At 48.8% G+C, this 115,343-nt stretch carries 108 protein-coding genes and 4 pseudogenes (2 of these 112 cut by a window edge); 23 read left to right on the top strand and 89 right to left on the bottom strand.

The window, feature by feature from the left end:
* From IC804_RS01655 to IC804_RS01785, 27 genes and pseudogenes are all read right to left on the bottom strand, one after another.
* A protein-coding gene (locus IC804_RS01655) for a PTS mannitol transporter subunit IIBC (RefSeq protein ID WP_008879985.1) crosses the window boundary here: on the bottom strand, nt 1-1,162 show its 5' portion. The gene continues 290 nt to the left of window position 1, outside the view; the window shows 1,162 of its 1,452 coding nt (coding positions 1-1,162); its start codon is at nt 1,160-1,162; its stop codon lies beyond the left edge, outside the window.
* A 209-nt stretch (nt 1,163-1,371) separates the two neighbouring features.
* The gene (locus tag IC804_RS01660; RefSeq protein WP_081157263.1) at nt 1,372-1,659 is read right to left on the bottom strand and encodes a hypothetical protein; all 288 of its coding nucleotides are present in this window, start codon (nt 1,657-1,659) and stop codon (nt 1,372-1,374) included.
* Nucleotides 1,660-1,955: 296 nt separating this feature from the next.
* Entirely contained in the window at nt 1,956-3,416 is a 1,461-nt protein-coding gene (locus IC804_RS01665) for a CoA-acylating methylmalonate-semialdehyde dehydrogenase (RefSeq protein WP_081157262.1), read from the bottom strand.
* Nucleotides 3,417-3,432: 16 nt separating this feature from the next.
* Nucleotides 3,433-4,763 (bottom strand): annotated as a pseudogene (locus IC804_RS01670) (GntP family permease).
* 30 nt (nt 4,764-4,793) lie between these two features.
* The gene (locus IC804_RS01675; protein WP_081157261.1) at nt 4,794-5,981 is read right to left on the bottom strand and encodes an iron-containing alcohol dehydrogenase; all 1,188 of its coding nucleotides are present in this window, start codon (nt 5,979-5,981) and stop codon (nt 4,794-4,796) included.
* 379 nt (nt 5,982-6,360) lie between these two features.
* Nucleotides 6,361-8,076, bottom strand: a complete 1,716-nt coding sequence (locus IC804_RS01680; RefSeq protein WP_011887561.1) for a sigma-54-dependent Fis family transcriptional regulator — start codon at nt 8,074-8,076, stop codon at nt 6,361-6,363.
* 514 nt (nt 8,077-8,590) lie between these two features.
* Nucleotides 8,591-9,595: a C-terminal binding protein gene (locus IC804_RS01685; protein WP_081157260.1), complete on the bottom strand. Its 1,005-nt coding sequence runs from the start codon at nt 9,593-9,595 to the stop codon at nt 8,591-8,593.
* Nucleotides 9,596-9,658: 63 nt separating this feature from the next.
* Nucleotides 9,659-10,807 carry a galactonate dehydratase gene (gene dgoD / locus IC804_RS01690; RefSeq protein WP_081157259.1) on the bottom strand — a complete coding sequence of 383 codons (1,149 nt, stop codon included), beginning with the start codon at nt 10,805-10,807 and terminating at the stop codon, nt 9,659-9,661.
* Between the two features lie 4 nt (nt 10,808-10,811).
* The gene (locus tag IC804_RS01695; RefSeq protein ID WP_011887565.1) at nt 10,812-11,468 is read right to left on the bottom strand and encodes a bifunctional 4-hydroxy-2-oxoglutarate aldolase/2-dehydro-3-deoxy-phosphogluconate aldolase; all 657 of its coding nucleotides are present in this window, start codon (nt 11,466-11,468) and stop codon (nt 10,812-10,814) included.
* 12 nt (nt 11,469-11,480) lie between these two features.
* Nucleotides 11,481-12,440, bottom strand: a complete 960-nt coding sequence (locus IC804_RS01700) for a sugar kinase (protein WP_011887566.1) — start codon at nt 12,438-12,440, stop codon at nt 11,481-11,483.
* Nucleotides 12,441-12,497: 57 nt separating this feature from the next.
* A complete protein-coding gene (locus IC804_RS01705) occupies nt 12,498-13,664 on the bottom strand; it encodes a UxaA family hydrolase (RefSeq protein WP_008879975.1) in 1,167 nt (388 codons plus the stop codon).
* Nucleotides 13,636-13,956 carry a UxaA family hydrolase gene (locus tag IC804_RS01710; protein WP_008879974.1) on the bottom strand — a complete coding sequence of 107 codons (321 nt, stop codon included), beginning with the start codon at nt 13,954-13,956 and terminating at the stop codon, nt 13,636-13,638. The genes IC804_RS01705 and IC804_RS01710 overlap by 29 nt, the downstream gene beginning before the upstream one ends.
* Before the next feature lie 21 nt (nt 13,957-13,977).
* Complete coding sequence (locus IC804_RS01715; RefSeq protein ID WP_011887568.1) at nt 13,978-14,931, bottom strand: U32 family peptidase; 954 nt, start codon at nt 14,929-14,931, stop codon at nt 13,978-13,980.
* 15 nt (nt 14,932-14,946) lie between these two features.
* Complete coding sequence (locus IC804_RS01720; protein ID WP_008879972.1) at nt 14,947-15,891, bottom strand: dihydrodipicolinate synthase family protein; 945 nt, start codon at nt 15,889-15,891, stop codon at nt 14,947-14,949.
* 194 nt (nt 15,892-16,085) lie between these two features.
* Nucleotides 16,086-17,321 carry a nickel pincer cofactor biosynthesis protein LarC gene (gene larC / locus IC804_RS01725; RefSeq protein ID WP_008879971.1) on the bottom strand — a complete coding sequence of 412 codons (1,236 nt, stop codon included), beginning with the start codon at nt 17,319-17,321 and terminating at the stop codon, nt 16,086-16,088.
* A complete protein-coding gene (gene larB / locus IC804_RS01730; protein ID WP_008879970.1) occupies nt 17,318-18,127 on the bottom strand; it encodes a nickel pincer cofactor biosynthesis protein LarB in 810 nt (269 codons plus the stop codon). The genes larC and larB overlap by 4 nt, the downstream gene beginning before the upstream one ends.
* Nucleotides 18,124-18,948, bottom strand: a complete 825-nt coding sequence (larE, locus tag IC804_RS01735; protein WP_011887570.1) for an ATP-dependent sacrificial sulfur transferase LarE — start codon at nt 18,946-18,948, stop codon at nt 18,124-18,126. The genes larB and larE overlap by 4 nt, the downstream gene beginning before the upstream one ends.
* A 130-nt stretch (nt 18,949-19,078) precedes the next feature.
* Entirely contained in the window at nt 19,079-20,545 is a 1,467-nt protein-coding gene (gene gucD / locus IC804_RS01740) for an alpha-ketoglutaric semialdehyde dehydrogenase GucD (protein WP_008879968.1), read from the bottom strand.
* Nucleotides 20,546-20,580: 35 nt separating this feature from the next.
* Nucleotides 20,581-21,477 carry a fumarylacetoacetate hydrolase family protein gene (locus tag IC804_RS01745; RefSeq protein WP_011887571.1) on the bottom strand — a complete coding sequence of 299 codons (897 nt, stop codon included), beginning with the start codon at nt 21,475-21,477 and terminating at the stop codon, nt 20,581-20,583.
* A 75-nt stretch (nt 21,478-21,552) separates the two neighbouring features.
* Entirely contained in the window at nt 21,553-22,329 is a 777-nt protein-coding gene (locus IC804_RS01750) for an IclR family transcriptional regulator (RefSeq protein WP_011887572.1), read from the bottom strand.
* A gap of 110 nt (nt 22,330-22,439) precedes the next feature.
* Nucleotides 22,440-24,641 (bottom strand): dihydroxy-acid dehydratase domain-containing protein, encoded by a 2,202-nt coding sequence (locus IC804_RS01755; RefSeq protein WP_011887573.1) that lies wholly within the window; start codon nt 24,639-24,641, stop codon nt 22,440-22,442.
* Between the two features lie 26 nt (nt 24,642-24,667).
* A complete protein-coding gene (locus tag IC804_RS01760; protein ID WP_008879964.1) occupies nt 24,668-25,921 on the bottom strand; it encodes a nickel pincer cofactor-dependent isomerase, group 22 in 1,254 nt (417 codons plus the stop codon).
* A gap of 116 nt (nt 25,922-26,037) precedes the next feature.
* Nucleotides 26,038-27,084 (bottom strand): TRAP transporter substrate-binding protein, encoded by a 1,047-nt coding sequence (locus IC804_RS01765; RefSeq protein WP_081157258.1) that lies wholly within the window; start codon nt 27,082-27,084, stop codon nt 26,038-26,040.
* A 34-nt stretch (nt 27,085-27,118) separates the two neighbouring features.
* Nucleotides 27,119-28,402, bottom strand: a complete 1,284-nt coding sequence (locus IC804_RS01770; RefSeq protein ID WP_060475935.1) for a TRAP transporter large permease subunit — start codon at nt 28,400-28,402, stop codon at nt 27,119-27,121.
* Nucleotides 28,403-28,942: a TRAP transporter small permease gene (locus IC804_RS01775; RefSeq protein ID WP_369802845.1), complete on the bottom strand. Its 540-nt coding sequence runs from the start codon at nt 28,940-28,942 to the stop codon at nt 28,403-28,405.
* A gap of 77 nt (nt 28,943-29,019) precedes the next feature.
* Nucleotides 29,020-30,054 carry a TRAP transporter substrate-binding protein gene (locus IC804_RS01780; RefSeq protein WP_029761710.1) on the bottom strand — a complete coding sequence of 345 codons (1,035 nt, stop codon included), beginning with the start codon at nt 30,052-30,054 and terminating at the stop codon, nt 29,020-29,022.
* 479 nt (nt 30,055-30,533) lie between these two features.
* A complete protein-coding gene (locus IC804_RS01785; protein WP_008880654.1) occupies nt 30,534-31,481 on the bottom strand; it encodes an aldo/keto reductase family protein in 948 nt (315 codons plus the stop codon).
* 169 nt (nt 31,482-31,650) lie between these two features.
* Between IC804_RS01785 and IC804_RS01790 the strand changes: the two genes are divergently transcribed.
* The gene (locus IC804_RS01790) at nt 31,651-31,806 is read left to right on the top strand and encodes a DNA-binding domain-containing protein (RefSeq protein WP_223812932.1); all 156 of its coding nucleotides are present in this window, start codon (nt 31,651-31,653) and stop codon (nt 31,804-31,806) included.
* Nucleotides 31,807-31,957: 151 nt separating this feature from the next.
* On the opposite strand, the gene IC804_RS01795 is transcribed toward IC804_RS01790, so the two are convergent.
* The 4 genes from IC804_RS01795 to IC804_RS01810 form a co-directional block, all read right to left on the bottom strand.
* Nucleotides 31,958-33,022, bottom strand: coding sequence for a DUF871 domain-containing protein (locus IC804_RS01795; protein WP_008880653.1), 1,065 nt, complete (start codon nt 33,020-33,022; stop codon nt 31,958-31,960).
* Between the two features lie 12 nt (nt 33,023-33,034).
* On the bottom strand, nt 33,035-34,399 hold the full coding sequence (locus IC804_RS01800; RefSeq protein WP_008880652.1) for a PTS transporter subunit EIIC: 1,365 nt from the start codon (nt 34,397-34,399) through the stop codon (nt 33,035-33,037).
* A 23-nt stretch (nt 34,400-34,422) separates the two neighbouring features.
* Nucleotides 34,423-35,310 (bottom strand): N-acetylmuramic acid 6-phosphate etherase, encoded by an 888-nt coding sequence (murQ, locus tag IC804_RS01805; protein ID WP_008880651.1) that lies wholly within the window; start codon nt 35,308-35,310, stop codon nt 34,423-34,425.
* A gap of 127 nt (nt 35,311-35,437) precedes the next feature.
* The gene (locus IC804_RS01810; RefSeq protein ID WP_011887578.1) at nt 35,438-36,295 is read right to left on the bottom strand and encodes a MurR/RpiR family transcriptional regulator; all 858 of its coding nucleotides are present in this window, start codon (nt 36,293-36,295) and stop codon (nt 35,438-35,440) included.
* 223 nt (nt 36,296-36,518) lie between these two features.
* On the opposite strand from IC804_RS01810, the gene IC804_RS01815 reads away from it, so the two are divergent.
* The gene (locus IC804_RS01815; protein WP_008880649.1) at nt 36,519-37,046 is read left to right on the top strand and encodes a YceI family protein; all 528 of its coding nucleotides are present in this window, start codon (nt 36,519-36,521) and stop codon (nt 37,044-37,046) included.
* Nucleotides 37,047-37,140: 94 nt separating this feature from the next.
* Here IC804_RS01815 and IC804_RS01820 read toward each other — a convergent pair whose 3' ends face one another.
* The 3 genes from IC804_RS01820 to shc form a co-directional block, all read right to left on the bottom strand.
* Nucleotides 37,141-37,917 (bottom strand): 3-hydroxybutyrate dehydrogenase, encoded by a 777-nt coding sequence (locus tag IC804_RS01820; protein WP_008880648.1) that lies wholly within the window; start codon nt 37,915-37,917, stop codon nt 37,141-37,143.
* Nucleotides 37,914-38,219 (bottom strand): 4a-hydroxytetrahydrobiopterin dehydratase, encoded by a 306-nt coding sequence (locus IC804_RS01825; RefSeq protein ID WP_008880647.1) that lies wholly within the window; start codon nt 38,217-38,219, stop codon nt 37,914-37,916. The genes IC804_RS01820 and IC804_RS01825 overlap by 4 nt, the downstream gene beginning before the upstream one ends.
* Nucleotides 38,220-39,002: 783 nt before the next feature.
* Nucleotides 39,003-40,856 carry a squalene--hopene cyclase gene (gene shc / locus IC804_RS01830; protein ID WP_081157525.1) on the bottom strand — a complete coding sequence of 618 codons (1,854 nt, stop codon included), beginning with the start codon at nt 40,854-40,856 and terminating at the stop codon, nt 39,003-39,005.
* 89 nt (nt 40,857-40,945) lie between these two features.
* Between shc and IC804_RS01835 the strand changes: the two genes are divergently transcribed.
* The 3 genes from IC804_RS01835 to IC804_RS01845 all read left to right on the top strand — a co-directional run bounded on the left by IC804_RS01835 (nt 40,946) and on the right by IC804_RS01845 (nt 43,397).
* Complete coding sequence (locus IC804_RS01835; RefSeq protein ID WP_029761704.1) at nt 40,946-42,097, top strand: DUF2515 domain-containing protein; 1,152 nt, start codon at nt 40,946-40,948, stop codon at nt 42,095-42,097.
* On the top strand, nt 42,087-42,479 hold the full coding sequence (locus tag IC804_RS01840; protein WP_060475939.1) for a CBO0543 family protein: 393 nt from the start codon (nt 42,087-42,089) through the stop codon (nt 42,477-42,479). Before IC804_RS01835 ends, IC804_RS01840 begins: the two co-directional genes overlap by 11 nt.
* Nucleotides 42,480-42,578: 99 nt before the next feature.
* Nucleotides 42,579-43,397, top strand: coding sequence for a rhamnogalacturonan acetylesterase (locus IC804_RS01845; protein WP_081157526.1), 819 nt, complete (start codon nt 42,579-42,581; stop codon nt 43,395-43,397).
* Between the two features lie 160 nt (nt 43,398-43,557).
* Here the strand turns inward: IC804_RS01845 and IC804_RS01850 are convergent, their stop codons facing one another.
* The 15 genes from IC804_RS01850 to IC804_RS01920 all read right to left on the bottom strand — a co-directional run bounded on the left by IC804_RS01850 (nt 43,558) and on the right by IC804_RS01920 (nt 57,862).
* The gene (locus IC804_RS01850; protein ID WP_081157527.1) at nt 43,558-44,535 is read right to left on the bottom strand and encodes a bile acid:sodium symporter family protein; all 978 of its coding nucleotides are present in this window, start codon (nt 44,533-44,535) and stop codon (nt 43,558-43,560) included.
* Between the two features lie 142 nt (nt 44,536-44,677).
* On the bottom strand, nt 44,678-46,456 hold the full coding sequence (locus tag IC804_RS01855; protein WP_081157528.1) for an adenine deaminase C-terminal domain-containing protein: 1,779 nt from the start codon (nt 46,454-46,456) through the stop codon (nt 44,678-44,680).
* 75 nt (nt 46,457-46,531) lie between these two features.
* Entirely contained in the window at nt 46,532-46,981 is a 450-nt protein-coding gene (locus IC804_RS01860) for an acyl-CoA thioesterase (protein ID WP_060475941.1), read from the bottom strand.
* A gap of 20 nt (nt 46,982-47,001) precedes the next feature.
* Entirely contained in the window at nt 47,002-48,591 is a 1,590-nt protein-coding gene (locus tag IC804_RS01865) for a benzoate-CoA ligase family protein (protein ID WP_029761699.1), read from the bottom strand.
* 112 nt (nt 48,592-48,703) lie between these two features.
* The gene (locus IC804_RS01870; RefSeq protein ID WP_008880638.1) at nt 48,704-49,501 is read right to left on the bottom strand and encodes an enoyl-CoA hydratase/isomerase family protein; all 798 of its coding nucleotides are present in this window, start codon (nt 49,499-49,501) and stop codon (nt 48,704-48,706) included.
* 158 nt (nt 49,502-49,659) lie between these two features.
* Entirely contained in the window at nt 49,660-50,304 is a 645-nt protein-coding gene (locus IC804_RS01875) for a Phenylacetic acid catabolic protein (protein WP_369802852.1), read from the bottom strand.
* Between the two features lie 17 nt (nt 50,305-50,321).
* Nucleotides 50,322-50,537 (bottom strand): hypothetical protein, encoded by a 216-nt coding sequence (locus IC804_RS01880; protein ID WP_008880636.1) that lies wholly within the window; start codon nt 50,535-50,537, stop codon nt 50,322-50,324.
* Nucleotides 50,534-50,854 (bottom strand): metal-sulfur cluster assembly factor, encoded by a 321-nt coding sequence (locus IC804_RS01885; RefSeq protein WP_029761930.1) that lies wholly within the window; start codon nt 50,852-50,854, stop codon nt 50,534-50,536. Before IC804_RS01885 ends, IC804_RS01880 begins: the two co-directional genes overlap by 4 nt.
* The gene (locus tag IC804_RS01890; protein ID WP_008880634.1) at nt 50,854-51,789 is read right to left on the bottom strand and encodes a Phenylacetic acid catabolic protein; all 936 of its coding nucleotides are present in this window, start codon (nt 51,787-51,789) and stop codon (nt 50,854-50,856) included. The genes IC804_RS01885 and IC804_RS01890 overlap by 1 nt, the downstream gene beginning before the upstream one ends.
* A gap of 307 nt (nt 51,790-52,096) precedes the next feature.
* The gene (locus IC804_RS01895) at nt 52,097-53,071 is read right to left on the bottom strand and encodes an MBL fold metallo-hydrolase (protein ID WP_008880633.1); all 975 of its coding nucleotides are present in this window, start codon (nt 53,069-53,071) and stop codon (nt 52,097-52,099) included.
* 324 nt (nt 53,072-53,395) lie between these two features.
* A complete protein-coding gene (locus IC804_RS01900; protein ID WP_011887583.1) occupies nt 53,396-54,271 on the bottom strand; it encodes a PaaX family transcriptional regulator in 876 nt (291 codons plus the stop codon).
* 132 nt (nt 54,272-54,403) lie between these two features.
* Nucleotides 54,404-55,210, bottom strand: coding sequence for an enoyl-CoA hydratase/isomerase family protein (locus IC804_RS01905; protein WP_370543780.1), 807 nt, complete (start codon nt 55,208-55,210; stop codon nt 54,404-54,406).
* A 79-nt stretch (nt 55,211-55,289) separates the two neighbouring features.
* Entirely contained in the window at nt 55,290-56,771 is a 1,482-nt protein-coding gene (locus tag IC804_RS01910; RefSeq protein WP_223812870.1) for an aldehyde dehydrogenase family protein, read from the bottom strand.
* Nucleotides 56,761-56,943, bottom strand: a complete 183-nt coding sequence (locus IC804_RS01915; protein ID WP_081157612.1) for a PaaD-like zinc ribbon domain-containing protein — start codon at nt 56,941-56,943, stop codon at nt 56,761-56,763. Before IC804_RS01915 ends, IC804_RS01910 begins: the two co-directional genes overlap by 11 nt.
* A gap of 601 nt (nt 56,944-57,544) precedes the next feature.
* Entirely contained in the window at nt 57,545-57,862 is a 318-nt protein-coding gene (locus IC804_RS01920) for a hypothetical protein (RefSeq protein WP_081157611.1), read from the bottom strand.
* Nucleotides 57,863-58,060: 198 nt separating this feature from the next.
* Here IC804_RS01920 and IC804_RS01925 point away from each other — a divergent pair, with 198 nt between their 5' ends.
* On the top strand, nt 58,061-59,374 hold the full coding sequence (locus IC804_RS01925) for a processed acidic surface protein (RefSeq protein WP_081157610.1): 1,314 nt from the start codon (nt 58,061-58,063) through the stop codon (nt 59,372-59,374).
* Nucleotides 59,375-59,968, top strand: coding sequence for a class D sortase (locus tag IC804_RS01930; RefSeq protein ID WP_033009519.1), 594 nt, complete (start codon nt 59,375-59,377; stop codon nt 59,966-59,968).
* A 45-nt stretch (nt 59,969-60,013) separates the two neighbouring features.
* Here the strand turns inward: IC804_RS01930 and IC804_RS01935 are convergent, their stop codons facing one another.
* A complete protein-coding gene (locus IC804_RS01935) occupies nt 60,014-61,165 on the bottom strand; it encodes a CapA family protein (RefSeq protein WP_081157609.1) in 1,152 nt (383 codons plus the stop codon).
* A 241-nt stretch (nt 61,166-61,406) separates the two neighbouring features.
* On the opposite strand from IC804_RS01935, the gene IC804_RS01940 reads away from it, so the two are divergent.
* Nucleotides 61,407-61,838 carry a coiled-coil domain-containing protein gene (locus IC804_RS01940; protein WP_081157608.1) on the top strand — a complete coding sequence of 144 codons (432 nt, stop codon included), beginning with the start codon at nt 61,407-61,409 and terminating at the stop codon, nt 61,836-61,838.
* 151 nt (nt 61,839-61,989) lie between these two features.
* Here the strand turns inward: IC804_RS01940 and IC804_RS01950 are convergent.
* From IC804_RS01950 to IC804_RS02025, 16 genes and pseudogenes are all read right to left on the bottom strand, one after another.
* Nucleotides 61,990-62,199 (bottom strand): annotated as a pseudogene (locus tag IC804_RS01950) (PTS transporter subunit IIC); the annotation flags it as partial.
* Between the two features lie 857 nt (nt 62,200-63,056).
* Complete coding sequence (gene istB / locus IC804_RS01955) at nt 63,057-63,809, bottom strand: IS21-like element helper ATPase IstB (RefSeq protein ID WP_041468500.1); 753 nt, start codon at nt 63,807-63,809, stop codon at nt 63,057-63,059.
* Nucleotides 63,806-65,311: an IS21 family transposase gene (gene istA / locus IC804_RS01960; RefSeq protein ID WP_081157591.1), complete on the bottom strand. Its 1,506-nt coding sequence runs from the start codon at nt 65,309-65,311 to the stop codon at nt 63,806-63,808. Before istA ends, istB begins: the two co-directional genes overlap by 4 nt.
* 191 nt (nt 65,312-65,502) lie before the next feature.
* A complete protein-coding gene (locus IC804_RS01965) occupies nt 65,503-66,822 on the bottom strand; it encodes an ABC transporter substrate-binding protein (protein WP_014196063.1) in 1,320 nt (439 codons plus the stop codon).
* Between the two features lie 17 nt (nt 66,823-66,839).
* Entirely contained in the window at nt 66,840-67,652 is an 813-nt protein-coding gene (locus tag IC804_RS01970; RefSeq protein ID WP_025039051.1) for a carbohydrate ABC transporter permease, read from the bottom strand.
* Nucleotides 67,649-68,593, bottom strand: a complete 945-nt coding sequence (locus tag IC804_RS01975; RefSeq protein WP_021322413.1) for a carbohydrate ABC transporter permease — start codon at nt 68,591-68,593, stop codon at nt 67,649-67,651. The genes IC804_RS01970 and IC804_RS01975 overlap by 4 nt, the downstream gene beginning before the upstream one ends.
* Nucleotides 68,590-69,693 (bottom strand): ABC transporter ATP-binding protein, encoded by a 1,104-nt coding sequence (locus IC804_RS01980; protein WP_033012400.1) that lies wholly within the window; start codon nt 69,691-69,693, stop codon nt 68,590-68,592. Before IC804_RS01980 ends, IC804_RS01975 begins: the two co-directional genes overlap by 4 nt.
* A gap of 195 nt (nt 69,694-69,888) precedes the next feature.
* Nucleotides 69,889-71,379 carry a peptide MFS transporter gene (locus IC804_RS01985; protein ID WP_081157592.1) on the bottom strand — a complete coding sequence of 497 codons (1,491 nt, stop codon included), beginning with the start codon at nt 71,377-71,379 and terminating at the stop codon, nt 69,889-69,891.
* A 453-nt stretch (nt 71,380-71,832) separates the two neighbouring features.
* A complete protein-coding gene (locus IC804_RS01990) occupies nt 71,833-73,401 on the bottom strand; it encodes an IS1182 family transposase (RefSeq protein ID WP_190300613.1) in 1,569 nt (522 codons plus the stop codon).
* Between the two features lie 398 nt (nt 73,402-73,799).
* Nucleotides 73,800-74,798, bottom strand: a complete 999-nt coding sequence (locus IC804_RS01995) for an alpha-ketoacid dehydrogenase subunit beta (RefSeq protein ID WP_011887591.1) — start codon at nt 74,796-74,798, stop codon at nt 73,800-73,802.
* Entirely contained in the window at nt 74,795-75,865 is a 1,071-nt protein-coding gene (pdhA, locus tag IC804_RS02000) for a pyruvate dehydrogenase (acetyl-transferring) E1 component subunit alpha (RefSeq protein ID WP_008880616.1), read from the bottom strand. Before pdhA ends, IC804_RS01995 begins: the two co-directional genes overlap by 4 nt.
* 52 nt (nt 75,866-75,917) lie before the next feature.
* Entirely contained in the window at nt 75,918-76,712 is a 795-nt protein-coding gene (locus IC804_RS02005) for an ABC transporter ATP-binding protein (protein ID WP_011887592.1), read from the bottom strand.
* Entirely contained in the window at nt 76,687-77,679 is a 993-nt protein-coding gene (locus IC804_RS02010; RefSeq protein ID WP_008880613.1) for an ABC transporter permease, read from the bottom strand. The genes IC804_RS02005 and IC804_RS02010 overlap by 26 nt, the downstream gene beginning before the upstream one ends.
* Before the next feature lie 24 nt (nt 77,680-77,703).
* Nucleotides 77,704-78,720: an ABC transporter substrate-binding protein gene (locus tag IC804_RS02015; protein WP_041264497.1), complete on the bottom strand. Its 1,017-nt coding sequence runs from the start codon at nt 78,718-78,720 to the stop codon at nt 77,704-77,706.
* A 171-nt stretch (nt 78,721-78,891) separates the two neighbouring features.
* A complete protein-coding gene (locus tag IC804_RS02020) occupies nt 78,892-80,034 on the bottom strand; it encodes a Glu/Leu/Phe/Val dehydrogenase dimerization domain-containing protein (protein ID WP_008880611.1) in 1,143 nt (380 codons plus the stop codon).
* Between the two features lie 187 nt (nt 80,035-80,221).
* Complete coding sequence (locus IC804_RS02025; RefSeq protein WP_008880610.1) at nt 80,222-81,172, bottom strand: NAD(P)H-dependent flavin oxidoreductase; 951 nt, start codon at nt 81,170-81,172, stop codon at nt 80,222-80,224.
* A 68-nt stretch (nt 81,173-81,240) separates the two neighbouring features.
* Between IC804_RS02025 and IC804_RS02030 the strand changes: the two genes are divergently transcribed.
* The gene (locus IC804_RS02030; protein WP_081157455.1) at nt 81,241-81,792 is read left to right on the top strand and encodes a gamma carbonic anhydrase family protein; all 552 of its coding nucleotides are present in this window, start codon (nt 81,241-81,243) and stop codon (nt 81,790-81,792) included.
* Nucleotides 81,793-81,980: 188 nt separating this feature from the next.
* Here the strand turns inward: IC804_RS02030 and paaX are convergent, their stop codons facing one another.
* The 12 genes from paaX to paaK form a co-directional block, all read right to left on the bottom strand.
* Entirely contained in the window at nt 81,981-82,847 is an 867-nt protein-coding gene (gene paaX, locus IC804_RS02035) for a phenylacetic acid degradation operon negative regulatory protein PaaX (RefSeq protein ID WP_008880608.1), read from the bottom strand.
* 244 nt (nt 82,848-83,091) lie between these two features.
* Entirely contained in the window at nt 83,092-84,303 is a 1,212-nt protein-coding gene (pcaF, locus tag IC804_RS02040; protein WP_008880607.1) for a 3-oxoadipyl-CoA thiolase, read from the bottom strand.
* Between the two features lie 41 nt (nt 84,304-84,344).
* Nucleotides 84,345-85,208 carry a 3-hydroxyacyl-CoA dehydrogenase gene (locus tag IC804_RS02045; protein WP_060475959.1) on the bottom strand — a complete coding sequence of 288 codons (864 nt, stop codon included), beginning with the start codon at nt 85,206-85,208 and terminating at the stop codon, nt 84,345-84,347.
* A gap of 191 nt (nt 85,209-85,399) precedes the next feature.
* Nucleotides 85,400-86,917, bottom strand: coding sequence for an aldehyde dehydrogenase family protein (locus IC804_RS02050; RefSeq protein WP_035499469.1), 1,518 nt, complete (start codon nt 86,915-86,917; stop codon nt 85,400-85,402).
* Between the two features lie 17 nt (nt 86,918-86,934).
* Nucleotides 86,935-87,708 carry an enoyl-CoA hydratase-related protein gene (locus IC804_RS02055; RefSeq protein ID WP_029761799.1) on the bottom strand — a complete coding sequence of 258 codons (774 nt, stop codon included), beginning with the start codon at nt 87,706-87,708 and terminating at the stop codon, nt 86,935-86,937.
* Nucleotides 87,709-87,720: 12 nt separating this feature from the next.
* Nucleotides 87,721-88,497 carry an enoyl-CoA hydratase/isomerase family protein gene (locus IC804_RS02060; protein WP_011887594.1) on the bottom strand — a complete coding sequence of 259 codons (777 nt, stop codon included), beginning with the start codon at nt 88,495-88,497 and terminating at the stop codon, nt 87,721-87,723.
* Nucleotides 88,490-88,801 carry an EthD family reductase gene (locus IC804_RS02065; protein WP_029761798.1) on the bottom strand — a complete coding sequence of 104 codons (312 nt, stop codon included), beginning with the start codon at nt 88,799-88,801 and terminating at the stop codon, nt 88,490-88,492. The genes IC804_RS02060 and IC804_RS02065 overlap by 8 nt, the downstream gene beginning before the upstream one ends.
* A 16-nt stretch (nt 88,802-88,817) precedes the next feature.
* On the bottom strand, nt 88,818-89,300 hold the full coding sequence (gene paaD, locus IC804_RS02070) for a 1,2-phenylacetyl-CoA epoxidase subunit PaaD (RefSeq protein WP_008880601.1): 483 nt from the start codon (nt 89,298-89,300) through the stop codon (nt 88,818-88,820).
* Between the two features lie 162 nt (nt 89,301-89,462).
* Entirely contained in the window at nt 89,463-90,296 is an 834-nt protein-coding gene (paaC, locus tag IC804_RS02075) for a 1,2-phenylacetyl-CoA epoxidase subunit PaaC (protein ID WP_011887597.1), read from the bottom strand.
* The gene (gene paaB, locus IC804_RS02080) at nt 90,272-90,631 is read right to left on the bottom strand and encodes a 1,2-phenylacetyl-CoA epoxidase subunit PaaB (protein ID WP_011887598.1); all 360 of its coding nucleotides are present in this window, start codon (nt 90,629-90,631) and stop codon (nt 90,272-90,274) included. The genes paaC and paaB overlap by 25 nt, the downstream gene beginning before the upstream one ends.
* A gap of 7 nt (nt 90,632-90,638) precedes the next feature.
* Complete coding sequence (paaA, locus tag IC804_RS02085; protein WP_029761796.1) at nt 90,639-91,607, bottom strand: 1,2-phenylacetyl-CoA epoxidase subunit PaaA; 969 nt, start codon at nt 91,605-91,607, stop codon at nt 90,639-90,641.
* 109 nt (nt 91,608-91,716) lie between these two features.
* On the bottom strand, nt 91,717-93,048 hold the full coding sequence (paaK, locus tag IC804_RS02090; RefSeq protein ID WP_008880597.1) for a phenylacetate--CoA ligase PaaK: 1,332 nt from the start codon (nt 93,046-93,048) through the stop codon (nt 91,717-91,719).
* A 431-nt stretch (nt 93,049-93,479) separates the two neighbouring features.
* Here paaK and IC804_RS18990 point away from each other — a divergent pair, with 431 nt between their 5' ends.
* The gene (locus tag IC804_RS18990; RefSeq protein ID WP_370543781.1) at nt 93,480-93,584 is read left to right on the top strand and encodes a hypothetical protein; all 105 of its coding nucleotides are present in this window, start codon (nt 93,480-93,482) and stop codon (nt 93,582-93,584) included.
* Nucleotides 93,585-93,668: 84 nt separating this feature from the next.
* Here IC804_RS18990 and ilvD read toward each other — a convergent pair whose 3' ends face one another.
* The gene (ilvD, locus tag IC804_RS02095) at nt 93,669-95,348 is read right to left on the bottom strand and encodes a dihydroxy-acid dehydratase (protein WP_008880596.1); all 1,680 of its coding nucleotides are present in this window, start codon (nt 95,346-95,348) and stop codon (nt 93,669-93,671) included.
* 517 nt (nt 95,349-95,865) lie between these two features.
* Between ilvD and proB the strand changes: the two genes are divergently transcribed.
* On the top strand, nt 95,866-96,990 hold the full coding sequence (gene proB, locus IC804_RS02100; RefSeq protein WP_008880595.1) for a glutamate 5-kinase: 1,125 nt from the start codon (nt 95,866-95,868) through the stop codon (nt 96,988-96,990).
* Complete coding sequence (locus IC804_RS02105) at nt 96,987-98,231, top strand: glutamate-5-semialdehyde dehydrogenase (protein WP_081157454.1); 1,245 nt, start codon at nt 96,987-96,989, stop codon at nt 98,229-98,231. The genes proB and IC804_RS02105 overlap by 4 nt, the downstream gene beginning before the upstream one ends.
* 174 nt (nt 98,232-98,405) lie before the next feature.
* On the opposite strand, the gene IC804_RS02110 is transcribed toward IC804_RS02105, so the two are convergent.
* Both IC804_RS02110 and IC804_RS18405 read right to left on the bottom strand, forming a co-directional pair.
* A complete protein-coding gene (locus IC804_RS02110) occupies nt 98,406-98,807 on the bottom strand; it encodes a GtrA family protein (protein WP_008880593.1) in 402 nt (133 codons plus the stop codon).
* A 14-nt stretch (nt 98,808-98,821) separates the two neighbouring features.
* A pseudogene (locus IC804_RS18405) lies at nt 98,822-99,438 on the bottom strand (glycosyltransferase); the annotation flags it as partial.
* 513 nt (nt 99,439-99,951) lie between these two features.
* Here IC804_RS18405 and IC804_RS02120 point away from each other — a divergent pair.
* Both IC804_RS02120 and IC804_RS02125 read left to right on the top strand, forming a co-directional pair.
* Nucleotides 99,952-100,107, top strand: a complete 156-nt coding sequence (locus IC804_RS02120) for a hypothetical protein (RefSeq protein ID WP_011887604.1) — start codon at nt 99,952-99,954, stop codon at nt 100,105-100,107.
* A gap of 247 nt (nt 100,108-100,354) precedes the next feature.
* Nucleotides 100,355-100,804 (top strand): hypothetical protein, encoded by a 450-nt coding sequence (locus IC804_RS02125; RefSeq protein WP_081157574.1) that lies wholly within the window; start codon nt 100,355-100,357, stop codon nt 100,802-100,804.
* Between the two features lie 85 nt (nt 100,805-100,889).
* Here IC804_RS02125 and IC804_RS02130 read toward each other — a convergent pair whose 3' ends face one another.
* Both IC804_RS02130 and aroD read right to left on the bottom strand, forming a co-directional pair.
* Nucleotides 100,890-101,456, bottom strand: a complete 567-nt coding sequence (locus tag IC804_RS02130; protein WP_029761791.1) for a shikimate kinase — start codon at nt 101,454-101,456, stop codon at nt 100,890-100,892.
* A 62-nt stretch (nt 101,457-101,518) separates the two neighbouring features.
* Nucleotides 101,519-102,292, bottom strand: a complete 774-nt coding sequence (aroD, locus tag IC804_RS02135; protein WP_029761790.1) for a type I 3-dehydroquinate dehydratase — start codon at nt 102,290-102,292, stop codon at nt 101,519-101,521.
* A 350-nt stretch (nt 102,293-102,642) separates the two neighbouring features.
* Between aroD and IC804_RS02140 the strand changes: the two genes are divergently transcribed.
* A complete protein-coding gene (locus IC804_RS02140) occupies nt 102,643-102,942 on the top strand; it encodes a hypothetical protein (protein WP_190300652.1) in 300 nt (99 codons plus the stop codon).
* 524 nt (nt 102,943-103,466) lie between these two features.
* On the opposite strand, the gene cas2 is transcribed toward IC804_RS02140, so the two are convergent.
* Both cas2 and IC804_RS02150 read right to left on the bottom strand, forming a co-directional pair.
* Nucleotides 103,467-103,715: a CRISPR-associated endonuclease Cas2 gene (cas2, locus tag IC804_RS18410; protein WP_223812871.1), complete on the bottom strand. Its 249-nt coding sequence runs from the start codon at nt 103,713-103,715 to the stop codon at nt 103,467-103,469.
* Between the two features lie 318 nt (nt 103,716-104,033).
* On the bottom strand, nt 104,034-104,201 hold the full coding sequence (locus IC804_RS02150; RefSeq protein ID WP_008880570.1) for a hypothetical protein: 168 nt from the start codon (nt 104,199-104,201) through the stop codon (nt 104,034-104,036).
* Between the two features lie 102 nt (nt 104,202-104,303).
* Between IC804_RS02150 and IC804_RS02155 the strand changes: the two genes are divergently transcribed.
* From IC804_RS02155 to IC804_RS02175, 5 genes are all read left to right on the top strand, one after another.
* On the top strand, nt 104,304-104,972 hold the full coding sequence (locus IC804_RS02155) for a response regulator transcription factor (RefSeq protein WP_008880569.1): 669 nt from the start codon (nt 104,304-104,306) through the stop codon (nt 104,970-104,972).
* Nucleotides 104,969-106,315 (top strand): sensor histidine kinase, encoded by a 1,347-nt coding sequence (locus IC804_RS02160; RefSeq protein WP_008880568.1) that lies wholly within the window; start codon nt 104,969-104,971, stop codon nt 106,313-106,315. The genes IC804_RS02155 and IC804_RS02160 overlap by 4 nt, the downstream gene beginning before the upstream one ends.
* Before the next feature lie 109 nt (nt 106,316-106,424).
* A complete protein-coding gene (locus IC804_RS02165; RefSeq protein ID WP_029761787.1) occupies nt 106,425-107,336 on the top strand; it encodes an ABC transporter ATP-binding protein in 912 nt (303 codons plus the stop codon).
* A complete protein-coding gene (locus tag IC804_RS02170) occupies nt 107,333-108,052 on the top strand; it encodes an ABC transporter permease (protein ID WP_008880566.1) in 720 nt (239 codons plus the stop codon). Before IC804_RS02165 ends, IC804_RS02170 begins: the two co-directional genes overlap by 4 nt.
* Nucleotides 108,053-108,796: an ABC transporter permease gene (locus IC804_RS02175; RefSeq protein WP_029761786.1), complete on the top strand. Its 744-nt coding sequence runs from the start codon at nt 108,053-108,055 to the stop codon at nt 108,794-108,796.
* 362 nt (nt 108,797-109,158) lie between these two features.
* On the opposite strand, the pseudogene IC804_RS02180 reads toward IC804_RS02175, so the two are convergent.
* Nucleotides 109,159-109,692, bottom strand: a pseudogene (locus tag IC804_RS02180) (tyrosine-type recombinase/integrase); the annotation flags it as partial.
* 190 nt (nt 109,693-109,882) lie between these two features.
* Here IC804_RS02180 and IC804_RS02185 point away from each other — a divergent pair.
* Both IC804_RS02185 and IC804_RS02190 read left to right on the top strand, forming a co-directional pair.
* Nucleotides 109,883-110,776 (top strand): YVTN family beta-propeller repeat protein, encoded by an 894-nt coding sequence (locus IC804_RS02185; protein ID WP_081157573.1) that lies wholly within the window; start codon nt 109,883-109,885, stop codon nt 110,774-110,776.
* 279 nt (nt 110,777-111,055) lie between these two features.
* The gene (locus IC804_RS02190) at nt 111,056-111,934 is read left to right on the top strand and encodes an IS982 family transposase (protein WP_099232984.1); all 879 of its coding nucleotides are present in this window, start codon (nt 111,056-111,058) and stop codon (nt 111,932-111,934) included.
* A gap of 7 nt (nt 111,935-111,941) precedes the next feature.
* On the opposite strand, the gene IC804_RS02195 is transcribed toward IC804_RS02190, so the two are convergent.
* On the bottom strand, nt 111,942-112,313 hold the full coding sequence (locus IC804_RS02195) for a hypothetical protein (protein WP_223812872.1): 372 nt from the start codon (nt 112,311-112,313) through the stop codon (nt 111,942-111,944).
* A 281-nt stretch (nt 112,314-112,594) separates the two neighbouring features.
* Between IC804_RS02195 and IC804_RS02200 the strand changes: the two genes are divergently transcribed.
* Nucleotides 112,595-113,065 (top strand): hypothetical protein, encoded by a 471-nt coding sequence (locus IC804_RS02200; protein ID WP_029761627.1) that lies wholly within the window; start codon nt 112,595-112,597, stop codon nt 113,063-113,065.
* A gap of 400 nt (nt 113,066-113,465) precedes the next feature.
* Here IC804_RS02200 and IC804_RS02205 read toward each other — a convergent pair whose 3' ends face one another.
* A complete protein-coding gene (locus tag IC804_RS02205; RefSeq protein ID WP_190300653.1) occupies nt 113,466-114,635 on the bottom strand; it encodes an IS256 family transposase in 1,170 nt (389 codons plus the stop codon).
* Between the two features lie 343 nt (nt 114,636-114,978).
* On the bottom strand, nt 114,979-115,343 hold the 3' portion of the coding sequence (locus IC804_RS02210; protein ID WP_081157523.1) for a hypothetical protein. Its footprint extends 88 nt past the window's final position; the window shows 365 of its 453 coding nt (coding positions 89-453); the start codon falls outside the window, past its right edge; its stop codon occupies nt 114,979-114,981.

Genomic DNA, 115,343 nt, shown 5'->3' on the forward strand with positions numbered 1-115,343 from the left:
CCGCTGAAGCGACGCCTGCCGAAGCAGCTTCATCTTTTTGTTGCAGAGTTGCAGCTACTTGGCTCTTTTTCCCTTTCAGCTGTTCCATTTTTTCCGCTGCTTTCGTCAAATCTTCTTCCTCTTCGTTTTGTTTTGCTGTTTTTAAGCAAATCGAAGCTACGAGGAATGACACCGCTGTGGCGACAAACACGCCAGCAAGCACACTGAAGTAATTCCCTTTCGGTGTCATCGCCAGCAGGGCAAAAATGCTTCCTGGCGACGGCACGGCTACCAGTCCGGCGTGGAGAACCGTAAACGTGAACACTCCGCTCACTCCGCCGGCAATTACCGCTAACATTAAGATCGGGCGCATAAGAATGTACGGGAAGTAAATTTCATGAATCCCGCCTAGAAAGTGGATAATAGCCGCCCCCGGTGCCGATTGTTTTGCCATTCCTTTGCCAAACAGGCAGTACGCCAGCAAAATACCGAGTCCTGGACCAGGGTTGGTTTCCAACAAGAATAAAATCGATTTTCCGGTTTGCGCCGCTTGCTCGACGCCAAGTGGGCTTAAAATCCCATGGTTGATCGCGTTATTCAAGAACAGCACTTTCCCTGGCTCAATGAAAATACTCGCCAGCGGCAACAAGTGCCAATCGATAATTTTTTCTACTCCAGAGGCTAATGTTTTGCTGATGGCGGTGACGACCGGACCGATTCCTTTAAAGGCGAGCAACGTCAACAGAGCGCCGATAATCCCGGCCGAGAAGTTGTTAACAAGCATCTCAAACCCTTGCTTCACTTTTCCTTGGAAGAGGGCGTCCACTTTTTTCATCACATAGCCGCCAAGCGGACCCATGATCATTGCACCTAAAAACATCGGAATTTCCGAGCCGACGATCACCCCCATCGTCGCCGTTGCCCCGACGACGCCACCGCGGACGTCATAAATCATTTTGCCGCCTGTATATCCAATTAATAGTGGCAGCAAATACGTAATCATTGGCCCGACGAGCTTGGCAAACGTCTCATTTGGCCACCAGCCAGTCGGGATAAATAACGCCGTAATTAACCCCCAAGCGATAAAGGCTCCGATATTCGGCATAATCATGCCGCTCAAATAACTGCCAAACCGTTGAATCTTCACACGGAAGCCTGTTTCATTTCCGGTTGTATGCGTCATGAAGATGTTCCTCCTTTTTTGCTTGACTGTACTTCTATATTACAAACGCTTACAACCGACCTTCAATGATAAGTAAATGTGATTTTGTCAAGGGGACTATTGACATGTTTTAAAAAAGAAAAACACCTAGCTTAGTAGGCGAGACGACAGCGCTTCTTCGACTAACTACAAAACCTCCTAGCAAAGATGCTTAGCGAAAAAATCCATTTTTAAGCAAAGTGCCTAACAGCGACTTCACTCCTATTATTTTCCTGGGAATCAAAACCTAATTGTGCCGCTTGGCCGTAAGGAAAATCATTTAGATAACATTCTAGCCACCTGCTCATCAATGACCACTCGGTATCAAACGCTTTTTCTCCAATCATCATCTTGATCTCTCGTGTAGTTTTCCGTAATAAACTTTGGACAAGATCACGACTTTTACACAATATAGCAGGCTTCCTCATTGCCCCATCTTTTGTGCTCTTCTTTTCCATAACGGCGCGTGGAATGTTCATGAACCATTTCGTTGTGAACTTTTGTTCACCAAACTCGTCGGATCTACCCAACAAAGCGTGATGGGATAAGTGTTGGAGGCGGTTGAAAACTCTCAAGTGATTGAGGACATGTTGTTGTCAACCTTGACTCGCTCGATATTCTCTACACCACAAAACGGAAAAACAACTTCAAAGAAGCAACCCTAACAAAAAGTCGTCTGTCCTCAGTGAAAGACCCAATATAGAATAACGAATCCATTAGATGCTTAGCAGTGAAAGGGGGTGTCTCTTTGCTTTTGAGACACCCCCCTTTACCATTAATGTCTCGCCGTCACCATTTTCTTTCTCGTGTAAAATTCAACGCCGTCGCGGCCATTGGCGTGGAGGTCGCCGTAAAACGAGTTTTTGTAGCCGGAGAACGGGAAAAACGCCATCGGTGCCGGGACGGCGACGTTGACACCAAGCATGCCGGCGTCGATTTCTTCGCGGAACTGGCGGATCGCTTTGGCACTATCCGTGTAAATGCAGGCGCCGTTGGCGAATTCCGACCGGTTGGCGATTTCAATCGCTTCATCCAAATCGCGGGCGCGGACAACCGACAAAACCGGGGCGAAAATTTCATCGGTCCAAATCGTCATACCCGGCTTGACATGGTCGAAAATCGTCGGGCCGACAAAATACCCTTTCCCGCTTGTCGCAGCGTCGCGGCGGCCATCGCGGACGAGCAGTGCTCCTTCTCTTTCACCGATTTCAATGTATTTGATCGTTCGTTCTTTATGCGACTCACGGATAACCGGGCCTAAGAAGACGCCTTGGTCAAGCCCGTTGCCAATTTGAATACGATCGGCAGCCTGTTTGAGCCGCTCCACCAACTCGTCAGCGATATCGCCGACGGCAACAACGACCGAGCACGCCATGCACCGCTCACCCGCTGAACCAAAAGCGGCGTTGATGATGTTCGTTACCGCCATATCGAGGTCGGCATCAGGCATGACGATCGAATGGTTTTTCGCGCCGGCAAGCGCCTGCACCCGCTTGCCATAGGCGGCAGCTGTTTTGTATACATACTCTGCGACCGGTTGTGAGCCGACAAACGAGACGGCTTTAATGTCTTTATGTTCTAAAATGCCGTTCACGACCTCGTGCGCCCCATGGACAATATTCAGCACCCCTGCAGGCAAACCGGCTTCGGTGAACAGCTCAGCCAGGCGATTGGCAAGTAGCGGTGTCCGTTCAGACGGTTTCAACACAAACGTGTTGCCGCAAGCGATGGCAAGTGGGAACATCCAGCACGGCACCATCATCGGGAAGTTAAACGGCGTAATGCCGGCGACGACACCAAGCGGATAGCGGTACATGCCCGATTCGATGCCGGTCGCGATGTCGGGCAACTGCTGGCCCATCATGAGCGTCGGAATCCCAGCCGCAAACTCGACACATTCAATGCCGCGCTGCACTTCACCGTACGCATCCTCGTATACTTTGCCGTTTTCCAGTGTCACGAGACGGGCAAGTTCTTCCCAATGCTCGACAAGCAGCTGCTGGTAGCGGAACAAAATGCGGGCACGGCGCGGGACCGGCACTTTGCGCCATTCACGGAACGCCTCTTTGGCGGCCGCGACCGCCGCATCAAGTTCCTCGCGCGAAGAGATCGGCACTTTCGCCAGCACTTCTCCTGTCGCCGGATTCGGCACAATTTCTTCTTTTCCAGATGTCGAAGCGACCCATTGACCACCAATAAAGTTTTTCAACGTCTTTGTTTCGGTTACAGAGCTCATCAATAAAACCACCTTTCTAGAAAATAGAGTATAAGAGAATAGCCAAGAACATACCGGCGAGCGGAATGACAACCGAAAGAACGAATATCGGTTTATACGTCCGCTCATGTGTTTCATGACAGACGGCGCGAATTGTCGTCACAATATACCCGTTATGCGGCAGCGAATCAAGCCCTCCGGAAGCAAGCGCCGCCACCCGATGCATGGCACCGGGGTCAAGCCCTTTCGCCATATAGATCGGCGCTAAGATTGGCAAGGCAATACCGAGACCGCCAGAAGCCGACCCGGTCATGCCACAAATAATCGTGACAGCCAACCCCAATCCGAGCAGTTCCGGTCCGGGAATGTCCACGAGGACGTCAACCGCTTTTTGAAAGGCTGGCACATTTTTCGCGACCTCCCCGAAGCCGACGACGGCGCACGTATTAGCGGCAGCAACTAACGCATCTTGAGTGCCGGACGCCATGGACTCCCAAAATTTGCGAACGAATTTCGCGTTTAACACCCAACAAAGCACAATACCAAGGATAAGTGACGCGACCCCTGCTGAAGTCGAAGAAATGAATTTTGCCAAAATGTTTAATGAAACGATCACCACCACTAACGGAAGCATCGCGCACACAATGTTCGGCAGCGGACGGCCGGCACCTTGCTCGATCGAAGCGGCAACTTCACTCACTTCGCCGGAAATGTCATCAGTCCGATATGGTAAAGAAAATGTTTCACCGTTTTGTTTCGCTTTTTGGACAACACGCGTTAAATAGAGCGAACCAGTCACGGCAATCGTTGCACCGACAAAAAGCCTACCCATCCCCCAGCTCCCGGCGTTGTATGGAAAAATTGCGTCGGAATGATGTTTTGAATCTCCGGCGAATACGGAGAGGTCATTGTGAACGAAACCGAACCGAATACCATGGCGGCCGGAATAAAACGATGCGGCGTATTCGACTGCCGGAACAGTGACACAGCGATCGGGTAAACGGAAAAGCCGACAACAAACAGGCTAACGCCGCCGTATGTCATAATGGCGCAGGCAGCAACGACCGCCAATACAGCATGTTTAGCGCCAAACTTCTCTTTGACCCAATGAGCAATGGAGTCGGCAGATCCGGTGTCTTCCATCACCTTGCCAAAAATGGCCCCGGCCAAGAAGATAAGGAACCAACTGGCGAAATAGCCGGTAAAGCCCGTCATGTAGCTTTCCATCAAAGCTTTTTCTAAGTTTAAGCCGCCTGTCAGCGCGACAAGAATCGAACTGATCAGCGCGGCAATAATGATATTGATCCCCCTCATTGTCAAAAAGATCAACAACCCTAATGAGGCCAATAAACCAATCATCCCCAACATCCTCTTCCCCCTCGTTTGACCGTCTCTTCATTAATGACTGACCGTGTTCGTATCATACCGATAGTCGTAACAAATATGATACAGCGCGACAATTTCCTCATGAGTCGGCACTCTCGGGTTGTTGCTAGGGCTGCCGCTCGCAAGCGCGTCGGCCGCCATTTTATCGACCGCTTTGTCAAATGCCGCTTTGTCAATGCCCCATGTTTTCATATTCGGGATGTGCAAATCCCGGCAAAGCTGCTTCACTTCCTCAACGAGCGCATCGGCTGCTTCGGCGTTGGAAACGTCTTTAAGTTGTGGATTAATGAGCCGGGCAATTACCGCCAACCGTTCTGTGGCGCTCTCTTTCGTAAATTCGAGTACTCCCGGCAAAAGCATCGCATTGGACACGCCGTGCGGCACGTGGAAGAGCGCGCCGATCGGCCGCGACATGCCGTGTACAAGCGTCACTGAGGCGTTGGAAAACGCCATGCCAGCCTTCATGGCGGCGATCGCCATTTTCTCTCGCGCTTCAATGTCTTGTCCGTTTTCGTACGCCCGGCGCAAATGGCCGATGATCGCTTCAATGGCGGATAGCGCCAACACATCGGTCACCGGGTGGGCGCGACGGGAAATATATGCCTCGATCGAGTGGCAGAGCGCATCGACACCAGTCGCTGCGGTCACAGAAGGCGGACAGGAAACGGTAAGAAGCGGGTCAACGATGGCCACCGCCGGAAGGAGCGCCGGCTGGGAAATCATCATTTTGACATCCGTTTTCGTATCAATAATAACTGTCACTTTCGTCACTTCTGAACCGGTACCGGCCGTCGTCGGAATAGCAATGAGCGGCACTGGTTTTTTCGTGAACATCTTGGCGTTGCCAACGTAGTCACTGATCGTTCCCTCATTCGTCATCATCACCGCCACCGCCTTGGCGGCATCAATGCTGCTGCCGCCGCCGATGGCAACGATGACATCGCATTGTTCGCTCCGGCAGACATCAAGCGCTTCTTTCACATGAACATCCGTCGGTTCCGTGTCGACCCTTGTGTACGTGGCCAACGGCAGCCCCGCTTCCCGCAAATATTGCTCACAGCGCGCGACAAGACCGATGTTCTCCATCACCGGGTCACTGACAATGAGCGCTTTCGTTCCAAGTGTTTTCGCTTGACGACCGACTTCGCGAAACGTATCGCGCCCATAAATGACCCGATTCGGCACTAATAACTCGTACATGATTTCCCCTCCTTTAATTTGACAACGCTTTCAACACATTCTGTATGCAAACTTCGTGCCAAGCTATAGTAGAGCCACAATTAAGAATTTTTCATCTTCTTAAAAGAACATCTCCCTACAACTTCCCAACAATCTCCCTACACTACCCGACACTTTTCCGACATTCCTTCACTCTCGCCACAAAAAACAACGGCGCCACTGCCGTTGTTGATCATCCCGAACCGAGAAACCTTCCTACTTAGAAAGTGGGGAATTTCATAGAAAAGGCGACTGAAAAATCCTATCCATCTTGATCTTCGTTATGCTTGAAGGCGGCTGTGCGAAGGGGGAGATGATGATTTTTCCCCGCCTTCTAGGCGCTTGTGTAGGTGAAGGGCGTTCAAAACCCGTATTTTTTCAGCTTCTCATATAAGGTGGATCGATGAATGCCAAGCCTCCTTGCCGCTTCCGCCTTATTGCCATTCGCCGCAACAAGAGCAGCGGCGATTCGTTCACGTTCGGATTGATAGACTATTTCTTTCCATTGGTCAGCGATATTCGCACCGCCATCCGGCATGGGTGTGACCGATGGGTGAATAGTTGACAAATAGGCAGGCAAATGTTCGCGCTCAATGTTCTCCCCTTCCACCATACTAATCAACCACTCGACGACATTGACCAGCTCACGAATGTTGCCCGGCCATGAATAGTTGATCAGCACCTCCATCGCCTCTTTGGCAAACGATTTCGATACAACGCCAAACTGCCGGCAAAGCCGTTCCATGTGATGAGCAAGCAGCGCCGGAATATCCGTTTTCCGCTCACGCAACGGCGGGAGATGGATGCGGATAATATTTAAGCGATAAAACAAATCTTCTCGAAACGTTCCGTCCCGCACCATCTCCTCGAGCGGCTTGTTCGTTGCGGCAATGATGCGCACATCCACCTCTGTCTCAGATAATCCGCCGACTTTCTCCACTTTCTTTTCCTCAAGCACGCGTAAAATTTTCGCCTGCATAGCAAGCGGCATATCACCGATTTCGTCTAGAAACAGCGTCCCTCCGTGGGCGAGCTGAAACTTGCCGGGCTTCCCCCCTTTTTTTGCACCGGTGAACGCCCCGTCCTCATAGCCGAACAGCTCCGCTTCCAAAAGGGCTTCCGGGATGGCCGCGCAATTCACACTGACAAACGGCCCGTCCGCATGCGCACCCGCCTCATGGATCGCCCGCGCGACCACTTCTTTCCCCGTTCCGCTTTCGCCGGTAATCAATACGGTCGATGGCACGCGCGCCGCCCGACGAATCATCTGCTTTACCGCAGCGATCGTCGGATGACGGCCAATGATGCGCTCAACTCCTACTGCAGCAGATGCAACCGCCTCTTGTTTTGACGCTTCCGCCTCGTTTTTCTCCTTCCTGCTTGCCTCGCGCGACAGCTCTTGCAGACGTTGAAAAATGGCGTACACTTCCGATACCCCTTGAAAAATCAACATCCCGACTGCCCCGATTACTTTGCCGTCACGCCAAATCGGGATGCGGTGCACGACCATCGGTTGACCGTAAATTTTTTGAATATATCCGCGTTCCGGAATGCCGGATTGTACACAAATGTGCAAACGAGTATTTTCGATCACTTCCGTTACATGTTTCCCAATGGCGTCTTCCCGGCGAATGCCGAGAAACTGGCAGTACGCCCTATTAATTTCCCGCACCATACCGTTTCCATCGACGACAACGACCCCTTCATACGCCGCATCTAACACCGTTTTCATCGTTTCAGCTAGACGGTGCGTCTCTTCCAACTCGCGCCGCAGCCGTTCAAGCTCGGCTGCCGCACCCGAATCACCTTCTCCGTCGGACGTTTCCATGCTGTCTTCTTTCGGCTCCGTCTTACCATCCATAGAAAACGCGGCCAATACATCTCCTATCAACGCCATACGGTCCATTTCCTTCGCTATCGCCCGCAGTAACATCCGCCACGTACATCGTCCAACGCTCCGTCCATGTTCATCAACCACATCAACAGCCGCCATCCCGTGTTCTGAAAAGAGCTGGATGGCCTCTTGCACAGTTTGATGGCAGCCGAGGACTAGCGAGGTTCCATGACTGATCGCCATCGTCATCCCCCCTGACCATTGTCTCTTCCGATATCGTTCGCCATTGGAGATCAAAATCCTTTTTTCTTGGGAAGATGGATGGTGGTGGACGGCGAGGTGCCATACAAATCCGTAAGATTTCCTCAAGAATCGCTAGACGAGCGATTTTTTCATCCACCTAAAAAAACCATTATCCCCTGCCATTCACGAAGAAATGGAATCCAATGTTTGCAAGAGCCCCTCTATTTGACACCGCGTCTCCATGAAATGACTAAGCCCTCAAGACATCATAACCAACAATGCCCTCCTGAAGGCTGACAACAAGCGGACGTTTCGTCCATGAAAAAAGGAGACAGGCATCACCAACTGTCTCCATTTCCGATTACGCCAAAATCCCCCTCTATTTTCTCAAGCACTTCTTCGCTAAGCACCACATCGACCGCCTTGACGTTTTCTTCCACTTGTTACGGACAGCTGGCGCCGATGAAGGTGCTGGTGATATTTGCGTATTGAATATATTGAGAAATAAATCTTCCTATACGTATGATTCTTTCACTTTCAAGCGCACCTTTTCTTTCACACGAGGATTGACTAAATATCTTGGGTAACATCCTGATAGTACATCGGCAACATTCTGAGCTGTTTTTCGTTTTAATTCCATTTCGGATTCCTCAGAATACCAAGCAATATGCGGTGTAATCACCACATTCTCCATCTGAAGAAGAGGATTATCAGGGTGAATCGGCTCGTATTCGGTGACATCAAGTCCCGCACCGGAAATCTTCCCATCTTGCAAGGCGCGAATTAGAGATGACTCATCAATAACGGGACCGCGGGCTGTATTGACAATGATTAGTTCCTTTTTTGCTAGATGAAACTGTTCATCACTGATCATACCTTTTGTCTCTTTGGTTAAGGGGGCATGCACAGAAATGTAGTCCGATTGCCGGAATAAATCGTTGAGTTCCACTAAATGAACATTGAACTGCCTAGCCACTTTCGCAGGAATATATGGATCATAGGCGATGACATATAAGCCGAGAGATTGAGCCTTTTTCGCTAACGCTTGAGGAATTCTTCCAAACCCTACAAGACCGAGCGTTCTTCCCCTTAACCGGTAAATTGGTTTGCCGACATTGAAATTCCATACTCCGCTTTTCACTTCGTCATTTAACTTAACAATTTTTCGGGCTAACGAAAGCAGCAATGCTAATGCATGATCTGATACTTCATCCACTGAATAGTCCGTTACATTGGCTACAATAATGCCCTTCTCAGTGGCGACGTCCACATCGACAGTGTTGACACCGACTCCGTACCGAGAAATCACTTTACATTTCTCTAATTGGTCAATCACCTTTGCAGATATCGGAGCATATTGGTTGATAATAGCATCGGCATCCTTGCAAACGGCGATGACTTCTTCCTCTGTGTAACACTGAGCGACTACGAAATCGACATTAAGCGGCGAAAGCACTTCCTGCTCGGGTTTCAATGTTTGAAATTCATAGTCTGTCACTACTACTTTGTACTTTTTCATTTTGTCCTCCCCTATTCCCTACAAAACGGTAGAAGTTAGAGGGCTGCTGTAGGCACTGTATCCCTACCACTCAGCAACTGAACCGTCAACATGGCGCCAAACTGGATTTTTCCAGGTGTGTCCAATCTCGCTCATTTCCCTTACATACTCTTCATGAATCTCGATTCCTAATCCAGGTCCTTGCGGGATTTTGACATATCCATTTTGATATTCAAAGACGGAAGGATCCACTAAATAATCAAGGAGATCATTTCCTTGGTTGTAGTGAATGCCAAGGCTTTGTTCTTGAATAAACGCGTTATAAGATACGGCATCGACCTGCAAAGAGGCTGCTAACGCAATCGGCCCCAACGGGCAGTGCGGTGCCAAAGCGACGTCGTAGGCCTCAGCCATCACGGCAATTTTTCTCACTTCAGTAATTCCGCCAGCATGGGAAAGGTCCGGCTGAATCATATCAACATAGCCCTCGGATAAAATCGTTTTAAAATCCCAACGGGAAAACATCCGTTCTCCGGTGGCAATGGGGATAGTGGTGTGCTTGGCGATCTCCTTTAATGCTTCATTATGTTCTGGCAATACAGGTTCTTCGATAAACAGCGGATGATACGGTTCAAGCTCTTTTGCCAAAATTTTTGCCATTGGTTTATGAACGCGTCCGTGAAAATCGATGCCAATCCCGAACTCTTTGCCCACCACTTGGCGCACTGCAGCCACCCTTTCAACCGTTTCGTCAATCTTTTTATAAGAATCAATATATTGAAGCTCCTCGGTCGCATTCATTTTCACCGCTGTAAATCCTGCTTCTTTCGCTTTTTTTGCTGCCTCGGCAACGTCGCTTGGGCGATCGCCGCCAATCCAGCTGTAAACCCGAATGGAATGGCGAACCGGGCCGCCGAGCAGTTGATGAACCGGGGCATTGAAGTATTTCCCTTTGATATCCCAAAGCGCTTGGTCAATCCCAGAGATGGCGCTCATTAAAACAGGGCCCCCACGGTAAAATCCCCCCCGGTAAAGGACGGTCCAATGATCCTCAATCGCTAATGGATCCTTTCCGATTAAATAATCGCCTAGCTCCTCTACTGCCGCTCGTACAGTATTGGCTCTCCCTTCAACAATCGGTTCACCCCATCCAGCAATTCCTTCATCCGTACTGATTTTTAGGAACAACCATCGAGGTGGGACAAGAAAAGTCTCGAACTTCGTAATCTTCACGTTCCTATTCCCCCTCTCTTACGGCTGCGTTTCTAACCGTTTCGACAAATCTCTTTGCCGTTTCTGTAAGAAGGTTGAATCTCCCTTCCTCAATGACCCGTTTATCCAGTAAAGCGCTGCCGACTCCTATGGCTGCGGCGCCGTTGCGGATAAACTCCGCTGCATTCTCCAACGTTACACCACCTGTCGGCATCAACGGAATATGCCCTAACGGTCCTCTTAACTCTTTAAAATATTGGGGCCCTAAGGAGCCTGCCGGAAATACTTTCAAAAGGTCAGCTCCCATCTGATAAGCCTTAACGATTTCGGTCGGCGTCATCACACCGGGAATGGAAATTTTTCCGTATCGGTTCGTTAAAGAGATCGTCTCTTGATCAAAAATAGGTGAAAAAATAAAGTCTGAACCGGCTTCGATGGCTCTCTTTGCGGTCTCGGCATCTAAGACTGTCCCTGCGCCGATGGTCGCCTTTGCTCCGAACGTTTCCTTCAGCGCAGCAATCATCTCAAAACTGCCTGGCGTATCAACCGTCACTTCGAGTACCTCGACTCCTCCAGCGATAAGAGCCTCAGCAATCTGAAATATTTGCGACCGTTTCGGTTTTCGGATCACCGCCACCAATTTGACCGTTTTTAACCGGTTTAAATGGAAAATTTTATCCATTGTCCCTCCCCCTCATCGCTTCACATCTCGATGATGTACGGCGCCTTGTAAAAATTCTTCGAGCTCTCCCTCGTTTGGCAGTCCTTCCACATCCCCGTTTATCCCTACAACGATCGCCCCAACTGCATTTCCGCGCTTCACGACATCAGGAATCGACTCATTCCGTAAAAGCCCGCTAATCACTCCGGCTGCAAAACCGTCTCCTGCTCCTACCGGATCTACAAGTTGCGGCACGGCAAACCCTTTGACATATCCACTTTCACATTTAAACCGATAATACGCTCCTTGCTCCCCTAGTTTGATAATGACCAGCTTCTCGTTGCCAAAAAAGCGTGCGATCTCCTCGGGCGTGTTCCGGCCAGACAACCATTCGCCTTCGTCAAGCCCTGGCAAAACAACATCTGCTTCCGCCGCTATTACCAGCAGTACAGGTCTTGCCTCTTCGAGCGTCCATAGCTTGAGGCGAATGTTAGGATCAAAAACGATTTTTACTTTGTATTTCTTTGCGATTTCTATAGCTTTAAAAACGGCTTCCCGGCAAGACAAGCTAAGAGCAGGGGTAATTCCTGTCAGATGAAGAAACTTCGCGCGGCCAATATACTCCTCATCCAAATCGTCCGGAGACAACAAACTAGCTGCTGATTGTTTACGGTAATAATATACTTTGATATCGGTGGACGAACGTTTTTCTTTGAAGAAAATTCCGGTCGGGGCTTCATCGGTATAAATACAGCGAGACGTATCAACTCCTTCGCCTCTCACAAATTTATGAATATATCTTCCGAATGGATCATTTCCTAGTTTGCTAAACCAACCGACAGAATGGCCAAGCCTTTGCAATCCGATGGCAACATTCGATTCCGCTCCCCCGATTTGCTTATAAAAATGGCTGCTATACTCAAGCGGAGTCATCGGTTCGGACGTCAATAAGACCATTGTTTCTCCGAATGTTACCACATCGAGTTCTTTCATAATGAGTCCCTCCGCGTATTCGCTTTATCTAGCGACATGAAAAACGGTTAGGTGAGATTAAAATGTTGGGCCGATTCTCCAAATGCCAAAATCATGCTGTTTTAAGATCTCAGATTTAGTCAATTTCCCTGAAGCTGTAAGAAGCAGTTCATCGAAAATTCTTCTTCCCACTGACTCAAGCGACTCTTTCCCTTCAATGATCGTACCGGCATTGATATCCATATTTTCTCTCATTCTTTCAAACATCGAGGTATTCGTCGCAATTTTAATAACCGGCGCAATCGGCGAACCGGTCGGCGTGCCGCGCCCACTTGTAAACAGAACAATTTGCGCTCCACCAGCCACCATCCCTGTCAGCTGTTCAATGTCGTGCCCAGGAGTATCCATCCAGACTAGTCCCTTTTTCGTTGGCCGTTCGGCATAATGAATCAACTCTTGCAACGGTCTCGTCCCGGCCTTGGCCGCCGCCCCGAGCGATTTCTCTTCAAGAGTTGTAAGCCCTCCTTTTCGATTTCCGGGGCTCGGATTTCCAGTACGAATATCTACTCCCATTGCAATCGCACGCTTTTCCATGGCCTCGATCACCTCGTACACCTTTTTAGCCACCCGGTCATCTACAGCCCGATTGGCTAGAAGGTGCTCTGCCCCAATCAATTCTGTCGTTTCCGCTAAAATGGCTGTTCCTCCTCGGTCGACGATCATATCGCTCACATATCCGACCGCTGGGTTAGCGGAAAGCCCGGAACATGCATCCGATCCCCCACATTCAGTTCCTACGATCAATTCGCTGACGTCAAACGGTTCGCGCACCAAAGCGGAAGCGTCTTGCACCATTTGAGCGGCAATTCTTGCCGCCTCAGCGATCGCGCCAAGGGTTCCTCCATGGTTTTGAATCGACACGAGCTCAACGGGCTTGCCGCTTTTGGCAATTTCCTGAGCCACGCTTCTTCCTTGGTGAGTTTCACAGCCAAGTCCCATCACTACTACACCGTACACATTCGGGTTCGTTCCCATGCCAACGTACGTACGGAACGTTTGTTCATAATCGGCTCCAACTTGAGCGCACCCATGCTGATGAATGAAGGAGACGGTACCGTGGACGAGCTCTGTCACCTGTTTCGCTGCTTGGGTCGCGCAGACAATCGTCGGCAAAATCAGCACATGGTTTCGAACTCCGACCCGGCCATCAGGGCGTCTATACCCCCAAAATTGAGCGGTCTTCATGCTCCTTATCTCCCCTTCCCCTTTTTCCTTCAACGTTATGCACGTGCACATGCTCCCCTTCCGCAATATCGCTAGAGGCGACGCCGATCACTTCTCCGTATTTCAAAATGTCTTCCCCTTTTTTGATCGACACAATCGCAAACTTATGACCAAACTCGATGTTTTGTTTTATCGTCATATCGTACTCTCGATCTTGACGGGTGACTTTGACTATGCTTCCCGCCGGAATATTGTCCAAGGCAGTAGCAACATTATCCTTTTGGTTTAATATAACGAACCGGTAAGAAGACATCGTATCGCTCCTTCCCCTCGTTCAAATCCCGGCATTTTCCATCACAACCGGAACACCCAATCCCTCAGCACCTAATTTAGATGTAACGGCTTCGGGATTATATTGTTCAATGATCCGCATGCCTAGTGCCGCCCGCCGAACTCTTTCCCGGCATAACTCAATGTTTACAGATTCCAAGTGTTTTCCAGATGGGTAGACATCCGGGTGATTGCGTAAACCGAACTTAATATAAACAGGTGCTAAAATGCGAATGATCTCTGGAATTTCATAATGTCTGATGAATCCGCCAAATCCATCAGGCGCTTCCACATATACATCGAGCGGCAGATCAACCGCTTGACGGATCGCCGCCAGCTTCGGCAAAGTTAAAGCAGTCGGAACATTGTACGTATCAGCCCCTAACTGCTCCATCAGCTTGATCGATACAGGGTTGGAAGCCATCATTTGCACTGACACTTTGACGACAAAATTTTGCGGCAAGATTCCTCGCTGTTTCATTTCCTTTGTCAGAAGCAGCAGCCCTTCATCCGCCACCAATGCCCCTCTTACCCCTAATTTCACCGCCCTCTTCAAATCTTCAATAGCATAGACTAACTGATCCATTCCTTCATGTCTAAGCCCAGCCGCTTTTCCAGAGGGAGTGAACGGCAGCGCACTAATATCCCACGTGCCTCTCGGACCGACGAATAGGCTAAGCTCTATCCCACGGTTAGCACACATCTCACACATGTCACTAATCTCCTCATCCGTCAACAGCATGATTCCACTCCCTTGCGACACCCGGTGAATCGTGACCCCTAGACGTTCTGCCTCTTCAAGAACAGCCTGCAACGCCCGCGGTCCTTCGACACTCGGAATTTCCACCCGATATTGCGCCCCGTCAGGAAACCGTTTGGAAGAAGTGGGGAGATCATAGCAATCTCCCGACGGATAGCCTAGCGATTCGAGAAACTCCCTCGTTTCTTTCATAAACATGTTTTTAACACCCTTTCATTTTCTGTTTTTCGGAAAAACAAGGCGATTCCTTGCCTCTCTATATGATTGAATGTTATTTTTATTCAGAAATATTCGGATGCGATCTTCCAACTCATCACATTCCTTCACAGGCGGCCGCAACGCCGTATGTCGGCCAAGAATAAGCTGATGAACCGCTTCTTTAATGGCGATATATAACGGTTGGGAAAGCTCGTAAATTGCCATAAGCTTCAAGATTGATTCATTGGCCTTTAACGTCTCCTCATATTGTTGGGCATGAAAACTCTCAAACAACTGAACCGACAGCTCCGGCAGAAAAACAGCTGTGCCATTAATAGCACCAGCAGCTCCCATTTGCAAGGACGGAAGAAGAAGGTCATCGAAAGCAGCAAACACGGCGAAATCTTCTCTTTGTTCTTTAATACGGATCAATTGCCGAATATGCCCCAGCTTCTCCGTTGTATCTTTGATTCCTACAATATTCTCGTGCTCGACCGCCAACCTTAACACAAGATCAGGAGACAAATCCTGTCCAGTGAGCAAAGGGATATTATAAATCAACAACGGAATGCGAATGCTCTTCGCCACACTTGTATAGTAGTCATACAGTTGACGATCTGTATATTTCCAGTAAAATGGGTTGACAACAAGCACCCCGCTCGCCCCTATTGATTCAGCATGTTGTGATAAATATATCGTCTCCTTTAATGAAGTTGAACCCGTGCCAATCAAAACCGGAACACGCCCATCTACGTATCGTACCATTCTTTCGGCGAAAACTTTTCTCTCCTCGGATGTTAAGGAGGAAAACTCTCCTGTGCTCCCCATATAGAGCAGCCCATGAACTCCCTGTTGAATCAAATAATCAGCAAGAAAATAGTTGGCTTCCCAATCAAACCCACGCTTCTCATCGAATAAAGTGACAACTGGGGGAATAATACCTTTCCACTTGCAAGCCATCCTCTCTCACCCTCTCATCATTTGGCTGCATCTTCCCCAATATAACAGGAAAGGCTAAAGCGGAAGCAAAAGAAAACATTCCAATGAATGTCTTTTGCCACCAGATGACTGGCTAAATCACTACTCTTCTAAAAATGCTTTACTCCTAAGAACAGACCTGCAATTAACGTCGAAACGACTCCCACCTCCATTCATCATTCTTCTTTTATCTTTTTTCTAGCCTGTTGAGCAGCTTCTGCGTAAACATCTAGAAACGCTGCTTGATGAGCGAGGGCTGCTTCTTTCACATCCTCATACTCTGGCATCTGCCTAATCACCTTTCCTTGATGAATAGCCTGTTTAACGCGAATATTCCCATACGATGTAGCAACAGACACGACCTCTCTCTCTAAAACCTTGCGCATCCAAATATCCTTTCGAATGCCAAGAGTCGTTGTCTCTTTCAGCACAAATTGCTCACACTGTTCTACATGAGGTGCTGAAGCCAAAACCGTTAACAGAACGCCAGGACGGTTTTTCTTCATAAAAACAGGAGTATAATATACATCGAGTGCTCCCTTTTGAAAAAGTCGATCCATCACATATCCAAGCGCTTCTCCTGGCATATCGTCGAGCTGGCACTCAAGAATATAAACGGTCTCTTCTTCTAAATGGGATGATGACAGACTATCCGCTCGTGCATGAGTCCCCTCTCCGATTACTACTCGCAGCACATTGGGTTGATCGGGCAAGTCGCGCGCCCCAGCGCCATATCCAATTGCTGATACTTTCATCGAAGGAAGAGGCCCGTATGAGTTCACTTGGCTTTTGATAATCCCAGCTCCGGTCGGGGTTGTTAACTCAAACGACAAGTGGCTAGATCGGATGGGCACGCCTTGAAGAATTTCTAACGTTGCCGGGGCTGGAACGGGATATGTACCATGTGCACAGCAAATCGACCCACATCCTAGCGGAACAGGGGCAGAAACAATATAATCGACATTAAGTTCCGTAAGGGCAACCGCTGTAGCGACGATGTCGACAATAGAATCAACAGCTCCCACCTCGTGGAAATGAACTTTTTCAACAGGCATGCCATGGATTTTTGCCTCGGCAACAGCGATGCAATGAAAAATTTGTTTGCTTCTTTTTTTGACTTCCGAACTTAACTCCGAGCGGCAAATCATATCGATAATATCAGAATAATGCCTATGGGCGTGATGGCTCTCATGGTCATGATGATCCATAGCACTCTCTTGCATCATCACCTCGAATTTTGTAGCATAAATCCCCTTTTTTACTACTCTATCCCATCGCAATTGATAGCCTGACAATGGCAGTTTTTTCAGTTCCGCCTCAATTTTCTCCGGCGGCACACCCGCATCCACCAGAGCACCTACCGTCATATCACCGCTAATTCCGGAAAAACAGTCCAAGTACAAAATCCTCATTTTTCTTCTCTCCCTAACGTTTTGGCCTCGGCGACAGCCTGCTCAATAACAGCCATGATCGTAGCAGCGTAATATCCTGCGCCAAACCCGTTATCAATATTGACGACGGAAACACCGCTCGCACACGAATTCAACATGGTAAGCAACGCTGAGAGCCCTTGGAAACTAGCTCCATATCCCACGCTTGTAGGAACAGCGATGACTGGTTTGGAAACAAGCCCGCCGACTACGCTGGCAAGCGCTCCTTCCATCCCAGCAACGACAATGACGACACTCGAACGCTCGATCATCTCGATGTTGTCGAGTAATCGGTGAATACCCGCAACGCCTACATCATATATTCGCTTCACTTTGCATCCTAATAATTCAGCCGTTACTGCCGCCTCCTCGGCGATAGGAACATCTGACGTTCCTGCGCTGACAACTGCTATATACCCGTGCTTTTTTGTTTCTACATAATCCTGGGAAATCCAATAGAAAATATGACAATCATCTCTGTATTGAAAATGTTCCTCTGGATAGCGCGCTTTGAGAGTAGCCATTAGGTAAGATGCTTTTTCTGAATCAACACGTGTAGCAAACACCTTTTGATGGAATTTCATTAATCGTTCAAAAATACCAAGCAAATGTTCCTTTGATTTCCCCTCTCCAAAAATAATCTCCGGAAATCCTTTTCTTCTCTCCCGCTGAATATCTAAAGTGGCATATCCGATATGATCATAGGAGGCTAGTGTTCGATATGCTTCCTCTACTGAAATGCTTCCTTCTTTTAACTTGTTCAACGTTTCTTTTATAATTTCGCTCATTTCACCATTTCCTTTTCTAGCATCTCATTCATGCTTCCAGACTTATATCCTCTGAGGTCAAGAGTTACATATAAAAAACCTAACTCTTTCAGTTTATGATAGATCGCCTGATGATACTTGATCGCCATCTCCATTTCTTCCGGCAACACTTCGATTCTTGCTATTTCTCCATGGTGGCGGACACGAATCTGGCGGAAGCCGAGATTTAAAAGGAACTCTTCCGATTGATCAAGCTGCTCAATTTTCTCTTTTGTAATTTTTTGTCCATAAGGGATGCGGGAAGATAAACAAGCAAACGACGGTTTATCCCACGTTTCCAGTTCCATTTCTTTCGATAGAATACGAATCTCCTTTTTGTAAAGCTGCACTTCTTGAAGCGGACTCCGCACTCCGAGTTGTCTAGCTGCCTGAAGTCCTGGGCGGTATTCGCCTAAATCATCCATATTGGAACCATCAACAACAGTGTACATGTGGCCATATTTGCGAGCCAATTCCCCTAAATGAGTGTACAAGTTGTGCTTGCAATGGAAACAGCGATGGAGGTCGTTTTTGACAAAATCCTCGTTCTCCAGTTCATGAATTTGGATTTTTATATGTTTGACTCCTATTTGTTCAGCCAGTTTAGTCGCATGTTGTACTTCACGAACCGGAAATGTTTCGGAAACAGCAGTCACAGCCAGCACTTGATCACCAAGCGCCTCTTTTGCCATTGCTAATAAAAATGTGCTATCTACCCCGCCGGAAAAAGCAACCAATACATTTCCCATCTCCTTGAGAAGATGAACTAGTTGTTCCCGCTTTTGCCATAAATGTTCTGCCAACCTGCTCTCCCCCTTTCTGTTGTGGCCGTCTCTAAACTTTTTGACAAGAAGGTGCCCCAAGGAAATGGGACACCTATTGTTATCGTCCAAAGCGCATGAAAATCATCATCGAGGTATTTTTTCTGCGCAATTAAGCTTTTACAAATACTGTTTTGATCGATGTGAAAAACTCGATAGCTGCCTGCCCTTGTTCCCGTGAATGGGAGCTTGATTGCTTCATTCCGCCAAACGGCGCTTGAAACTCGACTCCTGCCGTTTCTGCGTTCACTTTGATCAACCCTGCCTCAATGTCTTTGATGAATTCCAAAGCATTCCCAATATTCTTTGTGTAAATCGAGGCACTCAACCCGTACTCTGTATCATTCGCCAGTTTAATGGCCTCTTCAATACTGTCGACTTGAATCAACGCCAGCACAGGGCCGAAGATTTCTTCGCGGGCAATCGTCATCTGAAGATCCACATCTTCAAAAATCGTTGGCTCGACAAAAAAGCCGTTGGCCAGTTCTCCTTCGAGGCATCGGTTTCCACCGTAAATAAGCTTGGCTCCTTCGGACTTTCCTTTCTCAATATAGGACAAAACCGTATGGAACTGCGATTCGCTCGCGCACGGCCCCATCCATGTTTCAGCGTCCAGTCCGTTTCCAATTTTCAGCTGCTTCACCCGTTCGAGAAGTTTTGCTTTAAACGGTTCATACACTTCCCGTTCAATAAAGACGCGGCTCGTCGCTGTACATTTTTGCCCCGTCGAACGCAAACCGCCGCTGATCGTTCCTTCGACCGCCAGATCCAAATCAGCATCTTTGGCCACAATGACCGGGTTCTTTCCGCCCATCTCGAGCTGATATTTGGCCCCACGTTCAAACGCCGCTCTCCCCACTTGCTTTCCAACCGTGTTCGAGCCGGTAAAGGTGACGCCATCAATATCCGGGTGGTTCGCAATCCCTTGGCCAACGACCGAGCCGGATCCGCACACCATATTAACGACCCCTTTTGGGAAACCTGCCTCATGGAAGCATTCGATCACTTTCGCCGCCGTCACCGCCGTTTCGCTGGCCGGTTTGAGCACGACGGTATTCCCATACACAAGCGCCGGCGCCATTTTCCAGATCGGAATTGCCACAGGGAAATTCCACGGCGAAATGACCCCAACAACTCCGAGCGGAACACGGGTCGTAAACAGGAGCCCCTCGCTGTCGCTTGATGGGATCACATCACCGATTTTTCGTGCTCCTTCCCCCGCATAGTAACGCAATATATGCACGCCTCTCATCGTCTCCGCTTTCGCTTCCGCAAGCGTTTTCCCCATTTCCCTTGTCATTGTTTCGGCAATGTCCTGGAGACGTTGTTCTAAAATGTGAGCCGCTTTGTACAAATACTCTCCTCTCTCGACACCGGACCGTTTCCACCATGATGTTTGCGCCTGCTTCGCTGCGGTTACCGCCTCGTTGACATCCTCTAACGTCGAGCGTTGAACATATCCGACGATGTCATGGCGATTGGCCGGATTGATGCTCGGTTCTACGTTGTTGCTCACTGAACTGACCCAATTGCCGTTAATGTAGTTGAAATACGTTTTGATTTCTGTTTGTACCTTCATCTTCTCTTCTCCCCTTCTCCTTTTATCGTTTATTTTTAGTTGGCCACTGCCTGTTGGGCCAACGATTGAACTGGATTGGACAACACCCCGATCTCAGGGATCTCAATTTCAATCCGATCCCCTTCTTGGAGGGTGAACTGGTTAGGCGGAACAATGCATGTGCCCGTTAATAATACAGTGCCATCAAACACCTCATTATCGCGAATCAAGAAAGAGACTAACTCATCGTATCTTCTTTTCAACTGTCTTGTATTCGCACTTTCTTCCACAACAAGTTGGTCGTTGCGGTAAATCCGGCAAGTCATTTGCAGGTTGTATGGATCTTCTACCGTCTCCGCCAGGCGGATGGCAGGTCCAATGGCGCACGAATGTTTCCATATTTTCGCCTGCGGCAAATACAGCGGGTTTTCCCCCTCGATATCCCGGCAGCTCATGTCGTTTCCGATCGTATACCCGACAATTTCGCCTTCCCTTGTGATTACCAACCCTACCTCGGGCTCAGGAATTTGCCAGTTCGAATCACTTCGCAAATAAATGGGAGCGTTCGGGCCAATCGTTCGGGCTGCGGTGGATTTAAAAAAGATCTCCGGCCTTTCCGCGTGGTATACCCGGTCGTAGCACGTCTCCTGTCCGGTTGTTTTTTCAGACGTTTCATAGTTCCTTGCCTCACGGCTTTTTTCGTAGGTGACTCCCGAAGCCCATACCTCAGGAGCGACAACCGGAACGAGCAAATTCAGCTCAGCCACCTCTTTTTCAATCCCCCGTTTTCCGCTGATGAGCGTTTGGATGTAGCGGAACGTAGACAGTTGGTGACGCTTTGCCTCACGAACCACATCCATAAACTCAGTAAACGGAAGCGGATGCACAGCATTGTCATCCGTCACTGCAGCCAATACAACACACGAATCCTCGACATAGCGAATCACTCTCATAAAGCCTCTCCCCTTATTACTTGTTTTATATTAAAAAACTCTGTTTTATCATTTTGTTAGAAAGAAATGGCCATATTACACAGACAAATGGCCATGTTGGACATATCCCATTTCTGTCGAGATCTGTTCCGCTGCCCTTTGCAGCAGCTGAATTTCTTCGTTTAGCACAGTATCATTTACTTTGGCAGAAGGCTGGGACATGCTGATCGCTGCAATAACATTCCTCGAATGGTCACGAATCGGAACAGCGACACAAGTAATTCCCGGTTCATTTTCCTCTCTATCCAAAGCATAGCCGCTGCTCCGAACTCGTTCGAGTTCTTTAAGGAATTCCTCTTCACTAGTAATTGTATTGGCGGTATGGCGCTTATACACATAGCCATTTAAAAGTTCTTTAAGTTCCTTATCACTTTTGAAGGCCACCAGCACCTTTCCTACCGCACTGCTGTGAATAGGAACTCTCCTTCCAATTCTTGAGTACAAAACTGTTCCGGACGTTCCCTCTACCTTGTCGATATAAATTCCTTCTTTTCCATCGAGAATAACAAGATGCACCGTGTTCCCTGTTTTCATCGAAATGTCAATTAAATATTTCTTGGAAACAGAGCGAATATCGAGATGACGAATCACTAAGTTTCCTCTCTCAAACAGCTTCATGCCTAACCGATATTTTCCGTTCTCTGGATTTTGCTCAATATAATGGTGGTGCTGCAGCGTTTTCAGCAACGAATGTACCGTGCTTTTATGAAGCTGCATACGTTCACTAATATCGGTAATTTTGAGTTCAGTCTCGTACTCGTCGAACAAATCTAAAATACGAAGAGCTCGATCGACTGCTTGGATTAATGGCAATGCTTTCACCCTCTTTTCTAGAAGTTTTGCGGACTATGCAATCAGGGAATTTGCCTTGGTTCTATTATAATACAGGAGGGTGAAAAGCTCGAATCACTTCGGTCCACCCGTTATGATTTTTTCACTGTTGGAAGAATGATATCCTTTTTGTAATCATATACCGCCTCTTCGGCAATGTGGAGCGGAACAACGCCATGGGCAGCGTCGGTATGTCCGATTAGCCGGTTGCTTGCTGCAATGCGCCGTTGACGTTGACGCATGTTGGCCATGCGTTGATTGGCGATTTCTTCTCTTTCCTGTTTCACCCCTTCAAACTCGAATACAAGTTTCCCATGTTGGAACGCCCCTTCATTGACGAATTCGATTTTCCGTTCGCGAAGGCCAATATATAGGAGATCTCCTGTCTTTAAGTACAAAATCCCTCCCCCGCGAATCGCTTCGGGAGTCATGTGCCCGATAGCCGCCCCATATGTGACACCGGAGTAACGCCCGTCACTGATCAGAGTGGCAAGCCGTTTTAACTGGCGGTTCGCATTAATATGCTGCATCGGGGTGAACATTTCTGGCATGCCGAACGCTTCCGGTCCTTGGCCAGCGATGACTACTGCGATTTTTAACGCCCCTTCTTTCACCATCGCATCAAACAAATCATCATATTCACGATGTTTCCACTCCTCAAACCAATGCGGGGCATTATGTTTCAATGCAGCGATCAAGCTTTGATGACGGAAGCAACGGCTCCGTTTCAACTTTTCAAGCAAGTGAACATCGAGCAGCCCCTCATTCGCCTCATCCTCGTTTTCATAATACAGGACAAAGGCAATTTTCTTGTCAAACTCATCAATTTGTTTTGTCGACATACCGCTGATTTTCACGACCGCACTTTCAAAGAAGTTCCCTGATAGAACGTCGACGCCGCTAAACGGCCGTCTCGGCTTGGACAAAATGATCGGGTTGTTTTCGACGTTCTCGGCTGACAACTGCGCTTGATTGACGGCGAGTCTTTCCCGCCAAGTCGTCCCGGTGACAGTTGGGGCATCGATATCCATCGGCACCCCATTGCTCATTAATTCATGGAATACGGTTTCCATTCCCCTTATTTTCCCGCTGCAGCATTGAACCGCCAACGCGAAAATATCTCTTCCCTCAGTTAAACTGTAGTCAAACAAATCAGGAACCGGTACTTCATGGTGGATGCGGTCGTACTCCCACAAATCGAACCGATATCCCCCATACAGCATGGCTGCCACAATATGCATCATAATGTTCGTTGATCCGCCGGTGGCGCTATGAATGCGAATCGCGTTTTTAATATTGGCCGCCATAAGATTGGCCACACCATACACCGGATCATTCATTAAATCGACAAAGCTGTCGAGGGCCGCGTTAATCTGTTCTTGTGTCGGCGGGGCCGTCAACAGTTCCAAAGCAGGATGGACCAAGCCTAATCCGGCGATTAAATGCCGAGAGCTGTTGCCGGTTCCGTTAAAGGCGCAAACGCCGCCCTGGCTGTCACATGTCGCTACAGCCAATCGTTTTTCATAGTCTTCGTGCTGCTCTTTTGTAATGATTCCTTTTCCTCTCGCCCGCTCGAGCACTCCTTGAAAAGCTGTGTTGGAAGAACATTGTAAAATATATGCCAGTGCATCCCGCAAATCATACGCGATGTCTTCTTCCCCAGCTAATTCCGCCCGTCGGGCGACTTCCTCCAGTTCGGCATACAACTTGGGTGGGATCGTTCCTCCTTGTAATACATGGGATGGCGCAAAGGTGGCGAAGAAAGGCGCCTCTCCTCGCTCCCGACGGACACGGTCAAGATGTGCCAAAGCGCTGACGACGCCGAGCGGCTGCTTGTCGCATCCTTGAATGACAAAAGCACCGTGGTAGCTATGGGCTTCCAACTGGTTCACGATCATTTGCGCCACCGCATTGCGACTTTGCAGCGAATAGCTCATTCCCTGGTTGCTCTGCGCCGTTCCGTCGCACATGACCGGTGTCGAAAACTGAAACGGCACTCCCCCGTTTTGCCAAATCCGAATGGCTGCCCGGGCAATCGTTTGAAAATCCATGATGTGCGCGGGATGGTCCGGCGATCCCCCTATGATCGCAATCCGGGGGGCGTTGTGGTGCAGCCGATCGTAGATTTCCTCTAACGTCCAGTCTGGCTGCATCCCTTTTAACTCGGAACCTAAAATTTGTTTTGAACGGTCGAGCAATCCGGCTACACATATTGGCTCATTCGCCTTCCCTTGAACATTATCGCGGTATGGGTTGATCTGGCTTTCAATACGTGGATAAACAACCGCCGCCATTTCAAATCCTCCTCGCCCCATATGATTTAATTTGAAAAGTCCATCGCCATTGGCGCTGATAAAATCTCAATTCCTTCTGTTCGATATGCCTCATCTAAAAGACTTTCAGAAATCCAAATCTCCCTAAGTGCCAATGTATTTTTGATCCTGACCATTCTTACTTTTTTGATATCAAAGGCATTACATGTTTTAATCGCTGCTTTCACTGCCAGTTCTTCTGTGTCTAAGAACATGGGCAATTTGACGACGGAGACGACCGTGCTTGTCAGAGCGTTTGCATACCCTTTTTCCCAGATGATCTGTTCTTTTACTTTTTTGGTTGTAATATCGGCTAGACCGATTCCGTTGGCATTGCCATCTGTTTTTTCCGACAGCCCCAACACGACGATCCGCGCAATGTCCGGACCGCCGCTTGCATAAGGGGTCGCATACCGACCTGTAATGTTTGGGTCCATTCCGTCTCCGGAAATATCTTTTCCGATTTCATCGACGACAAGCACGTCAATCGGGTTAAACATAATTCTCGGCATAAGCGATTTGGCCTCAATGAGCAGTTCAGGCTCCACCGTTTCAAATTGCTCAGCTGGCACCGTCACAATTTTGGCGGGACGGTCATACGCATTCTCTAACACTGCAACGCCAAAAATAATCGGCGCCTTCTGTATTACAATTTTCGCCATATCCACCACATGCCGTGCCATGTATTTGAAACTATACTGATGGGCTGCTTCCGCACCTTTTTGCTTGCCGAGACCAATCGTAATCATCTTCATCAACCCGCTTTCAACAGGTCCACGAAACGCTGTATGGGGCTTGACCCGATTGACGACGATAATTTTGTCTGCTTCGTATGCCAGTTTGTCTATGTAGACAGGCAGTCCATTTTCCAACCTTCCGACTTCAACAACATCCATATTTGAACGGATCGGCGCCCTAACAAACTCTTCCGTCACCCCTAAATGAGCCAACACCTCTTTCTGCCCTTCCGCTGTCGCCCCACCGTGGCTCCCCATTGCCGGCACGATAAACGCGTTGCCGCCCGCCTGCTTGACTGCGCTCACGACTTCCCGGACAATCGTCGGTATATCGGCAATCCCGCGGCTTCCGACAGCGATGGCGACTTGGTCGCCTGGGGAAATCCGCTCGAGGACGTCAGCCTCCTTGATGCTTTGGCGGACTGCCTCAGGAACATTGGAAATCTCCGGGGCATAGAAATGTTGTCTTACCTTTACCATTTTAGGAATGGGAATATGTTTGAGCATATCATTAATGATTTTCATCTATTCTTCCCTCAACCTTTGAATTGTTCGCTCGATCCCTAGCACATTTTAGAAAAGGGGAGGGCAAATACAGCTCATTGCCCCCTCGACCTAACAACCACCAACTTCACTACTGCTTACTGGCGAATTTTATCCAACTCATTGTATAGTTCGTTTACAAGATCGTCTCCGAATTTTTTTGCATATGTTTCAACAACCGGTTGAATGATTTCCGCCATTTTTTGACGTTCTTGATCGCTAATTTCATTAATTTTTACGCCTGTCTTTTTCAACTCATCCAATGCTTTTTGATCCTCTTCCCGGCTTAGCTGCCGTTGATATTTCCCTGCTTCGATGGCAGCTTCCTGCAAAATCTTTTGTTCCTCAGACGACAGCGTATCCCAAAACTTCTTGCTGACAAGGAACACAAACGGAGTATAAACGTGTTTGGTTAAGCTTAAATGTTTTTGCACTTCGTAAAACTTGTTCGATTTAATCGTTGCCAACGGATTTTCTTGACCATCAATCGTATGGCTTTCCAATGCAGTGAACACTTCCGAGAAAGGCATTGGCGTCGGATTGGCACCAAGTTCTTTAAACGCATCAATATGCACTTCGTTTTGCATTGTCCGTAATTTCAATCCTTTAAAGTCATCCGCTGTCTCGATAGCACGTTTGCTATTCGTTACATGACGGAATCCGTTTTCCCAATAGCCAAGCCCTATCAATCCATATTCAGGCAGTTTTTCCAATAGTTTTTGGCCTATCGGTCCGTCCAAAATGGCATCCGCTTCTTCGGGCGTGTTAAAGAGAAACGGAAAATCAAAAATACCAAATTCCTTCATAATTCCAACCAATGGCGAAGTAGACGGGATCGTAATTTCTTGTGTGCCGGCTTGAAGCGCTTCCGTCATTTTTAAGTCATCGCCCAAAGTAGCGCTGAAGTATGTTTGAACTTTTAATTTTCCGCCACTTTTCTGCTCAACAATCTCTTTGAACTTAAGCAATCCTTGGCCTTCGGGATGGTCTTCGTTTAGGCCGATGCCCGCCTTTATTACCCGTTGTTGGATCCCCTTGTCTGTACCGCTCCCTTGGGTCGTTCCTGAGCTGCAGGCAGTCAAGAAAAGCAACCCCATGGCCATACAGCCAGCCATCATCTTTCTAAGTACATTCCTCTTTTTCATCGGTTTCAATCCCCCTAGTTATAAATGGCATTTATCAATTGCCCGCAAACCACTCAAGTGGCACAGTGACGAGCGATGGGAAGAAAATGAGCAACAGAAGCAAAAGCGTTTCCGCTAATAAGAACGGCCAAATCCCCTTCAGAATGTCTTCCATCCCGATTTTCCCGACTCCGCAGGCGACGTTTAGCACCGTACCAACCGGCGGGGTGAGCAACCCGATGCTGCAGTTTAGAATAAACAGCACCCCGAAATACACCGGATCGATCCCTGCTTTTTCGATAATCGGCATAAGCACCGGAGTTAAAATAAGCACCGTCGGCGTCAAATCCATCGCCGTCCCGACCAACAACACCAGCGCATTAATGGCTAACAAAAGCACCAACGGATGTTCTATAAACGGCGCCAACACATCCGTGACAATGGACGGAATATTGGCAACTGTGATCAGCCACGCTGACACCATAGCTGCTGCCACCAAAAACATGACGACGCTCGTCGTTTTTGACGCGGCCACGAGCACATGGAACAAATTCCGGACTTTCAGTTCCCGGTAAATGCACAAACCGACAAACAGGGCGTAAAAGGCGGCTACTACCGCAGCCTCTGTCGGCGTAAACACCCCTCCGCGAAGCCCACCGACGATAATCACCGGCAACAACAGCGCCCAAAATGCTTCACGAGCCGCCTGCCAAATCTCTTTCGCCGACTGACGTGGAAGCACTTCCAATTGATCTCTCCGGGTCACCAGCCACCAGCAAACCGCCAAGATAATCCCAAGCAAAATGCCTGGGACGATGCCGGCCATAAACAGCTTCGTAATCGACACCCCGCTAGTCACCCCGAAAAGGATCATCGGAATGCTCGGCGGAATGATCGGAGCAATGATGCCCCCGGCGGCAATGAGGCCTGTCGAACGGTTGCGATTGTATCCAGCCTTGACCATCATCGGGATGAGAATGGCGCCGAGCGCTGCCGTGTCAGCTACCGCGGAACCAGACAGGCCGGCAAATAAAACGCCAGCGATAATGGCAACATACCCCAACCCGCCGCGGATGTGGCCGACAAGCGCCAAGGCAAAGCGGACGATCCGCTTTGAAATGCCCCCAGCGTTCATCAACTCCCCAGCGAGAATAAAGAATGGAATGGCCATCAGCGGGAAGTTGTCCGCTCCGCTGATCAAGTTTTGGGCGATGATTTGTGTATCAAAAATATTCAGGTAAAACATGAGTGCAACCCCGCTGACGAGCAACGCAAACGCAATCGGCATCCCGATCGCCATCACGCCAAGGAGCGATCCGATAAACACAACTAACGCCATCTACCTCTCACCTCCAACGGCGTCCTGTTTTCGTTCCTGTGGCAGCTCTGTTGCCTCACTGTGAGCAACGGCGATGATTTCTTCTTCCGATTCTTTCATTCTCGTCAGCTCATCAATCGCTTCGGGACGAAACAGCGCCTGATAAATATGAAACAAAGTGACGATGCCCATGCCAATACTCACGACAAGCCCGGTTCCATAAATAAACGCCATCGGCAAGCCGGTCGCCGGAGCCCGGCTTCCGATACTGCTGAGCGTAATTTTCCAGCTTCCGTCAAGAAGCAAGTAGAGCACGTAAAGGATGATGGCATTGCTGATGATAAAAACAACCTGCTTGGCGCGGGGCGGTAGTTTCTTCAGCAAGATGTCGACGCCCAAATGGTTGTTATCCTTTAAAGCACCAATAGCTCCAAAAAACGACAGCCAAATAAAAAGGAAGCGAGACATTTCTTCCGACCAGGTGATACCGGAGTTGAATCCGTACCGCAACACAACGTTGCCGAATACTAAAATACACATAAAGGCAAGCGCTACCGCCATCAATACATTCAACGTGGTATCTAATATTTTCCCGATTCTTCTTAACAATTTAATCACCCTTTTAACTGTAGCCTGGTTTATTTCGCCTCTGCTTTGATTCTCTTATACAGGTCTTCGGCCCAATCGTATTTCTTGAACAGCTCATCATACAACGGCTGTACTGCTTCTTCCATTTGTTTTACAAACTTATCATCAGGAGTGGTGAACTTAATGCCATGTTCTTGTAAAAACTTCTTGTCTTCTTCGTAGCTTTTTTCCATCAACTCAAATTCATAATCTGCCGCCTCTTTGGCTGCTTCTTGAATGATTTTCCGCTGTTCGTCAGTCAAGCTGTCCCAAAACTTTTTATTGACCACATACACATTCGGGCTAAACATATGTTTCGACTCTAATACATCCGTTTGAACTTCGTACCATCCCGAAGCTCGTAATGTGGCGATTGGATTATCCTGTCCGTCTACTACCTTTTGCTCTAAGGCGGTGAAAACTTCCGAAATCGGTAGCGGGGTGACGTTTGCTCCTAGAAGTTTCCCGATCGTAATATAATTCGGAATGTTTGGCATTCGCAGACGTAATCCTTTAAAATCTTTGATTGAGTCGATCGTTCTATTCGATGAAAACATGCGAAATCCATTTGCACTCCACGCCAACGGAACAACACCATGTTTTGTCTCGAGTTCTGCGGTGATTTCCTCCCCGATCGGGCCGTTCAGCACGTTCTTTACATGCTCAAAATCTTTGAATAAAAATGGCCATTCTGGAACTCCCATTTTCGCGATATCATTTTGCATAATCAATCCCGGAATCCCCATTTCAATTGTGCCGTTGCGAACACCATTGTAGAACTCCTGCTCTGCCCCTAACGCACTGTTAGGGTAAATCTCCACTTTGAGACTTCCTCTAGATTTTTCCTCAACTATTTTTTTAAACTTTTCACGCAAGGCGACATTTTGCGGGTGATTTTCAGCAAAATAGTTGGCTACTTTAATCACTTTGGCTCCACCTGATCGTCCGTTTCCGGCTGTCGATTTTGTGGTTTCTGAGCTTCCACAACCTGAAAGCAGCAAAAGCAGTACAGTAAAAAATAGAAAGAGAATTGCCCTCCTCTTCACTAACTATCAACCCCTTTCTAACTTGTTTTTATATTAAGATTGAAAAGACAACCCACGGCAAATTTTTAAGCGCTTTCAAAATATACTTTTTATGACTCCATAGCACATAGAAAGGGAACTATTCGGATGGACATAAACATTTCAGTAGTTTTATATAGTAAAACATGGTTTTGAAAAGATATAAAAAAATATAGTTTTATATTATAAAACTATATTTTTTAATGTAATACAATTCAACCGTTGTTTTTATATTAATTCAAATTTTCTAAATAGTCAACAGATAGAATGAGTTTTTTTCACTCAACTTTTATATATAACGTTAGGTTATAATCCTTATTCGAAGCTTATTACGAGAAACCTAGAAAAGATGCAACCCTGCTTTTCAACATACTTTTTCATATATTTATAAAAAATGCCATCCTCCCGAATACCCTCTGGTCTTCGAAAGGATGGTCTCAATCTTTTCTTATAGTGCCTTTTTACGCCAAAATCCCCTCGATTTTCTCAAGCACCTCTTCGCTAAGCACCACATCGACCGCCTTGACGTTTTCTTCCACTTGTTCCGGACGGCTGGCGCCGATTAAGGCGCTGGCAACGTTCGGTTGGCGCAACACCCAAGCGAGAGCAAGCTGCGATAACGTAATGCCGAGCTCAGCAGCGACTTTTTCCAGCTGTTCTACTTTTATTAACACTTCGTCATTCAAGAATCCTTGGATAAACGTGTTTGCTTTCGGATCGGCGGCGCGGCTGTCAGCCGGCAACGCTTGTCCTCGCTTGTATTTGCCGGTCAACACCCCTTGCGCAAGCGGTGAGAAGACGATTTGGCTGATGCCGTTTTGTTCACATACCGGGATGACTTCTTTTTCGATGTACCGATGGAGCATGTTGTACTGTGGCTGATTGACAACGATCCGGTCAAGCAAGTAGTGATCGGCTACGCCGAGCGCTTCTTGAATTTGCTGAGCTGTCCATTCGCTGACGCCGACATAAAGCACTTTCCCTTGGCGGACAAGATCATCGATCGTGCGCAGCGTTTCATCGACCGGCGTCTCTTTGTCATAACGATGGCAGTAGTAAATATCCACGTAATCAAGCTGCAGCCGTTTTAAGCTCGCATGAAGCTGCTCAAACACATGTTTGCGCGACAAGCCGCGGTCATTCGGTCCGTCGCCCATCGGCCAAAACACTTTCGTCGCGATGACGTACGACTCACGCGGATATTTGCGCAGCGCCTCGCCGACAATCTTTTCCGCTTCCCCGCGTGCATACACATTCGCCGTGTCAAACGAGTTAATCCCAAGCTCATACGCTTTGTCAATGACGCGGACCGCCGTTTCTTTTTCCACCGAGTTGCCATATGTAAGCCAGCTGCCTAAACTGATTTCACTCACTTTGAGCCCGGTGCGGCCGAGTTTTCGGTACTTCATTTTCCTTCTCCTCCCCTTTAATGCAATCAATGCCAAACAGATTACTCTCTCATTATAATCCTCAGCTGTTTCTTTGCAAAGGAATTTGCCTGACTATTCAAAATGATCAATGAAAGGGAAACTGACGCTGCATCCTCCGGCCGCCTACGGAAACGAGCAAAGAAGCACAATGAATGGAACAGCACATCCCGTGGGCTCATCTTGCAGACGTTTCCCCCTCTCTTCCCTCGGCCTCACCGATGATAGTAACCTGACATGTGAGCACTTCGCGTCAAGGTCGTTCGATTTTGCGGATATCCGTCAGTACATGAAAAAGCTCCAATGAATATATAGAGAGACAGAATGCCTCATGAATGTACGGAGGTTTTTCATGACTTTTTTCTCGAACGGAAACGCGTCTAACTGATGATGACACCGTCTTCAACAGTGGTATCATCGTTTTCTCTCACCGTGCCAGCGGCCGACGGTGTCTCCTACTAGCAACGAATGAGACAAAACCGTCGGCCGCCGTGAATGTATCGAAGCAACGGCATATCTTCCTCGATCACCTGACCGATGACATTGACTCTATCGTCAGCCGGGAGATCGACCAAAGTAATTTGCAGTTCGCCGGCGTAACGGCCATACCGTTCATTGTCAATCGTGATGCTGCCTGTTCGGCGAGGCGCGGCGGGGATAGACTGCAGCGCTTCTTTCGGCCAAACAAGGGAGCGGCGCGATTCAGCGGAGCGGATCACATCGCGGGCAGCATCGCGCCGATTTGTATGCACCGTCTCGACAACAGACAACCACTCCACTCGTACGATCGGCCGGTAGCGGATGGGGATAACGCCGGACCGCACCCAATCCATGCGCCTAAGCACCCCATCCGATACGGCGAGGTCGCCGATAAACACCTTCTTTATCCCATAGGTTTCCACAAGCTCGATATAGGCGTAGACGGGATCAGCTTCCCGGTGAGCTTCTAACGTTGGCAACCCTTCATAAAGCGGTCCGCGCTTTTTGGCATCACCGGGAATAAACGCGCCAATCTCCTCAATGCCATACCGGCGCAACCGTTGATTTTGCGCCAACACCGTCTCTCCTCCCAGCCCTGTTTCCGGACGAGGATAAAAATTATGCCACGCTTCCACATTGGATTTGTCTGCTTGATAAGAAGCAAGCTCTTTACATTCCCACTCTGTCATCGTGCTGGCGTTCAGCACGACTTTCACTTGCTTGGATAACGAAGCGGCTTCTTTCATAGAAAAACCGTCATCCAGCCGCAGCCCGACGATTCCCCAACGCCTGAGCACCGCCGCAATGTCGGCATCAGCTGACAGACGTGACAGGACAGTGGGGGTGACATCGGCCACGACACCGATTCCATAGCAGGAAGCGAACTGGCCAATGCGATCAAGCTTTCTTTGCTCCTCAAGCTCTTGGCCTTTTGAAACATGCAACGAAGTGAACAACTGTTTCGCCCCAAGCCGCGCTGCAAGCTGAAATGTTTCTTCGATTTGCTCGAGCGGCTGAAAAAGGTAGAAAGAAAAGGAAAGCATCGCCATCCCCCATTAAATATGTGCCGCCATTTCTTCTTTAAACCCGAACCAATACGTAAATAGGAAGCCAAACGTGTATGAAATGACGAGTCCGATGAAATAAATCACATACTTTGTATCAGCAATGAGCGGAATCAGTGACAGCCCGGATACGCCGATGCCAAGCGCCGCCGTTTTCATCACCGCTTGAAATGCACCACCGACCGCCGCCCCAAGGCACGCGGTAACAAACGGCCGCCCAAGCGGTAATGTTACCCCGTACAATAGCGGCTCCCCAATGCCTAAAAATCCGACCGGCAACGCCCCTTTGATAATGTTACGAAGCCGTTTATTTTTTGTTTTGACGTACACGGCAATCGCCGCTCCAACTTGACCGGCTCCAGCCATCGCCAATACCGGCAGTAGCGGTGTCGAGCCCAATTTTTGAATCAATTCCATGTGAATAGGGGTTAATCCGTGATGCAGTCCGACCATCACAAGCGGCAAAAACGTTCCGGCCAACACAGCCCCAGCGACTACTCCACCGATATCGAGCACTGCTTTCAGCCCGCTGGTAATCGCTAACGACAACCAACCGGCAAGCGGCTGTACAGCGATCAAGGTAAATAAACAGACGATTAATACGGTAATGAGCGGTGTGACGATAATATCGACCGCATTTGGCACAAACGAACGCACCCGTTTTTCGACTACCGCCATGAGCCAGGCGGCAAGCAAGACCGCAAACAGTCCTCCCCTTCCAGGCGTAAGCGCTTCCCCAAATAATTTTATATCGCCCATCGCTGGGTTGAATACGAGAATACCAGCAATCGCCCCTAATACAGGAGTGCCGCCAAACTCTTTCGCTGTATTATATCCCACTAACACGCCAAGCGAAGCAAAAATTCCGCCGCCTATCAAAAGCAACAGTTGCAGCCACGTCGTCTGCGGATCAACGCCGGCGTTTTTCGCAAAGTTGGCAATTCCGTTAATAATCCCCGATGCAACCAGCCCAGGAATAAGCGGGATGAAGATGCTGCCGATTTTGCGAAGCAATCGCTTTAGCGGCGTTTGCTGACGCGCTTTGACTTCCGCTTTTGTCCGCTCCGCGATGTCCTCGATTCCATCTTCAATCACTTCTCCAAGTTCTAAACCGGTAAGCTCGCATAACGCAGCCGCTACTTTATTGACAACGCCCGGGCCCACGACGATTTGCAACGTCTCATCCTCAATGACTCCCATGACCCCTTCGATCTGTTTTAAGGAGTCAATGTTCGCTTTGCCCGGATCGCGCAACGATACACGCACCCGCGTCATGCAATGGGCAACGCGGGTGATGTTTTCTTTCCCCCCAACATACTGAAGTATCGATGCTGCTATTTGTTGTTCTCGAGTCATGATATTTCTCTCCCCCTTATTCGTTATTCAAGCGCTTTACGTACAAACCCTTCGGCTTGCTGCAGTCGTTCTTTTGCTTCTTCATAACCGCATTGGCGCAAAATCATAACGATCGCTGTTTTCACCTCCCCTTTTGCTTGTTCATAATAGCGGGACGCTTCTTCGGCGCTGACTCCTGTCGCCTCTATTAAAATGCGCTTTGCCCGCTCTTTTAACTTTTCGTTTGTCGCCTGTACATCGACCATCCAGTTTCCATACACTTTGCCAATACCGACCATCGATGCAGTAGAAATCATGTTGAGTACCATTTTTTGGGCTGTCCCAGCTTTTAACCTCGTTGAACCAGCCAGCACTTCCGGTCCTGTTTCAATTTCCACCGCCGCATCGGCATACTGGCTAATGACGGCTCCTTTATTGCAGGCAATGCTTCCTGTCGCCGCACCGATTTGTTTGGCATAGCGAAGTGCGCTGACTACATATGGCGTTCGGCCGCTCGCTGCAATGCCAATAACGACATCGTTTTTCGTCAAGCCCACTGCCTGCAGATCGCGAACAGCGGCCTCTTCATCATCTTCGGCTCCTTCCACGGCCTCCGAAATCGCTTTCAATCCTCCGGCAAGAATCGCCTGCACCATGGACGGTTCGGTTCCAAACGTTGGTGGGCATTCTACCGCATCAAGCAATCCGAGCCGGCCGCTCGTACCCGCCCCAACATAAATCAATCGCCCCCCACGCCGAAATGCGGCGATGACAAGATGAACGATTTTTTCAATACAATCAAGCTGCTTGGATACCGCGATGACCGCGGCTCGGTCTTCCTCGTTCATGACGTGTAAAATTTCTCTTGTCGTCATTCCATCCAAATGTTTCGTCTTTTCATTTCGTTGTTCTGTCGCAAGATGCTCAAGCAATCTGGTCACCTCTTTAACGAAATTATGTTTCATAATTATATTATAAATTTATGAAATAAAATATCAATCTATTCTTTTTTCATTTGAAACATTCCTACAAAAAAAGCGGGCTCGCCTCAAGCCCGCTTTACCTTCGCAACCGCACCACTTCTTCTCTTGTCTGGTGAAATCGTTCAATGACTCGGCTCCCCACACGATGGAACATGATTAAATAGAGCGCATCGATCACGTTGAGCTGCACCATTCTCGATGCCATACTGCCGATGCGATGGTCTTGCTCGACATCCGGAAGCGCAAGCCGAATATCCGCTTCCTTATATAACGGCGAGGCCGGATCAAGCTTTGTAATGGCAATGACCGTCGCCTGTTGCTTTTTTGCAAACCGGGCGATCTCCAATACATCTTTCGTCCGCCCTGACGTCGATATGGCCACGAACACATCTCCTTCTTTCAAATGGGCCACCAGTGGCAGCATCGTATGAAAATCAGGCGACGTTGCCGCCATGTAGCCAAGCTTCGTAAACTTATAACTAGCGTCCACCGCTGCAGCTGCAGAACCGCCGACTCCATAAAACACCACCCTCTCGGCTTTCATCATCGCCTCAGCAGCTTTTTCCAACTCGCGCTTATCGAGTGTTGTCGTTGTCGCCTCAATGGCCGCCTTATTCACATAGGTCACTTTCATAAACAGCTCATACGGCGCATTCGGTTTGTCAATGATGGAAAAATCATTAATGTTCATATCCGCCATCGTCAACTCGCGGACAAGTGCCAACTTCAGTCCTGGAAAACTGCCGATACCGACCGCCTTGCAAAAGCGGGTGACGCTCGCCTCGCTTGTATCAGCCGCCTGCGCCAATTCTTTTGTCGTCATATTCGGCACGAGCTCAGCATAGTCGAGGACATAGAGGGCAACCTTTTTTTCCGCCGGCGAAAACCGTTCCAATTGCTGCTCAATTTTCGCTAAAATACTGATTTCGTTCATCGTTTTCTCCTTTCCCGCTAGCCATTTTTATTCTCATCTTATCATGGATAACTCTTGTTCTCCACGTGCCGGCTTTTTCTTATTTCTCGCAAACATAAAAAGCACCGTATAAGGTCGCCAACTATTTAGAAAAATAAATACTCGAACAAAAAATGTTTGAATTCAAGATATATATTTGCTATGATAATGATGTGATGATAACGATAACAAGAGGGGGAGAACGATGACGACATTTCAACTTGACAAAGCGCACAGCTCGGTCACTTTCCAAGTCCGACATATGATGATTTCCAAAGCAAAAGGGGAATTCACCAACTTTGACATCGATGTGCAAGGAGATATCAACGAGCTCGAGTCACTGAAAGTAAAGGTAACGGTCGACGCTGCTTCGATTGATACAAAAAATGCCGACCGTGACAATCATCTCCGTTCGGCTGACTTTTTCGATGTCGAGAACCATCCGACGATCACCTTCGTCAGCGATTCGGTGCGCAAACTGTCCGACACGGAATATGAAGTGACCGGACAGCTGACGATTCGCGGCGTGACGAGAACGGAAACGTTCAAAGTCGAATACAACGGTCAAGTGAAAAACCCGCTCACTGGTGGCATCACTGCCGGTTTTGACGTCGAAGGAAAAATCAATCGCGAAGATTACGGATTAGTATGGAACGTCGCGCTCGAAACCGGCGGATTCCTCGTCGGGAAAGAAGTGAACCTTGCCGCTAGTTTTGAGTTTGCTCTCAGCTGAACAGCCAAATCGAAGAAAGGTGTCCCGAAACAACAACGGGACACCTTTTCTTGCTATGATCAAACAGCTTCGCCATTGTACATTTTGTTCCGCTTCATTGCGCCGTATATCCACCATCAATCACGACGGCCTGTCCAGTGACGCCTTTCGCTTGTTCGCCCGCCAAAAAGAGAACGTAATGGGCGACTTCTTCAACGGACAAGAGCCGCCGCTGCGGCACAAGCGGATAAATCACTTCCTCAAGCACTTTCTCAAGCGGCACCTTTCTTGTCGCCGCCAAATCGGTAAGTTGGTTACGGACGAGTTCCGTATCGACATAGCCCGGACAAAGTGCGTTCACCGTAATGCCGTACGGTGCCCCTTCTAGCGCCGCCACTTTCGTTAAGCCGATCACTCCATGTTTTGCGCTGTTGTAAGCTGCTTTTCCAGCAAACCCGATCAATCCGTTGATCGACGCCATGTTGATGATGCGGCCGTAGCGCTGCTCCTTCATGAGCGGAAACGCGTGCTTGATCGCCAAAAACGGGCCGATGAGCATGACGCGGATCAACTGCTCAAACTTCTCGGTCGGAAAGTCTTCGATATTGGCGACATATTGCAAACCAGCATTGTTCACGACAATATCGAGATGTCCCCATCGTTTGACCGCTTCATGGATGGCTTGCTTCACCTCTTCTTCCACCGTCACATCACATTTGACACCAACGGCTTCGCAACCTAGTTGCCGCAACGATTCAGCAGCCTGTCCTACCTCGTCCTGCCTCAAGTCGGCAAGCACCACTTTTGCGCCGTTTGTTGCCAACGCTTTCGCCACTTCATAACCAATTCCCCGCGCTGCCCCAGTGATGAGGGCTGTGCGATTTTCCATCATTCCCCATCCCCCTGCTTTATTTGTTTATACACGTCATCGTATTGTTGGGCCAAGTCAAAATCAAGCTTCGTCAACCCTTTCGCCCGCCATGATGACAGTTTTACTGTGATGAGCTTGTAGTCGATCGAAATGAACGGATGGTGGTTCGCGTTTTCGGAAATCAAAGCGATTTGACGGACGAACTCGATTCCTTGCAAATAGTCTTGAAAACGGTATTTTTTCACGATCCACCGCTCGTCAGTGAGCTTCCAGCCATCGACTTTCGCGAGCAGCGCTTGCACTTCCGTTTCCGGTAACCGCACCTTTCTCCCTCGCTCTCTATATGTTGAAATATGCCGATCTGCGAAACCGGCAAATCAGCGATCGCAAGGTGACATCCTATTCACCTGCGATGGGCTGATGGATAAACAAAGAAATCGGTACCACGCGACAAGAGCACTCCATCATCCCAGTTGACATTCTCTTAATACGTATACCGCTCGTTTGGATTCCCGGACGGTTCTCAGTCTATTTCCATCAGTTTTGCCTCTATTATACCATCAGACGGCTGCGGCTGGCATAGAACAGAGACGTTTCACACGTGAAACGGGGCGCGTCATCTCGAGCGGGTGGAATCTCCTTTCCCCAGTTAAAAAAGCCCTCTCCCCTCTCACAGTATCCTAAGCAACAGGAGCACATCGTGGGAAATAGCTAGCGATCCCGGTGATTGAACCTCTCGTTTCCTTCAGGCAGCTGTTTATGTTTCGATTTGATGACGCAGCCATGGGGAACGGATGACTTCCAAATCGATAAGACATTGTCCCATTTCGTCAGCTGACAGCCAGACCGGCACTTGACCGTACAAGCACAACGACCTGCCCTTCCTGTTCAGTTCCATGGCGCCGTCGGTATTCTTCCAGCTGCTCAAGCTCGCTTCGCCAGATCGTGAACTCGATCGGGAACATTTGAACCGCTGCATGGAAAAGGCGGTACTTTGTTCAGCGTAGGTACCGGTAATCAAGTGCCGCTTGATTTTCGCCATGCCGTCGTTTGCCTCTGTTGCTTTTTTGTTAATGTAGCCAAAAAGACAAACGGCAGGTGAACGGTTAATCGTCAAGTGGTCCGAACTTTTGCTCGTAATGGGCCAGCGCTAACAGCGGGAAAATGTAACGATAGCTATGGTAGTGGATGTAAAAGGCGCCGGCCATTCCTTGCCCGACCGGATAGGAAGCCGTCCAGTCCGGATGATGAAGCAAACGAAATAAGGCGCGAAAGCCGGCTTTCATTTCCGGAGTTGGACGCTCGGCAGCGGCGACTAAGGCATCAAGCGCCCAAGCGGTATGAACTGGCGTGCTGGCGCCAAGCGGCACGTACGTTTTCGCTCCGTCGCTTTTGCACGATTCTCCCCAGCCGCCGTCATCGTTTTGGATGCTTAACAACCAGCGGACAGCTTTTTGCAGGACGGGATGGTGAGCCGGGACGCCAACGGCTGTAAGCCCGGTGATGGCCGCCCATGTTCCATATATATAGCAAATTCCCCAGTGGCCGTACCACGAGCCGTTTCTTTCTTGATGGCTCAGCAGCCAGTCGACAGCGCGAGAGACGGCGCGCTGGTCTTTCGTTAAGCCAGCAAATGTCCCGAAATATTCGAGCGTCCGCCCGGTTAGGTCGGCTGTTGACGGATCCATCAGCAAAAACTCCGCCCCTTCGATCGGCAAATAGCGCCAAAAGCGGGAGCTCACGTTTTTTTCAAACGCCGCAAAGCCCCCGTCATCATTTTGCATCGAAAACAGCCATTGGTTAGCTCGATCCCACGCATGGCGAAACGCCGTCTCTTTCGCTGCCGCCTGACGGATGGCACGCAATGCGGCGGTCGTATCGTCGACATCTGGATTCATTGTATTGACATCGGAAAACCCCCAGCCGCCTGGTGTGCTGTACGGGTTATGCACCGCCCAGTCGCCATAGCGGACGTGCTGGCGTGACAACAAATAACGGTTCGCCTTTTCGATCGCCCGGTCGGTCATCGGCACGCCTGCTTCTTGCAACGTATAGCTCGCTAACGCCGTATTCCAAACCGAAGCAGTCGTATATTGCAGATGCACATGTCCATCGATCGTTGTACGCAATGAGCGCAACCCGCGGACAGCCTGCCTAATGCGCGGATCGTCGTTCCGATAGCCGAGCGCAAGCAGCGCAAAAATGAATAAAAAAGTTGAACTGAAATAGCTATACAGCGTTCCGTCCGGTTCGATATGCTCGAACAGATAACGAACCGCACGCTGTTTGGCAGCTTGATGAAGCTGGGCTGGAAGCCCGATGAGCGACCGCTTGACGTACGTTAGCAGCGATCGACTTTCCGGCATCCCCCAATCACCGCGGGAGGCAAACAAATCAGAAAGATCCGGACTTTTGTCCGTTTTCCGGCTGTAGCGGCTGTCGGCCGCGATCAAAAGCGGGATCATATTCGCTCTTCCGTAGACAGATAGATCATACATATTGAGTGGAAATGACGGCGGAAGCAAGAAAAATTCCAGCGGCAGCGGGAAACGGCCTGGCCACGGGTACTGCCCGGTCAACGCGAGCATAACCTTTGTAAACAAGTGGACGCGGTCGAGGCCACCCATGTCTAAAATTCGCCTTTTCGCTTTTTGCATATGCCGATCGGTTGGCTGGCGATAGCCGGAGTAAAGCAGCGCATAGTACGCTTCCACTGTGGCGGTTACGTTGCCGTCACCTTCATCCGCAAACAGCTTCCATGCCCCATTTGCCTCCTGCCGGCTCTCAATCCGCTCGACGAGCGCCTGAATCAACGGTTCATCATTTATGTCAAGCGTCCGCAATAAAATGATCATATAAGCGTCTGTCGAAATGCCTGTTTCAAACGGAAATCGCCACGATCCGTCAGCCGCTTGCGACCGTTTGAGCGCGGTAATCAACGCACTTCGTTCACCGGCCACCGTGCATCGCCTTCCTTTTTCACGAAACTCCGTTTCCTTCCATATTTATTCGTCTGGCGGGCCGTCGATGCACTGAAAGGGGGATCGCTATGCGCTGCCTGAGACCGAAAACGTCATCCCTTCCCCTTTCCCTTGTTGACGTCTATCAGGAATTAAAGAAAAAACGAAAGAAAGGACAAGAGACTGTATCCGAACGCGACTTAACTGCCAAAGAACGGCAGTTAATCAGCCGCATTCGGGCGGTGACCGCAGAACACAACGAAAACAATGTGACCCGGACGGCGGCGTATCTTGATTTTTACTTGCGCCATCGCGAAATTCATTGGGCGTTTTTAGGACATATGGTGTCGCGCAACGGTGGTTGGAATATGACTGACTTAAAAGGGGAGCTGCTCATGCGGCTGCTTTCTGAAGACGAGCAGCGATCATTTTTTTCCTTTTTGGAGCGCGGCAACTGGCTTATTTTCCAAGATATTTATCCACAATTTTTGTTATACGAAGAGAGCCAAAAGCAAGACCGGCCGCTCTTCTATTTATTGCCGTATATTGGCGTTTCAACGTTCATGGAAACGATATGGAACCATTTTTGGCAGCGCGGCGATCCATACGTGCTGGCAATCGCCCTGGTGATTAACGAACAAAGCTATTTGGAACAACGAGTCATTCAACATCCTGTATTTCAGCAAACAGTCTTTCAGACACTCAAGTTTAAACTGCAAGAGCTGCTCCATTTCAGTCACATCTTGTTTCCGTATGACGACGGCCAAGGCGGCACCGCCCTGATCGGCGAAACGCTCCATCAGTTTGAATCGCTCCATGAACGCATTTTGCTCGGTAAACGGCTATACTCGATTTTGTTTGATAATGAAGAAACGCTAAAAAATACGGTGCGCTGGGCTGTCAACCGACCACACACCGGCTCACGCAAAGATTATTGGCCGCATTTATTTAATGATGTATGCGAATCGTTTCCAAGGGAACCGTACCGCCGCCGCATCCGCGACTGCCAAATCGTTCCCGGTGCCCCGCGCCTGTACAGCCCGCAGCTTCGTCATGCGTGGAAAAACGTCGCCCACGAGGTGGCCGAGCCGGGCGACTGGTTTACAGACCCGCACGTTGTCCGCTATCTCATTAAAACGGAACAACCGATCAATGGGGAGATCGTTCATGCGTATTGTGAAACACTTGAAAAAATCGAACTGGCAATCATCGCCAAAAATGCCTTCTTTCATGCGCGCTAGGCGCCGCGCCTATATCGCCTCGGCGCTGCTTGCCTCTTGGGTGGGAACATACCTGGATTTGTATTTGACCGGAAAAGGGTTGTACGCCTTTCCGAAGCGCCCGTTCCCATCCGTCTTCTCCATCGATATTTTCTTTACGATGGTCGTTCTTCCGCTATGCACCGTCTTGTTTCTTTGGCTGATGGAGCGGCTTAGCCGTCTCGGCCACCTTGGATTGATCATTGCGTCGGCCGCGCTGATGGCAGCATTCGAAACGAAAGCGGAAGCGTACGGTTTGTTCGTTCACTCTGCTGCGTGGAGTCATTTATATTCTTTCGCCGGGTACGGCTTGTTTCTCACGATCATCTGGAATTTTTATCAACGATTTCATCGGATTGACTAGCACAGCTGCGCATAAACAAGCGGATCGCAAGCCACGATAACAACGAAACGAACCGCCGGTGAACAGCAAGCAGACTGTTGTCGAGTAGGAGGAACTTGATTGAAAGGAAAACAAGCGGCTTTTTTGTGCTCCGTCATCATCGCCATTGGTGTCGTTCTAATGGTGAGGACAACAATCGTCGGAGACGCAGCCAAAACAAGAAGGGAAACGGTCATCGTCATCTATTTGGCCGGCGACTCCACTGTCGCCGCCGCCCCCCGCTCCCGCGCTCCGCGAGCTGGATGGGGGGAGATGCTTGACGACTGGTTTGACGATCGCGTGATCGTCAAAAACATGGCCGCTTCCGGGCGAAGCGCGAAAAGTTTTGCCGAGGAAGGATGGCTCGACCACATTTTGCGTGACATCAAAAAAGGTGATTATTTGTTTATTCAGTTTGGCCATAATGACGAAAAAATGAACGATCCAGCTCGTTATACCGAACCGTTCACCTCTTATCAAGCGTACTTAAAACAGTATATTGACGGCGCCCGCGCCAAAGGGGCGATTCCCGTCCTCATTACTCCCGTCGAGCGGCGGCGCTTTTCTGCCGATGGGCGAGCGCTCGATTCCCACGGACTTTACCCTGCTGCCATGAAAGCACTCGGAAAAAATGAACACGTTCCGGTCATTGATTTGACGGCAAAAAGCAAACAGCGGTTTGAACAGCTTGGGCCGGAACGGACGAAGCGGTGGTTTTTATGGCTTAAACCAGGCGAACACCCCAATTACCCGAAAGGCATCAAAGACAACACCCACTTTCATGAACGGGGGGCGAAAGAAATCGCCCGTTTAGTCGTTGAAGGGATCGTTGAGCTTGATCTTCCTCTTCGCCACCACCTCATCCGTTCGCCGAAACAAGACTCTGTACGAAATCGTTAAGCCGAGCCGCCTCCTGCCCTTAGCCGCACGCGTCATGACATCAACAACGCTCCAAGTGCATTTCCTCCGCACTCGCCCGATCCACTAGGACGGGCGCTTTTTTCTCCCTTCGCTCCCGCTAGGCACTGTCGATGACTGGCGTACCACCTGTCCTTTCCGCCTACCGGACGCTTCCGACGTATGGCGCTTTGCTTTTCATAGGTGAATGGTATGTTTTATTCAATAAGCGGTGGTATAGGGACGCGAACACTTGCTGGAACAGCATGCCGAGCACGACCGGTACGCTTACCGGTGGCGGAAAATAGGTCATAGCAAGCACGGCACCGGCGCTAATGTTGCGCATCCCCCCGGTAAACGTCAACGTAATAATATCCGGTGGGGCAAATTTCAGCCAACGAGCCGCCATCCAAGAAAGAAAATAACCAGAGCTTGCAATCACCAAGACGAGAAATGCCATAAAAAACAGCCGGACGTCAACACGGCCAAAATACGGGGCAACGACCGCGCTGTTCATCATGACGACAAGCGCAAGCGCCAGTTTGGAAAACGGAGACAACACGGCTGCGAGCCGCTCGTTCGCTCGGACGGACAGCCGCTCCCCTACGAGCATGCCGCTTAGAGAGGGCAAAATGATCATGAAAACCAGGCCGAGCATCATCTGTCCAACATCCATCTCCACCGCGCTCCCTGCGAGCAACAACAACGTCAGCGGCACAGCGAGGGGTGATAAAAACGTATCGATTAAAATGATGGAAAGGGCGAGCGCCAAATTCCCGCGGCCGAGCGATACCCAAATAAAGCTTGTTACCCCAGTTGGAATAGCTGCAGCCAACACAAACCCAATCACTGTTAACCGGTCGCCGCCAAAAAACAGATGGCCCAGCCCAAACGCCCAAAGCGGGATGACGAAGTGAAGAAGGCACAGCGCCGCAACGATCGGGCCAGGATGGATGAGCACTTCTTTCAACTCAGCCAAACGCAAGCGCAAACTGCCGCTAAACGTCATAAACGCAAACAGCCACGGCACAAGCGCGGCATGGCTGCTCAATTCATCCGATAACCAAATGCCGGCCACCACGCTCGCCGGCGTAAGAAACGGCAACGCTTTCTCAAGACGGCGGTTGATCGATTTCCACATTGGTTTCATCTCCAAATCTAATCATGAGCGATGATCATTCACTTACATCTTTTAATTATACATCGTCATCGCCTAATGAAATGCCCCATTTTCCCATGAAACCGATAGCCGACAATGAGGTGGTGGCCGCACGTGACGTTGCTTACTTCACTACTTTTTCCCCGATCTTTTCAGCCGGCAGCAAAATCTCATTTCGTTTGACGTCGTACAACCCGTATGGAATTAACCGAAGACCCGGCAAAAAGTCGCATGTCAAAAACAACAACGTATACAAAATATCATGGAACGGAAACCCACGTTCTTGAAGAGCGGACAGCAGCTCATCATGGAAACGGACGGCCGTGTCAAACGAATCATCGGTTGTCATCATGCCGGTAAACGGCAACGGAATCTCCACCACCGGCCGGCCACCATCGATAACAACAATTCCACCGCCCATTTCGAGCACCCGTTTCGCTGCTGCGGCCATCGCTTCCGGTTGTTTACCGATAACGAGAAGCTCGGTAGTTGTATTGTAGGTCGACGCCATGCCATCAATATCGAGGGCAAACCGCTCCAAAATAGCTTTAGCGACCCATTGCCCGTTGCGGTCGATGAGCGCAGCATACAACAGCCCCGGATGGTGGGACAGATCTGCATAGCCATCAACAGACGGAAGAGCTACATCTTTCCGTTCGGTAATGACATTGCTTTTAAAATACATAACCGGCACCGGCTGATCGGATTCCGAGTGCGGATAACGATATAAACGCTCGTCATCAAGCCGTTCTTTTGCAAATAAAAACGGTTTTTTCGATACGTATCGCTTCCAATCGATTTCAGGCAACGGCGCAAGCAGCTTGCCATCACGGGCGACGATACGGCCTTTGGCGATCACAAGCGACGGTTGGAAAGTAACAAGATCCGGAAGCAGAAGAATGTCCGCCAGTTTTCCCGGGGCGATGCCGCCGATTTCATCGTCTAGCTGCAAATACGTCGCCGCATTGATCGTCGCCATTTGCAAGGCTGTCATCGGCGGAACGCCAAGTTCCACAGCCTTCCGTACCAATCCATCGACAAACCCTTCCCGCTCAATAAATCCTGGGTGCGGTCCATCTGTAGTCATCGTAATCCGTTGCGTGCTCACTTTTTTCTCGGTAATTAAGCGGATAATTTCCGGAAAATCCGGGCGGAGCGAGCTATGGCGAAGCGTCGTCCACATGCCGAGTCGGAGCCGATGGAGCGCTTCTTCAGCCGTGATGGCTTCATGACAGGCGCTGACGCCGCTGGCGACAATGCTGTTTAGTTTTTCATACGAACAGCCGGCTGTATGGCCATCAACGACCTTTCCGGCGCGTTTCGCCGCTTCAATCGTTTCGAGTAAAAATGGGTCACCTTGATACAACAGCGGCCATCTTGTCACTTCGGCCGTCCCAACGACTTCGTCCATTGCCAGCAGTTCTTGGATGTGTCGTGGATCAAACCAGTCGCGCTCGCCAGGGAAATCTGCTTGCGACACGAGGCGGACAAGCCAAAAGAAATGACCGGGCAGAACCCGCAAATCCTCGATCAGCTGTCGAAATCCATCGACGCCAAAATGCAAGTAAAAAAACAAGTTGTCATTTACGGTAGTTGTCGTACCAAGAGGCAGTACTTTGGCGGTCATGCTGACGGGATTGTAAAGCACCCACGGATGGGCATGCGGCTCAATAAACCCGGGAGACACATACATCCCTTCTGCATCAATCACAATCGTATGCTCATCGACCGCGACTTCTTTTTCCCCAACATAGGCGATCGCATCATGATAAATAGCGACGTTTTGGCGCAAAAATTCACCCGAATAGACGTTGACAACCGTTCCGCCTTTGATGACGATATCGGCCGGGCGGCGCCCTTGTGCCACTTCAATCAGTTCGGTTCGCTTCGCTGTTCGAATCAAAGAACCTCCCCCTTTCGCAGCTTATCGCAACGATAAGCCAAGACGCAACGATGCGAACTTGGCTTTCAGCACCCATTAGGCATTGAGCAACGGGTTAATGTAGGCGCACTCCCCTATACCGTCTTCTTCAAGCAGTTGCCGGACGTCATCCGGAATGGGAACCGCAAACATGCGCCCGTTTTCCTCTTTCACCCAGCCTCTTAGTTCAAAACCGTGGCCGGTTCTTACTTCTTCGCGGAATACCTCATGGCGCAGCTTAATCGTTTTGCGACTCACTTCTTCCACCGTCGTTTTAATCGTAATAATGTCATCGTAATATAGTGGACGTTCAAACGTACAGCCGACATCGAGCAGTGGAAGAATGATGTTTTGTTCTTTCATCAATTTCGCCGGCGGCAGCCCGATGCTGCGGAAAAATTGATGACCGGCAATATCAAACCATTTAAAGTAATTCGGATAATAAACGATGCCGGCTGCATCCGTGTCACCAAAATTCACACGAACCTGAAATTCGTTCCGTTTCATGGTCAATCGTTCCTCTCACCTTATTGATTGATGCTCTGTTGCTTCAACAATTGCCGCAATTTAAAACGCTGGATTTTTCCTGTAGCTGTTTTCGGGAGTTCGTCAATAAATTCGATGATGCGCGGGTATTTATAGTGGGCTAGCTGTTGTTTCGTAAACTGTTTCAGTTCTTCTTCCTTCTTTGCGGATGGTGTTACTCCGTCTTTCAGAACGACAAACGCCTTCGGAACGGTCAATCCTTTTTCATTGTCTACCCCGACGACCGCGACTTCCAACACATCTTCATGCTGCAGCAGGCAGTTTTCAATTTCAATCGGGGAAACCCAAATGCCTCCGACTTTCAACATATCATCGGAACGTCCGCAATACCAGTAGTACCCTTCTTCATCACGGTAATACTTATCCCCAATATACAGCCATTCACCGACGAATTTTTGTTTGTTTTGTTCATGAAGATTCCAATATCCATGAGCGACCGAGTCGCCGCGAATAATTAAGTCTCCGACCTCATTCGGCGGCAGCTCATTTCCTTGTCCATCGATGATTTTCACGTCGTAACCTGGCACCGCTTTTCCGGAACTGCCTGGTTTGACATCACCAATGCGGTTGGAAATAAAAATGTGCAACGCTTCGGTCGAACCGATGCCATCTAAAATGTCAACGCCAAATAACTTTTTCCATTTATAATAAAAAGAAGGAGGTAATGCTTCACCGGCAGACACGCAAACGCGCAATGAACGAACATCAAATCGCCGGCCTGTTTTTTCCACATAATCAATCATGGCGCCATACAACGTCGGCACGCCGAAAAAGATCGTGGGCTTGTACGTTTCAATGGCCTGAAACATTGTTTCCGGCAACGGACGTTCTTTGATGAGTACGGTCGAGGCGCCACTGCCGAGCGGAAAATACATCCCCCCGCCAAGACCATAGGCAAAATACAGCTTGGATGCAGAAAGGCAACGGTCATGTTCGTTCATTTCCAGCACTTGTTTGGCGTATGTGTTTAATGCATACTCCATATCGTGCTGCAAATGAATGACCCCTTTTGGCTCTCCGGTACTTCCTGAACTGAACAGCCAAAACGCGGCGTCATCCTTATTCGTCGGAGCTGCGGTAAGCTCTTTAGCGGCACGTTGAATCAATTGATGGTACGAGAGTGTTCCTTCCAACACTTTGTTGGCGCTTTCATAAATGACAATCACATGCTCCAAAAAAGCAAACCGCTCTCGAGCCGGCTCGAGTTGTTCCCATAAGTCTTCGTGAATGACCAACCCTTTCGCCCGGCTGTTGTTTAAAAAGTATTCATAATCCGACGACTGCATCATCGTATTGACCGGGATCGGCACCGCCCCAATTTTAATGGCGCCGAAAAACGTGTAAATAAACTCCGGCGTATCATGACAAACCATAATCAGCCGGTCTTCAAGCTTATAGCCAAGCTCCCGCAGCATGTTGCCGGCCTGGTTCACTTTTTCTTGCAAAGTTCGGTACGAAATTTGCTCGTCGCGGTAATAAATCGCCGTTTTATCTCCTAATCCGCTGTGAACATGATGATCAATGAACAGCCCTGCCGCGTTGTACAGCCTTCCGAACCCGCGCAATTCCATCGCTCACCATCCCATTTCTATAAAAATTGGACTGCTTGATAAATATGCATGAGGAAGCCCTTGGAAATGGATGAACCGGCTTCCCATTTCAAGGGCTTCATAACAGTGTCGCTTAAACTCCTTTCCAATTCGGTTGGCGTTTTTCCAAAAATGCACTCAATCCTTCTTTGGCGTCTTCCGAACGGAACAACAAGTTTTGCAGCTCGCCTTCATAGCGGATCGCCACGTTCAGCGGCATTTCTTTCCCGTTCATGATCGACAGCTTGATGTTCGAAATCGCATACGTCGCGCTGTTGACAAGTTTGCGCGCGTACTCCCGCGTCCGTTCTCTCGTTTCTGCCTGCGGGAACACCCGGTTCACCAGCCCGATATCCAGCGCTTCTTGTGGAGTGATCGTTTCCCCGGTAATGTTCATATCCAACGCACGCGAATAGCCGACCAACCGCGCCAGCCGCTGCGTTCCTCCCGTCCCGGCCAACACCCCGAGCGTCACTTCGGGCAACCCGATTTTCCCGGCTTCATCGCCCATAAACCGCAAGTCGCACGCTAACGCCATCTCCAAGCCCCCGCCGACTGTATGCCCTTCTAAGCAGGCGATGTACACTTGCGGCGAGCGGGCGATTTTATCGAGCGTCTCGTTGCAGAACAGGCAAAATTGCGTTTTGAACCGCGGATCGGCCGAACGTAAAAAGTTAATGTCCGCCCCAGCCGAGAAAAACTTCGGCACATCGCTCATGATAATGACCACTTTGATGTCCGGATCGAAGCGAATGTCATCAATCGCCGCGTTGAACTCCTTGTAAAATTCCAAATCATACGAGTTCGACTTGTTAATATGCAAGTGAATTTCCGCAATCCCCTCTTCTTTAACGACCGTCAAATATTGTTTCTTCGTTTCTACAGCTACCATTCTCTTATTCTCCTTCCCTATCAATTTTTTGATGTTGTGATGCAGGCAACTTTCCAATAACCTGTTTTTGAAAGTTCATTTCCATCTTTGTCTTTCCGAAAGCATCAAGCGCACCGTTCGTTTTGTGTCTGTCTTTCTCACCTCCTGTTATGTCTTCCTTATTTCAACTGAACAAATGGTTCAGTAGCAACCGCTTTCAATTCTTGCTGCAAGCGTGCAACGAGTTGGACCCCTTTCGGCAAATAGCCTTCCTGCTGAAGCTCTTCCTTTGTCTCAACCTCTTTTAGCCAAACGGCCGCTTCATTCGCTGCAGCATTCAACGCTTGGCGGAAACGGTGCGGAACGGCACCTTGATCATGGATGAGCTGCTGCGCCCAATTTTTCGCATAAACGATATGATCCTGCTGTTCACGGACTAGCTTTTGAATTTTGGAAACAACGGCCGGATGGTTCGCCTGGAGCGCCGATTGTAAGACAGCATCAATCGCCGTGTTCACGGTATACAAGGCAGCAATGAGTGTGATCCAGTTATGAACGTTTACCGCGCTTTCCATCGCTTTTCCGGATTGTCCGTAAATTTCTGGTTTTTTTCCTTTTCCCCCACGCAAATCAAAACACCAGTTGTACAACAAACGCGCGTGTCCTAATTCTCCTTGAGCCATCGCGATCGCTGCCAGTGTCGCTTCCAAATTCGGACCGCTGACCCCGACCTCTACAAGACGGTCGCCAAGAACGTATTTATTGTCAGCGATCGTTTCAAGCAGCTCAATGAGCGAATGTACACTAGGCTGTCTCTGTTCCACTTCTCCCTCTCCCCCTTCTAGGCAAATAGCCATTTTGGTTTTCTCACCCAAACGAGTCCGCTGCGGTCGACAACAACCATTTCTGCCCAGTCCTCTTCATCGTACGTAAAGGAAGCATACACTTTCGCCAGCTCTTCATTTTCTGCTTCCACCGTGCCGATATGGGCCAGTTGGTCCCCCCGCTTTACACGGGCGAAAATATCAAACGTTTTTCGTTGTTGGGCCGCTGTCATGTTGAGCTCACCCCCCAATATTTTAATTTTTCGCGTCCTTCCGGGCTGATCCGGTCAACCGTCCACGGCGGATCCCAGACGACGTGAATATGCACATCGTGAATTTCTTCTTCCTTGAGCAAACGGTCGCGGATATCTTGCTCGATCCATTCCATACAGGCGCACGATACCGCCGTATACGTCATGGTAACATGCAATTCATCGTCACTTTTTTCAATGTTGTAAATCAATCCCATGTCGACAACGCTGATCGGAAATTCCGGATCCATCACTTCTTTCAATGCCTGCCAATATTTTTCCGTGTCCTGTTTGCCCATCACACCGCTTCCTTTCGTAATTGCTCAAGCTCTTTGGCCCCTTTTTGAATCCGCGCGACGAATTCTTTATTTTTCGGGCCTCGCTGTTTAAACCGTTTAATGACGTTATCCCACGTATCCGGCTGATCAAACAGCCATTTTTTATTCACCGGGTCAAACTTGCACGGGAACGGCACATCCAGCACGTATTTTTGTTGTTCTTCATCATAATGGGCAGGAACTTTGACACCGATCGATTCACAGAACGGAACGGCCGTTGACAACCATTTTTGCCGCAGCTCATCGTTCGACCGTCCTTTTAGCCGGTATTCAAGCTGCGCCGAGCGACTTTTCAGTCGATCTTCCACCCCGAAAAACTCAAGCGCCATTAAAAACATCCAATCGACGGCTTTCTGTACTTCCTCACGCAAGTTCGGATCTTGCATGGCTGTTCTCATAATGATTTCGCCGTTTCTGAGGTGAAACAACTCTTCTTTGTCGACTTTCACGAGCGCCCGCTTCCACGGCCCGTAGGACGTATGTTCAAACGCGTCACCAAGAAGTGTGTAGCCCGCCCGGTCAAAAAACGCGTTAAAGACACCAAGTTCAATCCAGTTTGACAGCTCAAAGTCAAAAGCGTACGGATTTTTCCAACGGTGCGCTTCTCTCTCGTAAAGCAGCCGGTCGACATCTTCCCCTAAATCTTTCAACAACCGGTAAGCGATGTGGGCATGACCGATTTCATCTTGCATGATGGCCAATGCCGTAATTTTGCTGTTGAGCGTCGGTGCTTGATCATACACGGTTAATAACGGCGGAACGCTTAACAGTTCGGTATCACCGACAATCGTCAATGTTTGTTTCAATGCTGTTAAATACTCCTCATTCATATCCTCGATTCCTTCAACGATAAATCCATTTTGGACTTTTTCTTTGAGCAACGCCGCTTGATCCATCTCCTCACCCTCTTTATTACGTTTTTTAAACTATCGTATTCTGTACATAATATTAATACACTATAAACTCTATTGTCAACTTAAAAATAGAAAAAATCTGAAAATTTTATTTTTCTCTATTTTCCTTAGGTTATCTAAATATCTTACTCATTTTCTTTAATCAATCTTCTTAGATCATCCCTTATAACACACAATGTTTGTTTTCCGTCCGTATATTTTTCATGCAATTAAATGCATGCAACACGAGACCACGCTGTTTAACTCGCCAAAAAAAAAGAGCCTAGCTGCCTGTACAGCTGGCTATTCGTTATGACGCATACACGATTACATCGTGATATTCCTCTTTTTGTACTTGGCCAATGGATCGCAAATATTCCAAATGCGCTAACGTTTCTGCCACCGCAAACCGCCATTGATGTGCTGTCAGCGGCTTATGGCCGAACACGAGATTAGCTACTTCATAGGCGGTGCACCCTCCTTTTGTCAGCGCTTTCATCTTTTGCAATCGTTGTTCGTGATGGCGGAAAATATCGCCGATCCGCTCGCGAAATTGACGAATCACTGCGCCATGGGCGGGCAGGGCAACATCAACATCGAGCTCCTCCACTTTACGCAAAGAAGAAAAATATTGCTCTAACGGGTTCGGATGAGCACCCGGCCATACGCTAATATTTGGGGTAATGCGGTCAAGAACATGATCTGATACTAACAGTTGGCGCGACTCTGGCTGATAAAAACTGACTAGACCGTCACTATGTCCCGGAACCGGAATGACCGTCCAACGCCGCTGCCCAAGCACAATTTCATGGCGATCTAAAATCGTTAGCACTGGAAACGGGCTGACGCGCAATGACAACCTCCACATGTTCTCTTCTATTTCAGACACAAGTTCATCTGGAACGCCATGACGGAGAAACAGCGCAGCGACTTCGCTCGCTTGGGCGCTCTCTTCCCCCCATACCCGCTCGGCCATCGCATAATCCGGTTCACTAATCCATATCGGCGCTTCCGTCTGTTGCTGCATCCAACCGGCAAGACCAAAATGATCAGGATGAAAATGGGTGATGTAAATGGCGCGAATGTGCCGCGGCTTGATTCCTAATTGCCGGAATGCCGCTTCCCAAGCGCGCATGGCTTCAGGCCAACGAAATCCAACGTCGATCAAACTCCAACCGTCCGCCTCTCGACATACGTAACAATACACATACTTCATCGGAAACGGAACAGGAATCGGAACGCGATAAATTCCATCCCCCACTGTTTCAATTTCTTTATGTAGCATTTCTATTTCCTCTCCCCTCTATATGGTTCTCTTTGTCTCTCCCCGCATGCAACAGCCAATCGAAAGGCGAATCCTCCGATTTTTTTCAGCCCAATTGCTAAAAGACCGGTGATTTCATAGGTCATTGTGTGATAGGAATCTTTCAATATGAAAAGGCGCACAACCTAAAACTTTCTTCAAATTTGCGTTCTGCTGATTATAGCGCTTTTCACCCCCTTTAAAAAAGTGAGAGTACAAAAAGACATTTCTCTAGTATATAAATCTTGATTGTTTAGAGTTCACCAAAACGACCACTATCAAGAAATCACACTTTTCACCAGCGCTCTAAATTATCTCCATAAACGGGTTGATCGCCCTATCGCGGTTGAACACCGATTCACGGTCCGGAGCGGGCTCAAATAACGTTTCAAAGTAACGAATGGCGGGAATAGCAAGCAGCTGATGGACATTGAAAAACAACTCCCGAGCTCTCGTCCCGCTCCAATCATCGGGCAATAAGTCATGTGGAAACCCCGGGTCAATAAAGAAAAAGCTCCGGTATTCATGTACGAGTTTTGTTCGCTCAATAAAACATTCGCGATCGGTCAATTCATTGTTCCAAGCTTGCTTTTGAAACTCCTCATACTTTCGTTCGTACGTTTCAATAAATTTGTCATACTCTTTGGCGATATAAGCAAAATCCCAACCGCGTTCGATGATTTGTTCGTTGCTGTGTGACACGATGGAGTCCGCCGTAAACAAAATGACATATGGCTCTAAATGATAATCTTTTATCCATTCCATGACTTGTGGTTCAATCGGATTCGGGCTCGCCCATGTCCCGTGAGAAATAAGACCAAACCCCATCAAACTTAATTCTTTGCGGATTTGGCTGCGCAGCTCCCGTTTTTCTTCTGGAACGGAATACGTTAACACGCGCCAACGGCCATCCCATTTGTAGTTTCGCAACGAATAGACGCGTGTGAATCCATCCATCATTGTCCGCTTCCCTTTTGGCGTCAGTGAGTAATAGCTGTTATTGCCGATTTTCCGCACCTCAAAAAATTCTTGTTGCACCATCCTGAGCGCCGCCCCACGAATGGACGACTCGGAAATGCCGAAGTGGGACATCATCTGGATCAAACTTCCAATCCAAACTTCATTCCCATAATGTTGAATATATTCTCCAAATAGCGTAAACATAAGTGCCCTTGGCTTCATTACGACAACACCTGTCTTTTTTCAGATTTTTCTTTTATTATGTTACATTTTCCCACTCTTTTTCAATCGAGAATAATTGTTTTTACACAAAAATATATCGACCAAACCGGCCGATATGCATAAAAAATATGTTTAAACCCCTTCCCAATTTGGCTGACGTTTTTCCAAAAATGCACTCAATCCTTCTTTGGCGTCTTCCGAACGGAACAACAAGTTTTGCAGCTCGCCTTCATAGCGGATCGCCACGTTCAGCGGCATTTCTTTCCCGTTCATGATCGACAGCTTGATATTCGAAATCGCATACGTCGCGATGTTGACAAGTTTGCGCGCGTACTCCCGCGTCCGCTCTCTCGTTTCTGCCTGCGGGAACACCCGGTTCACCAACCCGATATCCAGCGCTTCTTGTGGAGTGATCGTTTCCCCGGTAATGTTCATATCCAACGCACGCGAATAGCCGACCAACCGTGCCAGCCGCTGCGTTCCTCCCGTCCCGGCCAACACCCCGAGCGTCACTTCCGGCAGCCCGATTTTCCCGGCTTCATCGCCCATAAACCGCAAGTCGCACGCTAACGCCATCTCCAAGCCCCCGCCGACTGTATGCCCTTCTAAGCAGGCGATGTACACTTGCGGCGAGCGGGCGATTTTATCGAGCGTCTCGTTGCAGAACAGGCAAAATTGCGTTTTGAACCGCGGATCGGCCGAACGTAAAAAGTTGATGTCCGCCCCAGCCGAGAAAAACTTCGGCACATCGCTCATGATAATGACCACTTTGATGTCCGGATCGAAGCGAATGTCATCAATCGCCGCGTTAAACTCCTTGTAAAATTCCAAATCATACGAGTTCGACTTGTTAATATGCAAGTGAATTTCCGCAATCCCCTCTTCTTTAACGACCGTCAAATATTTTTTCTCCACTGTTAGGACATTCGCCATTTTCATCCCTCCATAAATAATAGAATGATATATGTTAAGCACTGCTTACCATAGCTACGGTGATATTCACCTACAGGCTGTCTTGTTAAATGCCAAACAAGTTCAATGGCTTGCTGCCGATATAAGAGACGACACTTTTCGTTTCGGTGTACAAATTTAACGTTTCAAGCGCCAGCTCACGGCCAAATCCCGACTGTTTGTACCCGCCAAATGGCGTACCTGGGAAAGCGGAAATCGGCGAGTTCACCATGACAATTCCAGCTCGGATGCGCGAAGCGACGCGATGGGCTCTTCCGTGGTCTTTCGTCCATACAGCCGACCCTAAGCCGAAAATCGTCTCGTTCGCTTGTTGAATGACCTCTTCTTCGTCGCGAAACTTCATAACGACAACGACCGGCCCGAAAATTTCTTCCTGTGCCACGCGCATGTCATTTTTGACGTTTCCGATTACTGTCGGCATATACCAGTAGCCTTTCTCGAACTCTTCACCTTCGGGAATTTTTCCCCCGTACAAAACCTCGCCGCCTTCCTCTACTGCCAGCTTCACATAGCTGTCAATTACTTGCTGATGGCTTCGCGAAATGACCGCTCCCATATGTACCCCTTTTTCAAACGGGTTACCGACGCGGATGCGGGAAGCTTTTTCAAGAAATTTCTCCATAAACTCATCGTAAATGGCTTCGTGTACAAATAGCCGTGAGCGCGCTTCGCACGATTGCCCCGTATTGTAAAAAATGCCGTAAAGTGAACCATTGACAGCCGCTTCTATATCACAATCGTCAAACACGATATTTGGGGATTTCCCGCCGAGTTCGAGCGTCACCCGCTTCAACGTGCCAGAGGCGCGGCGCATAATGTCTTTGCCGGTTTCCGTCTCCCCGGTGAAAGCCACTTTATCAATCCCCGGGTGTTCGATCATATACGGACCGATTTCGGAACCGCTTCCCGTAATCACGTTAACAACCCCGTCAGGAACCCCAGCTTCTTGGCAAATTTCCGCCAACATGTAAGCAGTGATCGGCGTGTAACTGGCCGGCTTTAACACGACTGTACATCCTGCCGCCAGTGCTGGGGCCACCTTCCAAGCCGCCATCATCAGCGGATAGTTCCACGGGATAATTTGGCCGCATACGCCAACCGGCTCTTTCACTGTATAGTTGAAAAATCCGTTTGGAACTTGGTTGGTATCCCCTTGCAGCGTGATCGCCGCGGCCGCGTAAAATTCAAAATCCTCAATCGCCTGCAAAATTTGCCCTTTCGCTGCATCGACGGTTTTGCCGCTATTTAGCACTTCCGCGTACACGAAATCGTCGAATCGCTCTCTCATAAGGCTGGCGATTTGATTCAGCAAGCGTCCCCGTTTCGCAGCCGTCATTTTCGGCCATTTTCCCGATTCAAACGCCGCGCGCGCCGCTTCGACAGCCCGGTCTACGTCCGCTTTTGTCGCCTTGGCGACCGTCGCGATCACTTCTTCTGTCGCCGGATTGATCACCTCAAACACTTCGCCGTTGCTGCTTTCGACATGCTGGCCATTAATGAACAGCGGATAATGTCTCTTAATCTTCATGAATGACCTCCCCTTTCCCCTTGTCATCGTTTCTCCATCTTACCCGTTCAAACACACTTTTGCATCGATGGCAATAATATTGCGACACAAGCTGAGCGGTTCCAAACATCGATAGCGGCGCTACGTTCGTTGAGCCGCAAAACGCGCAGCGCACCTCCCCGCGTACCGGCATCGGCTAGACACCTCTTATTATTATGTTTTATTTAATATCGTCAGTTTAACATAATAATACGGAAATTCAAACGTGTTGTCAATCATTAGACTGAAAAAAATGAAAATTTATAATCTTTATTGTATCCTTTCATTCGACCCGAGGTGGCTCATGGCTTTTGAATTATATGGAACAGAAACGGTCGTCTTGATCAAGAAAAAACGACGGGACGCGTTACATCCCATCGGGTTTCCTCAAAAGCCTTGAAACAGTAGAGCAACGTTGCTCCACTGTCTGACTCGTTTCCCCACATTTGTTTTTGCCGTACACTCCCTTACGCCAACTCGCCACGTTTCATTCCGTCGTTTCCACTTTCAAGAAGTGATAATACCCATTCTTTTATATTGATCTCCGAAGCAGGATACATCAATGAATCGGTTCACCAACATCACAACCCGTTTCTTTCCGTCATCTGCTGGCACTATTGAATCCCCTTTTCACCATGATTTTGTCCATTCACTGCAGCGTTCGTGTCGCCCATATGCACGAACCATCAAACCAGGCGACATAGAAAAAGCCGGCGAGCGCAATACCGCCGGCTTGTGGGACACGCAAAAAACCGTTATTTGTCCTGCTGATTGCCCGGACGCTCTGGAGTCATTTCTTCGGCAAACTCCGCCGCAGCAGGCTGCATCGTTCCCATCCGCCGGCTCATCCAGCGGTTGAGGCCGCGAATCACGTTTCGCATCGGTCCTTGCGTCATCGGCGCCATGCGTCTCCCTTGTCTCGCCCCCAACATCGCGGCTGCCACCGCTCCTAAGCTTACGCTGACGAGCGTCCAAATGGCGTTATGGTTTCTTCGCCGTCTAACAACCCCCAACCATGGATTCCACAACCCGCGGCCGCGCTGAACGCGGAACAGACGGAATAAGCGATCCATTGTACCTCCACCTCCTTTTGCTCGACAGCTCCCGTTCAACGGTTAGCATACGTTGCCTCTAAAAAGTCATACGTGGAAAACATTAGATGTAAACAGGGAGGGTGTTCTATATAAAAATTTCCATATATTTCACTATTTTCGTCCCTTTCATGTTCCTATATACTGAATTCGTATATACAAACAAACGGAGGTCACGACATGAAAAACATCGTTCCTTTTGCCTTGGCCGCATCCATAGCCACTGTATGGCCAGCTTCAGCGTTCGCCATTGAACGCAACGATCCAGCTTTAGAGCAGTATTTAAATGAAGCAGGGATCACAGTCGAAGAGCTGGAAAATTATTTGGACTATGAAGGCTATTCGCTCGATGAGTTTGACAGCGTGGACGAAATGCGCCGTGAGTTCGGCGAGCCGCTCACGGAAGAAAATTTAGCTCAGTTGCTCGCCAAACACGGATTGACCGAACAACAGCTTCGACAAATGCTCATCGACAATGGAGAAATGGAAGAGTCACAGGCCATTACTGATGTGTTTTTATTTTACAATGATCTGGAAGAATATATCGAACTGTTTAAAGATTACTCCGTTCCAATCACGGATGAAACGCTGGCCGCCTTTCTAAACGAACGCGGAATGACAAAGGAAGAGCTCATCGCCCTTCTTGATCGGCACGGCGAATCGTTGGCCGATTACCACTCGATCGGCGAGCTGAAAGATATCGTCGATTATTATCGAAATTTGACGCCGTTGACCGAAGAAACATTAAACAAATTTTTACAAGAAATTGGCATGACGAAAACGCAATTGGAAAAACTGCTGTCTAAAAACGGCGATTCGCTTGACAATTATGCGACGGTCGAGGAACTGTCGGAGACAGTCATCGACTACTTGCTTCCGGATTTAGACGAGCTTGGTTTGACGGACGCAGAGTTGGAAAAGCTCTATAACCATTTTGAATCGCTGAATATGGAAGATCCGCAATTCGCCGAGAAAATGGAAGAAATCGGCCAACGGCTTGAGGCGATCGGTGCGTACGATTTTACGAGCGTGACGGATCTATCGCCAACGCAAATCGCTGAGATCGCCAATGTATGGACCGACCTGCTTTCCACATTTCAGCTGGAAGCGAAGTTTTATTTGACAAAAGGTGGCGAGAAAAAGCCGCTCAGCCTGTCGACGCTGCTGACAATGGAATCAGCGAACGGCTACGATTTGCTTGTTGAAATTTACAGCACTGACGGCGAGCTGCTGGCTGATTTTGTCGTGACCGAAGAGATGTTTGCCTCCGACATATTCGATGAAATCGGCGAAGACTTGCAACAGAGCGGCCAGGCAGCGAAAATCGAAAAAGTGGTGAAACCGGCGCCGCCGAAACCGCTGAAGCGGACCGAAGCCGGAGCGAAACTGCCGAAGACGGCATCCCCGTATGCCGCTTATATGCTTTTTGGTTTGACCTTAATCGGTGCCGGCGCATTCCTTGTCCGCTTCCGCCAAGGAGCCGAGGCGAAATAAATGAACCGGAAACGGCTCGTGCGCTTTTTTGGAGCAAGCTTGATCGCAGCAGGAATCGCCGTAGCCGCCGTTAGCGGCTTGAAGTGGAAAAACGGCTTGGAGGCGGTCAAACCGCTGTCTGTTGAAATAGAGAGACAAACAGGCGCTGCGCCGATGCAAATCCAAAGTTCACTCTACCCAAAACAGCCCAAAATCGGCGAACAAATCGGCGAACTCATCATCCCGAAGCTCAACATGAGCCTAGCGATTTACCACGGTACAGATGAAAACGAGTTGGAAAAAGGGGTCGGCCATTACGCCGGCAGTGTCCTGCCAGGAGAGGCGGACAACTGCGTGCTTTCTGGCCATCGCGACACGGTCTTCCGCCGTCTTGGCGAAGTCGGCCAAGGCGATCTCTTGATCGTCCGTACGTCCGCCGGCACATTCACCTATAAAGTGCGCAAAGTGCGCATCGTCGACGCCGACGACCGGACGGTCATCGTTCCAAAGCCGAAAGCGACACTCACCGTTTCCACGTGCTATCCGTTCCGCTACGTCGGCCCTGCTCCGCAGCGGTACGTGCTCGTCGCCAACTTAATCAATGATCGCTCTTAACCTTGCAAAAAGCGAAAGGATGGCCGAAACAAGGGCCATCCTTTTTTACTTCACTTCGTACGCGGCCCAAGTCGGCTTTTTGATTTTCGCCGACAGCGAGACAATTTTCCGTTTCACTCGGGCTGCTTCCCCTCCCGCTAACGGCATCGGCTGGTAGTTGTTCCTTGTCGTCACCGATGAAATGCGAAACGGGATGACGCGGATTTCTTTTTTGGCCGTCCGCTTGCCGTTTTGAAAAGAAAACACCTGCTGGAAAACAAACGTATCTTTGTCGCTCGGGTTTTTGTTTCCGCCAAACATAAAATTCCCTAAACTGTAGACAATAAATTTGCCTTTGTACTCCTCGATCCCTTGCACGACGTGCGGGTGATGGCCGACGACCAAATCGGCGCCGCTGTCAATCGCAAAGCGGCCGAGCGCCTTTTGCGTGCTGTTTGGCACATAGCTTCGTTCCACTCCCCAGTGGAAATGGACTAGAATGATGTCGGCTCCTTGTTTCCGAAGCGTGCGAATATCGTTGGCGATTTGCTTGCGCAACGTGCTGGTATTGCTCCAACCTTCATAGCCGAGCGCCCCGACTTGAATGCCTTTGACCGTTTTCATGAGCCGAAGCGTACGGCCGAAATAACCGATGTTTTCCTTTTTTAAACTGGCAATCGTGTCATTGTATCCTCGTTGCAAGTAATCGTATGTATGATTATTGGCCAGATTCACCGCCTCAATGCCGCCATAGGTTAAGATTTTCGCATAACTCGGGTGGCCGCGAAAACGAAATTTCTTGCTTGCCTTCCGCGTCGAAGTGGTCAGCGTCGTTTCCAAATTGACGGTCGTAAAATCATCTTTCTTGAAGATCGGCTCAATGTATTTCGTAAAATAGCGCAAGCCGTGCTTTTTCACTTCTTCATCAAACGAATACGCATAACCGTAGTTTTCATCACGCCCAAGCGTCACATCGCCCGCCGCGCTGATGGTGATGCGCACTTCGTTCGGGTTCGGCGCCGCTTGTTTGGCAGAGGCTGACGCTATCGCCATCTTATCGATCGGACTCGGCAACGGTAGATGCTCGATTGTTTGCCCCGCGGTTGGCGCCGCCAGCACTTCCTCGACGCCGCGATCAGCCGCATTGCTGCAAGAAAATAAAAAGACAGACGCCATGCATATAAGCGCCGCATTTCTCCTCTTGATCCATGCGTTCATCTTCCCTCTCCTATCCATCTATTTTCTTCAAAAGACGAAAACTTCTGCTAATGACGTATTCAACACACCCCCTATTTATCCCTTTTCTTTCCCTCAATTTAGGAGTGATGCCCTAGCCAAGCCATGATATAATGAGCTTGCAGGCGTTTCCTCCCCGAATTCCACACCTTGTCCTCCTCACGTTTCATGGTCGAAACGCCCCAAGTGAATCCCATCTTTAATAATGTAAGGAGGTTTCTTCATGGAAGAGCTGTTGCGGCAGTTAACGACGCTTGTCCAAGGGCTTGTCGATGACATGTCCGTCCTGAAACAAGACATGCAAACGGTGAAGCAAAAATTAGGCCAACTTGAACAACGAGTGGACAAACAGGAAGAAAAGCTGCGCTGGCTGAAGGAGCAGATGAAAGAAAACACGGAAATGATCAAAGCGATCCGCGACAATCAACTCGAACAGCGCAGCATTCAAGACGGCATGCGCCATGAAATCGCCAGCCTCCGCGGAGAAATGGCCGGCATTCGCGAGCAGATGGCAACAAAAGACCAGCTCTCCCGACTTCGCGAGCAAATGGCGACAAAAGAAGACATCTCCCTCATTCATCAGCGGCTTGATTATCAACTTGGCCGCATCGCGAGAGTGGAGGAGGAGATGTATTTGCTGAAGAAAGTAGATTGACACTCCACACGCTTAAAGGCATGGGATTCTTGGATCATTTGCGTCCTCATCCATTTCTGGTTCGGACAACGCCCAAGTTTAGGGGGGTGTCATCACCCCGTCCCATCGGGTTAGGATGTACCCCCATGAGCGGCGCACCTGTGACCAGTGCGCCTGCTAGTACGACATAGACTCCTGCAGCAAACGTGATTCCTTGCATAAGAGAGAAGACAAGAAAATTGACACCGCCGCTTAACTCCTTCTCGATAAACGATTTTCCGGCAAACGGAGCAACGACAAAAAATAACAGCACCATTGTCAACGACATAGCCACCGGTGTATCACGAAGAAAACTCTATGATTTTGGCGCTTTAATATCTTCAATATCTTCCCTAAATCCGTGACAAAACATCTTTACAATAGTCGCAAACTGTTGATACGATAAAAGAAGACGACGTTAACGACTTTTCATCAAGGAAACATTTCTAGAGGGAGGATTTCATTGTTTAGGGATATAAAGATAAAATTGATATCAGGGATACTAACTTCAATTAATTCAGGTTTTTTATATTATCTAATTGAATCCAAAGGTGTCACTGTATCAAAGGAATTAAATATTTTAGAGGGACTATTAGAAGTTCTTGTCAAGTCCTTACTCTACTCTATAATATGTGTACTTCCGCTAGTTATTTTGTTCGGTATACCAATCTCCTTATTGATAGACTACGTATTACAAAGAATAAATCAAATGAATCCTCCTATATCATTTCTCCTGCATGCTATAGCCTATTTTATTATCGTAATAATATATTGGGCGATCAATTTTGGAGTAGATAAAATAATATATATAGGGGAGCCTGAAATAGCCTATAATGTATTTTTATTTGTGTATACCCCTTGTGTTTTTTGGATTATAACATACTCAATAAAAAAGCAATATTTAAGAAAATAAAATCGATACAACTTACATTTCGCACCCTACAGTTTGGAAAAAATTATTTATTTGATTTTTTAGAATAACTTTCCGATCAACACGATTAGCGATGGCAATCTTTTTTGCCATCGCTAATCGTTCTGTATGACATTACACGTAAATGCCCTTGTCCATGCCTGGTCCTTGCAGAACCCTTCACTGATTAAGGAGATCGGTTTCCCGAACGAGCATTGGATTTGTGTTTTTTGCAAGCAAAAAATGCAGAGAAGTGCAAGAAAAAATACATAGGCTTGCCAGCTCAAGACTTAAGGTTCCAGACCGGGGGCAGAGGACGGCTGGATCGCGGAGAGAGCGTTCCGCAGTCGATAGCTCTCTCCCGTAAAGGCCAAGATGTGGGCGTGGTGAACCAAGCGATCCACTAACGCTGCCGTCAAACGGTTGTCCCCAAACACCCGATTCCACTGTCCAAATTCTAGATTCGATGTCACCATGACGCTTTTTCGCTCGTAACAGTCGGCGATAATATGAAACAACAGTTCCGATCCTTGCTTTTGAAACGGCACATAGCCGAGTTCATCCAAAATCAACAGTTCGCATGGGTCGAGGCTTCGTTTCAGCCGTCCGAGCGTGCCGTTTTTCAACGCCTCTTCCAGCTGGGCGACAAGATCCGCGACGCGGAAAAACCGAACCTCATGGCCTTGTTGGCACGCCTGAATGCCAAGTGCTGTGGCGAGATGGGTTTTCCCCGTTCCAGGTGAACCTAAAAGCAGAACGTTTTGCTTTCGCTCCAAAAAGCGAAGGTCACACAGTTCCTCCCTCGATGTCGTGGCTGGCCAATGGATATGACCCGACCATTCGTAATCCTTCAGCCATTTCAACTCCCGAAACTTGGCTTTCTTGATCAGCCGAGCCTGTTTCGCTTCTTGGCGGCACGACAGTTCCAGCGCCAATACATCCCGCAAAAACTGTTCTTTCGTTTCGAATCTCACCTCCTCGAATCGATCTGCGATATAGGCCAAATGCAGCGCTTTACAAATCTCTTTCACCTCTGCTCTCATTTCTGGACACTCCCTTCCCGAGCGGGATGAAGACGTTGATCATACACCGTTAAATCCGTTTCATAGTCGATTAGAACGGAAGGGGTGTATGATTCTTCCCACTTGTCCGGGTAATAGGAGTGCTTCGCTTCCATCAACACGCCGATTTCATGAGGAGTCAAGTCCCATCGCTGACTCTCCTCGAGCCACTGGGCGATTTCGTAAAGCGTGTGCCGATCCAACAGCGCTCGCAGTCCTTTTAAACGGGCCACCACCTGGGGCGGGGGGCCAGCCAGATACATTCGGATCGCCTCCGGCAAGTACATCCGGTAGCGGGAATGTCCGACAACCCGGGGTTTGGTCTCCCACTCAGCGAAAATCTCTTTCCAAGGGATTTCGCGTTTCACGTTCGTATACGGCCTTGGCGCTTCAAGATGGACGTCTCCATCGGAAGAGAACACAACGAAACGATTCCATTCTTTCTTCACCAACACCCGGTTGGGGACGGACAGGCCATGGACGACGAACGCCTTCCCATCCACCATCACTTCTCCGTATTTATTCACGTAAGCGTGATCGAGGGAGAAGATCGGAAGATCTTGTTCCGGCAACGCCAACAGCTCTGGTTGTTCTTCCTGCCATAGTTCCTCGATCCACCGCCCCTTTTCATAATGAGGACGGTTTCGGTCCTCGACCATCTTGCGATGCAGCCACTCCACCAGCTCCGGATCCGACTCCATCAATGGAGCGGGGATGAAACAAAGGTTGCGAGTGTAATAGACTTTTCGCTCCGCATTTCCTTTCTCATGTCCACTGTATGGATTGCACACTTGTACATCAAACCGATAGTAGAGTTGGAATTTCTCAAAAGCCTCGGTGAATCGGCGTTCTCCCCCTTTTCGAATCGACACAATGGCCGCGGACAAATTGTCAATGCGCAATGCCTTTGGCACTCCCCCAGCCTGACGAAACAGCTGCGTCAACCCGTGGAGGAAGCATTCACTGTTTTCCGCCGGCAGCGGATAAGCAAACGCAGCGTTGCTATAGGGAAAGCTCATGATCAAAACCGATCGCTCTTCTTCCTTCCCCTCCTTCGTCACAACCGTCATCTTCCCGAAATCCACCTGCGCCTCGCCTGGCGGGTGCTCCAGTCGTTCATAGCGCTGTTCTTTCTCGAGCTTGAGCTGCGGTCTTCGTTTTTGCACGTACGCGCAAACGGTGCGATACGAGCCTTGAAATCCATGGTCACGACAAAGCGCTTCAAACATCGTCTTGTTCGTTCGCCGTTGTTTTCTCGGCAGCTTGGCATCCTCCTCCAACCAGTCATCAATGATTTGCCCGTACCCTTCTTCCTCCATCATCCCCTTTTTGCGTTTGATGGTTGGTTGGACAGAAATGTCTTCATCTGCGTATTTCTTGACCGTTCTCCAGTTATATCCCGTTTCACGGGAAATTTCCGCAATCGATAACCCTTTCTTTTCACGCAGTTTTCTGATACGATTAATTTCGGGCATTGCCAGCATCCTTTCGCTCCTCCACTGTTTGGTTATGTGTTCACAACTTCCACAGTAGAGGAAATGTTAGAGGCTGGCAAGCCTTTTTTTCTTTGCCTTCAGCTCTGCACTTTTCGTTGCAGAACTCTGTATTTTTATTTTGCAATAAACAGATTTGCCTATCCGGCAGCTCCACCTGGACGCTTGTCCGGTTGGTCAGGTCAGTTTCCGGCCTCCTGCAACACCCGATTTGTCTCTTCCGCCGCCTGATCGAGCGCGTTTTGCGGATCGATTCCTTCGTACAACCGTTCCATCGCTTTCACGACATGTTGCCGAGATTCAGGGAAGACGGTGATGAGCGCCCCTTGGGTAGCAGGGGTTGATTTTGTTTCATGCAGCTGATCCACCGTCACTTTTAATTGTGGGTATTTCGCCCACTCCTCTTTGACGAGCGGCTCATCGTACGCAGCCGGGTTAATGGCAAAATACCCTGTGCGCACATGCCACTCAGCTTGGACAGGAGCGGTTGTCAAGTATTTCATGAACTCCCACGCCGCTTTTTGCTCCTTTTCGCTGCTTCCTTTCATCATCCAGAGCGAAGCGCCGCCAATTACGACGCCTTGACGTTCCACGCCATCCGGGACAGGCAAATACGAAACGCCAACGTCAAATGGCGAGTTATCGATCAACGTTTTTACACCAGCGGACGAATCCAAATACATGGCGATTTTTCCTGCTTGGAAGGCGGCGCGCATGTCGTCCCAGTTTTGACCGGCGTTGTAAAACGTGCCGTCTCGGTACATGTCGCTGATCAGCTCAAATACGCGCTTCCCCTCATCTCCATTGAATACCGCTTTTGTCGCATCACTGCTCCGTCCATTGTTGTTGTTCACATACAGTCCGCCTTGTACGGCCACCATTTCTTCAAAAAACCAGCCGTAGTTCAAAATCGAGAATCCGTACCGTTCGGTTTCTTTTCCTTTTTTCTTTGTCAGCTTTTTCGCCGCTTCCTTCAACTCGCTATAGGTGAGAGGCGGTTTTTCCGGATCAAGCCCGGCTTCGCGGAACGCATCTTTGTTATAAATGAGTACAGGGGTGGATGAGTTAAATGGCATCGAGTAAATCCGCCCGTTCACGGTATAATAATTGACAATGTTTTTCTCCCATTGTGAGACATCATACTTGTCTTTATCGATCCACGTTTGCACTGGAACAATCTTTCCACTGTCGATCATATGCTTTGTTCCGACTTCAAACGTCTGCATGATCGTCGGGGCGTCTTTTGTCCCTGCTGCCGCATTCCATTTCGTCAGCGCCTCCTCATAGGTGCCTTGAAATACTGGCTTCACCTCAATCTCTGGATGGGTTTGGTTAAAATCAGCGACAATGTCATTTAAGACCGGCTCCAAATCCCCGCTCATCGAATGCCAAAACACCACTTCTGTTTTGCCTCCCGCCGCTTCGCCCGCATCTTCGCTTGAGCATCCCGCGGCAAATCCAATAAACATTAAAGCTAAGAAACTGGCTAAAACCTTTCTCATCTTGTTTCTCCTCCTCGCTATTGAATCGCTCCTTGCATAAGCCCTTTTCGCAATTGCTTCTGTCCAGCAAACAACAGCAACAAAGTTGGAAGCATCGCGATAACCGCCGCTGCCATAACGACGCCCCAGCTGCTGGCGATCTCTTGCGTCTGCAGCTGCTTGAGCCCGATCTGCACGGTGCGGACACGGTCATCGTTTGTAACGAGCAGCGGCCATAAATACATATTCCAAGCGTCCAAAAAACTATAAACAGCCAGCGTCACCAAACTCGTTTTTGAAAGCGGCAGCACGACGCGGCAAAAAAAGCGGAAATTCCCCATCCCAGATAACTGCGCCGCCTCATACAGCTCGTGCGGAATTTGCTTAAACTGTTGCCGCAATAAAAAGATGCCAAACGCCATCGCCCAAAACGGCACGATGAGTCCTGCGTAATGGTTTGTCCAGCCAAGCGCTTGGATGGTCAAAAAATTTGGGATCACAGTCGCTTCCCACGGAACGAGCATCGTGGCAATGCACACGTAAAACCACCGATCCCGACCGGGAAAGCGGAGAAACACAAAAGCGAAAGCGGCGAGACTTGACACGATGAGGCGCCCCACTGTAATCATGAAAGCCACAAAAAAGCTGTTCCATAAATATCTCCCAAGCGGAGCCTGTTGAAACGCGGCCTCATAATTGACCAATGTCCCCTTCTCAGGCCATAGGCGTCCTGACAAAATAGCGGCTCCATCCATCAAACTCATCAGAAGAGCATAAGCCACTGGAAACAAGATGACAACCGAGCATAGGCATAACAACACATAGTGAGCCGTTGCCCGCGCTATTTTCATTGGTAGTGCACCTTCCTCTCAGCAAACCGAAACTGCAAAAACGTGACGATGGCGATGATGAGAAAAAGGACAAGGGCTTGCGCGCTCGCGGAACCAAACTGATAGTTGACGAACGCTTCCCGGTAAATCGCGTAAACGAACACATTCGTAGCCTCCACCGGCCCGCCTTTCGTTAAAAAGTCAATTTGTCCAAACGTTTGCAGCGCTTGAATAAGCGAGACCGTCGTGACAAAAAACAACGTTGGCGACAACAGCGGCACAGTCACTGTCCACAGCTGCCGCCAATAGCTCATTCCAGCGATGCGGGCGCTTTCGTACAAGGATGGATCGATGTTTTGCAGACCGGCCAGCAACAATAAAAAGGTCAGTCCGATATTCATCCAGATCGTCGCCGCCGCCACCGCATACAATGCCGTGTCCTGGTCAAGAAGCCATGAAACAGGAGTCCCGCCGATCGCGGACACCAAACGATTGATGATCCCGATCGCCGGATTGTACATAAACATCCAAATCACCGAAGCGACTCCCACGCTCATCCCCATCGTAGAGGCAAAAATCGTCCGAAAGATCCCGATTCCTTTCCGTGTTTCATGAGCGAGCAACGCTAAACCGAACGAAACGGCGACCGTCGTCGGGACAGTGAGCGCCGCAAATAGAACCGTCGCCTTCAAACTATGCCAAAACGATGCATCTTGAAGAAGAGCAACAAAATGCGCCAAACCGACAAATTCCGTCGGGTGCCCTTGATAATCGGTGTGAAACACGCTTAAATACATCGTTCTCCCCAACGGGTAAAAGAGAAACACGCCAAACAGTAGGAGCGAAGGACAAAGATACACCATCCCTTCCAACCACGATTTTATTGCGGCCTGCCGCGCCTCCCGCTTCGTCCGGACCGACCATGGCGCTGGGGAGGGAACCGTTGAAACACGCTCATTCATTGGTGAACCCACACCTCCTCCCGCTTGATGGACGGGGCTCCAATTCGCTTTCCAGACGCATCGAAAAACAGGAAATCCTGCTCATCAAACGTCAATGGCACCACTTCTCCCAAACGGATGCGCCATTGTCCATTCCATCGTGCTGTCCAATAAAGATTTTTTGCCAACTCAAACGTCACTAACGTTTCATTGCCGAGCCACTCGACATGGCTGACTTTGACGGCCATAGATTCTTCTCCTGATTCCGCCGGCTCAATATGTTCCGGCCGCAGTCCGACGATCACCCGTTCAGCCTTCGGCAAAGAACGACGCCGAAGACGGATGGGCCGCTCGTTTTGCAATAAGAGGGAATGGTTCAGCACATGCGCTTCCGCCAAATTCATCGGCGGTGTTCCGATAAATGAAGCGACAAACGTGTTATCTGGGCTATTGTATACATCAAGCGGACTGCCGATTTGTTGCGGACGGCCGTCATGCAAAATCATCATCCGGTCAGCCATGGTCATCGCTTCCGTCTGATCGTGCGTGACATAAATCACAGTCATGCCGAGCTGACGTTGCAAACGTCGAAGCTCGCTCCTCATTTTCGCACGCAGCTTGGCATCTAAATTGGAGAGCGGTTCATCCATCAAACAAAGCGGAGTCTGCGCGACAATCGCTCGCCCTAAGGCAACGCGTTGACGCTGCCCCCCTGACAATTCCCGCGGCTTCCTATGCAGCACATCGGTCAATCCAAGCAATTCCGCCGCTTCCATGCAACGTTTCACTTGTTCTTCTTTCGGCACCTTTTGCGCCTGCAAGACAATCCGCATATTTTGCTCCACCGTCAAATGGGGATATAGCGCATAATTTTGAAAGACCATCGATAACCGGCGGGCGTGAGGGGGCCAATCATTCGCCACTTGTCCATCGATCAATACATATCCTGATGTCAGCGGCTCAAGGCCAGCGATCAGCCGCAAAATCGTGCTTTTGCCGCATCCCGATGGGCCGACAAGAACAAAAAACTCCCCTGATTCAATCGCGACATTCACATTCTCGACCGCGCTCTTTTTGCCTCCATACGATTTCGTCACCTCAACCAGCTCAAGAAACGCCATCCGCTTTTCTCCCCTTTCCTCTTTTTCTATTCCATCGTAATCCATTTTTGTAAACACCATCTGAACTTATTTTTTGATTTATGTAAATATTTTTTGAATAAAAAAAGAAGCTCTGCCAACGCAGAGCATCCTGTCACAGATTTGTAATCTTTTGGATCATCTGTTTTCCCTGTTGATACAAACATCAGCGTGATATTAACGAACGCCCTTCATGAGCCGCTGAATGCTCGGGGCGAGCAAAAACAAGATGACGCTTAACACAACCGCCGCCCCGCCGATCGTGCCGAAATAGGCCGTTTCGTTTTCGGGCGTATAGAAGCGCACAAGCTGAGCGTTGATCGCTTGCGCGGCGGCGTTCGATAGAAACCAAAGGCTCATCGTTTGCGCTGAGAAAGCGGCAGGGGCAAGTTTCGTCGTCGCCGACAGGCCGACCGGGGACAGGCAAAGCTCCCCGAGCACGACGATGAAGTAGCTTAACACGAGCCAAATCGGATGGACGAGTTCTCCGGCGCTGAAATAACCTGGTACAAGGATGACGATAAACGACAGGCCAGCAAGCAAAAGACCAAGAGCAAATTTTTGCGGAATCGTCGGCTGCCGTTTACCAAGTTTCACCCACATCCAAGCGAATACTGGTGCTAAGGTGATAATAAACAACGGGTTCAGCGATTGGAACCAAGCCGGTGAAAGATGAATGCCAGCAACATCCAACTGTGTCCGTTTATCGGCATAATTCGCCAAAATGGTCGAACCTTGTTCTTGGATGGCCCAAAACATCGCCGAAGCGACAAACAGCGGTATGTAAGCAATGACGCGCGACCGCTCTTCGTCCGTCGTCTTCGGGCTGCGGTACATCACGACAAAATAAATAGTTGGAATGATGATACCTAAAATACCAACAAGCGAAATAAACGTTTCAATGGTAAACCAACCGTTTGGAATCAAGATAGCAAGCAATACAGCAATGACAATCGCTGCAACCGCAACGATCACAGTCGTTTTTTTCTTTTCAGCTGGCGTCAGCGGGTTCGGTACATACGTCCCAGCCAACCCGAGATTTTTCTTTCTTGTCGCCACAAATACAATAAGCCCAAGAAACATTCCAACAGCTGCGAGCCCGAAACCAAGATGGAAGTTGTATTTCATGCCGGCCGTGCCGACGACAAGCGGAGCCAAAAACGCCCCGAGGTTAATGCCCATGTAAAAAATGCTGAATCCAGCGTCGCGGCGGTCATCGCCCGGTTGATACATATCGCCAACAATGCTGGAGACGTTCGGTTTTAATAACCCTGTGCCAAGGACGATGAGCGCCATCGACACAAACAGTGCCGCCACCCCACCCGGGATCGCTAACGCAATATGACCGGCCATAATGAGAATGCCGCCATAAAAGACTGCCTTTGATGTTCCGAACACCCGGTCGGCAAGCCAGCCGCCGATAATGCCCGACATGTACACAAGCGCACCATAAATCGACGTAATCGCAAGCGCCAAATGCTCGTCGAGTCCTAATCCACCTTTCGACACTTCATAATACATGTAATACACTAAAATGGCCTTCATGCCATAGTACGAGAAGCGCTCCCAAAATTCTGTAAAAAAGAGCGTGAACAGCCCTTTCGGATGGCCGAAAAAGCCTCGCTGTGGAACGCTGGCAGCGATTTCTCGCTTATCGATTGGTGACATCAAAACCCCTCCTTCAATTCTTTTACTATAATAATTTATTATGTTTATATTGTCAAAAAACTTTTTGTAAAAAACTATAATTTATTTAACAAAAATGAGATTCTATCTTTTTATCTGAATAATACTATTTTGATAAAAATAATGAATGGTCGGAATATAATTTTCATCCCCGCCTACGCTCATGTTGAAGAAAGTGCCACATCGAGGCTGTCATCCCTCCAATACCTTTGCCGGCCAGCAGCAAGCCGCTGTTCGCCTTCTCATTTCTTCATCCGTTCACACTTTGTCCACACCGATAAATGACGATCGCGTCTCCATCAAAGCTTAGATCCTTGAAACAAGCATGAAAGAGGCTGTCTCAAAAGGTCGTTAAACCGACCTTTTGGGGACAGCCTCTGTTTCTTTTCTTTACTATTTGGTTATTTATTCCTTTTTTGAAGCAGGAATTTCTCCTTATTTCTGAATTTTATCCTGTTTTTTCTTTGTTGGATCGGTTGTGGCCGCCCACTTTCTCAAATTGTGAGCAGCACAAATAAGCCCCCATTCCAAGGTAATTTTTGGGAGCCCTCTTAACAAAAAGCGCTGAAATTGCTGGTTGTGCTTGATTTGCCCAAACACCGGCTCGTTTTCGATTTGTCGTTTTCGGTACGTCGCCGCCCCTTCTTCCGTGGACAGCCGTTTACGGATCTCCTGCCGTTGTTGTTGATTTTTCAAGGAAACGCGGATGGTTTTCGTGTCTTTGCCTTTGGCGCATGCCGTCTGAAACGGGCATCCGGCACAAGCCGTACAACGATACGTCCGTTTGACGGTAACGTACCCGTTGTCGGTCGTTTCCTTCCGTTCATACACAAACACCAACCGTTCCCCTTTGGCGCAAATCCACTCATCCAGCTCCTCATCATACGTCATGTTCTCGATTCGGCCGATCTCCTTCGCCCACGCTTTCGTTTGTTCCCGATCCAACGTGTTGTACTTGATCAGGGCGACTATCTCCTTTTTCTCACAGTACGTGTAGTTCTCCTCACTCCCATAGGCGGAATCCGCAATGGCTTGTTTAGGCATTGGACGCCCATAGGCGGCCAATTGCTCCAAATGCGGAATGAAACATCCGGCATCCCCTGCCCGTTGATGCACGCTAAATCCAGTGATGAATTGGTTCTCTGTCCCAATCTGCACATTGTACCCCGGTTTGAGCTGGCCGTTTTTCATATGGTCGTCCTTCATCCGCATAAACGTGGCATCCGGATCCGTTTTCGAAAAACTGTTCCGTTCGCCTAATCTTTCTTTGTATTCTTCATATTTTTTCTTACGGGGGAGAAGATCTTGTTCCAATTGCCGTTTGGCTTTCTTTAACGTACGATTCTTCGGCTCTTTCTTTAGGCGCTCTTCCACTTGTTCGATGACGGCTTCGATCCTTTCGGACGTGATCGGTGAAGCTTCCAGCTTTTCTTGAAAATCCCCCTCTTGTTCCGCCTCTTCATCTTCTTTCGTCACCTGTTCGATCGAGGCAACGATTTTCCGGAATTTCTCCTCCAGTTTCTGATCGTACTTTTCCGTTGATTTGCGCCAAACGAATGTATATCGGTTGGCATTGGCCTCGATTTTCGTTCCATCCAGAAAATAATCCTCTAACTTGACCAACCCTTCTTGACGCAGAAGATCGACAATGGAGAAAAACGTTTCGTAAATGATGTCCTTCATCCGTTCCGACCGAAATCGGTTGATCGTGCGAAAATCCGGTGTTTGATGGCCGGATAGCCACATAAAGTAAATGTTTTCTTTCAACTGCTTGGCGATTTGGCGAGAGGAGTAGATCCGATTGGCGTAGGCATACAGGATGACTTTCAACATCATTTTCGGATGATAGGCTGGACGCCCTCCGCCAGGATAGAGGGAAACGAACAGAGCCGGATCCATTTTTTCCACTGCCAGATCCACGATCCGGCAAAGATGATGTTTGGGAATGAAAATTTCAAGATCCATTGGCAAAATGAGTTGATCTCGGTTATAATAAATGTACATAAGAAAACCGTCCTTTCTTTGGTAGGGTTGTGGTGACTCTATTATACCAAAAGAGGAACGGTTTTCTTCTTTTTTATCCAAAAAAGTGTCCCAAAAGCGAACGCTATGCGAACACTTTTGGGACATCCTCTTTAGTTACGACAGACGACTTTTTGGGAGCGATGGAACAGGAAGAACAACAATGAAAAAGGACGTTTTCCGTTTGCATCATCCCCCCCTTTATACAAAACAACGAGTTGAAGGGGGATGCTCTCCGTGCAACGGAAAACGTCCGAAGACTACTCCTTCATAAAATCTGTACAAAAGCTGATTGGATGAAAGCACGTTGCTGAGAGCCGTCTCTAGTCTGCTCGGGCATTACTTTCTGTCTGTCATGACGTTTCATTATTCGTCAACCTTTAAGAGTCATTCATGACTTTTTCTATTGCATGCAAAACACGCGCCGGCGTTGGCAAATAGTCATCTTCATGAGCGAAGAACGGCACGGGGACATCAAATCCAGTCACCCTTTCGGCCGGTGCTTTTTGATAGAAAAACGATGTATCGTTGATGACAGCCAAAATATCATTGGCCAATCCACCTGTAGCGTGCGCTTCTTGAACAATCACTGTTCTTCCTGTCTTTTGCACTGACTCGGCGATCATATCTTTGTCAAGAGGATAAAGTGTACGAAGATCAATGACATCAGCATCAATTCCCTTTTTCGCTGCGGCTTCTGCCGCCTTCATAGCGACCGGCACCATCGCTCCCCACGCGATGACCGTCACGTCCTCCCCTTCGCGCAGTTTTTTTCCTTTGCCGATGTCAACCGTATACTTTCCTTCAGGAACGTCTTCGCGGAACGCCCGATAGTTGCGCATCGGCTCTAAAAACAGCACAGGGTCTGGATCTTCAATCGCAGCGATCAACAGCCCTTTGGCGTCATACGGCGACGACGGGCAAACGACTTTCACCCCTGGCATATGGGTAAACAGCGCTTCCGTGCTGTCTGAATGAATTTCCGGAGCTCGCACGCCTGCGCCATATGGAGCACGAATCACCAATGGAACCGTAAAATGCCCCCTCGTCCGCGAGCGCATACGCGCCGCGTGGGTCATGATTTGTTCATAGGCTGGATAAATAAAACCTAAAAATTGAATTTCGACAACAGGACGAAAGCCATTTAGCGCCATTCCAATCGCTGCACCTGTAAACCCCGCCTCGCTTAACGGAGTGTCAATCACCCTCTCCTCACCAAACTCCTGAAGCAGTCCGTCGGTGGCACGAAACACACCGCCGTTTCTTCCTACGTCTTCTCCGAGCAAAACGACATCGTCGCGCTCTTTTAACATGATGCGAAGCGCATCATTGACCGCCTGCACGAGTGTGAGCGATTTTGTGCTTACTTTTACACTCATCCTTCCATCACCCGTTTCCAATGAAGATAAGCCTCTTTCTGCTCAGCAATCGTCCACGTCGGTTCAGCGAATACGTAATCAAACATGTCAGACGCGTTGGCTTTTGGATAGCGCTCCATCTCAGCCACCGCCTGCTCGATCTCCGCGTTGACTTCTTCCTGTACTTGATTTGCCCATTGTTCATTCCACCAGCCTTCCCTTTGCATCAATCGCACCACCCGCTTGATGGGGTCAGTGGTTTCACGCCGTTTCTTGCTCTCTTCTTGGTCACGATATCTTGACGGATCGTCGGATGTCGTATGAGCGCCATAGCGCCATGTTACCGCTTCGATTAACGTCGGTCCTCCTCCGTGTCTCGCTCGTTCGAGCGCCTCAGCTGTTTGAAAATACACGGCAAACACGTCATTTCCATCGATGCGGACACCAGGGATGTCGTATGCCAGCGCTTTTTGTGCAATCGTCTTTGACCTCATCTGGCGGGTGATCGGAACGGAAATCGCATATTGGTTGTTTTGATTGAAAAAGACGACAGGGGCATTGAAAACGCTCGCAAAATTCAATCCCTCATGAAAATCTCCTTCCGATGTCGCTCCATCCCCGAAGTACACAATGACGGCATTTTTCGTTCCCTTCCATTTCTCAGCACACGCTGCTCCCGCCGCATGGGGAAGCTGCGTGGCAATCGGAACGCTCGGCGGAACGATTTTTTTCCCTTCAGGCGGAACACACCCTTCTGTCCGTCCCTTCCAATACAAAAGTGTGTTCACTAAAGACCGGCCAAACGTCATCATCGCCCCGTGATCGCGGTAAGTCGGAAACATCCAATCCTCATCGTTGAGCGCTAGCGCACTTCCAACTTGACATGCCTCTTGCCCTTCGTACGGCACATAAGTGCCGATGCGCCCTTGCCGTTGAAGACTGACACATTTTCTATCAAACGTTCTCGTACGAATCAGATGGCGATACATCACCATCGTCAATTCTTTTGTTATTCGTTCGCGATACTCGGGCTGCACTACTGTTCCTTCTTCATTCAATACTTGCCAAATCGGAAAGTCCCGTTCCATAACATTCCTCCTCTCCATGATTGGCTCATTGTATAAGCATCTGACCGCTCGATTAGCTCAATACCGCCCGATCACTCGCTAGTTGTTCCCCACGGATGCGTCGGAATTCCGCCAATAGTTTTTCTACTGTTAAGCTTTTCTTTTCATGTTCATCTACCTCTAAAATGATCTGTCCTTTATCCATCATGATGAGACGGTTTCCTAAATCAATGGCTTGTTGCATATGATGAGTAACCATCAATGTGGTTAATTGATAGCGCGCAACAATCTCTTTAGTTAAGTGAGTCACCAGCTCCGCCCTTGCTGGGTCGAGTGCTGCTGTATGTTCATCAAGCAACAAAATGTCCGGTTCAGTAAATGTCGCCATCAGCAACGACAACGCCTGTCGCTCGCCGCCTGAAAGCAAGCCGACTTTCGTTTGAAGACGGTTTTCTAAACCAAGGTGGAGCGTAGAGAGCGCCTCTCGAAAGTCATCGCGCCGCTTTTTCGTCACTCCGCGGCGAAGTGTGCGCTTTTGACGACGCGCATACGCCATCGCCAAATTCTCCTCAATCGTCATGTTCGGCGCTGTTCCCGCCATCGGATCTTGAAACACCCTTCCGATATAGCGGGAACGAACATATTCTGGCATCATGGTGACATCTTGACCGTTAATAGAAATCGTTCCTTCATCAGGAAACAGCACTCCGGAAATCAAATTCATCAACGTCGACTTGCCCGCTCCGTTGCTGCCGATAATGGTGACAAAATCGCCCTTTTGCAGCGTTAAGTTAATATTTTGAAGCGCTATTTTTTCATCCGGAGTTCCTTCATGAAATATCTTATAAATTCCTTTTAACTGCAACATCCCCTTCACCCCTTTCGGCAGCAGCAGCCACAAAGGCTTGTGCCCGCTCTCGCCTTTTTTCCTCTTTGTACTTTTTCTCCCGTTGGTGCCGCACCATTTGCGGAACAACAAGGGCCAAAATAACGATGCATGCCGTAATGAGCTTCACATCTCCCGTTTCTAAAAATTGCGCACGCAATGCAAGGCTCACTACAATCCGGTAAATGATCGCCCCGCCGATCACAGCGAATGTGGCGCGCGCGATCGTTTTTGTTCCAAATATCGCTTCACCGATAATGACGGAAGCAAGGCCAATAATAATCATGCCGATCCCCATGCCGACATCGGCAAAAGCGCCGTATTGGGCAATGAGCGCACCTGAGAACGCCACCATGGCATTGGAAAGGCCTAATCCTAACACAATAAGCAAATTCGTATTTGCCGAAAAGCTGCGAATCATGCGTGGGTTATCGCCAGTGGCCCGAATGGCGAGCCCAATTTCTGTCTGCAAAAACCAATCGGTGAACCATTTAAACAGCAGGACAAGCAATGTCATCGACAGAAGAATTCCCCATGTTTTCGCTACAGCCGGTTCAAGGCCGATTTTCGTCCCCCATTCTTGAACGTTCGTAAAGATCGTTTCTTGATTGAGAAGCGGTACATTCGAACGTCCCATGATGCGAAGATTGATCGAATACAGCGCGATCATCATTAAAATTCCCGATAAAAGTGAGTTGATTTTCCCCATCGTATGAAGAAGCCCGGTCATGCATCCGGCAATGAATCCTACGAAAAGGGCCAGACATGTTGCCACCAACGGATGAACACCGCTGACAATCAGCGTTGCCGCCACCGCCGCACCTGTCACAAAGCTACCATCCACTGTTAAATCGGGAAAATCCAAAATACGGAACGACAAATACACCCCTAACGCCATAATGGCATAAATAATTCCTGATTCGATCGCACCAGTAATTGCTGTCAACAAGAGCGGTCATCCTTTCGAATTGGTTTATTCGATGTATTCGGCCATTTGATCCCATTCAGGCTTCAGTTTGATCCCTTGTTTTTCCGCCGCTTGCTTATTGATTACAAGTTTTAATTTTTTTGGATATTCCGGTTTGATTTCCGCTGGTTTTGCTTCCCCTTTTAAAATCGCTACCGCCATTTCACCAGCTTGATAGCCGATATCATAGTAGTCAAACCCGTACGCCGCAAAGCAGCCTCGTTTTAATGAATCAAGCTCCCCGGTAAAAACAGGGATTTTTTTCTCATTGGCAACGCTTACAACTGACTCAATGGCAGATACAACCGTATTATCTGTTACGATATAGAACACATCTGCTTTGCCTACTAACGACTCGGCTGCCTGCTTCACCTCTGCTGTTGTCGAAACAGACGCTTCTACCAGCTTCAAATCCGTTTGTTTTGCAGCCTCTTTCACTTTTTCAATTTGGGCCAAAGAGTTTTGTTCGCCTGCGTTATAAATGAGTCCCACTGTTTTAGCGTCCGTTTGTTCATCAATAAATTGAATTGTTTTTCGAATCGCATCGGGATGACTATCGGTTGTTCCGGTAATGTTGTCCCCCGCTTGATCCATTGATGGGACTAGACTGGCACCGACCGGATCTGTAACAGATGTAAACACGATCGGAATGTCCTTTGTTGCATTGAGCGCACTTTGGGCACTCGGAGTCGAATTGGCGAAAATCAAGTCAACCCCATCCGATACAAAATTATTGGCGATCGTTTGACTATTGTTCATGTCTCCTTGGGCATTTTGGATATTGTACTGAACATTTTCTCCCTCTTTAAATCCCCCGTCTTCTAACGCCTTCTTAAATCCGTCGAAGGCAGCATCCAATGATGGATGTTGAATAATTTGCGTGACACCAATAGTAACTGTTTTCTCCCCCTTTCCGTTCTCTTTCGTGCCACTTGTTGCACTCTGTTCTTCTCCTTTACACCCCGAGAGTACCAATATGCTGAAAAGGATCGGTACACCGAAACGTTTGATCGTCTGTTTCATCCATATTCCCCCTTCTCCTTGAATAGCCATTGGCTAGATTGGTAGCTTTTTATTACTGAATTTTCTGCAAAAGATCTCTATAAAAAGTGGGCATACCCCTGGTGTATCTGCATGAAAATTCGTTCATTTTTAGGTATGAAAGCGACTCTTTCCGATCCGTTTTCTCCTCTCCTAACGACGGATATCCCACTTCGGCCGTTTTTGATGCGCAAAGAAATGATTGCGTTGTTTACGCTTTTCGAGCCGCTCTTCACAAAATTGATCGGCGGCGTCCATCGTCGTTATCCCTTCCGATTCAGCTCGTGTATAAATGGCGAGCAGTGTATCATAAATCGCTTTCGTTTTCGCCAACACTCGCTCTTTGTTCGCTCCGTACAGTTCATCGGCCACCTGAATCAGCCCGCCGGCGTTGACAATGTAATCGGGAGCATATACAATGCCTCTTTCTTTCAACATACGGGCATGGCGTTTGTCGACCAACTGGTTGTTCGCTGACCCGACGACCGCTTTTACCCGCAGGCTGGCGGCTGTTTCATCGTTTATGACACCGCCAAATGCACACGGGACAAACACATCAGCATTGACGCGATAAATCTCCGTCCCATTGACAGGTTTTACTAACGCTCCGATTTGTTTCCCATACGCCACCACCTCTTCAACCGCTGCTTCGTTCAAATCGCATACATACAGATCAGCCCCTTCTTCAAGTAAGCGAAACGCCACTTTTTTTCCCACTTTCCCAAGCCCTTGCACCGCGTATGTTTTTCCGTGCAAATTTTTGTTGCCAAACGCAACATAGTTCGTCGCTTGGATACCGTAAATGACACCGGCAGCAGTCGGCACCGATGAGTCGCCGCTTCCTCCATACGCTTCGGGGACGCCAACAATGCAGTTTGTCTCCTTCAGCGCATGCACGAAATCATCCGGTGTCGTCCCCATATCAGTGCCGGTGTAAAAGCGCCCACCTAGCGACTCAACGAATTGACCGAAAGCTCGAAACAATTCCGGTGATTTGTCTTTGCGCGGATCACCGATGATTACCGCTTTGCCGCCGCCAAAGTCGACATCGGCAGCCAAGCATTTATACGTCATCCCTTTGGACAGTCGAAGCACATCCGCTAACGCCTCTTCCGTTGTCGCATACGGATACATCCGACAGCCGCCAAGCGCCGGTCCAAGCGCCGTGCTATGAATGGCGATGATCGCGTTCAGCCCGGTCGCTTCATCATGGCAAAACACAATTTGTTCATGCTCACGCATTTGTTCAAATAAGTCGAAGCTCTGTGCCCTTTCTGATGACAACATGACATTCATCGCTTCCCTCTCCCCTTTGCTTTACCGCTTGAAAGCGTTTTCAAGTTAATATAACAAAAAATATACAAACGTTATAAAATCGTTATACTATTTCAATAGTAACTATGGTGGTTATAAGTGTCAACCCCCTTCCCAACCATTTTCTTTCGTCAAAAAAAGACGCCGTTTGACAGGCGTCTTTTTAATATCAGGAAAATATAGCGGATAATGAGCGCCATTGTGCTTTTGCTTCGGTCATCATTTGTTCAAACAACTCAGCGACGGTTGGCACATCATCGATGAGGCCGGCGATTTGTCCAGCATTGATAAACCCTTCCTGAAAATCCCCAGAGAGCGCGCCACGGCGATGGCGTTCTTCAGACGTATATTCTTGGAATTGCTCAGGCAGCATGCCTTGCCGCTCATATTCAAGCAGCTTCTCAGCATACGGCGTGCGCATAATGCGGCGGACGCGCCCGACCGAACGACCGACGATGACCGTTTCGTTGTCTTTCGCTTTGATAAGTTCCTGTTTATACGCTTCATGAAACGGAGCTTCTTTCGTTGCTACAAGCCTTGTGCCTAGCTGCACCCCTTGGGCGCCGAGAGCCATCGCAGCGAGCAAACCACGCCCATCACCAATGCCGCCGGCGGCGATGACAGGAATGCGAACAGCACTTACAATTTGTGGAATAAGCGTCATCGTTGTCAACTCGAGCGGTGAGTTGATCCCTGCCGCTTCATACCCTTCGGCAACGACGATATCCGCTCCAGCTGCCTCCGCCTTTTTCGCTTGGTTGACCGATGCAGTAACAACCATAACTTTGATGCCGTGTGCGGCAAACTGTGGAATCCATGGCGCAGGGTTACCGGCAGAAAGGGAAACAACAGGCACTTGATGTTTGATGACAAGCTCGGCCATTTCGGCAGCGTGCGGTGTCACTTGCAACGGAATGTTCACCGCAAACGGTCGGCTTGTCCGCTGTTTCGTTTCGACAATCAGCGTCTCCACCTCATCGGGTGGCATCGTTCCGACCCCAATCGTTCCTAGTCCCCCCGCCTCGGACACGGCGCTTGCCAGCTCAGCATTGCTGATGTTGCCCATCCCCCCTTGGATGATCGGATAACGAAGACCGAGCAGTCGACAAACATCATTCATAACATTCCCACCTCGTAAAAAATATGTTATACTAATCATAACGATACCATATTTTTGGGGGGATGGGAATGCTTTATCTGTATAACGGAAAAAAACCGAACGTTCACGAAAACGTCTTTATCGCACCTGGAGCTCGAGTCATTGGCGATGTCACCGTCGGAGAAGAATCAACGATTTGGTTTAATGCCGTGTTGCGCGGTGATGAAGGGCCGATTACAATCGGTGCGCGAACGAGCATTCAAGACAACACGACATGTCATTTGTACGAAGGCTCTCCGCTTGTTATCGAAGATGAAGTGACCGTGGGACATAATGTCGTACTCCATGGCTGCACAATCCGGCGCCGCTCAATCATTGGCATGGGATCAACTATTTTGGATGGAGCTGAAATCGGGGAGGAATGCATTATTGGCGCCAACACCCTCATCCCGTCCGGCAAAAAAATTCCGCCACGTTCGCTTGTGGTCGGCTCTCCAGGCCAAGTTGTGCGTGAATTAACGGACAAAGACTTGGCGCTTATTCAGCTGTCGATCGATACATACGTCCAAAAAGGGAAAGAGTACCGAAAACAACTGACAGCTGCTGAGTCAACTGACAAAGAAACAAGCAAACAAGTTTAAAGCGGTTTCAAAATCGTTGCGGCGCGTGTAGGGAAAGTTGGGAATCATCTCGCAGACAAAGTCGCGTACCATCCCTCTTTCCCACCGCTCTATTCCGTTTTCTGTCTCGGGCATCGTGGGCATTGGCAAAATGTTCATCATTACACAAAACGTGATGCATAGCTTGGCTTGAGCCATGCACCACGAATTCACTCAAACGACACCTTTTCTTTCTCCTGTTCTCCCTTTTTGCCAAGCTCCGCTCCTTCTCGAAATACCGCCTCAAAAAAGCGGCTGGCTGGCGCGGCAAGCTGTTGGTAGTAGTCATTGAACAAGGCAGCGGCATGGCTTCCCATCCACTCGTCTGGCAGCAATTCCTCAGGTAACCCCGGATCGATAAATAAAAACTTCCGATATTCATGAACGAGCTTCGTCCGTTCAACGAAACATTCCGCATCTGACATTTCGCCACGTTCGATTTTATGTTTATCAATCACGTATTTTTGACTATAAGTGACGATAAACTGCTCATATTTTTGATTGATTTCTTCTAAGTTCCAACACTTTTCGACGAGCTGTTTGTTCATGTGCGGCCCATCATACTCAGCAAGGAAAAAGTCAACGTACGGGTGAATATGATACTTGTCAATTAAGTCATACACTTGCTGCTCCAAATTATTCGGCGAGATCCAACAGCTGTTCGAAATCGTGCCAAACCCGCTCCAAACAAGCTCCTTTCGCAATTCGTCGCGCAAATGCCGCTTGTCTTCAGGAATCGTATAAATGAGAATGCGCCATTTGCCGTCCCAATGCTCGGGCCGCGTTTTATAAATGCGGCGCGCCGCCTCTTCCATCCGCTTCACACCGCGCTCAGTGAGTGAGTAATAGCTTTTATTGCCGCGTTTTTCAGCCCGAATCCAACCTTGTTTGCTCATGCGTGACACCGCTGCCCGCACCGCTTGGTCATTATGGCCAAACTCGCGAAGGAGGCGGATTAAGCTCCCGATCCAAATTTCACCGCCGTAATGGCGGATGTAGTCGCCGTAAATCGTGAAAATCATCGAGCGTGTATTCATCTGGACGGACTCCCTTTACCTTGTTTTCGAAATATAATCGTAACAAACTTTTATAACGGTGGCAAGTCGGGCGAGAAAAAAGCGGAATAAAAAGAGCCGCACCGCTGAAGGCAGGCGGCTCCCGACGGTTGCGAACAGGCGGCATTGGACGGAATGATCGAATGGCCGGTATTGAGGAAACAGCGGCACACTCAAGCATCCCTTCATCATGACTAGGTATCTCTCAACCCCTAGCCCAACGCTCTCACTGTTCGTCCGCATTTTTGACAATCGTTGCGATCCCTTGGCCGACGCCGATGCACATCGTCGCCAAGCCATAGGTGACGCCTCGTTTTTGCATTTCATAAATCAACGTCGTCAATATGCGGGCACCACTCGCCCCAAGCGGATGGCCAAGGGCAATCGCTCCGCCGTTGACGTTGACTTTCTCTCGGTCAAGCTCAAGCTGACGAATGCACTCGAGCGCTTGCGAAGCGAACGCTTCGTTCAGCTCGACAAGCCCGATATCATCAACGGACAGGCCGGCGCGGCGCAGCGCTTTGCGCGTCGCAAAAATCGGACCGATTCCCATCACTGCTGGTTCAACGCCGGCGACGGCTGACGTCACATATTTGGCTAACGGCTTCAAGCCGAGCGCTTTCGCTTTATCGGCACTCATCAACAACAGCGCCGCCGCCCCGTCGTTCACTCCAGAAGCATTGCCGGCTGTCACCGTGCCGTTTTCAAACAGCGGCGGCAGTTTTGCCAGCTTCTCAAGCGTCGTATCTGGGCGCGGATGCTCATCCTTGTCGACAACAATCCGGTTGCCTTTCCGATCATAGTACACCACTGGCACCAATTCATCCGCAAACCGGTTCGTTTCCATCGCCCGTTTCGCTTTCATTTGGCTCTCATAGGCAAACTCGTCCTGCGCCTCGCGCGTAATGCCAAACCGCTTCGCTACGTTTTCCGCCGTTTGTGGCATGCTGTCGGTGCCGTACATTTCCTGCATTTTCGGATTGATAAAGCGCCAGCCGATCGTTGTATCATACATTTCGATATTGCCGCGTGGAAAATCACTTGACGGCTTCGCCATCACAAACGGAGCGCGCGTCATGCTTTCCACGCCACCGGCGATCATAATATCCGCCTCATCGGCGAAAATGGCCCGCGCTGCATAATTAACAGCATCGAGCCCGGAACCGCACAACCGATTGATCGTTACCCCCGCTACTTCCTTCGGCAATCCGGCTAAAAGTGCGGCCATGCGGGCAACGTTCCGGTTGTCTTCACCGGCTTGATTCGCATTACCGAAGACGACGTCATCAATTTGTTCCACCGGCAAGTTCGGATTTCGTTCGATCAGCGCGCGAATAACGACGGCGGCCAAATCGTCCGGCCGCACCTCTTTTAATGCCCCTTTGTAGCGGCCGATCGGTGTGCGCACAGCATCAACAATGACAACCTCTCTTCCCATCTTTTCTCCCCCTTGCCAACCGTAGCCGAGCGATCGGCTTGTCAGTTGTTTTCTCGATTCGTATAATCATAGACACCGCGGCCAGTTTTGCGGCCAAGACGGCCGGCCTTCACGTATTGTTCAAGCAGCGGCGCTGGGCGATACTTTTCACCTAATTTTTCATGCAAATATTTTAAGTTGTTCAACCGTGTATCAAGCCCGACTAAATCAGCCAGCTCAAACGGGCCCATCGGAAAATTCAGGCCAAGTTTAATGGCTTTATCGATTTCTTCCGGCGTACCCACTCCTTCTTGAAGCATATAGAACGCTTCATTACCGACAAGCGCGCTGATTCGGCTTGTCACAAACCCCGGAAACTCATTGACAACAACGGTCTCTTTCCCCATTCGCTCAGCGACTTCTTTCACGACTTGCGCCGTCTCATCACTCGTCTCCAAGCCGCGGATAATTTCAACGAGCTTCATTTTATGCACCGGGTTGAAAAAGTGCATGGCGATCACTCGATCCGGCCGCTTCGTAAACGAGCCGATCTCCGTCGGGCTCATCGTGGACGTATTGGTGGCCAAATAACAAGATGCCGGCGCATGAGCATCGATTGTCTCAAATACTTGTTTTTTCAACTCTAGCTTTTCCGGTACTGCCTCAATAACCAAATCAGCTCCCTGTACCGCAGCAACTAGATCAAGCGAATACGAAAGGCGCGTCTCCGCTTCTTGGCGCGCGCCAGGCGTCAATTTTCCTCGAGCGACCGCTTGTTCAAAAATGGAAGTGATTTCGTTCCGAGCACTGTCTAGTTGTTCTTGCTTCACATCAACCAACGTCGTCTGAAACCCTCCGACAGCGCCAACGTAAGCAATTCCTCTCCCCATCACGCCGCTGCCGACAACAACAAGACGTTCGATCATCGTCTTCCCCCTCTCCTATTTCACGTGTATAGCGGTGAACACTGCAAGTCGTCGGATGCTCGTCGCCAAACGGCGGAACCGTTTCCAACAACAACGATGGGGCACGGCCAACGGCCAAACACACCCCATCGCCGGTTGTCGCACACTCTATAAACTAAGACGTCATCCAAATGACAGTGTTGGCAGTCGTCTTAGACGCCAAACGGGTTGAGCGGACGCGGCCCGTAATACGACAGCACGCTCTTCGTCTCAGTATACAAATCAAGCGCTTCGACAGACAGCTCACGCCCAAATCCGGACTGTTTGTAACCACCAAATGGCGTACCCGGGAAAGCGGAGAACGGACTGTTCACCATCACAATGCCGGAGCGCAGCTGTTTGGCGACACGAACAGCACGCCCATGATCCTTTGTCCAGATAGCGGCAGCGAGCCCATAATCGCTGTCATTCGCCAGTTCAACCGCCTCGGCCTCATCGCGAAACTTCATCACAACAACAACTGGCCCAAAAATTTCTTCGCGAACCGCTTTCATTTGGTGATTTACGTTCGTCAAAATCGTCGGCTCATACCAATAACCATTTTCAAAGCCGGCGACCACCGCTTCTTTCCCACCGGCAGCGATCGTCGCCCCGTCGGCAACCGCCGATTGTACATATTCGTCAATCACCTCAAGCTGTCCACGGCTGATAATCGCCCCCACATGCGTGCCGGCATCAAACGGATTGCCGAGTTTCAACTGCTTCGTTTTAGCGACAAACGCTTCCATAAATTCATCATAGATGTCTTCGTGCACATACAAGCGGGACCGCGCCTCACAAGACTGACCGCTGTTATAGAAAATTCCGAACAACGAACCAGCGACAGCAGCCTCCAAATCAGCGTCCGCAAACACTAGGCTTGGCGACTTACCGCCCAACTCGAGTGTCACCCGTTTTAGGGTTTTCGACGCCTTCTCCATAATTTCCTTCCCAACCGGCGTCGATCCGGTAAACGCTACTTTGTCGACAAGCGGATGTTCAACTAAATAGTCTCCAACTTCCGCCCCAGCGCCAGTCACCACATTGACGACACCTTCCGGCACCCCAGCTTCATAACAAATTTCCGCCAGCACAAGGCAAGTGAGTGGCGTCAACGAAGCTGGTTTGACGACGACAGAACATCCGGCAGCAAGCGCTGGAGCAATTTTCCATGCTGCCATCATAAGCGGATAGTTCCATGGAATAATTTGCGCGCATACGCCAACCGGCTCTTTTTCCGTATAGTTGTGAAACGCCCCAGGCATCGGATTGACCGCTCCGCGATGGCCGATGATCGCCCCTGCGAAAAACTCGAAGTCTTCAATCGCTTGCATCACTTGACCTTGGGCAGCCGACAACGCTTTTCCCGTATTTAAAATCTCCAACTCTACTAATTCATTGAATCGTTCACGCATGAGCGCAGCGATTTGATATAAAATGCGCGCCCGTTTTTGTACCGGGAAATGGCGCCATTTCCCGCGGTCAAACGCTTGCCGCGCTGCCTGTACCGCCCGCTCAGCATCCTCACGCGTTCCTTTAGCGACGCGGGCAACCGGTTCGCCCGTCGCCGGATTGGTGACGACAAACGTTTCTCCTGAAACACTTTCCACCCGCTCGCCGTTAATAATCAGCTGATAAACATCGCGTTTCGTCGGCATTCGCTCCATTTTCTTTTGTTTGACAGTTGCCATCATTTCTTCCCCCTTGCTTAGTTTCCCTGGAATATTGGTTTCCGTTTCTCAAAAAACGCCTTGACGCCTTCGCGGTGGTCTGCCGTCAATCCAGCAATGCGTTGGCATTCTGCTTCTCGTTCGAGGTAACGGTCAAACGTCGCTTCTTGACTTTCGTGAAGCAACCGTTTCACAAGTCCAATCGCCTTCGTCGGCATAGCAGCCAATCGCTCGGCAAACTGCCTCACTTCCTCTTCCCAACGATCTTGCGGAATGACGGTTGTCGCTAGTCCGAGCGCGACGGCTTCCGTAGCCGCTACTTTTTCCCCAAGCACAGCAAGTTCAAGCGCCTTTGCCGTCCCAATGAGGCGCGGCAAATAATACAGGTGACCAGCATCCGGCACAAGTCCCACATGGATAAATGCCGGGGCGAAACTCGCTTTTTCCGAGAGAAGACGGAAATCACACGCGAGCGCTAAGCTCATGCCCGCACCGGCCGCTACCCCATTCACCGCGGCGACAACCGGTTTTTCTAGGCTGTGGAGCGCTTTCATCATCGGTGCGTATCGAGTGCGCAGCACTTCCCCATGATCCATCTCTTCCGTTACGCCGCTCAAATCTTCCCCAGCACAAAACGCCCGTCCTGCGCCTGTGATGACCACACAACGGACATCACGATCTGCTCCGGCCTGTTTTAGCGCCTTTGTCATTTCCTTGTTCATTTGTTCCGTAAAAGAGTTGAGCTGCTCCGGGCGGTTGAGCGTCAGCCAAGCAACTTGGCCATCCACTTCATATCGAATTGTCTCGTACATGAGGCGCCCCCCTTATTTCCCACGGAATTGCGGCTTTCGTTTTTCAAGAAACGCCGCCATTCCTTCTTTTTGGTCTTCTGAAGCAAACAAAAGGTAGAAGTTTTTCCGCTCAAACTGCATGCCTTCATAGAGCGGATAGTCTACTGCTTTTTGCACTGCTTCTTTGATAAGGCGAAGGGCTAGCGGCGGCTGTTCGGCAAGGCGCCGGGCAAGCCGCATCGTCTCTTCCATTAACAGTTCCGGACTCACAACGCGGGTGACGACACCCAATGCATGCGCCTCTTTCGCCGATAAGCGCTCCCCCGTCCATAACCACGCGAGCGCCTGTTTCGGTCCGATGAGCTTCGTCAACCGCTGCGTACCTCCCGCCCCTGGCATAACGCCAAGGTTAACCTCTGGAAAACCGAATTCCGCCGCGGCGGAGGCAATGATCAAATCACAGGACAACGCCAGCTCGAATCCGCCGCCGAGCGCTAAGCCGTTGACGGCAGCGATCATCGGCGTTTTTACAAGCGAAAGGCGATCCCAATCCGCAAATTGGTTCAACCACTCGAGCCGAACCGGATCATCGTTGGCCATCTCTTGAATATCCGCCCCAGCAGCGAACGCCCGCCCACGCCCGGTGAGCACGATGACGCGCACTTCTTCATCCCGATCGAACGATTCGACCGCCGCAACAATTTCTGACACCATTTGGCGACTGAGCGCATTCAATACATTCGGACGGGCGAGTTCAATGACGCCAACCGGCCCCTCTTGGCGCACAGCGATCGAAACGAACTCACTCATGTTCCACTTCCTCACCAACCATAAAGGTGACAAGATCCCCGGCAAATGACATGACATCTTTTGCTGATGCTTTCGCTTCTTTTGTTTTCATCGCCTCTTGGAACGCCTCTTGGTTGTCGTAATACATTTCGCATAACAAATAATAGTCACTTTCCGTCCCCATCGGCGTCCCTGTAATTTTCGTGACCTTGATTTTTCGAAGGCCAGGGATTTTTTCCGTCAGCGGCACATGCGTGTTGTAATAATGAGCATCAAACTGCTCTTTATCTTTCGGCTGTTTGTACAAGGCGATCATTTTAAACAACGTCACCATCCCCTTTCTATTCCATTGCTAAAGGCAGTACAGGCTTCATGGCTTCAAACGGATTTTTGCATTGCCTACAGTAGAAAATGCTGCGGCAAGCTGTCGGACCAAATAGATTTTCCATGACAGTCCGTTCCGCCCCACAATACGGGCATTCCACTTGCCAAGCTCCCGGCTCCATTTGCCGCGGCGGCGGAGCAATGCCAAACTGCTTTAACCGCTCCCGTCCCACTTCGCTAATTCGGTCGGACGTCCAGGGCGGATGGCGCAGAAATTCGACCGTCACCGCTTGTGCCCCCGCCTGCTTCACCGCTTCCTCCACCCGTGAGCGAATGATGTCAAGCGCCGGGCATCCAAGAAACGTCGGCAGCAAATGAATCGAGACCATGTCATCACGAATCTCAACTTGTTCCACCATGCCGAGGTCAACAATGCTGACAGAATCGATTTCCGGATCTTTCACCGTTTCTAACGCTCTCCAAACCTCTTCGTTTGTCATGGTTCTCCCTCTCACGTTTCGGTTGCCTATATGCTTCCCGCCCCTTGCCAAGGGCGGCATTGTGCGCCGTTTCGCCTTTCATGCAGCCGGCTGTGCTTGCTGCCAACCCGAGGGGGGCAGGAAAGCGGCGGCACCGTCTTTTGCGAAACAGAGTGCAACTGCTTACCATATAGCTTGCGGAACGGAGCGATAAACTTCTGACAGCGTCGCCAACGCGTCATCCAAATCCGGCGTATGCTCACCGTTGCGGCCGTTACCGTGCTTCATACCAAACGGCATCGGCCACTCCAGACCTACTTCGGCAAACGCTGGCGCCAGCGCTGCGATCGTTTTTTCCGTTAATACGTCTTCCCCTTCGATCAGTCCCCATCGCTCCATCTCCGCCCCTCTTGCCCCAAGCGTCAACACACCGGCAAAATCGGCGGCTACGTCTTGAATGGCTTTTATCATTCGCGTCCGCGCTTCACCAGGGGCATTTGTCAACTGGACGAACCACGTATGCCAATGAAGCAAATGATAGTGAAGCTCGACTTGGACTTTCGCCGCCACTTCCGCGAGCGGCTTGTACGCACTTTTTCTCAGTGACTCGAGACGGATGTGCTTCGCTTGCGTGTAAAAATATTGGCGGACGACAGTGAACGCCCAGTCATAGCGGGGTTCGCGCAAATAATGTCCCGGACCGTTCGGCAGTTCAAGGAGCACGGCGTTACGCCGCTCCGTGGCCGGCCGGGCATGTGCTAGTTCATCAGCCGTCCCAAGGCCAAACTCCTCGAGCAGCTGATAATACATGGCGGCATGGCCCATCGTATCTTGATTGATCGAAGAAAACGCAATATCTTCCTCAATATGCGGTGCCAATCCAAGCCATTCTGAACCGCGATACGCAAGTAAAAAATCATCATCTGCAAGCTGGAACAACAATTCAACAAGCGCTTCCTGACCATCGGGATGAAAATACATCGATTTTTCGCTCATCGCCGAATCTCGCCTTTCCATGATAAAATTTCTTTCTCATCGAACACGTTTTGCTCGTATTTGCGCCACCGCTTTTTCAAATCCCCATATCCCCTCGTTAACCGATAATCTTTGTTGTCAAGCCGCTTAAGCGCAACTTTTTCCTCTTCATTGATCCGCCGGATATAATCCCGCTTCACCACCCAAAGGTCGGCAACTGGCTCGCGGCGCATAAAGTTTTCTTGCGCCATCACGAGGGCGAGCTCCTCGTTCGGGGCGAGCAGACTGAACTGGTGCTGAAGCGGGGCCTCTGGTGTTCTGCGGCTGAACACTTCGAACACTTGGTAAAAGCCTTGTTCTTTCCCCATCACGGTCATCCCCCTTTCACCCAACTGTCCGTACAGCGCTGAGCGCTTCACGCACCCACGCGTTCTGTTTATGCGCAATCCTTCGCAGCTCGAGCCGTTCTTGCGATTTCGGTCCGTTGTTGCGGATAATTTCTTTAAATTTCTCCCAATCCGGTTGCCGGTAAATCCACTTCCCTTGCGTTTTGTCAAAATGCATCGTCTCGTCAGGAAGCTTCAATCCGAGCGCCCAAATGCGCGGCACGTATTTCGTAAAGTAGTCTTGGCGCAATTGTTCATTCGTTTTTGTACGGATGCGGTATTTGATCGTAATATCCTGCTTGGATGTTCCCGTCGTTTCTGCCGTCGGTGGACCGAAAAACATGAGAAGTGCCTCCCACCAACGGTTGAGCGCTTCTTGAAGCATGTCTTTTTGCTCCTTCGTTCCTTCAGCTAGCGCCAAAATGATCGATTCTCCGTGTTGGGCATGAAACACTTCCTCAGCACAAATGCGCTTCAACGCCCGTGCGTACGGCCCATATGATGCATCAAGCATGTTCGTCTGCGTCATAATCGCCGCTCCATCAACAAGCCAGCCAATCAACCCGGCATCCGCCCATGTCGGCGCTGGCATATGGAAGACGTTATGGAACTTCAGCCGCTCGTTCAATAAATCTTGGATAATGTCTTCCCGCGTTTTGCCAAGCGGCGCCATCAAATCTTCCGCCACCCGAATCAGCAGCTGGCCGTGCCCCATTTCGTCCTGCACTTTAGCCATAATGCCTAGCTTTCGCCGCAATGTCGGCGCTTTCGGCACCCATTCCTTTTCCGGAAGCGCTCCCATAATTTCGCTAACCGCATGCATCGCAACGAGTTTAATGAGCGTCATCCGATATTCATCCGGCATCCAATCGTCCGCTTCGATTTTCTCCCCCGCTTCGATGCGGCGCATGAACAGTTCATGTTTCTCGTCCTCAGACAGACGAGTGAACGTCATGATCGTCCCCATCATTCATCCCCCTATTAAATATAATTAAAAATCATATAACGTTTATCTAACGTTATTATATTTTAATGTTATATAATTTTGCAATCTTTTTTTCTACTTTTCTTTCAATTCAAACGGATTGTTTCGCTTCGAACTTACGTCGGTCGATGACACGCACCGCTTTCCCTTCTGAACGAGGGAGGGTTTTCGGAGGATGGAGACGAACACCAATCGAAACGAGACAGTGTGTTTTCAACAGCGATTGAACTCGCCGAGCAAGCGCAACGGCCTGCTCACTTTGTAAATCGCCGCCGATCTGGCTGTAAAAATCATCTGTCACTTCCGCGTGCAACTCCACCGCTTCCAAATGACCGTGGCGGAACCGGTGTAGCTGATAGTGCGGAGCCAGTTCCGAAACACGAAGCAGATGGTGTTCAATTTCTGATGGGAACACATTGACGCCACGAATGATAATCATATCGTCAACACGTCCCTTCACCCGTGACATGCGCACCGTTGTTCGCCCGCAAGCACATCGCTCCCTTGTCACCGAAGCAATATCGCCCGTCCGATAGCGGATGACTGGAAACGCCTCTTTCGTCAAACTCGTAAAGACAAGCTCTCCTTCTTCCCCTTCCCCTACCGGTTCAAGTGTGTTCGGATTAATGACCTCGACAAAGAAATGGTCTTCGGCGATATGAAGTCCATCTTGCGCTTCATGACATTCCATAGCCACCCCAGGGCCAATCACTTCACTTAACCCATAAATGTCGCACGCTTTGATGTCAAATGTCTCTTCAAGCGTGCGCCGCATCTCTTCCGACCACGGCTCCGCTCCAAAAATCCCGTATTTCAGCGATGTTTGCCGCGGATCTTTGCCCAACTCTTTCATCCGCTCAGCAATGTTCAACACATAGGACGGTGTCCCGCAAATGATGGTCGGGCGGAAATCTTCAATAATCATTATTTGCCGTTCCGTATTGCCGCCAGAAACAGGAACAGTGACCGCTCCGAGCCGCTCACTGCCGTAATGAAGCCCGAGCCCGCCGGTAAATAACCCGTATCCGTACGCATTGTGAACGACATCTCCCGGCTTTCCACCAGCTATCGCCAACGCCCGCGCTACAATATCGGCCCAATGATCAATGTCACGCTTTGTATAGGCGACAACGGTCGGTTTTCCACTCGTGCCGCTTGACGCATGCAAACGGACGCATTGAGTGAGATCAACTGCTAGCAAACCGAACGGATAATGCGCGCGCAAATCGCTTTTTGTCGTAAACGGCAGCCTGCGCACATCATCCAATGTCCGGATATCCTCAGGTTTCACTCCTGCTTCGTCAAATCGCTCACGATAAAATGGCACCCGCTCATACACGCGTTCCGCCGTTGCCCGGAGCCGGCTGAGCTGGAGCCCTTCAAGCTCACTGCGCTCGGCCCTCTCAATGTCATGCAAAATCATCCTTCCTGACTCCCCCTTAATATAAAGCGTTTTCAAAGATACAAAAATATATAACGTTATATTAACGTTATATAAATTACATATCACACCTAACTTTAAAATAGTATGAATATTATAAAATGTCAATATGATTTTTCTTGTATGAACGGGGAATGGGATCAGATAGCTGTCCCTCCGAGGCAAAACAAGATCGATTGGTGATGTAGGTCGAATGAGAAAAAGCGCCCCGTTTTTCTTTCGGGACGCCCGTTTTTTACCAAGTCGCAGCCATGGCTATATTTCCTCTCACTCTTCATGGAATATTTACCTAAATAAGCGCGCATCAGACAAGACATCGAACAGAAGTGTTTGCTTCCTCGTGAGGATTTGACGACAAAAACGGTTTTTCGCTCGCTTCACAATGGTGGATACACCACATTGCGAAGCAAATTGTGCAGGCTCACGGCGGAACCATCGAAGTCAAAAGCCAACGGGGAAAAGGAACCTCGTTTACTCTTTTTCTTCCCATCCAACCAAACGAGGGCGATATATCATGATGAAAAAGCCTGCCTGTTTTCACTCGTCCAGGCAGGCTTTCTCTTTTACGGCAGGGCGCTCATTCATCGGAAGCCGCTGCTGCCTTAAAGCTTCATAACCCCCCCTGTGCTCGCTGAAGTGACGTGCTTCGAGTAGCGGGCGAGATACCCGGTTTTTACTTTCGGCTCAAAGCCTTTCCAGTTCGCTTTGCGCCGTTCAAGCTCTTCGTCAGACAATTTGACATTGATCGTCCGCTTGACCGTGTCGATTTCGATTATATCGCCGTCTTCGATGAACGCGATCGGTCCGCCTTCTGCTGCCTCCGGAGAGACGTGCCCGATCGACAAGCCGCGCGAAGCACCGGAGAACCGCCCGTCAGTGACAAGCGCCACTTTTGTGCCGAGCCCCATGCCGACAATTTGTGAGGTTGGCGCGAGCATTTCCGGCATGCCTGGGCCACCTTTTGGCCCTTCGTAACGGATGACGACGACATGGCCTGGCTTGATTTTGCCGCTGGCGATGCCTTCAAGCGCTTCTTCCTGCGAATCGAAGACGATGGCTGGCCCTTTATGGCGCGTGATGCCGCCTTGAACCGCGCCGGTTTTAATGACCGCTCCGTCCGGTGCTAAGTTGCCGAACAAAATGGTGAGCCCGCCCGTTTCCGAATACGGGTTATCGATTGGCCGGATGACATCATAGTTTTTCACTTCACAGCCGGCAATGTTTTCTCCAAGCGTTTTACCAGTGACAGTGAGCGTGTCTAAATGGAGTGTGCCTTCTTTTTTCGACAATTCATTGAGCACCGCCGAGACGCCGCCCGCTTCGTGCAAGTCTTCAATATAATGGACATCCGATGCCGGAGCGAGCTTCGCTAAATGCGGCACGCGTGACGCCACTTCGTTAATCCGCTCGAGCGAATAGTCAATGCCGGCTTCGTTGGCGATGGCCAACGTATGTAGTACCGTATTCGTCGAGCCGCCAAGCGCCATATCGAGCGCGAACGCGTTATCGATTGCTTTTTCCGTGACAATGTCGCGCGGTTTAATATCATGTTCGATCAAATACATGAGCTGTTTCGCCGATTCGCGGACAAGCTCTTTACGCGCCGGGTCAACCGCTAAAATCGTCCCGTTGCCTGGTAAGGCGAGCCCGAGCGCTTCGGCCAAACAGTTCATCGAATTGGCCGTGAACATGCCCGAACACGACCCGCACGTCGGACAGCCGTACTGTTCGAGTTCCATCAGTCCTTTCTCATCGAGCGAGCCGCCTAAATACGCCCCGACTCCTTCAAACACGGACGAGAGTGAAATTTTCCGCCCATCTTTCGTTACGCCGGCTTTCATCGGCCCGCCGCTGACAAAAATCGTCGGGATGTTGAGCCGCATCGCTGCCATCATCATTCCTGGCGTAATTTTGTCGCAGTTCGGAATGCACACCATACCGTCAAACCAATGCGCGGAAACAACCGTTTCAATCGAGTCGGCGATAATTTCCCGGCTCGGAAGCGAATAGCGCATCCCGATATGCCCCATCGCGATGCCATCATCAACGCCGATCGTATTCATTTCAAACGGCACGCCACCCGCTTCACGGATCGCTTCCTTGACGATTTTTCCAAACTCTTGTAAATGGACGTGTCCAGGGATAATGTCAATATATGAGTTGACCACCGCAATAAACGGTTTGTCAAAATCTTCTTCTTTCACGCCAGCCGCCCGCAATAAACTTCGGTGCGGAGCGCGGTCGAATCCTTTTTTAATCATGTCGCTGCGCCGTGTTTTCATGAAGAGTCCCTCCATCGTTCAGATTAATAGGTTGCTAGTATTGTACCACTTTTTTTAATAAATTGACAATTACCTTTATTCTGAATGCGTTTTCATTGTTTTGTCTAGAGCAAGGCAACGTAAAAATAGGCTGCTCCCCTTGACATCAACAACGTTTAGGGGCATAATTTCTTACAAACTATAAAATTGTTGAGCCTATCCTTGACAATCGACGAATGAGAACGGCACGGGACTAGTAAACCGAGGGAACGCGCCAGAGAGTGGAACCCATAGGCTGGAAGGTTCCTCGCGGGAAGCCGGTTGAACCTGCCCTAGACGGCCGCTTATGCAAACATAAGCCGCATGCCTGCGTTACAGGCTAGAGGTGGGCGCTTTGTGCGCCAAAAAAGGTGGTACCGCGGAACGCTTTTCCGTCCTTTTCAAAGAGGAGGAAAAGCGTTTTTTTATTGTCCTCTTCCCAGTTGTGGTCAAGAGACAGTGGAATAGACGACAGAAAAAATCCAAAGGAGGGAATGCGATGAAACGGCAGCGCGTCGTTGTGAAAATCGGGAGCAGCTCACTCACCGATCCAAAAGGCGGCCTTTGCCATGATAAACTGCTTGATCATGTTCAAGCGATCGCTTATATGAAACAGCTCGGCCATGACATCATTCTCATCACATCCGGTGCAGTTGCGGCCGGCTTCGGGCCGTTAGGCTACCCAACGCGGCCGACGACGATCGCCGGCAAACAGGCGGCTGCTGCCGTCGGACAAAGCTTATTGATGCAGGCGTACAGCGCACAGTTCGCCCAATTCGGCTTCACCGCCGCCCAGTTGTTGTTGACGCGCAGCGATTTTTACAGCCGTGAGCGATTTCGCAACTTGTTTGCCACGATCACCACATTACTCGAACACGGCGCCGTGCCGATCATTAACGAAAACGACTCCGTTTCCGTCGAAGAGTTGACGTTCGGCGACAATGATATGTTGTCAGCGCTTGTGGCAGGCTTCTTGCATGCCGATGCGCTCGTTTTGCTCACTGACATTAACGGGCTGTACGACGCCAATCCGAAAACGAACCCGCAGGCGAAAAAATACGCCTTTTTGCCAGAGATTACGAGCGAGATGCTCGCCTCAGCCGGCGGCAGCGGCTCGACTGTCGGCACCGGCGGCATGCGCTCAAAGCTGTTAGCTGCGCAAAAAGCTCTCTCCTTCGGCGTCAGCGTCTTCATCGGCACGGGAAGCGGCAAAGAAAAACTGGCTGATATTTTAGCTGGAAAAGGTGACGGTACATACATCGGTGTTCCTTTTCCGAAACAGATGCAAATGCGCAAGCAATGGATCGCCTATCACGCCCCCGTTTCCGGCACAATCACTGTGGACAGCGGCGCCGAGGAAGCGCTGCTTGACCGCGGGAAAAGTTTGCTGCCGGCCGGCGTCACGGCGGTTTCCGGCGACTTTCATGCGATGGATGTCGTCGATGTCATCAACGAAAAAGGCGTTACCATCGGCCGCGGTCAAGTATATTACGCCGCCGCCGATTTGAAAAAAGTGAAAGGGCGGCCGAGCGAAGAAGCGCGGCAATACTCTTACCTTCACCGCCCGGAAGTCATCCACCGCGACAATTGGGTCACTTTGCGAAAGGAGCGTGTCAAAAGATGAACGAATTGCTCGAAAAAGCCGAACGGTTGAAAACGGCGTCACAAACGTTGGCCATGCTGTCGACAGAAGAAAAAAACGCGGCATTAGAACAGATTGCCAAAGCCATCGACCGCAAACGCGCCGTCATTTTAGCGGAAAACGAAAAGGATATGGCCGCCGGCCGCTCGCAAGGGCTGTCACCGGCTTTGCTTGACCGGCTGCAGCTCACGAATGAACGGATCGATCAAATCATCAGCGGCGTCCGCCAAGTCGCCTCATTGCCGGATCCGGTTGGAGACATCATCGAGGAGTGGACGCGGCCAAACGGCCTTCGCATCCAAACAGTGCGCGTGCCGCTTGGGGTGATCGGTATGGTATATGAAGCGCGCCCGAACGTGACAGTTGACGCTGTCAGCCTTTGTCTGAAAACAGGCAACGCCGTCCTGCTCCGCGGCAGCTCATCGGCGCTTCATTCCAACAAAGCACTTGTCAGCGTCATGAAAGAGGCGCTTCGCACAACGGCCATCCCGGAAACAGCCATTGAGCTGCTCGAAGACACGAGCCGGGAAACAGCCCAGCGCATGTTCCGCCTAAACGATTATCTCGATGTCCTCATTCCGCGCGGCGGAGCGGGGCTCATTCGCTCGGTCGTCGAAAACGCCACCGTACCGGTGCTTGAGACCGGTGTTGGCAATTGCCATATTTTCGTTGATGAATCGGCCGAGCGATCGATGGCGATCGATATCGTCTTAAACGCTAAATTGCAGCGTCCATCCGTCTGCAACGCCATCGAAACCGTGCTCATTCATGAGCGGTGGCCGTACGTCGGCGAACTGCTTGAGGCGCTTCATGCTCGCGGTGTTGAGCTTCGCGGCGACCGACGCCTTGCCGCCGCCTATCCGTTCGTCAGCGAAGCGGCGGAAGAAGACTGGCATACAGAATATTTGGCACCGATTTTAGCGATCAAACTCGTCACTGATGTCGATGAAGCGATTCAACATATCCACCGCTACGGAACGAAACATTCCGAAGCGATCATCACGGAAAACGAAGCGCATGTCCGCCGCTTTTTCCAAGCGGTCGACGCGGCGGTGTTGTACCATAACGCATCCACCCGCTTCACCGATGGCGAACAGTTCGGCTACGGGGCGGAAATCGGAATCAGCACGCAAAAACTGCACGCGCGCGGACCGATGGGGCTTGTTGCCATCACCACAACGAAATCGCTCGTATACGGGACGGGGCAAATCCGAACGGTTTGACCGGGACGGGAAGCGGAACAATCCGCTTCCCCGTCCTTTTGATGTATACCATCGCGAAAAGATCCGACATACCGTTGATGGATTTTCGCAGCTATGAACAGCGTTTTTCCTACAAAAAACGATCCGGGCCGCACATGGCTTCCGGATCGTTTTGATCGTTTGCTCCGCTTTCCGTCAACGTTCGCTTGTCGATTCCACAAACACCCAACAGCGACTGCCGATGAAATTGACCGCCATACCAGCCATCGTGGCCGCACCTTTCGCGAACCAAAGCGGCTCGAACGGTTCGGCCACCAACAAGACAACGAGCGACACACCAAGTGATAGGCCGTTGACAACAAGAAACCGGAACAACTCCCCGATATTCGCCTTTTGCCGCATTTGAAACGTCCAACGCCGATTCCAAATGTAGCTGTTTATCACCCCGGCGCCATAAGAAACGACTTGCGCAGCGGCCGCTGGAACGCCTGCAGCAGTGAGCAGAAAAAAGACAACAAAGTCAACGATCGTATTGCTTGCCCCAACAACGGCAAAACGCCATGCTGTTTGTTTTTCTTTACGGAATGTACGAAGCATTTCGTTCTGACTCCTCATGTTTCGTTGATGACATAAAGTGGCCGCTCTTTCACCTCTTCATCAATTCGCCCAATATATTCCCCGATGATGCCGAGTATCGTCATCATCACCCCATTGCAAAGAGGCATCACGACCAACAATGACGCCCAACCGGCAACTGTTGAATGCGTAAACCATTATAGGACAACCATCATGCCGACGGCACTTCCCACCGACTGCCAAAACACAAATACGTTCCGTTCGCCAGCTTGAGCGGTTTGTACGAAAACGACGTGATCCATTGAGCGAAAAGCGAATCATTTTTTTGAGCGGGTACTTTGTCTCACCAGCCGCGGCTCTCTCCTATTCGACCGCCGTCTGCCGGAGGCCGCGCCAACTTGCCGCGGACAAACCGGCTGCGCTCTTTCATATAGACTAACTGATCGCACACCTTCCGGTCAACCAAGCGAAAATCGCCGATATCGAAGGGAATGTCAAATTCAATTACCGAGCGCAATACGCGATAAAACATATAGGCGGTCCATTTTTTAAACCGTGTCTCTCCTTTTCGCTTCACGCGCCGGGCATAAACGACATCATATCCTTCTTTCCAACGGGCGATCATTTCGAAAACCAATTCAGGAGGAATCCGAACAACAGCTTCGTCAAGCGAGGCACGATCCTAAAAAGCGGGAGACAAGCGGTTCGAATGCATCGAACCAACACGCGGCTGCTTGCGTCCCAAATCGTCAAAGCTGACTTCCTCGCTCGCCCCTCCAAACGAATGACAACGCCGCGTTTAGGCTGACCAAAAATGAACTCCCCCATAAAAGCCATCGGCCGCCAAGCTGTAAGTCTATGGCGGCCGATCGTGCTTCTTCTTTATTTAATGACCTAGTCGTTCGAAATTATACTTACACTGGAGGATAAATCATTTTGAAGCGAGAAGCTGATCAGAATATAATAAAAAAACGAGTTAGTCAACTCGTTTTTCATCATAAGAAATTCAGCTCGCTCTTTTGTCCTCTCTTATTGCTTTTGAATAGTACTGAGCGAAATTTATTGAAACTCTCATAGGATATAATAATACCGATTAAGGAATGACAAAGTGAAAATATACACAGCCTTAATAAAAGACAAAACTAAGAAGGGCTAATCAGTTGAGATGGATTTTTGCTATAATATTGATGCTGATTGGGCTTTTTTATCTTCCTTGACCATTGATCAAATGAACAATATAGGTCATATCATTATGAGAATTATAGGATTTGGAAGTATTTTTGTTGCTGGTTTCGTTGTTAGAGGGAAGAAAGAAGAATAATAAAGTAGTCAACCTTCTTATTAAATATTGTCTCTGTTAAAAGAGATTATCGATAGTGGATACTTTTCCTCATATCATTTTCCTAAGAACAAGTATTCAGAAGACTTTGTCGCAAGAGACCGTACAAAACCAACGATCCCCAAAGTTTCTTGTATAGGGTATGGTGAAAAATCATTGGCTCTAAACGATCGATCTTCTGCCAACGTGCGTGTAGCTTTCATATAGTGTGGAAAGGCGATGAACAAGAGTGAAACTCCCTAATGGAATAACCGGCTTTTATCATGCAAACGTCGATCCCCCTCCTCCTCAAGTAGATGGGAAACCATTCAAGCAATTATGTTTTGATGTTGCCATTCGCAGCGGTGGAAAGGTCATTGATTTTAAAAGCTCGCAATATCCAGCCAATTTTTATTATGCGCAAGTTCAGATGGTCGATGATCCATTGTATATATTGCTTAATGCCCATTATCCTTACCTTGCTGTTGCATCGACAGTTGAATGTGGAAACATCCAATTTATCGACCATCCTGTTATTGATGAGCAGTTTTCTCCGTTTTATCAAGTATTGCAATCAGCCGAACTAAACGCTCCGATTCACCCCAATTTGATATCGGGATTGAACAGTGCAGAATTGGAGCAAATTTCCTACTGGAAACCGAAAACCATCGGAGAAATCATCTTTAACTACTGGGATTAAACCATCCAGGAACCCCCATAAAAAAGGAGTTCCTGTCTTCTTTTCAAAAGCCAACATAAACATTGAACAGAGCAAACACACCACTTCATCGGTTTGGTTCGTACACATCCCACATCCATTTGATCGACTCAACGATTTGATCGGCCGCTTGTTCGGCTTCAAGCTCATTGATGACCACGCGGGAATGATGGAGAGCGTAAGCCGACTGCCGCTGGAAAAACAGCTGCTCCACCTCTTCCAACGTTTTGTTTTTCAACACCGGGCGGCTGTCGACAATGAGCGGCAGCCGTTCCTCTTTCCAATAATCCCATGACAAGTCAAGAAAAAAGACGATGCCATGAGCGAGGCACGCGCGTCGCACCTCCTCCTGCAAATACGCGCCGCCGCCGAGCGACAAAATTTTCAGCCTCGTATTCGTGCATAAATCGACGATGAGTTCCCGTTCCACTTTTCGAAAGTACGCTTCTCCTTTTTGCGCAAATATCTCAGGAATCGACATCCCTTGTCGCCGCTCAATTTCCGCATCGACATCGATAAAATCGCGATACAGCTTTTTCGCGACCAGCTGCCCGATCGTCGTTTTTCCCGCTCCCATAAAGCCGATTAAAATGATGTTTCGCTCACGGAACGGGATGGTGGTTTGCCTATTCATGGTGCACTCCCCTTTCTCCTTCAACCAACAACTCATTGTCTTTCCGTATGTAACCCAACGAATCAACGGCTATATTTTTGCAATACCGACAGCACCGCCCGTACGTCCTCCATCGGAATTTGCCCCGGAGCAGAGCTTTGTTTCCCAACGGCGAACGTAACCGCCGAGCCAAACAGCCATCCGACGAGCCGCGTCATCGCGCCTAACCCACCCATCGACATCGTAATAAGCGGAATGGAAAGCTCGCGCCGCGCCTGTTGCGTCGCCTCTAGCAACACCAGCACATCTTCCGGAGACGTCGGCATGACGGCCACTTTCGCAATGTCAGCGCCGCCCTGCTCGGCCCGACGCATGATGTCCACCAACATCTCTTTCGACGGCGTACCGTCAAAATGATGGCTTGAAATGATAAGCCGCACCCCGCATTCATGGGCAGTACGGCGCACATCGGCGATACGCTCCCCGTAAGCCAGCTCGCAGTCAATGAGATCCACGGCTCCGCTTTCACACACCACTTTCATTACTTGCTGCTTTTCCTCTTCATCAAGCGGAATCGGCTGTCCTCCTTCCCGCTCCGAACGGATAGTAAACAAAATCGGGATGTCCCCCGCCACACGCCGCAGCTCGTTTGCTACCTCCAGCACACGCTCCTGATCGCCGATGTGGCGAAAAAAATCGGCCCGCCATTCAATCAAATCTGGCTTCTTTCGGCAAACCTCCTCCGCTTCGCGCAGCACTTGCCCAGCATCCTCCCCGACCACCGGGGCGCAAAGGCATGGCTCATCGCCGCCGATGACCGCATTTCGAACTTTGATGATGTTCGCTGAAATATCCATCCATCGTTCCCCCATTCATGACTTTGCCAAATCAAACACGGCGGCTAGCCGTCTAAAAGACAGAGCCACACAAATCAAACCGTCCGCCTTCCGGTGAACAGCTGGAAGGCAACATCCATCTCCTTTGATCCAATCTAATATTCTTGCTTCTCTTTCATTCAATGATTTTCATGCTTTGTGATCATCGCAAAAATCATTTCGTCGGCCGCCCACCTCTTAGTAGAAATATAACTGAAAAATCATTCCTAAGCAATGTTCGAATAGTCGAAATGTTCCTGTGAGCCTTCGGTTTATCCGTCATCGACGCCTCTTTTACGACCAATCCGAACATCGCCCTTCTTTACATTTCGATGTCTCTCGACACTTTAGCTATCATATCATCACTCGCTTACAACCTCCCAACGTTTATCGCTTCTAAAGGGACTGTCGAAACATGGATCGGTCTTTTGACGTTTGGCAACCATTCCATGGACACTGTCGTGCCGATCACCGAAGTGACCGCTTCGTTTATGTACACGTTTCTCGTCGCTGCGATCATTTTGCTCACCGATATCTTCAGCGATATTTTCCTGCTCACCGATTTAGAGACGATTGAGCCGATGGACGAGCCGGCAAATAAGGCAGACATTTCACGATCAAACGGACACTAACAAAAAAGCGTCCTCCTCCCGGCGTAAAAACCGAGCAAGGACGCCTTTTTCTTTCTCATCATCAGCTAGCCTCTATCTCCCTAAAAGACAAACATTTCCTCATGTGACTACAACAACTTTTTCATCGTTCTAGGCCAAAAACCCAGGAACACAGCAACCATTCCTCTTCCCGAGTTTTCATACCACCCACAAAACGCTTTCTCCCAACATACATCCACCCGTTTCGAAGAAACATGGCGAGACGGATGGTTCTGATCCTCTAAACGAGGCCTATCTCTTTCAACAGCTCCTTCATTTTACCATTGATTTTCTAAGGCGGTAAGGGGCCATTTTGCACACCCCTTTCACCCCCCCAAAAAATAAAATGTGATTATGTTAACTTGTGCAACTGACCAAGATCGTCAACCGTCCAAAGCATGGATCTATCAACGAAATATTTCGAAAGACGAAAGAAAAAGAGGCTTGCACACCCCTGCCGTTTTTCCGGCCATTTTGGGGTGTGCAAAACGGAAAGAAGCCGCCCGCTACACGATCAAGTTGTTCCACGGGAGATGATCGAAAGGTGTGCCAATGACGTACTTGTTTTCGTAGCTTTCCACCGTTAGCTCATATACGCGCAAGGAATCCCCTTCCCCGATCCACGGCCGGGCTCCTTCCACCATTTCCTTTGCCTCTTTCGCAGTCAAATACGCTTCGAATACGCTTTTTTGCACCCGAATGCCGGCGTTCAGCAACCACTTGGCAAGTTTATTTCTCTTTTTTATGTCTTCCATTTTTCCAAAATTTTCGCCTAGATCTCTTTAACCAATTCATCTGGAGAGGAAATGTCATCCATAAGAATCTCATCGATGCCAGCATCTCTGTTGTTTTTGCCCATCGTTCCTACTCCTTCTCATACAGTAAATCCTCAAAAAAGACATGTGGCTGCCCCCATCATTCTCCTTAACCAAAATATTTAAGATCCGATCAGTCCCTTCTATTTTCACACACTTCGTCTAGCAGTAATGATTTTTACACAAAAAATCCTACCAGCATTGGCTGGCAGGAAAGCAGAAAACGCACCTGAACGATGCTTGTCACACCTTGATGGTTCAACAATCAAGAACACCACCCATTGTTAAGTTCGTGGCAATATCAAGGGTGATTCCTCCCTCGTTATACGAATAGCGTACGCTGAACGAAACGATGCGCCCTCCTTCCCTGATTTCACGAGTTCGTTTCGCTACTTTCTCACAACGTTCCAACACAACCGTTAACATTTCATTTTCCCGCCAGGAATTGCGCAGTACATGAAGGGATTGACCAAGTCAAACAAGTATTGATTAATATAGAGTGAAGACTAGAAGAAATGAGGGAGAACGTTGGCACGAGTTTTATACATAGAAGATGAACAGGAAATCGGCCGTTGGGTGACGATGAACCTTACGGAACGTGGGCATCATGTGACTTGGCTTCAATCCGGAGAAGAGATCGAAGAACACTTGGCCCATTGCGACCTTGTCATTTTGGATGTGATGCTGCCGGGGCTGGACGGCTTTTCCATCGGCAAACGGATAAAAAAGGAGCAGCCAGATCTGCCGATTTTGATGCTTTCGGCGCGGACTGCCATTGAGGACAAAGTGGAAGGATTGAGTTTCGCCGATGATTATCTGACCAAGCCGTTCCACCCCGATGAGTTGGCCGCCCGCGTGGAGGTTTTGCTCCGGCGCTTCAACAAAAACGATGAAATCCTGAAACTGAAGCATTTGACCATCCATACAAAAGATATGCGCATCGTCAATCATGAAACGGGAGAAGAAATTCTACTGACAGGAAAACAATATCAAATTTTCCAATACTTCCTTCGCCATCTCAATCAAATTTTGACAAAAGAGCAGTTATACGAGGGTGTTTGGGGTGAGCCTTATATTGAAGGAGATAAAACATTGATGGTGCACATCCGTTATCTTCGTGAAAAACTGGAAAAAGATCCAAAAAACCCAGAAATCATTGAAACGATCCGGGGAATCGGTTATCGGGTGAGAAAATGAAAAGCGTAAAACGATTGCGGTCGCTGACGGCAAAATATATGGCCATTATTTTAACCGCTCTGTTTCTCATCTATCTTCTTATCATCGGAACTAGCCTTTTGGTCTTCAATGTCTATGACCATAAAGACCCAGAAACGTTGCAGATCGAAAAAGCCTGGCACCAGGATGCCCGTAGTCTCAAAAACCCCGGAAGCGAAGATATCAACCGGATGTTTGAAAAATGGCAAAACCGTTATCCGAAAGCGCGCTTGTTTTGGGTGGACAGCAACGGCCGGCTCGCCGCCGGGAGGAACCTTGCTGCGGATATTCCGAAACATTGGAATGCCGCCTATACCGCCAACTTCATCAAAGCGCGTTATGACAACGACCCTTTTACGGTCATTGCCTTTCCAAACAATGATGCATCCTATGGATTCGTCGTTTTTGAAATCGAGCGGAAGCTGCTTCAACCCGCATTTACTGAAGCCAATGCCGACTTTATGTATTTTATTGTTCCCGGGGGAATTGTGTTATTTGTGACCGTCTCGTATTTGTTTTTCTTGGGGATCCGCAAACGTCTCCTTTATTTGCAACAGGCCATGGAGATACGGGACGTGGACGGATTGCCAGTAGCCATCACGGTGAGAAAACAGGATGAAATCGGCCAACTGGAGATGGCCTTCAATCAAATGGTGGATGAGCTCCGAGAAAGCCGGAAACGGGAAGAAGCGGAAGAGCAGCTGCGGAAAGAACTGATCGCCAATTTATCCCATGATTTGCGTACGCCGCTTACCAAAATCCGGGCGCATGCCTATACGTTGGAGAAAGAGGCTTTGACTCCAGTAGCAAGACAAGCTGTCAACATGATCGAACAGTCGGTTTCGAAAATGGACCGATTGATCGAGAATTTGATATCGTATACGCTTTTAAACGCCAAAAAATTGAAATATGAACCGACTCCGACGGATGTGGTCCGGCTTGCCCGTTCCTTCATCGCCGCCTGGTATCCAGCTTTTGAAAAAGAAGGTTTTTTTATAGATGTCCAGCTGGATGATTTGGAACAAAAGCATTGGAACGTCGATCCGCTTTGGATGGAACGGATTTTTGACAATTTGTTTCAAAATGTCATCCGCCACGCCAAGGACGGAAAATATATCGGGTTGAAAACGAAAAAAACCGATTCTTATGACGCGTTGGTCGTGCTTGACCGTGGCAAAGGATTCCGGCACAAAAGTTCCGAAAAAGGGGCGGGAATCGGGCTTGCCATTGTGGATTTGATGGTGAAGAAGATGGAGTTGGACTGGAAAATCGAATCATCGGAAACCGGGACAATCATAACAATCATTCATTATCGATCATGCTAGGAAAGGAATCCATTTCCTTTCCTTTTTTATTTTTAAACAAATTTTAAACTGTCTCGACACCTCATTTTAACCTTCGATTCCTATGATGGTATAGCGAGGTGATGGAAGGATGGAATATATCGTCGAAACTCATCATTTGACGAAACGGTTTGGAAAGGAGATCGCCGTAAACGCCCTGAACCTGAAAATTCCCAGAGGGGAAGTATACGGGTTTTTAGGTCCGAACGGAGCGGGGAAATCGACAACTCTCCGGATGCTTCTAGGCCTCATGAGACCGACGGCTGGATCGATCCGGATTTTTGGCAAAGACTTAAAAAAAGAGCGGATTTCCATTCTTCGGAATGTTGGGTCATTGGTGGAAAGCCCGTCTTATTACTCCCACTTGACCGCCTATGAAAATTTGGAAGCCATGCGAAAAATCTTGGGCTCCCCCAAAGAAAAAATTGATGAAGTTCTGGACCTTGTCCGCCTGAGTAACGCTGCCGATAAAAAGGTAAAAAGCTTTTCTCTTGGGATGAAACAACGATTGGGGATTGCGATGGCATTGTTGAACGATCCAAAATTGCTGATTCTGGATGAACCGACAAACGGCCTCGACCCTTCAGGAATCATTGAAATGCGGAATTTAATCAAGCGTTTACCGAAAGAAAAAGACATCACCGTGCTGATTTCAAGCCACTTACTTTCTGAAATCGATCAAGTCGCTACCTACGTCGGTGTCATTTCGAAAGGAAAGCTGATTTTCCAAGATTCCATTAAAGCCATGCGCAATAAAGCCCAGCTGAAAATCCGATTAAAAGTGAGCGACGCCAACAATGCCTACCGTTCTTTGCTGGCAAAAGGAATAAAAACACACTATCAGGATCACATCATTTATTTGTATGAACAGTCGGATGAAGCGGTTGCCGCAGTGGTCGAAACCCTCGTCGATGAAGGATACTCGGTTTACCGGGTGGAAGAAGAGCATCAATCACTGGAAGACATTTTCCTAAAAATGACCGCAGGTGGTGACGACAGATGATCATGAAACTGCTTGCGACCGATTTTTTGAAAATCAAACGGAAAGGATTATGGTTTTTGACCATCCTAGGTCCACTTGGTGTCGTCTTGCTGCAGTGGGTCAATTACGAGCTCGTCCCCGGCAGGAGAGAATGGCTCCTTCAAAGAAGCGATGATGATTGGCTGTTTTATTTGCAAAATGTCAACAGCTTCACACCGCTTGCACTGGTACTCGGGATCACTATTTTGACATCCCTTGCAGCCAGTATCGAAAATGAGACGAACGCCTGGAAACAACTTATCGCTTTACCGATATCGAAAATGGGGGTGTTTTTGTCCAAATTCACGGTATTGGCATTCTTGTTGGCTATCGCTTCAGTTCTATTATTCTTTTTCACATGGCTTTTAGGTATTTATTTGGATCTCGGTGCTGTCATACCGTACGCGCAAATCGCCACATTCAGCTTCTACCCATATTTTGCATCACTTCCTTTGTTGGCTTTGCATCTTTGGGTAGCAACCGTAAGCAATAACCAAGGGATTCCGATCTCCCTCGGAGTAATTGGATTTTTGTTTACCTCCTACAGCTTTAAGCTGCCGGATTGGCTGCCATGGAAGTGGCCGTCGTTGCAAAACCAATGGGATGAACCGCTCGTCAATGTCGTTTTGGGCATTTGTGTCGGTATCATCCTTTATATCATCGGGATGCTGGATTTTGCACGAAGGGATGTGAAATGAATGATTTCTCTTTTGCAGTCGGAGTGGTTTAAGTTAAGAAAATCCAAATTCGTCTTCACCGCCATTTTGCTTGGTCCACTCATTACGTTTTTCTATGCACTGATGCTCCAACCGGACACATTCGGATTGGAAAAAAGATTTTTGTGGGAATTTTTGATCGCGTTTACCACGCTTCTTTACGCCTTGCGTTTTTTGCCACTCACGACCGGCATCTTGGCTGGCCTCATCTGCCGGTATGAGCATCAAAACGGAGGATGGAAGCAACTGTTGGCCCTGCCGGTGACAAGGAGCCGGGTATTTCTCGCCAAATATACGATCCTCATGCTCATCACCTTGACCATGCAATTGCTCTATTTGCTTGCTATTTGGACTTCCGGAGTGCTAAAGGGGGCGGAGGAGCCGTTTCCTATGATGCTCCTTTGGAAAAGCATTTTTGGCGGCTGGATCGCGACGTTGCCTCTTCTTGCTTTGCAATTGTGGATGTCGATGCTTTTTAAAAGTTTCGCCGCGCCCTTTGCCGTGAACGTCGTTTTCACTTTGCCCGCCATTCTGGCAGTAAACTCGGAAAAATTTGGACCATTATACCCTTGGGCACAGCCATTTTTGATGATGTATGTATCCGGGGATGCGGAAAATGATATATTCTTTGTCCCATGGGAACAAGTCTTAACAGTGGTCGGCGGCAGTTTTCTCATTTTCTTCTTTGGCGGCCTGTTATATTTCCGGCGAAAAGAAAATATCTAAAAACAGCTAGTTTCCTTAATATTGTGGAGGCTCTTGTCCATAGCCAGAAAGCAAAAAGAAAATAATAATGTAGATGAGTACATGAAGTTCAAAATCGATCGCTTTGTTTCTAGAACATTCATGTTTTCCATTTTATTGGTCATTTTACTACTATCAAACTTTCTCCATCTATTTTACCTTTACGGGTGCAGGAAATATGATAAGGAAAAATCAATGAAGAAGACCGGAGGTGTAAAAACCTTTGGTCTTCTTCGTTGCTTTCTATACTAAAGCACAAATTGCCTTTGCTCCAAAATAGCAACCAACAGATACTAAGACTACACAGATAGGCTCACAAGTAGAAAATCGCACAACAAACTTGATTAGAACTTCGATAACGCCTCCACCGCATCCGCCAAATCACTGTAGCTGTCCTTTACGTACCGCGATGTGGTGGCGATATGGCTGTGACCGGCCAACCGGCGCACCTTTTCGATATCATTGTTCGTTGCTTTTAACATCCACTTGCAGAAGGTGTGGCGAAACATATGCGGCGTCAGTTTCTTGCCCGGCGGGCTGTAGCTCTCGACCATGCGCTGAATCCCACGCACAGAGAACTTAGGAGATCGCTGGCTATAAAAAACATAGGGAGATGCTTCGACATGTGGTTTCTTTTTCGCCATTTCCGCACGAAATGCCAACCAATCCTGAAGCTCCGCCAACAAGATGTTTGAAATCGGCACCGTCCGTACCTTCATCCCTTTGCCCACGATGCGAAGATGCCTCATCTCGAGATCAATGTCCGTCAGTTTCAAGTTCGACAGCTCTTCCACCCGCAGACCAGCATAAACAAACAGGTAGACAATCGCCCGGTCACGTCGATCCTTTTCCTCCGGGTCGACGCCTCGACTTTGAATGCAGATAATATGTCTAGTGTAAAGAGCGAATCTCTCTGCGATGATCTCATGCTCCAACATATGTGATCTCCTGCTTTAGATGCAAAAACTGGGCATTTACCTAGCCCATCTTATGACCCAGGGCATATACTGGAGTATCCTGTTACCCAGGACATATGCTGAAGTATCTTAGTGTAAAGAGGTGAAACACATGTCAAAATGTCAAAATGACAACCAGGTGATAAGAATACGATGTGGTTGCACCAATCTGAGAACCGTGACTGTGCATAGACCTATCTCACCAGAACCGCCAGAACCGGGTGGTCCGGATGATCCGGGTCCATCAATTTTTGCCTATGTGACCAATGCCGCTGACAATACGGTATCAGTCATTGATACCTCAACCAATGCCGTCGTCGCAACGATTCCGGTGGGAGCATCTCCTAATGATATAGCCATGACACCAAATGGCACGCGCGCGTATGTTACCAATCAAAATGACAATACAGTATCAGTCATTGACACCTCAACCAATACAGTCGTCGCAACGATCCCGGTGGGAGCCCAGCCTTTTGGCGTAGCCGTTTCACCAGACGGCACGCGCACGTATGTGGCTAATATCGCTGACAATAATATATCAGTTATTGATACCTCAACCAATGCTGTCATCGCAACGATCCCGGTGGGATTAGGTCCTTTTGGTGTAGCCGTTTCACCAGACGGCACGCGCGCGTATGTTACCAATGCCAATGACCATACGGTATCAGTTATTGATACCTCAACCAATGCCGTCATCGCAACGATCCCGGTGGGATTCGCTCCTTATAGTGCTACCATTACACCAGATGGCACGCGCGCATATGTGGGTAATGTCCTTAGCAATACGATATCAGTCATTGATACCTCAACCAATACAGTCATCGCAACAATTCCGGTAGCATCTCCTCATGATATAGACCTGACACCAGACGGCACTCACGCGTATGTTACTAATACCACTACCAACACTGTATCAGTCCTTAACACCGCTACCAACACCGTGATCACAACGATTCCTGTAGGAAATGCCCCTCATGGTATAGCCATTACGCCGGTTGCTATATAAACCCATCTCCTCCATGAATCCTCCCTTGAAACATCACAGGGGATAATCGTTTTGGGGCAAACTATATCATCATTCGCATGAATACCTTAATACCAACTACTAATACTGAAAGTCCCGTCGCACCCTGTTCCAATTGGAGCCCATCTAAATTCACATTGTGCCCAAATATAATAACTACCCGTGGTGCTAGATAAAATCAAACAAGCATAAAAAATAGCTCTTGCCTGGCGAATCTCCTGTAGAATGAAAGTGCGACCTACCATTCGAAAGGAGAATCCCATGCAAGAGCACTTTCATTTTACTACAGATCGTGTCAAACTTCAAAAACAATATGCATCGATTTTGCTTTTTGTATCGGCTCAACTATCGAGTATCCAGATTCCTCTTCAACGTCGAAATCGTCATTTGTTGAAACAGAAAGACGAAGTCATCATCACCATCCATGTCCTTGGAAAGTTGTTGGGCTTCACTTCCGAACGGGCTTGGCATCGGTTTGTGATTGGGAATTTGTTTCCCAAGGACTTGTTCCCTGAGCGTTCTCGGTACAACCGTCGCTGCCGAGCGCTTAGCTTTGCGATCAAGTGGATTCGGCACCAGCTAGCCAAGCGTGGGCAACACCATGCGTATGCGGTCGTGGACAGTTTGCCGATCGAGCTGTGTCATTCATCCCGAATGTATCGCGCCAAACGGTTTCGTGGAATTGCGGATATTGGCTATTGTGCTTCGAAAAAGATCGCTTTCTATGGGTTGAAACTTCATCTGCAGGCCACCGACCAAGGGCTTCCGATGGGATATGTCGTCACTGAAGCGTCTTGTCACGATCGGGTGGCCGCTGAAACCGTCATGACGCAAATTCCACATCCATATAACCTAGGTGACAAAGGGTACATCAGCCAAAAACTGCAAAAGAAGCTGTACGAAGAGCATCGAGTCGCTTTTTGGACGCCCGTTCGAAAAAATCAGCGAATTCTCCAATCCGACGCATGGAAACAGTGGATGAAACGAAAACGCAAAGTGATTGAAACCGTGTTTTCGATTTTAGTCGATTCGTATCGGATCACCGAGATTCGAGCGAACTCGGTTTCTGGATTTGAAACGGCACTGGATGGTATTTTACTGGCTTACTCCCTTGTTGTTCTTAGGCTAGTTGAGCGTTAAGACTCAACTAGCACCACGGGTAATAACTATGTTCTTCGTTAATTGGGCCAACTCGTTTATTTACTATTTCTTCTTCATTGAGAAAATACCCCCAAACAGGGTCTTTTCGCCAAAATTGATTAGTAACGTCTTTTCCGTCATCTCTATAAACTCTAAAATATAACCAAGTATGTCCTAGATCAGAATTGTTATTATAGCCATATACCCCTAGATACCCACCTTTAGGAACTTTTACTTTTCTAGTTGTATAGACTTTACCATCAGGAGCACCATCAAAAATAATGGTACTTTTATCTTTAAGAGTTGCAGCATAAACATCCGGATGGAAACTCATCAAGGAAAACAAAACGATCAAGGAAAAGAGGAGTATCTTTTTCATAAAACATATCCCCTTTCTCCAAGTTATTTTCTACCCTTAAATATAATGATGTTCACAAAAATGGAAACAGACTTTACTACCATTTTTTTTAATTATTTTCCAGATCGGTTTCATTAAGTAGAAGGTTGTCTTGGTGCATTTGTAGGCTGTTTCATTTAAATGAACAAAAACTCAAACTCAACTATTTAACAAAATATAAATACAAAATAATTTATTTACATTTCAGTTAATTTTGAATAAAATTTAACATGGTAATAAAATGATTGATTGGAGGGATTTAGTTGATTAAGAGATTGAAGAAGGGAATTGTCGCTCTCATCACAGCAGGAGCCCTTGTCTTCGTTTTGGGAAATCCCAATACCTATGCTGCTTCCTATACTGACTTTGGACCAGCTTCGTTTGCGACTGAGGATGGGAAATACGAATTGACCATCCGAACCACTTCGGTAGAAAAGAATGTAACCATCTGGGTCTATGATCTTTATCGAGTAAATCGTAACTCGGGTGCCGTTACTTCTATGAATGGTGATACTAGTCCTTTATCTGTCCGACTTTGTAATGCTTCTACCGGAAACTGTACAGCCTTTAAATCATTTTGGGAAGGTAATAGTAGTGCCATCTTCACGAATATGAAAGCTGGAACATTTTACGTGGATATACGTGATAGTTGGGCAAATTACTATTTTAAAGGTAAGGTCGCTGCAAAGACGTATAGTTGGAACCCTGATGATTGCTGGCTCGACTGCAACTAAAAACATGTATATTCATTTTTTAGAGGTACGTAGATAAACCGACTAAAAGCCATCTTTTTTTCTATAGTAAACAACTATTTCTGACTTATTTCAAAAGGATGATTTCATATTCTCATCAAAGTCAATAGCTGTAAAGACCAGAGCAATCTGGTCTTTTTATTTTGTCTAACATTAGAGTGACAGAAGCAATGATCGAGGAAAAACGATAGCAACATTTTGATTGAACAACGGGTCGTATACGGTACCGTCAAGAATTTTGTGTAATGTAAGATAGATAGGGTATCTCTGAAATGGATTTGGAATGGATAGGGAACCGGTTTCCTTCACACAAGAGACTGAATATTCAGTCTCTTGTGTGGAAAGGGAAAATCCCCTTATTTTGTTTATTTACAATATTTGGTTAACAATAACGTTCTTCGAACATTCGTTGAAGGGCTTCTTGCGCTTCGGCAAATCCTCGCAACTTTCGCCCTGCCCATTTCTCGTTAAAGTCCTGTATCGTCAAATATACGACTTTTTCAGCGGCTTCTAAACTGCTCAAACTGTTCATCGGTTTTAGGCGTTTCCGAATCTCCTTGATCGTTCGTTCGATGGCATTGGTCGTATAAATCACACTTCGAATACTGCTTGGATCGTCCATAAAGGTGAGAAGGACATCCAACTCATTTGCCCAAGATTGGACTTCCCTTGGGTATTTGTGAGACCATTTGGATTGAAACTGTTGAAACATCTCCAATGCGATTTCTTTATTCGGAGAACGATAAATGAGTTTCAGGTCCTCCGCCATTTCGAATTGATCTTTTTTCCGAACACGGCTGAGGGTGTTGCGGACTTTGTGCACGACACAGCGCTGCACATCGGCTTTCGGATACACCGCCTTAAAGGCTTCCTCCAACCCCGGAAGGCCATCGAAGACGCCAAGAAGCACTTCCTTGACGCCTCTTTTGTAGAGCTGTTGGAGAATCTCCTGCCATACATAGGCGCTTTCTTGTCCTCCTACGAAGAAATCAAGAATTTCACGATACCCTTCTTCGTTCACCCCCAATACCACATAAATAACTTCTTTCTCTACCGTATCCCGGCGAAGTTTCACGTACAAGCCGTCCAAATATAAGACCGAATAACGCTGGTGTAGTGGACGAGCGTGCCATTTCTCGATGTCTTCCTTCACGACATCGGTAATCCGGCTGATCGTCGCAGGAGAATAGGTGCTTCCTAGAATTCGTTCGATAAACTTGCCAATTTCACGCGTGCTCATGCCACTTTGGTACATCCTAATGATGGCTTCCTCCAGCCAGCCCGTGTGCCGTTGGTAAGGGGCAAACAACTGTGTTTGAAATTCCCCGTTTCGGTCTCTTGGAACCAAAAGACCTTCAATCCGGCCATATTGTGTATCTAGATTTCGCTGATAGTAGCCGTTTCTCATATTCGGCGTTCCAGCCTGTTCGATTTCGAGGAAATTTTTGATTTCTTCCCGCATAATCAGTTCTAATTTTTCTTTTACAAACTGACGAATGGCATTTTCCAGTTGATTTGCCCAGTCGACATTCGGTATACTTCTTTTAGACATAGGTAGGGTTCTCCTTTCTCTGGAATGTTTTGGTCCAAATCAGAGAATACCCTACCTTTTTTCTTTTGTTCTAGCAAAATGCTTTACACAAAATTTTATACATCATCGGGTATACGTTGTAAAAAGCTATAAATGTCCTACAGAGACGCTTTCCTCTCCCGAATATAAAATACTTTGTGGTTGAAGACGTGTTATACGCCAATCTGAGAAGCTGTTTTTTAAAGGGGGACCGAAAAATTTAGGAGACCTCCCCCCTTTCTCCTTTTGTGAAGTATCGCTCACAAGTCCACTACAAAACCATGAAAAAAGAGGGTCAAATGCCCTCTAGATTAATAAATACAAATCAATCAAAATAACTATCGCGGAATGCCATAATTTCGCCTTTAAAATAATAATTCGACCAACTATCACGTATATCCACATAGTACGTTGCTGGGATCATATTATCGAATTGAGCCCAACCTTCAAGGCCGGGATAAGCCGACACATCCGTTACCTTAAACTTTTTAAATGCTGTACAATTTCCGGTCGACGCACTGCACAATCTTACAGATAATCCGGATAAATCTGCCGGACGTTTTGCGTAGTTGTTATTGTAGTTAACATAATAGACATCGTAAATCTGAACAAGTATAGAACGTTCAGCTGAAGTAGCATTCACGGTTAACTCATATTTCCCATCTTCTGTCCGCCAATAAGCAGAACCAA

This window comes from Geobacillus sp. 47C-IIb (assembly GCF_014679705.1).
GTDB classification, from domain to species: domain Bacteria; phylum Bacillota; class Bacilli; order Bacillales; family Anoxybacillaceae; genus Geobacillus; species Geobacillus thermodenitrificans.

Coding starts and splice junctions, on each gene's coding strand:
- IC804_RS01870 (WP_008880638.1), bottom strand. CDS start 49,501: ATGGTAGCTGTAGAAACGAAGAAACAATATTTGACGGTCGTTAAAGAA.
- IC804_RS01900 (WP_011887583.1), bottom strand. CDS start 54,271: ATGAAGCCAAGGGCACTTATGTTTACGCTATTTGGAGAATATATTCAA.
- IC804_RS02015 (WP_041264497.1), bottom strand. CDS start 78,720: ATGAAACAGACGATCAAACGTTTCGGTGTACCGATCCTTTTCAGCATA.
- IC804_RS01840 (WP_060475939.1), top strand. CDS start 42,087: ATGCGCGCTAGGCGCCGCGCCTATATCGCCTCGGCGCTGCTTGCCTCT.
- IC804_RS01835 (WP_029761704.1), top strand. CDS start 40,946: ATGCGCTGCCTGAGACCGAAAACGTCATCCCTTCCCCTTTCCCTTGTT.
- gucD (WP_008879968.1), bottom strand. CDS start 20,545: ATGAAGGTACAAACAGAAATCAAAACGTATTTCAACTACATTAACGGC.
- paaD (WP_008880601.1), bottom strand. CDS start 89,300: ATGACAAACGAAGAGGTTTGGAGAGCGTTAGAAACGGTGAAAGATCCG.
- pcaF (WP_008880607.1), bottom strand. CDS start 84,303: ATGGGAAGAGAGGTTGTCATTGTTGATGCTGTGCGCACACCGATCGGC.
- IC804_RS02170 (WP_008880566.1), top strand. CDS start 107,333: ATGATCATGAAACTGCTTGCGACCGATTTTTTGAAAATCAAACGGAAA.
- IC804_RS01880 (WP_008880636.1), bottom strand. CDS start 50,537: ATGACAGCGGCCCAACAACGAAAAACGTTTGATATTTTCGCCCGTGTA.
- IC804_RS02165 (WP_029761787.1), top strand. CDS start 106,425: ATGGAATATATCGTCGAAACTCATCATTTGACGAAACGGTTTGGAAAG.
- IC804_RS02190 (WP_099232984.1), top strand. CDS start 111,056: ATGCAAGAGCACTTTCATTTTACTACAGATCGTGTCAAACTTCAAAAA.
- ilvD (WP_008880596.1), bottom strand. CDS start 95,348: ATGAAAACACGGCGCAGCGACATGATTAAAAAAGGATTCGACCGCGCT.
- IC804_RS01920 (WP_081157611.1), bottom strand. CDS start 57,862: ATGGATCGCTTATTCCGTCTGTTCCGCGTTCAGCGCGGCCGCGGGTTG.
- IC804_RS01785 (WP_008880654.1), bottom strand. CDS start 31,481: ATGAAGTACCGAAAACTCGGCCGCACCGGGCTCAAAGTGAGTGAAATC.
- IC804_RS02175 (WP_029761786.1), top strand. CDS start 108,053: ATGATTTCTCTTTTGCAGTCGGAGTGGTTTAAGTTAAGAAAATCCAAA.
- IC804_RS01890 (WP_008880634.1), bottom strand. CDS start 51,789: ATGGATCAAGCGGCGTTGCTCAAAGAAAAAGTCCAAAATGGATTTATC.
- IC804_RS01700 (WP_011887566.1), bottom strand. CDS start 12,440: ATGAAAGAACTCGATGTGGTAACATTCGGAGAAACAATGGTCTTATTG.
- pdhA (WP_008880616.1), bottom strand. CDS start 75,865: ATGGAACGGGACTTTCCGATTTGGCAAGTATTGAATGAAGAAGGAACA.
- IC804_RS01685 (WP_081157260.1), bottom strand. CDS start 9,595: ATGAAAAAGTACAAAGTAGTAGTGACAGACTATGAATTTCAAACATTG.
- IC804_RS01770 (WP_060475935.1), bottom strand. CDS start 28,402: ATGGCGTTAGTTGTGTTTATCGGATCGCTCCTTGGCGTGATGGCGATC.
- IC804_RS02060 (WP_011887594.1), bottom strand. CDS start 88,497: ATGAGTGAGTTCGTTTCGATCGCTGTGCGCCAAGAGGGGCCGGTTGGC.
- IC804_RS02140 (WP_190300652.1), top strand. CDS start 102,643: ATGTCTCTCGACACTTTAGCTATCATATCATCACTCGCTTACAACCTC.
- proB (WP_008880595.1), top strand. CDS start 95,866: ATGAAACGGCAGCGCGTCGTTGTGAAAATCGGGAGCAGCTCACTCACC.
- IC804_RS01940 (WP_081157608.1), top strand. CDS start 61,407: ATGGAAGAGCTGTTGCGGCAGTTAACGACGCTTGTCCAAGGGCTTGTC.
- IC804_RS01765 (WP_081157258.1), bottom strand. CDS start 27,084: ATGAAAAAGAGGAATGTACTTAGAAAGATGATGGCTGGCTGTATGGCC.
- IC804_RS02005 (WP_011887592.1), bottom strand. CDS start 76,712: ATGTTGCAGTTAAAAGGAATTTATAAGATATTTCATGAAGGAACTCCG.
- IC804_RS01905 (WP_370543780.1), bottom strand. CDS start 55,210: ATGAAAATGGCGAATGTCCTAACAGTGGAGAAAAAATATTTGACGGTC.
- IC804_RS01715 (WP_011887568.1), bottom strand. CDS start 14,931: ATGTTTATGAAAGAAACGAGGGAGTTTCTCGAATCGCTAGGCTATCCG.
- paaA (WP_029761796.1), bottom strand. CDS start 91,607: ATGGGGACGATCATGACGTTCACTCGTCTGTCTGAGGACGAGAAACAT.
- IC804_RS02055 (WP_029761799.1), bottom strand. CDS start 87,708: ATGTACGAGACAATTCGATATGAAGTGGATGGCCAAGTTGCTTGGCTG.
- IC804_RS01800 (WP_008880652.1), bottom strand. CDS start 34,399: ATGACTCGAGAACAACAAATAGCAGCATCGATACTTCAGTATGTTGGG.
- IC804_RS02150 (WP_008880570.1), bottom strand. CDS start 104,201: ATGTTAACGGTTGTGTTGGAACGTTGTGAGAAAGTAGCGAAACGAACT.
- paaX (WP_008880608.1), bottom strand. CDS start 82,847: ATGAATACACGCTCGATGATTTTCACGATTTACGGCGACTACATCCGC.
- cas2 (WP_223812871.1), bottom strand. CDS start 103,715: ATGGAAGACATAAAAAAGAGAAATAAACTTGCCAAGTGGTTGCTGAAC.
- IC804_RS01790 (WP_223812932.1), top strand. CDS start 31,651: ATGAATGGAACAGCACATCCCGTGGGCTCATCTTGCAGACGTTTCCCC.
- paaC (WP_011887597.1), bottom strand. CDS start 90,296: ATGGAAAGGCGAGATTCGGCGATGAGCGAAAAATCGATGTATTTTCAT.
- istA (WP_081157591.1), bottom strand. CDS start 65,311: ATGCTGGCAATGCCCGAAATTAATCGTATCAGAAAACTGCGTGAAAAG.
- IC804_RS02105 (WP_081157454.1), top strand. CDS start 96,987: ATGAACGAATTGCTCGAAAAAGCCGAACGGTTGAAAACGGCGTCACAA.
- IC804_RS01915 (WP_081157612.1), bottom strand. CDS start 56,943: ATGCCGGTACGCGGGGAGGTGCGCTGCGCGTTTTGCGGCTCAACGAAC.
- aroD (WP_029761790.1), bottom strand. CDS start 102,292: ATGGATATTTCAGCGAACATCATCAAAGTTCGAAATGCGGTCATCGGC.
- larC (WP_008879971.1), bottom strand. CDS start 17,321: ATGAGGATTTTGTACTTGGACTGTTTTTCCGGAATTAGCGGTGATATG.
- IC804_RS01935 (WP_081157609.1), bottom strand. CDS start 61,165: ATGAACGCATGGATCAAGAGGAGAAATGCGGCGCTTATATGCATGGCG.
- IC804_RS01795 (WP_008880653.1), bottom strand. CDS start 33,022: ATGCTTTCCTTTTCTTTCTACCTTTTTCAGCCGCTCGAGCAAATCGAA.
- larB (WP_008879970.1), bottom strand. CDS start 18,127: ATGAGCGAAATTATAAAAGAAACGTTGAACAAGTTAAAAGAAGGAAGC.
- IC804_RS02195 (WP_223812872.1), bottom strand. CDS start 112,313: ATGAAAAAGATACTCCTCTTTTCCTTGATCGTTTTGTTTTCCTTGATG.
- IC804_RS01710 (WP_008879974.1), bottom strand. CDS start 13,956: ATGTCTTCTTACCGGTTCGTTATATTAAACCAAAAGGATAATGTTGCT.
- IC804_RS02130 (WP_029761791.1), bottom strand. CDS start 101,456: ATGAATAGGCAAACCACCATCCCGTTCCGTGAGCGAAACATCATTTTA.
- IC804_RS01815 (WP_008880649.1), top strand. CDS start 36,519: ATGACGACATTTCAACTTGACAAAGCGCACAGCTCGGTCACTTTCCAA.
- IC804_RS01775 (WP_369802845.1), bottom strand. CDS start 28,942: ATGGCGGTAGCGCTTGCCTTTATGTGTATTTTAGTATTCGGCAACGTT.
- IC804_RS02160 (WP_008880568.1), top strand. CDS start 104,969: ATGAAAAGCGTAAAACGATTGCGGTCGCTGACGGCAAAATATATGGCC.
- IC804_RS01695 (WP_011887565.1), bottom strand. CDS start 11,468: ATGGATAAAATTTTCCATTTAAACCGGTTAAAAACGGTCAAATTGGTG.
- IC804_RS01860 (WP_060475941.1), bottom strand. CDS start 46,981: ATGAAACGGAACGAATTTCAGGTTCGTGTGAATTTTGGTGACACGGAT.
- IC804_RS01810 (WP_011887578.1), bottom strand. CDS start 36,295: ATGAACGAAATCAGTATTTTAGCGAAAATTGAGCAGCAATTGGAACGG.
- IC804_RS01990 (WP_190300613.1), bottom strand. CDS start 73,401: ATGTACATTTATTATAACCGAGATCAACTCATTTTGCCAATGGATCTT.
- IC804_RS01665 (WP_081157262.1), bottom strand. CDS start 3,416: ATGAGCTCTGTAACCGAAACAAAGACGTTGAAAAACTTTATTGGTGGT.
- IC804_RS01885 (WP_029761930.1), bottom strand. CDS start 50,854: ATGGGCAAACAGGACACGGAAAAATATTGGCAGGCATTGAAAGAAGTG.
- IC804_RS01820 (WP_008880648.1), bottom strand. CDS start 37,917: ATGATGGAAAATCGCACAGCCCTCATCACTGGGGCAGCGCGGGGAATT.
- IC804_RS01895 (WP_008880633.1), bottom strand. CDS start 53,071: ATGCTACATAAAGAAATTGAAACAGTGGGGGATGGAATTTATCGCGTT.
- IC804_RS02185 (WP_081157573.1), top strand. CDS start 109,883: ATGTCAAAATGTCAAAATGACAACCAGGTGATAAGAATACGATGTGGT.
- IC804_RS01675 (WP_081157261.1), bottom strand. CDS start 5,981: ATGTACGAGTTATTAGTGCCGAATCGGGTCATTTATGGGCGCGATACG.
- IC804_RS02030 (WP_081157455.1), top strand. CDS start 81,241: ATGCTTTATCTGTATAACGGAAAAAAACCGAACGTTCACGAAAACGTC.
- paaB (WP_011887598.1), bottom strand. CDS start 90,631: ATGACCGTGATGGGGAAAGAACAAGGCTTTTACCAAGTGTTCGAAGTG.
- IC804_RS01850 (WP_081157527.1), bottom strand. CDS start 44,535: ATGTGGAAATCGATCAACCGCCGTCTTGAGAAAGCGTTGCCGTTTCTT.
- IC804_RS01705 (WP_008879975.1), bottom strand. CDS start 13,664: ATGAAGACCGCTCAATTTTGGGGGTATAGACGCCCTGATGGCCGGGTC.
- IC804_RS01680 (WP_011887561.1), bottom strand. CDS start 8,076: ATGGCGATCAGTCATGGAACCTCGCTAGTCCTCGGCTGCCATCAAACT.
- IC804_RS02120 (WP_011887604.1), top strand. CDS start 99,952: ATGGATTTTTGCTATAATATTGATGCTGATTGGGCTTTTTTATCTTCC.
- IC804_RS01865 (WP_029761699.1), bottom strand. CDS start 48,591: ATGGAATTGCGCGGGTTCGGAAGGCTGTACAACGCGGCAGGGCTGTTC.
- IC804_RS01660 (WP_081157263.1), bottom strand. CDS start 1,659: ATGAACATTCCACGCGCCGTTATGGAAAAGAAGAGCACAAAAGATGGG.
- IC804_RS01745 (WP_011887571.1), bottom strand. CDS start 21,477: ATGAGAGTGATTCGCTATGTCGAGGATTCGTGTGTTGTATTGGCTGCA.
- IC804_RS02025 (WP_008880610.1), bottom strand. CDS start 81,172: ATGAATGATGTTTGTCGACTGCTCGGTCTTCGTTATCCGATCATCCAA.
- IC804_RS01925 (WP_081157610.1), top strand. CDS start 58,061: ATGAAAAACATCGTTCCTTTTGCCTTGGCCGCATCCATAGCCACTGTA.
- IC804_RS01975 (WP_021322413.1), bottom strand. CDS start 68,593: ATGAATGAGCGTGTTTCAACGGTTCCCTCCCCAGCGCCATGGTCGGTC.
- IC804_RS01970 (WP_025039051.1), bottom strand. CDS start 67,652: ATGAAAATAGCGCGGGCAACGGCTCACTATGTGTTGTTATGCCTATGC.
- IC804_RS02205 (WP_190300653.1), bottom strand. CDS start 114,635: ATGTCTAAAAGAAGTATACCGAATGTCGACTGGGCAAATCAACTGGAA.
- IC804_RS01980 (WP_033012400.1), bottom strand. CDS start 69,693: ATGGCGTTTCTTGAGCTGGTTGAGGTGACGAAATCGTATGGAGGCAAA.
- IC804_RS02020 (WP_008880611.1), bottom strand. CDS start 80,034: ATGAATGTCATGTTGTCATCAGAAAGGGCACAGAGCTTCGACTTATTT.
- paaK (WP_008880597.1), bottom strand. CDS start 93,048: ATGATTTTGCATGACATTGAGAGGGCCGAGCGCAGTGAGCTTGAAGGG.
- IC804_RS01755 (WP_011887573.1), bottom strand. CDS start 24,641: ATGGCGGCGGTTGTTTATCCACGTATTGAAAGCCAGATCAACCCATAC.
- IC804_RS01995 (WP_011887591.1), bottom strand. CDS start 74,798: ATGAGTGTAAAAGTAAGCACAAAATCGCTCACACTCGTGCAGGCGGTC.
- IC804_RS02050 (WP_035499469.1), bottom strand. CDS start 86,917: ATGGCAACTGTCAAACAAAAGAAAATGGAGCGAATGCCGACGAAACGC.
- IC804_RS01930 (WP_033009519.1), top strand. CDS start 59,375: ATGAACCGGAAACGGCTCGTGCGCTTTTTTGGAGCAAGCTTGATCGCA.
- IC804_RS02110 (WP_008880593.1), bottom strand. CDS start 98,807: ATGCTTCGTACATTCCGTAAAGAAAAACAAACAGCATGGCGTTTTGCC.
- IC804_RS01985 (WP_081157592.1), bottom strand. CDS start 71,379: ATGTCACCAATCGATAAGCGAGAAATCGCTGCCAGCGTTCCACAGCGA.
- istB (WP_041468500.1), bottom strand. CDS start 63,809: ATGAGAGCAGAGGTGAAAGAGATTTGTAAAGCGCTGCATTTGGCCTAT.
- IC804_RS01760 (WP_008879964.1), bottom strand. CDS start 25,921: ATGAAAATCATTAATGATATGCTCAAACATATTCCCATTCCTAAAATG.
- IC804_RS01720 (WP_008879972.1), bottom strand. CDS start 15,891: ATGGCTTGCAAGTGGAAAGGTATTATTCCCCCAGTTGTCACTTTATTC.
- IC804_RS01965 (WP_014196063.1), bottom strand. CDS start 66,822: ATGAGAAAGGTTTTAGCCAGTTTCTTAGCTTTAATGTTTATTGGATTT.
- IC804_RS02045 (WP_060475959.1), bottom strand. CDS start 85,208: ATGATCGAACGTCTTGTTGTTGTCGGCAGCGGCGTGATGGGGAGAGGA.
- IC804_RS01910 (WP_223812870.1), bottom strand. CDS start 56,771: ATGAAGATTAAGAGACATTATCCGCTGTTCATTAATGGCCAGCATGTC.